A 90059-nucleotide genomic window follows, 5' to 3' on the forward strand; every position below is an offset into this window, starting at 1 on the left:
GTGTTAAGCACGCCGCCAGCGTTCGTCCTGAGCCAGGATCAAACTCTCCAAACAATGTCTGAAAAGAAACCCCAGCGAGAAACCCCTCGGCTAAAAGAGGCCTCTCATCAAAGGAAAACCATCCCCGCGAGCCCACACCGAAGCGCAGACCCCAGGGGACGGGGTTAATGCATATTCATGCACTGGCTTTTAGCACACTGTTGAGTTCTCAAGAAACGGACGCGTACACCGGCCGAGTCAGATCTTTTGATCCGACCCGCCGGGGCGGTTCGTTTTGCTTGTCCACAAGCCTAACCACGGGGCCGGAAGCGATGCAAATCGGGGGCAAACCCCGGCTTGACTTCTACTCCAGCCAACCCGCTAGCATATGGCCGCCCTGATCCAGAGCAACCCTGCAAACTTACCTGAACCAAACTCGCAAGGCAAGCCGAGCCAGGTAGATCTTTCACGGGGTGGTGCCGGACTCCGGGCACGCCCATGCCAGGCCGCCTAGGCGGTTGGTGTGGGGTGGTGCCGGGCGTTGCCGACGGGTCAAGATTAGCAGCCTTCCGGCGTGGCGGCGCACACTTCGGCATGAGTGTGCTGATCAGGTCCCGCGCCGGGTCATAGACTCGGCCAGGTGAGCAGCGACACACCTCCGGTGGCGAAGAAGGTTCCGGCCGAGCGCACGCATCACGGGGACACCGTGGTCGACGAGTACTCATGGCTGACCGACAAGGAAGATCCGGACACCATCGCCTACCTGGAGGCGGAGAACGCCTACACGCAGGCCGTCACGGGTCACCTCGCGGATCTCCAGGAGGACATCTTCCAGGAGATCAAGGGCCGCACCCAAGAGACCGACCTGTCCGTACCCACGCGCAAGGGCGGCTGGTGGTACTACTCCCGCACCGAGGAGGGCAAGCAGTACGGCATCCAGTGCCGCCTGCCCGCGCTGTCCGACACGCCGCCGGAGCCCACCCCGGGCAAGCCGCTCGACGGCGAGCAGGTCATGGTGGACGGCAACGAGCTGGCGGGGGACAGCCCCTTCTTCGCTGTCGGCACCACGTCCGTCTCCCCGGACGGCCGGCTGCTCGCCTACTCCACCGACTTCAGCGGCAACGAGCGCTTCACGCTGCGGTTCCGTGACCTCGACTCCGGCGAGACGCTGGCCGACGAGATCGCGGGCGTCTTCTACGGCGGCGCCTGGTCGGCGGACGCCTCGGCCTTCTTCTACACCACCATCGACGAGGCCTGGCGCCCCTACCGCGTGCACCGTCACATCATCGGCACGCCCGCCGACGAGGACGTGCTGGTCTACGAGGAGAACGACGAGCGCTTCTGGGTGGGCATCGGGCTGACGCGCAGCGAGCACTTCCTGGTGCTCAGCGCCGGCAGCAAGATCACCAGTGAGGTCCGCATCCTGGACGCGGAGTTCCCCACCGGCGAGTTCAGGGTCGTGCGCCCGCGCGTCACCGGTGTCGAGTACGCCATCGACCACGCCGGCGACCACTTCTTCGTGCTGCACAACGAGGGGGCCCGCAACTTCGAGCTGGCCACCGCCCCCATCGAGGACCCGGCGACCTGGACTCCGCTCATCGAGCACCGCGAGGACACGCGGCTCCTCGACGTGCAGGCGTTCGCCGGCCACGCCGCGGTGTACTTCCGCCGGGACGGCCTGACCGGCATCCGGGTGCTGCCGGAGGAGGGCGAGCCGTACGAGATCGAGTTCCCCGAGGTCGTCCACAGCGCCCAGCCCGCGGGGAACCCGGAGTTCCAGACGAGCAGGTTGCGGCTGGCGTACGCCTCGATGGTCACGCCGCCGTCGGTGTACGACTTCGATCTCACGGCGAGAAAGCTGATCCTGCTGAAGCGCCGCGCCGTGCTCGGTGGCTACGACCCGGCCGACTACGAGCAGTTCCGCGAGTGGGCGGTCGCCGGGGACGGCACCCGGGTGCCCGTCTCGATCGTGCGCAGGAAGGGCACCAGCGGCCCGGCGCCGACCGTGTTGTACGGCTACGGCAGCTACGAGACCTCCATCGACCCGGCCTTCTCGGTGGCGCGGCTCAGCCTGCTGGACCGTGGCTTCGTGTTCGCGATCGCCCACGTGCGCGGCGGCGGCGAGATGGGGCGCCGGTGGTACGAGGACGGCAAGCTCCTGCGCAAGAAGAACACCTTCACCGACTTCGTGGCGGTCGCCCGGCACATGAAGGAGTCGGGCTGGTCCGGCCCCATCGTGGCGCGGGGCGGCTCGGCGGGCGGCCTGCTGATGGGTGCGGTGGCCAACCTCGCCCCGGAGGTGTTCGCCGGGGTGGTGGCCGAGGTGCCGTTCGTGGACGCGCTGAACACGATCCTCGACCCCTCGCTCCCTCTCACGGTCATCGAGTGGGACGAATGGGGCGACCCCCTGCACAACGCCGACGTCTACGCCTACATGAAGTCGTACACCCCATACGAGAACATCGACGACCGCGCGTATCCCCCCATCCTCGCCATCACCAGCCTGAACGACACCCGTGTGCTCTACCACGAGCCCGCCAAGTGGGTCGCCCGGCTGCGCGCCACGGCCCGTGGCGGCCCGTTCCTGCTGAAGACCGAGATGGGCGCCGGGCACGGCGGCCGCAGCGGCAGGTACGACGCCTGGCGCGAGGAGGCGTTCGCCCTGTCGTGGATCCTCGACCGCGCCGCGTCGGCGGCGGTGGAATCGCAAGGCACAGGAGAGACGAAGTGACGTACACGGCGGCGGACGACCGCTACGACAGGCAGCCCTACAACCGGTCCGGGCGGAGCGGGCTGAAGCTGCCGGCGGTGTCCCTCGGGCTCTGGCACAACTTCGGGGACGACAAGCCGATCGAGACCCAGCGCGCCACGCTGCGCCGGGCGTTCGACCTGGGCGTGACCCACTTCGACCTCGCCAACAACTACGGCCCGCCGGCCGGCACGGCCGAACGCAACTTCGGCACGATCTTCGCGCAGGACTTCCGCCCGTACCGCGACGAGCTGATCATCTCCACCAAGGCCGGGTACGACATGTGGCCCGGCCCGTACGGCGAGTGGGGCTCACGCAAGTACGTCCTGGCCAGCCTGGACCAGTCCCTGGCCCGCATGGGCCTCGACTACGTCGACATCTTCTACAGCCACCGCCCGGACCCGGACACTCCTCTCGAGGAGACGATGGGCGCGCTGGACACCGCCGTGCGCTCGGGCCGCGCGCTGTACGCGGGCATCTCCAACTACACACCCGAGCAGACCAGGGAGGCGGCCCGCCTGCTGCGCGAGATGGGCACGCCGCTGCTCATCCACCAGCCGCGGTACTCGATGTTCGACCGCTGGATCGAGGACGGCCTGCTGGACGTGCTCGAGGAGGTCGGCGCGGGCTGCATCCCGTTCTCGCCGCTGGCGCAGGGCATGCTGACCGACCGCTACCTGCACGGCATCCCCGAGGACTCGCGGGCGGCCAAGGAGCGGTTCCTGCGCCCGGCCCAGCTCACCGACGACGTGCTGCGCCGGGTCCGCACGCTGAACGACATCGCGGCGGACCGCGGCCAGTCGCTGGCGCAGATGGCGCTGGCGTGGGCGTTGCGCGACAAGCGGGTCACCTCGGTGCTGATCGGCGCGAGCGGGGTCAGGCAACTGGAGGACAACGTCGCCGCGGTGGACAACCTGGAGTTCTCCCCCGACGAGCTGGCCGCCATCGAGAAGGAGATCGCCCAGCCGGGTGCGCCGCTGGTGTGACGAGGACCGGCCCCGTCCACAGGCGGGGGCCGCTCCGGTCCAAGGGGGCGGGGTCCTGCCGCGCCGGCTCCAGGGCGTGGAAGGGCGGCTTACAGGGCCTCGTGTCGCTGCAGCCAGGCGAACGAGGCCCAGCCGGGCAGCACCGGCAGCCAGAAGGTCAGCAGCCGGAACAGCAGCACGGCCGAGGTGGCGACGGTGCCGGGCAGCCCGGACAGGGTGAGGCCGAGCGACAGGGACGCCTCCACCGCGCCGAGACCGCCGGGGGTGGGTGCGGCGGACCCGATGGCGTTGCCGGCGAGGAACACGATGGCCACGGCGGTGAAGCTGAGCGATTCCCCGAAGGCCCGCACGCAGGCGTCCAGGCAGACCACGAACGCGAAGGTGAGCAGCAGCGTGCCGCTGAGCCCTTCGATGATCTTGCGGGGTGACTGGAGCACGTCGAGCAGCCGCGGCATGACCCCGGAGAACAGCGGCCGGACGCGGGCGGCCAGCATGCGCCGGAGCTGCGGCACGGCGAGCACGATGAGCACGAGCACGGCCGCGGACAGCAGCACGATGACGAGCCCGCGGGACGGGCTGAGCGACGGCGCGGCCTTGGAGCCGGTGATGTACCCGAACAGCAGCAGGAGCACGATGTGGCAGCCGAGCCCGACCAGTTGTGAGGCCCCCACGCTGGCGACCGCGAGACCGGGCGCGATGCCGCGTTTCTGCAGGTAGCGGGAGTTGATGGCGACGCCGCTCACCGCGGCGGGCGCGACCAGCTTGACGAACGAGCCGGCGAACTGGGCGAGCACGGTGCGGCCGAGGGGCAGCCGTTCGGGCACGAAGCCGCGCAGCATGAGGGCGGCGGCGACGTAGCTGAGCATGGCGGCGCCGAGCGCGACCCCGCCCCAGCCCCATTTGGCGGTCGCGATGACCTGTACGAGGTTGACCCGGCTGAGCTGGGACAGCAGGAAGTACGCGGCGAGCGCGCTCGCGATGATCGTGACGAGCATGCGCGGCTGGAACCGCTCCAGCCGCACCTCCTCGACCTGCACCTGCGTGGTGAGGGCGAGGATGTGCTCGCGCAGTTCCGGCAGTAGTTGCTTGTCCCGGCCGACCTCGGCACGGGTGCCCCGGGTGAGGGCGATGCGCTGCAGCAGCGGGAGCGCGCCCGCGAGGGCCTGCTTGGGGATGACCCGTGCGGCGGAGGCCACCGACCGTTCGGGGCCGACCCGCAGCGACAGGTACGTGAGGAGCTGGGCGACGTCGAGACGCAGCAGCAGGTCGCCCGCGGCGATCTCGCCGCTGCGGGCGTCCATGAGCACGACCTCGCCGTCGTCGTCGACGTGGATGCTGTCGCCGGTGAGCCTGCGGTGCGCGAGCCGGTTGGCCTGGAGCAGCTCCACCTGCTTCCAGATCTTGACGAGCAGCTCGTCGGTCAGCTCATCGTCCGGCACGTCGGCGAGCTGGCGGGTGCCGAGGTGCTCGTACGCCAGCAGCGCGGCCTCGGTGCCGATCTCGCTGGTGCCGACCAGCCGGGGGGTGCGCACGCCCGCGGCCTGGGCGGCGTACGCCATCAGCGCCTCGCGCTCCAGCTCGGCGCGCAGGGAACGGATGGCCCGGCGCCGGGTCTCGGAGTTGAGCCGGATGCGGCGCCAGAGCCGGTAGAGCACCCCGGCGACCTGGCGGTCCCGGTCGAGCACGGTGACGTCGAGGCGGCGGTCGTCGGTCATCAGGACGGCGTACCGGCGGCTGCCCTGGGCGTCGTCGGCGATGCGCTGCGCCTTGGCGGGCACGAAGCCGAGGCGCCGCAGCGCGGTGACGACGGTGCCGCCGGGCGGCCGCGGGTTGGGGCTGCCGACGACGTACAGGGTGGCGTAGCCGACGGCGAGGCCGACGAGGTAGGTGACGAAGACGCCGAGCACGGTGGCCTCGGCGGCGGTGAACAGCGCGAAGACGTCCAGCGCGACGGCCATCCACATCAGGCCGCGCCAGGTGGGGCGCCGGGACAGGCGCACGGCGGTGATGTACGCCACGACCGAGGTGAGCAGCGTGTTGATCGGCTCGACCCCGGTGCGGTTGCCGGTGAGCAGCACACGCAGGTCGTCGGGCCCGGCCACGGCGAGCCACTCGCCGAGCACGAACGAGCCGAGCATGCCGATGATCGCCGCGATCAGACCCTCGGCGACGCGCACGCCGTCACGGTGGAAGACGCGCTCCACGGCGAACGCGGCGGGCACGATGAGCACCGCGGCGCCCGCCAGGAACCCGGCGACGCCGATCAGCAGGTCGGGGGCGCGGCTGGTGCCGTCGGTGACGTCCTGCTCCAGGCCGTTGAGGGTCTGCTTGGCGATCAGCGCCAGCAGCACGACCCCGGCGAGGACGGCGAGGGTGGCGAGGAACCGCAGGGCGTCGGACGAGCGGCGGATGCGCTGGGGCAGCAGTGGCTCGACGACCACCACGGGCGCCTCCCCGAAGGCACGGGCGGGGGGTTCGTCCGGTTCCGCCACCGCGACGGCGACGGCCGCCTCCTCCGTGACGCTCCCCTCCGGAGGCTCGGGCTCGGACGGAGTGCCGTTGGCGGGCGGAGGGGTGGCGCCGGAGGTGAGCGCGACGGAGCCGGCCGCGGAGGGTTGTTCCCCCGCGGCCTTGTCTGCCTCGTCCCGTTCCGTGATCTCCGTCACCGCCCGCGTCTACCTACACATCCAGTCATAAGGTCTTTCCCACCGCTAATCATGATTGACTCTACGAATCCCCCCGGCATGGCGCGCGATCTTCGGCTGAACCGGTGCACCTCGGCCATTCGCTGACACTCTACGGCGCGCCCCCCGGTAAGGGCCCAGCCGAAAAACCACACGCCACCGGCCCCAAGGCGGGGCGAGGGACGAGCACACCCCCTCCCGGCCGCGGTACGCAAGCTATGTACCGTCTATTCATGACCCGTGAGTTGAACGTTCTCGGTGCCTGCCCCCTGGACTGCCCGGACACCTGTTCCTGGGTGGTCACCGTGCGGGACGGCGAGGCCGTGCGCCTGCGGGGCAACCCCGACCAGCCGTACACCAAGGGCGCGTTGTGCGTGAAGGTGAACCGCTACGTCGAGCACACGAAGGCCGCCGACCGCATCCTGTACCCCATGCGGCGGGTCGGCCCCAAGGGCGCGGGCCGATTCGAGCGCGTCACGTGGGACGAGGCGCTGGACGAGATCGCGGAGAGGCTCACCGCGATCGTCGGCGAGCACGGCGGCGAGGCCATCTGGCCGTACCAGGGCACCGGGACGCTCGGTTACATCCAGGGTGAGACCGGCCAGGCCGGGCGGCGGTTGTGGAACGCGCTCGGGGCGTCCTTCCACGACCTGAACATCTGCTCGCGGGCCGGCAACACCGGGCTGCGCATGACCAACGGCACGCCGGGCGGCATGGACCCCGAGACGTTCGCCCTGTCCCGGCTGATCCTGCTGTGGGGCACCAACACCCTGACCAGCGGTCACCACCTGTGGAAGTTCATCCAGCGTGCGCGGGCGGACGGCGCGCACGTCGTGGCGATCGACCCGGTCAGGACGAGGACCGCGGACCAGTGCGACGAGCACCTGGCGATCCGGCCGGGCACCGACGCGGTGCTGGCGCTGGCGCTGCTGCACGTGGTGCTGGACGAGGGCGCGCAGGACGAGGAGTACCTGGAGCGCCACACCCGGGGCTGGGCGGACTTCGAGGAGGAGATCCGCAGGTACCCGCCGCACGTCGCCGCGGACGTCACCGGCATACCGGAGAAGGCCATCCGCGCGCTCGGGGTGCGTCTCGCGCACACCCGCCCGACCGGCATCCGCGCCACGATGGGCCTGCAGCGGCACCGGGGCGGCGGCACCGCGCTGCGGACCATCGCCGCCATCCCCGGCGTCACCGGCGACTGGCGCCACCCGGGCGGCGGCGTCTCGTACTCGACGAGCGGCCACGTGCCGATCCAGGCCGACACCCGGCTCGACCTGCTGCCCGCCGGGCCGGTGCGGTCGCTGACCATGACCCGTCTCGCCGAGGGCCTGGAGGACACCGCGAACCCGGTCAAGTGCCTGTGGGTGTACGCGGCCAACCCCATGGGCAGCACGTCGGACCAGAACCGCGTGCGCCGCGGCCTGCTCAGGGACGACCTGTTCACCGTGGTCATGGAGCAGTTCCCCACCGACACCGTCGACCACGCCGACATCGTGCTGCCGGCCACCATGCAGTTCGAGCACACCGACCTGCACGCCGGGTACGGCCACATGTACCTGATGTGGAACGAGCCCGCCGTGCCGCCGCCCGGGGAGTGCCTGTCCACCACCGAGACGTTCCGCCGGCTGGCGCGGCGCCTCGGCCTCACCGACCCCTCGCTGTACGACTCGGACCTGGAGATCGCCCGGCAGTTGTTGTCGGGGGGACACCCGTACCTGGAGGGCGTCACGGTGGAGCGGCTGCGGGCGGAGGGCTGGGTGCGGCTCAACGTGCCCGACCCGTTCGTGCCGTTCAGCGGCGGCTTCCCCACGGCGTCCGGACGGCTGGAGTTCCCCGGGCCCGGCGAGGCGTACGTCGAGCCGTTCACCGTGCGGGCCGCCGGGCCGTACAAGCTGGCGATGATCACCCCGGCGTCGCACACGTTCCTCAACACGATCTTCGGCAACAACCCCGAACTGGCCCGCCGGGCGGGCGGGCCGAAGGTCGTGGTCAGCGAGAAGGACGCCGCGGACCGGGGCCTGCGCGACGGGCAGAGCGTGCGGGTGTTCAACGACAACGGCGAGCTGGCCGCCGAGCTGGAGATCAGCGACCGGGTGGCGCCGGGGGTGGTCATGACGCCGAAGGGCCACTGGCCGAAGCTCAGCCCCGGCGGGGTGAACGCCAACGTGCTGGTGGACGAGCGCGACGCCGACATGGGCCGCGGGGCCGTGTACCACGACAATCTGGTGGAGATCGCGCCGTTGGACGGCCCTACAGCATCAGCTTGAACCCCACGTGGGAGTCGACGAAGCCGAGCGAGGTGTAGAAGCGGTGCGCGTCGGCGCGGGCCTTGTCGCTGGTGAGCTGCACCATGCGGCAGCCGCGCTCGCGCGCCCGCTCCACGGCCAGGCGCATCATCTGCCGCCCGAGGCCCTGGCCGCGCATCGCGGCGCCGACCCGGACGGCCTCGACGAGCGCGCGCTCGCCGCCCCGGCGGGACAGGCCGGGGATGTAGGTGATCTGCATGGTGCCGACCACCCGGCCCTCGGACTCCGCGACGATCAGCTCCTGCCGCGGGTCGGCGTCGATGGCCTCGAAGGCCGTCACGTACACCTCGTCGCCGGGGTCGCCCTCACGCCCGGCCCCGATCTCGTCGTCGATCAGCAGGCCCACGATCAGGGGGACGTCCTCGCGGCGCGCGGCGCGGAAGCTCACAGACATGAGCGCAGGCTATCGACGGCCCTGACACCTGCCGGAGACGGCCCCGGGGTCGAAATCAGGGTTCGCCCCCGATGTGCCGGCCGGGGCGGCGGGGGCACTGTAGGGGCATGAAGGAAGAACTGACTCGACGCGACGAGATGTCGCTCGCCGGCGCCGCCCTGCGTGGCGCGCCCTGGAAGACCGCGGCGATCACCGGTGGGACGGCCGCGGCGATCAGTACGGGACTCGGGCTCATCGGCGGGGACCCGGACCTGAGCTGGGCCCTGTGCCTGGGGATCAGTCTGTTCACCCTGGTCGCGGCCATCGGCGCGGTCCGCAAGCCCGCCGTCGGCGACCGGGTGACCCGGCAGGCCCGCGTGTGGTCGCTGCGGCACCCGTGGCGCTTCGCGCTCTACCCCGGCATCGGGGCGGCCGTGCTGATGTACCCGGTCCAGCTCGTCTTCGACCACGAGGGAGTGTTCGGCGCGGCGTTGGACGCGCTGTGGAGCGGCGCGCTGGTCTACCTGGTCGCGGGGGTGCTCACGTTCATCGTCCGCGGGCGGGCCGCCGGCGTCCGCTGAGCCGTCACGCACGAAGCCCGCTCCCGGTCGCCGGGGGCGGGCTTCAGCGTTCCGCGGCGCTCATGCAGACGCAGAACTCGTTCTCCTCGGGGTCGAGGAGGATCACCCACCCGGTGCCGTCGTCCTCGCGGCGGTCCTCGTAGACGGTGGCGCCGAGCTTGACGAGGCGCTCGACCTCCTCGTCCCGGGTGCCGTCACCGGACGGGCGGACGTCCAGGTGCACGCGGTTCTTGGCGGTCTTGCCCTCCGGCACCTTGATGAACAGCAGATGCGGCCCGGCGGGGTTGACGAGCATCACCTCGTCGTCGGCGGGGTCGGTCTCCTCGTGGAACGGCAGCCCGGTGGCCTGGTGCCACCATTCGGCCAGTTCGTAGGGCCGGGAGCAGTCGATGGTCAGGTTGTGCACAGAGATCATGCGCCCACCCAAGCGCACCACCGGTGAACAGGTCAAACACGTTCCGCTTACCGGCCGCTGACATCCGGCCTGAAACACTTCCGGCTGTCCGGACACGCATGGAGACGAGCGGCCGCATGCTCCCCAGCGGAAGGACAGCGGAGTGGGACCACCCGACCCCCGGATGCGTTTCGAGGAGATCTACACCGCGAACTACGCGGACCTCCTCGGCTACGTCCGCCGGCGCACCGAGTCCGCCGACGACGCCGCGGACGCGCTCGCCGAGACGTTCACGACGGCCTGGCGCCGCCTGGACGACGTCCCCGAAGGGGAGCGCGCCCGCCTGTGGCTGTACGGCGTGGCCCGGCGGGTGCTCGCCAACCAGCGCAGAGGCGCGTCGCGGCGCACCGCGCTGGCCTCCCGGCTGCGTGAGGAGCTGAGCGCCTGGGAGGAGGACGCGCCGCACCAGGACACCGGCGCGATCCGGGCGGCGTTCCAGCGGCTCTCCCCCGACGACCGCGAGCTGTTGTCGCTGGTCAGCTGGGAGGGCTTGGACAGCGCGCAGATCGCGTCCGTGCTCGGCTGCTCGCGGGGCGCGGTGCGCATCCGGCTGCACCGTGCGCGCAAGCGCCTGGCGGCGGAGCTGGAGGCCGCGGAGCTCGATCTGACCCGGTACGGCCCGCGGGCCGCCGCGCTCGTGAAGGGGCAGCCATGAGGACCGCCGACATCGACCGCCTGGTCGCCTCACTCGCCCCGGGCACCGGTCCGGGCCTGACCCCCGGCGCACGGGAGCTGCTCGACGAGATCGTCGCGACCTCTCAGGTGCCGGTGCGGCCGCGCCCGGCCCTGACGGCGCGCCTGGCCAGGCTCGCGCCGCTGGTCCGCCACCGGCTGCTCGCCCCGCTCACCGTCGCCGTCGTGCTGCTGACCTGGACGTTGCCGGGCGGCCTCGGCCCCGGTCTCGGGCCGCGGCCCACCGAAGCGCTGGAGATCAACCGGTCCGGGGTGTACTTCAGCGTCGTCGTGAAGGACGTCTACGCCGACAAGCGCTCCTACCGGCGGGAACTCGCCGCCCACGGAGTGCCGCTCTCCATGGTCGTGGTGCCCGGCCGGCCCGGCTCGGTGGGGCAGGTCGTCGTCGTGACCGGCGGCCCCCTCGGGTTCACCAGGTCAGGGAAGGTCTGGTGGACCGTCCCCGACAGGCGCGACATCGCCCCCCTGCCTGTCGCGGCGTACTGCGACACGGCAGAACACTGCCCGATCGGCATGCTCGTCCGTGCCGGATATCAGAACAGGGGCACGGTGTGGGTGGCCCGCAGGGCCCTGCCCGGCGAGAACTACGTCTTCCCCACCAGGGTGACCGTCCAGCCCAGTTGACCCCCCAGCCCAGTTGACCCCCCAGCCTCTCCACCGCCACGCCTTCCATCGGCGTGCCAGAAGAACGGATCCCTTTCATGATCATGCTTCGACTTCTGTTCTGGGCGGCACGGTCAGTGTTCGCGCTGACCCGCCGTCCCTCGTGCACCACGCTCGTGCTGCTCGTGGCCCTCCCGTTGACCGCGTACGTCGCGTGGAAGGCCGGGGGAGGCGGCGGGCCGGCGCCCGCGGCCGTCCCCGTCTCGACGGTGGTCTACCAGGCGGGCGGCCCGGCGGTGCACTACGTGAGCAAGAACGGCGACCGGGTCGTCCAGGTGGTGCGCATCCCCGGGCCACGCGCCGGGACGGTGTTCTTCTCCGTGGACGGGCAGCGGACGCGTGCCTTCGAGGTCCCGCCTCTGCCCGAGAAGCGTTCCGGCTGATCAGCCGATCCAGGCGCCGGTCGTGAAGTTGCCGACGTTGATCGCCATGACCGGGATCATGACACCCAGGGTCACGTACCAGACCCATGGCCGGCGCATCCCCACCACCCCGATGGCGATCCACAGGGGGAACCACGTCAGCGACGCCCGGCCGACCGACAGGTAGAACTCCGACAGGACGAGGAAGGACAGCACCTGCGGCGTGATGTACGCCAGTTCGGGCCAGCGGCGGCGAATGCCGAGCACGACCGCCAGACCCACCAGCACGACCGCGGCGATGATCTCCTCGTAGTAGGCGACGGTCAGCGTCGGTTCACCGGCGGCCCGGTTCCAGGTGTTGAGCAGGGCCTCCCACGGCAGGACGGGATGCCGGCCCCAGTACTGGGCCTGCACGGTGTTGTAGGCCAGCCAGTCACCCGTGCGGGTCCACTGGTAGACGGTGTAGAGCACGATCGGCACGCCGGGCAGCAGCAGCCACGGCGCGCGGCGCACACCCCCCGGGGCGCGCAGGCCGTTCCTGGCGATCAGGTACATGACGAGGATGCCGAACGCCAGGAACAGGCCGGAGATGCGGACGGCCGTCGCCAGGGCCGCGCACATCCCCGCGTCCTCCCAGCGGCCCTGCCGGGCCAGCAGCCACGCGGGGATCGCCAGGGCCAGGAACAGCGCCTCGGAGTAGCCGGTGTAGAGGAACGCCGCGAACGGGCTGAGGAACAGGGCCGCCACCGCGTACCTGCCGCTGCCGGCGCGGTACGACTCGGCCAGCCGGGACAGCGCGACCGCCACCACGGCGCTGGCCACCAGCGAGATCAGGACCGTGATCAGCCTGCCGTCGTGGATGACCGGTTTCAGGGCCTTGATCAGGATCGCCATGCCGGGGAAGAACGCGGGCAGCTTGCCGCTGTCCTGCATGCCCGGCGGGCCGTCGTAGCCGTACTCGGCGATGGCGATGAAGTTCTCGGCGTCCCAGCGGGTGAGCCGGTTGAGGAACGGGTCGGTGGTGCGGCCGGGCCCGGCCAGGTACATGTAGATGAGGAACCCGATGTGCGACGCGAACCAGATGAGCAGCGCTATCCGGTCGCCCGTGTCCGTCATCCACCGCGGCGGCCACCATAAGCCCGGTGTCTCCTCGCCTTCCGGCGGCTTCTCGCCCTCTGGCGGCTTCTCGCCGTCCTGCGGCCCGGCCGCCTGGGCGGCGCGGGTCAGGTCGTCCATGTCCGAGGGGGTGGTTCTCGTGCCCTGCTCCGTCACGGGCAAATACTCATATGCCCAAACAAAGCCTGACAAGCCGCCGTGAAAGTTGCATCCTCTCAGCCGGCCGACCGCGCGCCACGTCCCGGACGGGGCGGGAGCCTGGACGTGAGGGTGAGCATGCCGTTCCCCCACCCCGCCAGGGGGTTACTGACGGGTAGCAAACGCGGTAAGGTTACTCGCCAGTACGTTCTGACGGTTCGAGGAGACGCGCGTGGGCCACTACAAGAGCAATGTCCGCGACCTGGAGTTCAACCTCTTCGAGATGCTCGGACGCCAGGACGTCCTCGGCACCGGGCACTTCGCCGACCTCGACGAGGAGACCGTGCGCAGCATCCTGGACGAGGCCGACCGCCTCGCCACGGACGTGCTGGCCGATTCGTTCGAGGAGGGCGACCGCACGCCGCCCGTCTTCGACCCCGTGACGCACTCGGTGACGACGCCCCCGCGGTTCCGCAGGTCGTTCGAGAGGCTGCGCGACGCCGGCTGGACCAACATCGACCTGCCGCAGGAGCTCGGCGGCCCCGGCCTGCCGCGCAGCGTGACGTGGGCGGTGGCCGAGATGGTGCTCGGCGCCAACCCGGCGCTGTGGCTGTACGCGGGCGGGCCGGCCTTCGCCCGCATCCTGCACACCCTCGGCACCCCGGACCAGAAGCGCTTCGCCGAGCTCGCCATCGAGCGGAGCTGGGGCGCCACCATGGTGCTCACCGAGCCGGACGCCGGGTCGGACGTCGGCGCCGGGCGCAGCCGCGCCGTGCGGCAGCCGGACGGCACCTGGCACATCGAGGGCGTCAAGCGCTTCATCACGAGCGCCGAGCACGACCTCGCCGACAACATCTTCCACCTGGTGCTGGCCCGCCCCGAGGGGGCGCGGCCGGGCACCAAGGGCCTGTCGATGTTCCTCGTGCCGAAGTACCACGTGGACCTCGCGACCGGCGAGCTCGGCGAGCGCAACGGCGTGTACGTGACCAACGTCGAGCACAAGATGGGCCTGAAGGCCTCCACCACCTGCGAGCTGACCTTCGGCGAGAAGCACCCGGCCGTGGGCACGCTGGTCGGGGAGGCGCACGACGGCATCCGGCAGATGTTCATGATCATTGAGCACGCCCGCATGCTGGTCGGCACCAAGGCCATCGCCACCCTGTCCACCGGCTACCTCAACGCGCTGGAGTACGCCAAGCAGCGCGTGCAGGGCGCCGACCTCGCCCAGATGGCCGACAAGAGCGCCCCGCGCGTCCCCATCACCCGTCACCCGGACGTGCGGCGCGAGCTGATGCTGCAGAAGTCCTACGCCGAGGGCATGCGCGCCCTGGTGCTGTACACCGCCACGTTCCAGGACGCGGTGCAGATCGCCGAGGCCGCCGGCACCACGGACGCCGCGGCCGAGGCGATGAACGACCTGCTGCTGCCGATCGTCAAGGGTGTCGGGTCCGAGCGGTCGTACGAGATGCTGTCCCGGTCCCTGCAGACGCTCGGCGGCTCGGGCTACCTGCAGGACTACCCGATCGAGCAGTACATCAGAGACGCCAAGATCGACTCGCTGTACGAGGGCACCACGGCGATCCAGGGGCAGGACCTGTTCTTCCGCAAGGTCCTGCGCAACCAGGGCGCCGCGCTCGGCGCGCTGCTCGGCGAGATCACGGCGTTCGCGGGCTCCGAGGCGGGCAACGGCCGGCTCAAGCAGGAGCGTGCGCTGCTGCAGGAGGCCGCCGCCGACGTCAAGGCGATGGCCGACACCATGGCCGGCTGGGCGATCTCCGCGATGGAGACCCCCGCGGAGATCTACAAGGTGGGCCTGAACACCACCCGGTTCCTGCTGGCCCTCGGCGACCTGGTCATCGGCTGGCTGCTGCTGCGGCAGGCCGAGGTGGCGCTGAACGCCCTCACCGGCCCGAAGGACACCGCTTTCTACACCGGCAAGGTGGCCGCGGCGACGTTCTTCGCCCAGACCGTGCTGCCGCGTCTCGCGGCCGAGCGCCGCATCGCCGCCGCGACCGACCAGAGCCTGATGGACCTGCCCGAGGACGCTTTTTAGGCCTGTTCTCCGCACGAGCCCGAGAAGCCGTTGATCAGGCGCTACGTGCCATACGGGGCGTCGAGGGCGATGTGCGGAGAACAGGCCTAGGCCCACGGGGAGAGGCACCCGATCCGGCGCGGCGGCTGCACGCCGCGCCGGATCGCCGTGCCCGCCGGGAATTCGGTGCTGGGAGCGCGAGCGGCCGCGTATTACCCTGCCTCTAGGCGCTCTTTACCGAATCGTCGAGTCCCGGAGGTCTAAATGGGCATCGGGGTCAGCATCTTCTTCCTGACCATCGGGGCGATCCTGAAATTCGCCATAGATCCAGACGTGCTCGGCAGCAGCGTGCACATCGACATCATCGGCGTGATCTTCATGGTCGTCGGCGGCGTCGGCTTGCTGCTGAGCGTCGTGTTCATGAACCGCCGCGGCCGGACCTCCGACGACCACCTGCTGGACCACGAACGCAACCCCCCGACGGTCTGAACCGCCCCGGCCGGGCCGCCGTCGCCGCTACCGCTCCCCGAGCGCCGGGAGCTCGTACTGCACCGCCGCCCGGCTCGCCATGATCGGCCTGATCGCGCGCTCGATCACGTCGCGGTGCACCGGGTGGTCGCGGTAGACGAGGTAGTCCTCCGCGGAGTCGAAGTCCGCGACGACCACGAACTCGTGGTTGCCCGGGTTGATCCCCGCGTCGGGCCCCATCTCGTAGCGGCGGATCTCCGGGATCGCCCCCGGAAGCTTGCCGAGCTCCGCCACGAGGCCCGCCTTCTGCTCCTCGGTGGTCCCCGCGATCCACGTGAACATCACGACATGCCGAAACACGATCTCTCCTTAGGACGGCTGCCCGCCAGCGTACGGGCACGCGAGAGGGCCGGGGTGACGACCCCGGCCCTCCGATCGCCCGGTCAGCTCCAGGCGAGCACGCGCAGCGGGTCCCGCAGCATGGCGCCGACGTCGCGCAGGACGTAGGAGCCGATCTCGCCGTCCACGACGCGGTGGTCGAAGGACAGGGCGAGGGTGGTGACCTTGCGGGGGACGATCTGGCCGTCCACGACCCAGGGGAGGTCGCGGATCTGGCCGAAGGCGAGGATGGCGGCCTCGCCGGGGTTGAGGATGGGGGTGCCGGCGTCCACGCCGAAGACGCCCACGTTGGTGATGGTGATGGTGCCGCCGGTGAGGTCGGCGGGCTGGGAGCGGCCCGCGCGTGCCGTCTCGGTGAGCGCGGTCAGGGCGGCGGCCAGCTCGGGCAGCGTCATGGCGTGCGCGTCCTTGACGTTCGGCACCACGAGGCCGCGCTCGGTGGCGGCGGCGATGCCGAGGTTCACGTAGTGGTGCACCACGATCTCGTCGCCCGCCCAGGTGGAGTTGATGAGCGGGTGCCGCTTGACCGCCGTGAGCAGCGCCTTGGCGACCAGCAGCAGCGGCGACACCTTGACCCCGGCGAATTCGGGCAGCTCGCGCAGGCGCCGCACCGCCTCCACGGTCTCGGTGACGTCCACCTGGAGCCACTCGGTGACGTGCGGCGCGGTGAAGGCCGACGTCACCATGGCGGCGGCGGTGGCCTTGCGCACGCCCTTCACCGGGATGCGCTCGTCGCGTTCCCCCGGGACGGCCCGGACGGCGGCCGGCGCGGGTGCGGCGGTGCCCTCGGCGGCGGCGTGCACGTCGTCGCGGGTGATGGAGCCCTGCGGGCCCGAGCCGGCGACGGAGGCCAGGTCCACCCCGAGGTCCCTGGCCAGTTTGCGCACCGGCGGCTTGGCCAGCACGCCGGGCTGCGGGGCGGGCTGGGGGGCGGGCACGGACGGCACGGGCGGGGCCGGCACGGACGGCGCGGGGCGCGCGGGGGCCGCCGGTGGTGCGGTTGCGGCCACCGGGGCCGTACGGCGGGCGCGGCGCGTCGTGGCGCCCGCCTTCACGCCGTACCCGACGAGCACCGGCGTCCGCTTGGGCCCACCCGCGCCGCCCTCGGCCCGCTCGGGCTCGGCGGGAGGTGAGGGCACCATGTCGTCGGCCAGGGCCGTCTCACGGGTGGTGTCCGCGCCCTCGCCGGTGTCCACCGCGATGATCGGCGTGCCGACGTCCACCGTCTGGCCCTCGGCGACCATCACGCTGCCGACCACACCCTCGAACGGGCAGGGCAGCTCGACGACGGCCTTGGCGGTCTCGATCTCGACGATCGTCTGGTTGAGCTCCACCCGGTCGCCCGCGGCCACGTGCCACTTGATGATCTCGGCCTCGGTGAGGCCCTCACCGACGTCGGGGAGCTTGAACTCTCTCAGCACCGGCCCCTCCTCAGAAGGCGAACGTGCGGTCGACGGCGTCGAGCACGCGGTCGAGATCGGGCAGGTAGTGGTCCTCCAGCCGTGACGGCGGGTACGGCGTGGAGAACCCGCCGACCCGCAGCACCGGGGCCTCCAGGTGGTAGAAGCACGCCTCGGTGACCCGGGCCGCGATCTCGGCGCCGAGCCCGGAGTACACCGGGGCCTCGTGCGCGACGACGCAGCGGCCGGTGCGGCGCACCGACTCGTAGATCAGCTCGGTGTCCAGCGGGGACAGCGACCGCAGGTCCACGACCTCGATGGACCGCTCCCCCTCGACGGCGTTCGCCGCCTCCAGGCAGGTCTTCACCATCGGGCCGTACGCCAGCACCGTGACGTCGGTGCCCGGGCGGGCGATCCGGCCGCGGTCCAGCGGCAGCGGGACGGCGTCCTTGTCCACCTCGGCCTTGTCCCAGTAGCGCCGCTTGGGCTCGAAGAAGATGACCGGGTCCTCGCTGCGGATCGCCTGCTGGATCATGTGGTAGGCGTCCACCGGGTTGGAGCAGGCCATCACCCGCAGGCCGCCGGTGTGGGTGAAGTACGCCTCGGGGGACTCGCTGTGGTGCTCGACCGCGCCGATGCCACCGCCGCACGGGATGCGCACGACGACGGGAAGCTTGACCTTGCCGAGGGAGCGCAGCGGCATCTTGGCGAGCTGGGTGATGATCTGGTCGGCGGCGGGGAACACGAAGCCGTCGAACTGGATCTCGCACACCGGGCGGTAGCCGCGCAGCGCGAGGCCGATGGCGGTGCCGATGATGCCCGACTCGGCGAGGGGGGTGTCGATGACGCGGCTCTCGCCGAAGTCCTTCTGCAGCCCGTCGGTGACCCGGAAGACGCCGCCGAGCTTGCCGACGTCCTCGCCCATGATGAGGACCTTGGGGTCGTCCTCCATCGCCTTGCGCAGGCCCTCGTTGAGGGCTTTGGCCATGGTCAGCGTGACCGGCGTGCTCATGACTCGCCTCCCTCGAAGCTCGCGAGGTAGGCGGCGAACTGCTCCTTCTCCTCGGCGAGCAGGGCGTTCGGCTCGGCGTAGACGTGGTCGAAGATGTCGAGGGGGCGGGGGTCGGGCAGTTCGAGGCAGCGTTTGCGCACCTCGCGGCCGAGGCGGGCGGCCTCGGCGTCGATGGCGTCGAAGAAGTCCTGGTCGGCGTGCTGGTTCCTGAAGAGGTACGCCTTGACCCGCTCGATCGGGTCCTTCAGCTTCCACGCCTCCAGCTCGCCGGCGACGCGGTAGCGGGTCGGGTCGTCGGACGTGGTGTGCGCGCCCATGCGGTAGGTGAACGCCTCGATCAGCGTGGGGCCCTGGCCCTCGCGGGCGTTGCGCAGCGCCTGGCGGGTGACCGCGAGGCAGGCGAAGACGTCGTTGCCGTCCACCCGGATGCCGGGGAAGCCGAAGCCGCTGGCCCGCCGGTAGAGGGGGATCCTGGACTGCTTCTCCAGCGGCTCGGAGATGGCCCACTGGTTGTTCTGGCAGAAGAACACGACGGGGGCGTTGAAGACCGAGGCCCAGATGAACGACTCGTTGACGTCGCCCTGGGAGGTGGCGCCGTCGCCGAAGTACACGATGGTGGCGGCGTCGGCGCCGTCGCGCTGCACGCCCATGGCGTAGCCGACGGCGTGCAGGGTCTGGGCGCCGATCACGATCGTGTACAGGTGGAAGTTGTGGTCGGCCGGGTCCCATCCGCCGTTGCTCACCCCCCGGAACAGGCCGAGCAGGTACAGCGGGTCCACCCCCCGGCACCAGGCCACGCCGTGCTCGCGGTACGTGGGGAAGGCCATGTCGGTGTCGGCGAGGGCGCGGGCCGAGCCGATCTGCGCGGCCTCCTGCCCGAGCAGCGACGCCCAGATGCCGAGCTCGCCCTGTCGTTGCAGCGCGACGGCCTCCATGTCTATCCGCCGGACCAGGACGAGGTCGCGGTACAGCTCACGGACCTCCTCCGGGGTCAGGTCGATGTCGTAGTCCGGGTGCTCGACCCGCTCACCTTCGGGGGTCAGCAGCTGGACGAGCTCTGGGGGTGCCTCGGCACCACGAGAGGCGTCGACTGTCACGTGCCGCTCCTGCGCGTTCGGGGCCGTACCAGTGGGATCGCCACCGTCAACCGGCCGGTTAACGAGCGCTTAGTACCGACGGGTGGTGGTACGTAGGCGTTTGTGGACATCGTGGCAGAAGGCAGTGGCCCCTGCGCAAGGCCATGACGGCTGTCGTCCACACTTCCCCCGTTCCCGGTCGCTCCCTCCGCACACGTTAGGCTGGTCGCGCCGGTCAGGCAGAGGACGTTGGACGAACAGGGAGGGACACGTGGCACGCGTCATCGTCGACGTCATGCTCAAGCCGGAGATCCTCGATCCCCAGGGGCAGGCGATCGCCCGTGCGCTGCCCCGGCTGGGCTTCCCCGGGGTGGCCGAGGTGCGGCAGGGCAAGCGCTTCGAGGTGGAGATCGACGGGCCGGCCGACGAGACCGCACTCGCGCAGGTCAGGAAGATGGCCGAAACCCTCCTGGCGAACACCGTGATCGAGGACTACTCTGTGCGGGTCGAGGGCTAGCCGGGCACCCCAGGACACCGGCCCGCTTTCGCAAATCACCGCAAAAGCAACTTTTGGCTGACCTGAACGCAAGCGTCTGACCAACAGTAAATAACAACAGCGTGATTTTGCGGTTAGCCCTGATTCTCCGGGGAACCTCCCCAACGTGACTTTCGGCGCCACGGAGGGGTGCGGTGGACATTGAGTTCTCGTTGGCCTTGCCGCGGGATGCCATAGGCATTCCCATGGTGCGGCGGGTCCTGGGAGACACGCTTCGCTGCATCGGTGTGTCGGAGGAATGCGTCGAGGACATGCTCCTCGCGACGTCGGAGGCGTGCGCCAACGCCGTCCGGCACGGGGGACCCGCCAAACGGTACGAGGTGTGCGCCGCCATCGGCGACGGCCGGTGCGAGCTGCGCATCGTGGACGGCGGCCTCGGTCTCGGGGCCATCCCCCGGCAGCTCCCGTCCGGCGACGCCGAGCACGGCCGCGGCATCATGATCATGCAGTCGGTGGTGGACGAGATCTCCTTTCACATCACCCCCGGCAGCGGCACCACCGTCCTGCTCCGCAAGGAGCTGGACTGGGACCGGGACTTCCTGGCTCACCACGACCGTGAACTGGCCGCGGTCTGACCGTCCCGGCGCTCGGGGCGGTGTCCTTCCGGCATCCGGCCGCGGGTAGCCTGAACGTACCGCCGCAGACCGCCGTCCGATGAGTGAGACGCGCGGAGCGGCGCTCGCGTGCGGAGGGTACGAAAGCCATGGGTGCTGCCCGGGTGGGCGTGGTCACTTTTCCCGGAACTCTCGACGACCAGGATGCGACACGGGCCGTCAGGAACGCCGGCGGCGAGGCCGTCCCGCTGTGGCACGCCGATCACGACCTGCGGGGCGTCGACGCGGTGTTCCTGCCCGGCGGGTTCTCCTACGGCGACTACCTGCGCTGCGGCGCGATCTCCAGGTTCGCCCCGCTCATGCAGGAGCTGATCCCCGCGGCCCGCGCCGGCCTGCCCGTGCTCGGCACGTGCAACGGCTTCCAGATCCTCTGCGAGGCCCACCTGCTGCCCGGCGCGCTCACCCGCAACCAGGGCCTCCACTACGTGTGCCGCGACCAGCGGATCCGGGTGGAGCGCAACGGCACGCCGTGGACCTCCGACTACACCGAGGGCCAGGAGCTCCTGCTGCCCGTCAAGCACGGCGAGGGGCGGTACGTCGCCGACTCCGCGACCCTCGCGGAGCTGGAGGAGTCCGGCCGGGTGCTGTTCCGGTACGTCGGCGGCAACCCCAACGGCTCCATGAACGACATCGCGGGCATCAGCAACGAGGCCGGCAACGTCGTGGGCCTCATGCCCCACCCCGAGCACGCCGTCGAGGAGCTCACCGGTGCCCCCGGTGTGGACGGCCGCGGCTTCTTCAGCTCCATCCTGAAGAAGTTCGCCGACCTGTGAACGTACCGGCGCACGCGACCAGGCCTGGCGCGCGAGGAGAGCAGATGATCGATTCGGTCAAGCGGGCGGCGGAGACCCCCGAGGAGCCCCAGCCCTACGCCGAGCTCGGCATGAAGGCCGACGAGTACGACCGGGTGCGTGCCATCCTCGGCCGCCGGCCCACGTCGTCCGAGCTCGCCATCTACTCGGTGATGTGGAGCGAGCACTGCTCCTACAAGTCGTCCAAGGTGCACCTGCGCCAGTTCGCCACCAAGGCCCCGCGGTCGGAGGCGCTGCTGGTCGGCATGGGCGAGAACGCCGGCGTGGTGGACATCGGCGACGGCTGGGCGGCCACCTTCAAGATCGAGTCGCACAACCACCCGTCCTACGTCGAGCCCCGCCAGGGCGCGGCCACCGGTGTCGGCGGCATCGTGCGCGACATCATGGCCATGGGTGCCCGCCCGGTCGCGGTGATGGACTCGCTGCGGTTCGGCGCGCTCGACGCCCCCGACACCCGCAGGGTCCTGCCCGGTGTGGTCGACGGCATCAGCTTCTACGGCAACTGCCTCGGCCTGCCCAACATCGGCGGCGAGGTGGCCTTCGACCCCTGCTACACCGGGAACCCGCTGGTCAACGCCCTGTGCGTGGGCCTGCTCCGCAAGGACGACATCAAGCTGGCCACCGCGCCCGGCCCCGGGAACAAGGTGGTGCTGTTCGGCGCCCGCACCGGCCCTGACGGCATCGGCGGCGCCTCGGTGCTGGCCTCGGCCACCTTCGAGGACGAGTCGCACGCCAAGCGTCCCGCCGTCCAGGTGGGCGACCCGTTCATGGAGAAGCTCCTCATCGAGTGCTGCCTGGAGCTGTTCGAGGCCGACGTGGTGGTCGGCATCCAGGACCTCGGCGCGGCCGGGGTGTCCTGCGCCACCACCGAGCTGGCGGCCAAGGGCACCGGAGGCATGCACGTCGACCTCGATCTCGTCCCGCTGCGCGACCCGTCGCTGCGGCCGGAGGAGATCTTGATGAGCGAGTCGCAGGAACGCATGATGGCCGTGGTCACCCCCGAGGACATCGACGCCTTTCTGGCGATCTGCGCCCGCTGGGACGTGCCCGCCACCGTCATCGGCGAGGTCACCGGCACCGGGCGCCTCGTGATGACCTGGCGCGGCGAGGTGATCGTCGACATCCCGCCGGGCACCGCCGCCGACGAGGGCCCGGTCTACGAGCGGCCCTACCACGAGCCGGCCGGGCAGGCGGCGCTGAACGCCGACCACCCCGCGCGGCTGCCCCGGCCCGCCGACCTGCGGGCCACGCTGCTCGACCTGCTCGGCTCGCCGAACATCGCGTCCAAGGAATGGGTGACCTCGCAGTACGACCGGTACGTCCGGGGCAACACCGTGCTCGCGATGCCCGCCGACGCGGGGGTGCTGCGGGTCGGCGAGATCATGCCGGGGGCCGCGGAGACCCGCCGCGGCATCGCGCTCGCCACCGACGGCAACGGCAGGTACGCGCGGCTCGACCCGTACGCCGGGGCGCAGCTCGCGCTGGCCGAGGCGTACCGCAACGTCGCGGTCACCGGGGCGCGCCCGCTCGCGGTGACCAACTGCCTGAACTTCGGCTCGCCTGAGGACCCCGAGGTGATGTGGCAGTTCGCCGAGGCCGTCCGCGGCCTCGCCGATGCCTGCCGCACCCTCGGCGTGCCGGTGACCGGCGGCAACGTGTCGTTCTACAACCAGACCGGCGCCACGGCGATCCACCCGACCCCGGTCATCGGGGTGCTCGGGGTGCTGGACGACGTCGCGCGGCGCGTCCGGCACGGCTTCACCGCACCCGGGCTGAAGGTGCTGCTGCTCGGCGAGACCCGCGACGAGTTCGGCGGCTCGGAGTGGGCGCACCGCACGCACGGCCACCTCGGCGGGCTGCCGCCGGTGGCCGACCTGGAGGCCGAGCGCACCCTGGCGGACGTGCTGGTGACGGCCGCCGCGCGCGGGCTGCTCGAAGGCTCCCACGACGTCTCGGACGGCGGGCTCGGCGTCACGCTCGCCGAGTGCGCGCTGGCCCAGGGCGTCGGCGCGTCGGTGCGGCTCCCGGTGGACGACCCGTTCACCGGGCTGTACAGCGAGTCGGCGGCCCGCGCCGTCGTCACGGTGCGGCCGGAGGCGTTCGAGGAGTTCGCCGAGCTGTGCGCCTCGGCCGGGCTGCCCTGCTACGGGCTCGGCACCACGGGCGGGGACGACCTCGTGGTGGAGGGGGTGTTCACGGTCCCGGTGGCCGAGCTGCGTGAGACGCACCAGGCGCCGCTGCCGGCCGTGCTCAACTAGACGGTTCCCGGCGGTGGCTCCCCCACGGAGCCACCGCCGCGCACGCCGGCCGAGGTCCTGAGCATGGATTACGGTCGGCGCGCCAAAAGTATCGGATGTTTCGGGCGAGCCGTTAACGGCACACAGCTCGGTTCGATCTCGATATCCACTCAGGTTTCACGCGCGTCACTTCCCCGCGCCATCGAACGGGATAATCGTCCACGTGCAGGGGGATTCGACCGGGCCTCCGGAGGCGACCGTGCCCTCGACCGAGAAAAACGAGCGAATCGCCGCGGCCGATCCGTACCTCCCACCGGCCACCCAGCCGATCCGCAGCGTCGTGTGGGCGTTCCACATGATCGTGCCGCTGCTCGGGTTGTGGCTGCTGCTGGCGTTCCCCGAGCAGCTCAACATCGAGTGGGAACACCCGCCGAGCCACTTCGCGCTCATCGTGGCCATCGCGGGTGTCAACGTCGTGCTCGGCCTGATGATCAGCCAGGCCGCCTCGCGGCGCGACGACGCCCGGCTGCTGCTGGTGTCGCTGGTCTTCCTGGCCTGCGCCGGGTTCTTCCTCCTGCACGGGCTGGCCACCCCCACGATCATCCTGGCCAAGGGCAGCTACGGCTTCGACATCGGGCAGCCCGTGGGGCTGCTGGTGGCCTCGGTGCTGGCGTTCGTGTCGTCGCTGCCGCTCGGCGAGCGCGCCGCCAAGGCGGTGATCGCCCGGGCCGACCTGCTGCGGGCCGGCCTCATCGTGCTGCTGGTGCTGTGGGGATGGGCCTCGCTGGTCGAGGGCCTGACCCCGCTCAGCGCACCGCCGCCGAAGGGCGGCGCGACCATCGGCTTCCTCTCCTGGGTGGGCGCCGCGCTGTTCGGGGTGGCGGCTCTGCAGACGTTCCGCATCCACCGGCGGCGGCCGTCCGCGATGCTGATCAGCCTGGTCACGGCGTACGCGCTGCTGTGCGAGTCGATGATCGCCGGGTTCTTCCGGCCCAACTGGCTGCTGTCGTGGTGGGAGTGGCACCTGCTGCTCACCATGGCGTTCGCGTTCGTCGCCTACAGCGCCTACATCCAGTTCCGCCGCGAGGGCTCCAGCCAGGGGCTGTTCGACTCGGTGGCGCTGGCCGCCACGGTGCGGCGCATCCAGGCGCGCTACGACGAGGCGCTGGAGGAGCTGGTCGGCCACCTGCGCCGCATGGGCGAGCGTGGCGCGGACGAGGCGCCGCTCGCCACGCGGCTGGCCGGGAAGTTCCGGCTCACCGAGGGGCAGGCGGCCGTGCTCGACCGGGCCGGGGAGGCCCTCGCCGCCGAACGGGAGCTGTCGCTGCGCCTCGGGGCGCTGGTGGACGTCGGACGGCGGGCGCGGGTGGGGCTGCGCGAGGAGGACCTGCTGCACGACGCGCTGGAGCGGGTGCGGCAGGCGTACGGCGAGGTGCGCATCGGGCTGGTGCACGGCGGGCGCGTCGAGATCGGCGGCCGGGCGTACGGCGTGGCCGACTTCGAGGGCGACGAGCCGGTGACCGGCGGCGGCGCGGTGGTGCACCCGCTGACCGTCAAGGGGGTGCTCGCCGGGGCGCTTGAGGTGCCGGTGGGCACCACCCGGCAGGACGAGGCGCTCGCCGCCACCCTGGCCAGCCAGTTGTCCATCGCGCTGGAGAACGCCCGGTTGTACCGCGAGCTGGAGACGCTGTTCCGGCAGTACATGTCGCCCGACGTGGCGGCGTCCCTGCTGGCCGACCCCGGGCAGGCGGCGCTCGGCGGGTCGCTGGTCGAGCTGACGGCGCTGTTCGCCGACCTCAAGGGGTTCACGTCCTTCTCGGAGAAGGTGTCGCCCGGCGAGATCGTCGAGATGCTCAACCGGTACCACACCGCGGCGGTGCCGTGCGTGCTGCGGCACGGCGGCACGATCGTGCAGTTCGTCGGGGACGCCCTGCTCGCGTTGTTCAACGCCCCCGCCGAGCAGGAACGGCACGCCGAGATGGCGGCGCGGGCCGGGCTCGCGATGCAGGCCGAGGCGGAGAAGATCGCCGCGGGCAACCCCGGCTACCCGCGGTTCCGGGTCGGCATCAACACCGGCATGGCGCTGGTCGGCAACATCGGCAGCCCCGAGTTGCGCGGCTTCAACGCGATGGGCGACGCGGTGAACGTCGCCGCCCGCTTCGAGGCGCTGGCCACGCCAGGCACTGTGGTCATCGGGGCCACCACCCGCGAGCAGATCGGCGACGCCGCCAAGGTGCGGCCGCTCGGCCCGCTCACCCTGAAGGGCAAGGAGCGGAGCGTGGAAGCGTTCGTGCTCACCGCCCTGGACTGAACCGCCGCGCCGGCGCCGGGCACAATCGGACGCACGGCACGAAACTGGAGGCACGATGATGTCCTCGCCGGCCCCTGAACCGGGCGAATTCCTGGCGTTGCTCAGCGAAGACGAGATCGCGGACCTGCGTGAGAGCGGGCGCAAGCGGCGGTGGGACCGCGGCGCCACCGTGATGTCCGAGGGCGACACCTCCGACTGGGCGCTGGTGCTCACGTCCGGCCGGGTCAAGGTGTCCTCGCACACGGCGAGCGGCACCGAGGTCGTGCTCGCCATCCGCGGCCCCGGCTCCCTGCTGGGCGACATGTCGGTCATCAGCGGCGAGCCCCGCTCCGGCACGGTGACCGCCCTGGAGCCCGTCGAGGGCTACGTCATCCGCGACTTCGCCGGCTTCCTCAAGGAGCACGGCCGCGTGGCCGTGCTGCTCCTGAAGCTGGTGGTGGGCCGCCTGCGCGACTCCGACCGCAAACGCATCGAATACGGCGCCTTCGACACCACAGGCCGCGTGGCCACCCGGCTCGTGGAACTGGCCGAACGTTTCGGCGAACCCTCCAACGGCGCCGTCAAGGTCGCCCTCCCCCTCTCCCAGGACGAACTCGCCGGATGGACCGGCGCCTCCCGGGAAGCGGTGAGCAAGGCCCTGCGCTCCCTGCGCGACCGCGGCCTGATCGAGACCGGCCGCCGCCGCGTCGTCATCTACGACCTGGAGGGCCTGCGCAAACGCGCCCGCTGAGTGGCATAACCGAATTGACGCTATAGGGCGCCCCAAAGCGGACGTACGCCGTACGTCAGACTTGTCGTCATGGTCGCTCTCCCCGAGACCGCCGCCCCCCTGCCAGGAACCCCGGAATACGCGCGAAAGCTGCGCTACGCGTGGCGGGTCTGCTCGGTCACCAGCCTCGGGCTCGTGCTGATCGGGATCAACGCCAGCACGCTGAACGTCGCGTTGCCCTCGGTGGTGCGTCACTTCGAGGCCGGGGCGTTCGCCGCCTCGTGGATCCTGTTGTCGTACCTGCTGGTCAACACCACCACGCTGGTCTTCTTCGGCCGGGTCGCCGATCTGGTCGGGCGGCGCGAGGTCTACCTCATCGGGTTCGCGCTGTTCACGCTGTGCTCGCTGCTTGCGGGACTGTCGCCGGACGTCGGCGTGCTCATCGCCATGCGGGCCCTGCAGGGGCTCGCCTCGGCGATGATCCTCGCCAACGGGACCGTCATCATCACCGACGCCTTCCCGCCCGACCGGCTCAGCCAGGGCATGGGCGTCTACATCGGCACCCTGTCGGTCGCCCAGCTCGCGGGCCCCACCCTCGGCGGGCTGGTCGCCGACACCCTCGGCTGGCAGTGGGTCTTCTGGGGGAACGTGCCCCCCGGCGTGATCGGCCTGGCCTGGGGCTGGATGACGCTGCGCCGCGTGACCCCCGGCCCGCGCACCCCCATCGACCTCGCGGGCAACCTGATCGTCTTCGCCGCGTTGTCCGCCCTGCTGATCGCCCTGTCCGACGCGGGCTCGCACGGCCTCGGCGGCCCGGTGACGGTCACCGGCCTGGCGATCTTCCTGGTGCTGCTCCCGCTGCTCTTCCTCGCCGAGCGCCGCGCGTCCCACCCGGTGCTCGACCCGCGGTTGTTCGGGCACCGCATGCTCACCTACGCCAACCTGGCCTCGTTCTGCACCGCACTGTCGAGGTCGGCCCTGGTGCTGCTGGTCTCGCTGTACTTCCAGGCCGCGCGGGGCATCGACGCCTTCACCGCCGCCCTCGGCGTGCTCCCCGTCCCCATCGGCATGGCGCTCGCCTCCCCCGTGGCCGGGGCGCTCGGCCGCCGGTTCTCGCCGTACTCCCTCTCCGTCACCGGGTGCGTCCTCAACTGCGCCGGCCTGCTCATCCTGACCTTGTCGACGGACACCGGCACGCCGTACTGGCTGATCGGGACCGGGCTGTTCCTCGCGGGCGCGGGCAACGGCGCCTTCCTCACCGGCAACACCACGCAGGTGATGTCCGCCCTGCCGCCCGGCGGCCTCGGCGTCGTCAACGGCTTCCGGCTGATGATCATGAACGTCGGCATCGTGCTGAGCGTCGCCACCACCCTCACCGTCCTCACCGGCACCCTCACGCCCCCGCTGCGCGACCTCGTGTACGCGGGCACTCTCTCCCGCCTCACCCCGGTCGCCGTGGACCACCTGATGACCGGCTTCACCTGCACCTACGTCGTGTTGTTCGCCGTCGCGGCCGCCGGGTCGGTCCTCGCCGCCCTCGCCCGCGGCCCCCGCGAGCCGTCTACGCCTTCTTGGCGGCCATGGTCTCGACGCCGCTGAGCAGCAGGTCGACGCCGAACGCGAAGTAGTGCTCGACGTCCGGGGGCGCGGCGGCGATCGTGCCGTACTCGACGACGTGCGGGAAACGGTCGCGCGGCAGGGCCTCCAGGCGCAGGGCGCGCTGGCGGCGGCGTTCCGTCTCGTCGACCTCCGGGTCCTGCGGGCAGTCGGGGCGGCCCTCGACCAGGGCGATGGCGCCGTTCAGCAGGTATGACGAGATGGAGAAGCTCTCGCTGAGCGTGAAGCCGGCCTCGGTGAGGACGTCCAGCGCGACCTCGGTGGCGCGGTTGAAGCTGTCGACGCAGTGCTTGTCCTCGACCGCGGTGAGGATGCCGGGCAGCGAGGGGTGCTCGCGCATCGTGCGCACCACGGCCTCGACCAGCAGGCGCAGCCGCTCGCGCCACGGGTCGTCCGGCGCGTACCCGGCGGTGACCCCCGCGAGCACGTGCTCGGCGAGGCCGGCCATCAGCTCCTCCTTGTTCTTGAAGTGCCAGTACAGCGCCATGGGCGTGACGCCGAGCCGGGCGGCGAGACGGCGGATGGTGACAGCGTCCACGCCCTCCTCGTCGGCCAGCGCCATCGCCTGGTCGATCACGGTGTCCCGGGTGAGTTTGTCTGCGGCCACTTGACAACTATACGGCGTACGGGTTCTCCTGTACACCGTACTTGTACGCCGTACATGTACTGCGTAGAGGAGCTTCTCGATGAATCGTCGATGGTGGGCGCTGGTGGCGGTCTCGCTGGCCACCTTCATGACCTATCTGGACAACAACGTGGTCAACGTGGCACTGCCGACCATCCAGCGCGACCTCGGGCTGACGATCTCCGGCCTGGAATGGATCGTCAGCGGCTACATCCTGGTGTTCGCCGGGTTGCTGCCGGCGGGCGGGCGGCTCGCCGACGTGTTCGGGCAGCGGCGGATCTTCATGATCGGGCTGACGGTGTTCACGCTGGCGTCCACGGCCGCCGGGTTGTCCACGGACGGCACCACGCTGGTCCTCAGCCGGGGGGTGCAGGGCATCGGCGCCGCCCTGCTCACACCCACCGCGCTCAGCCTGATCCCGCGGATCTTCCCGGACACCCGGGAGCGCAACACGGCGGTGGGCCTGTGGAGCGCCGTCGGGGCCCTGGCGCTGGCGTTCGGGCCGCTCACCGGGGGTTTCATCAGCGAGAACTGGGACTGGGGCTGGATCTACCTGATCAACGCGCCCATCGGCGTGCTGACGCTCGCGCTCGGCGCCTGGGCCCTGCCGCGGGCGTCCGAGCGGTCCTCGGGCTCTCGCCTGGACCTGCCCGGGGTGCTGACCTCCACGACGGCGCTGTTCGCGCTGACCTACGCCCTCATCGAGGGTGAGGGCCGCGGCTGGACGTCCGCGATCACCCTGGGCTCCTTCGCCCTCGCCGCCGTGGCCGCCGTGCTGTTCGTCGTGATCGAGCGGCGGGTGGCGCAGCCGATGATCGACCTGTCGCTGTTCCGTGACCGGGTGTTCAGCGGCGGGCTGACCTCCATGGGGTTGTGGTCGTTCGGCGTGTTCGGCATCTACTTCTTCACCGCGCTGTGGCTGCAGAACGTGCTCGGCTACTCGCCCGTCGAGGCGGGTGCGGCGTTCATCCCGATGGCCCTGCTGATCGCGGCCCTCGCCGCCGTCGCCCCGCGGATCGCCGCGCGGTTCGGCACCGGCCCCACCGTGGCCACCGGGCTGGCGCTGATGTCCGGCGCGGCGCTCGCGCTGTCCTTCACCGGGGCGGGCAGCGCGTACGCCGACCTGCTGCCGTGGTTCCTGGTGTACGGCCTCGGCGCCGGTCTGCTGGTGCCGCTGACCACCGCCGTCCTGGACACCCTGCCGGCGGGCCGCGCCGGCGTGGCGTCCGGCACGCTGAACGTCTCCCGCGAGGTCTTCGGCCTGCTGGGCATCACGATCCTCGGCGCCGTGCTCAACGCCCGGCAGAACTCGTCCCTGGGCACCGGCGCCGCCCCGCTGACCGCGTTCCTGGACGGCTACCAGCTCGCGCTGGTCATCGCCGCGGCCATCATCGCCCTCGGCGTGCCGCTGAGCCTGCTCACCCTGCGCCGCCGGTCCCCTCAGGCCCCCGCCGTCCCCGAGCCGCAGAAGGTGCTCGAACCCGTGGCCTGACACGCGGCGGCCTCGCCGGGGTCCCCGGCGAGGCCGTTCTCGTTCACGCGGGCTAGTTGTACGGGTTGTCGTAGTCCCGGCGTTTGGTGCGCTCGGTGTAGACGTTGTTGGGGAACTCCGAGCTGACCAGGATCAGGCTCACGCTGGTGATGGTGGAGCCGTAGTTGATCTCCGCGGCGTGGGGGGTCGCGGTGTAGAAGCTCGGGCACACCGCCGTCGAGGACCCGCCGCTCCAGTAGAGGTTGGTGTAGTTGACACCGTTGATGAGGACCCGGACGTACGGGGCGGTGAAGCTCGACCGGCGGCACAGCGACAGGTCGTAGTAGATCTTCGTGTTCCCGTCGTCGAAGTACAGGTTGCCGTCGACCCGGGCCAGTTCGGTGGAACCGCCGTTGCCGTAGGTGACGGCCCATACGGTGAGGGGCGATCCGTAGGTCGCGTGCGCCGGGGTCACCGGCAGGAGCAGCGCGACGAGTGCGACGAGTGCGAGCGTGAGCGACCTGAACGTGCGATGGCGTCTGACGCTGGACAGCACCGCATCCCTCCTTAGACCTGACGGCCGGCGCACCTTGGCGCCGGATCTCCTTCAGAATCCACACGAGCCGGACGGTGTCCACGCCGGGCGCCACAGCCCGGGATCGGGCCGGTCACTAATGGTCCTGCGGGTGTGCCGTTAAGGGACGGCGCCGCCGTCCGCCGCCGCCTCACCAGGCTGGACCGAATTCGGTGATGCCCGTTCCCCTTGTCGCGGGGGTGTGAAATTTCATCGCCGAGGATGCGGGCCGCCGTGACGAAATCCGATCAAGAAAGGGCGGGCCCGGCCCCGTCGCGGAGCCGGGCCGTACGACGCCGGAGGATCAGACGGGGCTGGGCTCCTCCAGCGCCGCCCGCGCCGACTCCTGCTCCTGCTCGCGCCGGTACTCGCGCACCGAGTACGCGACGGCCGCGGCCCAGGCGACCGCGATCCCGGCGCACACGGTCAACTGCACGCCCCCCGGGGCGCCGACCCAGTCACTGCGCAGCAGGGTGCGCACGTTGGTCAGCACGATCACCCCGCCCACCGCGGACCCGAGGATCCTCGGCGGCACATGCCGCACCAGCCACGCCGCGATCGGCGCCGCGATCACCCCGCCCAGCAGCAACACGCCGACCCAGGCGAAGTCGATGTTCTGCGACCCGATCCCCACCAGGAACCCCGCACTGGCCGCGACCGCCACGAGGAACTCGCTGGCGTCCACGGACCCGATCACCTTCCGCGGCAGGATCCGCCCACTCGCCAGGATCGCCGGCGTGCCCACCGGCCCCCAGCCACCTCCGCCGGTGGCGTCCACGAACCCCCCCACCAGCCCGAGCGGCGCCAGGAACCGCCGCCGCAGCGGCTTGCCGAGGTTCCCGCGCGGCAACCCGAACGCCGTGAACCGCACGAGGATGTAAGCCCCCAGCACCAAAAGGATCAGCGACATCACCGGCGCCGCGAACTCGGTGGACAGATGCGACAGAAAGGTCGCCCCCGCGAACGCCCCGACGGCCCCCGGCACCCCGATCTTCCCGACGACCTTCCAATCGACGTTCCCGAACCGCCAGTGCGCCACCCCCGACGCCAGTGTCGTCCCGATCTCCGCCAGATGCACCGTCGCCGAAGCAGCCGCCGCGTTCGTCCCGATCGCCAGCAGAAGCGTGGTCGAGGTGACTCCGTAGGCCATCCCCAGACTGCCGTCGACGAGCTGAGCGGCCAGACCGACCAGCCCGAGCAGGATGAGCGAGCGCACGCGTCCCCCTTAATCCACTATTCCTACTTAATGCATAGGAATACGATGGATCTCCCCTACCTGTCAAGGTCGCGTTCTGACTTCGCAGCGATGCTTACATTCAGACGTAACCTTCGCTGCGACGACTGCGTAAGCTTCGCTGCATGAAGCAACCGCAGGCGCTCCGAGCGGTCAGCGAGCACGCCGCCGGCCAATGGGGCCTGGTGACCGCCGCCCAAGCCAGGGCCGCGGGCCTCACGGCGGTCGACCTCCTGCGGCTGACCGAGGCGGAGCTCCTGGAGAACGTCGGCCACGGCGTCTACCTCGTCGCCGGCGCGGTCCCCCCGAAGCACCAGGAGATCAAGGTCGCCTGGCTGCGCCTGAACCCCGGCACCCCCGCGTGGCGGCGCCAGCGTCCTGAGACGTACGAAGGCGTGATCTCCCACGCCTCAGCGTGCGTACTTCACGACATCGGCGACATCCCCGCCACCACCGTCACGATCTCCACCCCCCGCCGCCGCACCACCCGTGAGCCGAACGTGCGCCTGCTCCAGCGCGCCGTCGACCCGGCGGACGTCACCCTGATCGACGGCCTCCCGGTCACCACCCCGGAACGCACCATCGTGGACCTCCTCGCCGACCGGGCCGACGGCGGCCACATCGCCGGCGCCCTGGCCGACGCCCGGCACCGGTCCCTGCTCGACCTCCGCACCCTCGCTCCCCGCGCCACTCCCTACGCCAAGTCCTACGGCCTCCCCCCGGCCGCCACAGGCCACGACCTCGTGGCCCACCTCCTCAAGCAACCCCGCCTCCCACCCCCGCCCGACCTGCTCACCCGCGCCCTGGCCCTCGGCCTCACCCTCACCAGGGCACTCGCGAACCCCCCACCGGACAGGGACCCCTCGTGACGCAGATCTACGCCACCCCGCAGGCGTTCGACAAGGCCATCAAGCAACGGGCCAAGCTTCTCGCCGAGCAGCAGGGCGCCGACGTCGGAATGATCCTCCGCAACTACTTCTTCGACCGCCTGACGGCGAGGATCTTCCACGACGACCCGGACGGCTGGCTGCTGAAAGGCGGCCAGGCACTCCTGGTCCGCTATCCGAGAGGCGCCCGCTTCAGCCGCGACATCGACCTCCAGCGTCCCACCGAGAACGTCGAGGAGGCGCTGAGCGCCCTGCGGCGGGCGGCCGCCCTGGACCTCGGGGACTTCTTCGTCTTCACCCCTGCCGCCACACGAGAGCACGCCGACGAGGCGGGCGGGGCCCGGCAGGCGTTCACCATCGCCCTCGGCGCACGGGACATGGGCACGCTCACCGTGGACGTCGTGGCCGGCCGCCACCCCGTGGGCACGCCCGAGGTGGTGGATCTGACCCCCGGCATCCCCCTCCTCTGGCCGGACGACTGGCCGCGGATCCAGCTCTACCCGCTGGTCGACCACCTGGCCGACAAGATCTGCGCCATGTACGAGCACCGCCGCGGCATCGCCTCCACCAGATTCCGCGACCTGGCGGACATCCTCCTGGTCAGCCAGCGGGAGCGACTGGACGGAGCCGCCGTGCGACTGGCCCTGTCCACAGAGGTACGCCGCCGCATCGCCCTCGGGACCGACGTACGGCTACCCGCCCGATTCACCGTGCCCGACCCCGGCTGGCGCCTCGGCTACCCCAAGGCGGCCCAGGAGGTGATCGGACTCCAGGGCTGCCGCTCACTGGCCGAAGCCCAGGCGGCGGCCGACGCCTTCCTCACCCCGCTGCTGTCCGGCCCTCCCCCGGGCACCTGGCAGCCCGGCGCGGCCCGATGGGTCACACCGCCGCCCGCCCGGCCGGCCGAGGGCTCTCCGGTCGCCTGAGAGCCCTCGCCGGTTGTGGGTCAGGAGCCGATCTTCTTGCCCTGGGGGTGCCAGGCGACGGCGACCGAGGGGCGGGGCTGGCTGGTGCCGCCGTCGGGCCAGTGGCTGGCGGGGGCGTCGGGGGTGGCGCCGGTGATCTCGCCGGGGTGCTGGACGGCGACGAAGACGCTCTTCTGGTCCTCGGTGATCAGGGGGCCGCAGGTCTCGGCGCCGTAGGGGACGGTCAGGAACTGGCGGACGTGGCCTCGGTCGGGGCCGGCCAGGGGCATGGCGAACAGGCCGTCGTTCTTGCCCAGGGCGTTGCCGTCGGTGGAGATCCACAGGTTGCCTTCTCTGTCGAAGGCCACGTTGTCGGGGCAGGAGATCGGGGAGACCTTGGTCTTGTCGAAGCCGGCGAAGTACGTCGACGGGTCGGCCGGGTCGCCGCAGACCAGCGGGAGGGACCACGTGAAGGTCGTCGCGGCGGCGTCGTCGCGGCGCTCGGCGATCTCCAGGATCTGGCCGTGCCGGTTGGCGGCGCGGGGGTTGGCCTCGTCGGCCTGGGCGGCGGTGCGGGCCGTGTTGTTGGTGAGGGCCACGTAGACGGCGCCGTTGACGGGGTTGCGCTCCATGTCCTCGGGGCGGTCCATCTTGGTGGCGCCCACCTTGTCGGCGGCGACGCGGGTGTGGACGAGGACCTCGGCGGCGGTCATGCCCTCGACGAACGAGCGGTCGCCGCTGACCAGCGGGATCCAGGTGCCGGTGCCGTCGAAGCCGCCGTCGGCGGGCAGGGCGCCGGTGCCGTCGATCTCGCCGGGGCTGTCACCGGTGAACGTGGCGACGTACAGGGTGCCCTCGTCCAGCAGGGACCGGTTGTGCCGGTCGAAGCCGGGGATGTAGCGGTCCTTGGAGACGAACTTGTAGATGTACTCGAACCGGCTGTCGTCCCCCATGTACGCCACGACGCGGCCGTCCCTGGCGAGCGTGGTGGTGGCGCCCTCATGGGCGAGGCGGCCGAGGGCGGTGCGCTTGATCGGGGTGCTGTCGGGGTCGAAGGGGTCGATCTCGACGATCCACCCGAACCTGTTGATCTCGTTCGGGTGCTTGGCGAGGTCGAACCGCTCCTCCACCCGGTCGAAGCGCCGGTTGCCGCTCGGGACGGCGGTGGTGGTGTTCACGCCGTACCGGGTCAGGTACGGCTTCTGCGCCTCGGGCACGCCGTTGCCGCCGACGAAGTACTGGTTCCAGTTCTCCTCGCCGCTGAGCACGGTCTTCCAGGGGGTGGTGCCGCCCGCGCAGTTGTTGAGCATGCCGTAGACGGTGGTGCCGCGCGGGTCGGCGGCGGTCCTCAGCAGGGCGGAGCCGGCGGCGGGGCCGGTGAGGCGCATCTTGGTCTGCACGGTGACGCGGCGGTTGTACCGGCGGCGCCCCCGGGTGACGAGCTTCCACTGCCCGGTGCGGCCGGAACGCTCCACCTCGACGACAGATCCGCCGTGGGCGGCCATGGCGATGGCGATCTGCTCGAGCGGGGCGGCGTCGCCGGTGGTGTAGCCGCGGAACATGAGGTTCTCGTCGGTGTACTCGTGGTTGACCCACAGCAGGCCGCGGTCGTCGCCGAGCGGGAAGAAAGTGACGAAGTCGCAGTTGTAGCCGAACTGCTTGGCCTGGGCGCGGGCCGTCTGGTTCTCGAAGTCGAACGCCGGCGCGTCCGGCAGCACGGGGTCGCCCCAGCGCACCACGATGGCGGAACGGTAGCCGTCCGCGACGGTGAGCGCGTCCAGCGAGTTCGGCGCCACGGGGGTGAAGCTCAGGCCGCGGGAGCCGTGGCCGCCGCCGAAGGAGGCGGCGGGTCCGGGGTCCGCGGCGGCGGGGACGGCCGCGGCGACGCCCGCGGTGACCACAAGCGTGCCGAGGGCGCCGGCCCGCAGCGCACCGCGGCGGGAGATCGCAGCGGTGAGAACGTCCTGGAAGTAGGGGTTGTCACTGGTGTTGGCCACTTCGTGGGCACAGGCGTCGCCACACCGGAAGCGGCAGGTCATGGCGTCACGGCCCCCGGAGGGGGTGAGGAGAGGAAGGATCGGCAGCCTGCGGGACAGCGGGTTCGCCACAGGTCCTCCAATATCGGTTCGAAAGAGACGCGTCGTCGGGACCGTACGGCCGCCACCACAATACGAGGTGAACGACGGACGCCCACTGAGTGAACCGTCTCCTCGTGAGGCGGGGCAGGATGGAGATCGTGGCCGCCAGGAGACTCGACCGGGAGAAGATCCGCGCCGCCCTCGACGCGCAGCTCGCCTCACTGGGCGAGCCGTCGTACGACGGGCCGCCTGAGGGGGCGGGGGACGCCCTCGCGTACGTCGTGCTCGGTGTGTACGAGAAAGGGTCGCGGCCGGAACGGGACGCCGCGCGGTTCGCGGTGCGGCACCTGCTGGAGCGCCTCGCCGCGGACGCCCCGGGGCGCACGGTGGAGGTGCGCGTGCCGCCGTTCGCGGCCGTGCAGTGCGTGGCGGGGCCCCGGCACACCCGGGGCACACCGCCGAACGTCGTGGAGACCGACCCGCGGACGTGGCTGGAGCTGGCCCTCGGCCGCACGACCTGGGCGCAGGCCATGGACGCGGGCAGGATCAGCGCGAGCGGCGGGCGCGCCGACCTGTCGGAGCACCTGCCGCTGCGGACGGGCGTCTAGCGCGGCGTCACGGGCCCACCGGCTGCTGGACGCCGAGTTTGCGCTCCACGCAGGACTGGGCCTCGGCCTGGGTGGGGGCGTCGAGACACTCCTGGAAGGTGTTCAGGAACCACACGAAGGCCAGCACGCCGAGCAGCAGCGTGAGGCCGCTCAGGACAAGGCCCACGATGGCGCGGCCCTTGTTGGAGCGGCGGGCCAGGGCGATGAAGCCCACGATCAGGCCGGCGATCGCGGTCAGCAGGCCTATGCCGCAGACCAGGAGCAGCACGATGCTGAGGATGCCGAGGACCAGGGACGCCGTGCCGAGGCCGCCGCTCGGCTGCCCGCCGGGAGGGTACTGGCCGTACGGCGGCGGGCCACCGTAGTACGGAGGCTCGCCGTAGGACGGCGGGGTGGTGCCGCCGTAGGGCTGGCCGTAGGGCGGCGGTTGCTGTCCCTGACCACCGGGCGACTCCCCGGAGGACGGCGGGCCGGCCGGGCGGGAGTGAGGGTCGTGCGGATCGCCGGGTGTGGTCACGTGGTCAGCCCTTCTGGCCGGTCGCGGGCAGCGATGAAACACCTACTATCTCCCGCCACGCCCTCACCAAGGAAGCGGTAACGGCAAAAGGCGAGGATCTTTCCCCCAAGGCCCCTGAAAACCGCCAGACCCCCTGCCCGGGTCACCAGTCGGGACGCCGCTGGAACGGTGCTCACCACCCGGGTCACCACAGTCGGGACGCCGCTGGAACGGCGCTCAGCACCGGGTCGCCACAGGTCGAGGCGCCTGCCGGAACGGTGTACCCCGCCCCGGGTTACCACAGGTCGAGAAGCCCAACTTAGAATGAAGCACGTGCTAAAGGGCGACGGCCGACTCGGCCATGACCTTGACCCCGCTGACCGCGCGCCCCAGGACGCCTGTGGCGTCTTCGGCGTCTGGGCCCCGGGCGAGGAAGTCTCCAAACTCACCTACTACGGGCTGTACGCGCTGCAGCACCGCGGACAGGAGTCCGCGGGCATCGCCGTCAGCGAAGGCAGCCGGATCCTCGTCTACAAGGACATGGGCCTCGTCGCCCAGGTCTTCGACGAGTCGGTCCTCGGGACGTTGCGCGGCCACCTGGCGATCGGCCACTGCCGCTACTCGACCACGGGATCCAGCGTGTGGGAGAACGCCCAGCCCACCCTCAGCTCCACCGAGGGGGGCGGCCTGGCCCTCGCGCACAACGGCAACCTGATCAACACACCGCAGCTCGCCGAGCGGCTGACCGGCGCCACGATCCGGGCGACCACCGACACCGAGGTGCTGACGTCCCTGCTGGCCCAGGACCGCAGCCGGTCCATCGAGGACGCCGCCGCCGACCTCCTGCCGCAGGTCAAGGGCGCGTACTCGCTGGTCTTCATGGACGAGAAGACCCTGTACGCCGCCCGTGACCCGCAGGGCATCCGCCCGCTGGTGCTCGGCCGCCTGGAGCGTGGCTGGGTGGTGGCGTCCGAGACCGCCGCGCTGGACATCGTCGGCGCGACGTTCACCCGCGAGATCGAGCCCGGCGAGCTGCTGGCGATCGACGAGCGGGGGGTGCGTTCGCGCCGCTTCGCCCTCGCCGAACCCAAGGGCTGCCTGTTCGAGTACGTCTACCTGGCGCGCCCCGACACCACGATCGCGGGCCGCGGCGTGCAGGCCACCCGGGTCGAGGTGGGCCGCCGGCTGGCCAGGGAGCACCCGGTGGAGGCCGACCTGGTCATCCCGACCCCCGAGTCCGGCACCCCCGCCGCGATCGGCTACGCCGAACAGAGCGGCATCCCGTACGGCCAGGGGCTGGTGAAGAACTCCTACGTCGGCCGCACGTTCATCCAGCCGTCGCAGACCATCCGCCAGCTCGGCATCCGGCTCAAGCTGAACCCTCTGCGCGAGGTGATCCAGGGCAAGCGCCTGATCGTCGTGGACGACTCGATCGTGCGGGGCAACACCCAGCGGGCGATCGTGAAGATGCTGCGTGAGGCGGGCGCCACCGAGGTGCACGTGCGTATCTCGTCACCGCCGGTGAGCTGGCCGTGCTTCTACGGCATCGACTTCGCCACCAAGGTCGAGCTGATCGCGGGCACCAGGACCGTGGACGAGATCCGGTCGTCCATCGGCGCCGACTCGCTCGGCTACATCTCGCTGGAGGGCCTGACCGAGGCGACCACGATCCCGGCGGGACGGCTGTGCCGGGCGTGCTTCAACGGCGAGTACCCCATCCCCATCGATCAGGACAACGTGGGCAAGTTCGTGCTGGAGGCGCGGGCATGAGCCCTGAGGGCACGGCGTCCTACGCCGCGGCGGGCGTGGACATCGAGGCGGGCGAGCGCGCGGTCGAGCTGATGAAGGCCAAGGTCGCCCGGTCGCGGCGGCCGGAGGTCGTGGACGACGCCAGCGGCTTCGCCGGGTTGTTCGACGTCTCCGCGCTGCTGCGCTTCAAGCGGCCCCTGCTCGCGACGTCCACCGACGGCGTGGGCACCAAGGTCATGCTGGCGCAGGCGCTCGGCAAGCACGACACGATCGGCATCGACCTGGTCGGCATGGTGGTCGACGACCTCGTGGTGTGCGGGGCCGAGCCGCTGTTCATGACCGACTACATCGCGTGCGGCAAGGTGGTGCCCGAGCGGATCGCCGAGATCGTCGGCGGGGTCGCCGAGGGGTGCCGCCTGGCCGGGTGCGCCCTGGTCGGCGGGGAGACCGCCGAGCACCCGGGGGCCATGGGGCCGGACGAGTACGACCTCGCCGGGGCGGGCACCGGTGTCGTGGAGGCCGGCGATCTGCTCGGTCCCGACCGGGTGCGGCCGGGGGACGTGGTGCTCGGGCTGGCGTCCTCGGGGGTGCACTCCAACGGCTACTCGCTGGTGCGGCACGTGATCCGCGCCGCGGGCCTGGAGCTGGAGCGGGACGTGCCCGAGCTCGGGCGCACGCTCGGCGAGGAGCTGCTGGAGCCGACGCGCATCTATTCGCTGGCGTGCCTGGAGCTGGTGAGGACCGTCGAGGTGCACGCGTTCGCGCACATCACGGGCGGCGGCCTGGCCGCCAACCTGGCGCGGTCGCTGCCCGCCGGGGTGGACGCCGTGCTCGACCGTTCCTCCTGGACGCCTCAGCCGGTCTTCGAGGTGATCGCCGGGTACGGCCGGGTGCCCCAGGAGGAGATGGACCGCACGTTCAACCTGGGGGTCGGCATGTGCGCGGTCGTGCCCCCCGGCGTGGCCGACGTGGCGTTGGCCACACTGGCCGCCCGCGGCCAGGACGCGTGGGTGCTCGGTGAGATCGTGCCGGGCACGGGTGAGGCCCGTTTCACGGCCTGAGCCGACGCGGACAGAGGCACCCGGGCTCCACGGCCCGGGTGCGACGCGCGGGCCGTGTCACCGATGGGGAAGAGCACGACGAAAAGCTCCTTGCCATCGGGTGGCAAGGAGCTTTTCAGGTGGCACGAAGGAGGCACTCGGCGAGCTGTGCCCGCCGGGTGCCCTGCCAACGTTCAACCCGAAAGTCGCCTAACGGCGCCGGGACCTGGGGTCCTCGTCATCGTCGTCTTCGAAGTCGTCGGCGTAATCGGCGTACCGATCGGCCAGCTCATCGTCGACGACGTCGTCGTCTACGTTCTGGTTGGAGTCGTGGTTGACTCCGAGCTCCTCGCGAAGACGGTCAAGATCGGTGCCGCCGCTGTTGTACTTGAGCTGGCGGGCAACCTTCACCTGCTTGGCCTTGGCTCGGCCGCGCCCCATCGGCTCGACCCCCTCATGCGGGGTCGTGCCCGACCCCTCGTCGCTAACGCACCACGCGCTGACGCCGCCTGACTTCCGACGTCAGCTCTCGTTCGACTACAACCGTACCTGTTTTGCGCGCCAGTCGGTACGCCGTATGGGCGTCCGTGGTCAGCGGCCGAGCCAAATGGCCCTAAGCCGTCCGACTTCCGACATTCTGCGCTCGGCCAGCCTATCGGCCGCCACCGCCGGAGGAACCCCTTCTTCCTCCGCCATCGAAAAGATCTTCAATGTCGTGTCGAAGATCTGCGTTGCCTTTGCCCTGGCCCGGCTCATGTCGAAGCCCTCGATCTCGTCCGCGACCTGGATCACGCCACCGGAGTTGACGACGTAGTCGGGAGCGTAGAGGACGCCCCGCTCGGCGAGCTGCTTCTCCACGCCGGTGTGGGCGAGCTGGTTGTTGGCCCCGCCGCACACGATGGTGGCCCGCAGGCCGGCGACCGTGTCGTCGTCCAGGGCGCCGCCGAGCGCGCAGGGGGAGTAGACGTCGATGTCGGCGGCCTTCAGCGCGGCGGCGTCCGCCACGACGTCCACCTGGGGGTGGCGGGCACGCACCCGCTCGACGGCGTGCTCGCTGACGTCGCAGATCACGACCTCGGCGCCGTCCTCCAGCAGATGCTCCACCAGCCGGTGCCCGACCTTGCCGACCCCTTCGACGCCGACGCGGCGGCCGCGCAGGGAGGGAGTGCCGTAGGTGTACTGGGCGGCGGCCCGCATGCCCTGGAACACGCCGTACGCGGTGAGGATGGAGGAGTCGCCCGCGCCGCCGTGCGCCACGGTGCGCCCGGTCACGAACGAGCACTCCCTGGCGACGACGTCCATGTCCTCGCTGTAGGTGCCGACGTCGCAGGCGGTGTAGTAGCGCCCGCCGAGGGACTGCACGAACCGGCCGTACGCCCGCAGCAACGCCTCGCTCTTGTCCTTGGCCGGATCGCCGATGATCACGGCCTTGCCGCCGCCGTGGTCGAGCCCGGCGAGCGCGTTCTTGTACGCCATGGCCCGGGAGAGGTTGAGCACGTCGGCCAGCGCGGCCTGCTCGCTCTCGTAGGGGTAGAACCGCGTGCCGCCGAGACCGGGGCCGAGCGCGGTGCTGTAGATGGCGATGATCGCCCGCAGGCCGCTGCGGTCGTCGGCGCAGAAGACGACCTGCTCGTGGCGAGCCTGCCCGTTCGGTGAGGGGTCCGCGTCCTTGTGGGACGACCCGAAGACATCGGTCACGGTGGTGACTCCCAGTCATCTTTCCGTCCGCCGCCCCGTCGCGGCGGATCCAGGACACCACCCTATCCAGCCACCTCCACACCAACCATGATCAACCGGCCGGACGCGACACGCCGTGGAGCGCTACAAAGCCCTTGGAGGGCCCCCGGGGCACCGCCCCCTCCTCCCGTGCCCCCTCGCCCCGCCGTGCTCGCTCGCGTCCGCTCACCGCTCCGTGGCACCATTCGAGGTGTGCTGCCCTACGCCGCCTATCTCCGTGTCTACGAGCCGTTGTCCGCGTTCACCGAGCGCGACCGCGCCTACTGGGCGGCGTACGCGGACTCCAAGGACCGGCCGCGCCGCGCGTTCGCCCTGGAGGCCGAGCACGCCGAGGCGGTGCGCCGGCTGCTCGGCGTCTCCCCGATGCCCGCGCCGGGAGGCGAGAGCACCAACGCCTACCTGCGGCGCATAGAGGACACCCTGTACGTCTGCCCGTGGCAGAGCAGGCTGCGCTCGTGGCTGGCCTTCGCCCGCTTCCGCGGCGGCACGCCGCCCCGCCTGGCCGACCGGTTCGTGCCCCGGGCCATCGCCGAGCAGACCGTGGACGACTTCGACCGCTTCAAGCAGAACGGCGGCTCCGCGGCGCTGCGCACGCACATCCGCACCAGCACCTGGCACGTCCCCACGCCGTGGTTCGTGCCGTTCGACTCGGCGGAGCGCTGGCTGGTGCTCGGGCGCCAGGAGGAGAACGCGCAGGAGCCCTCGGCGGCCACCACCACGGCCCCGGCGCGCAACCTGCTGTACGTCACCTCCATGGCCCAGGCACGCCGGCGGGTGGCGCGTGCGCTGGTCGTGATCCGGCGGCACGTGGGCGAGGTGAGCACGCTCACCGAGGTCGAGGAGGTCGGCCGGTGGCTGGAGGACTTCCATCCCCACTCGCTGGTCGAGCTCGACTACGGCGGCCTGGTGCACCTGATGGACGACGCCACGCTGCAGGCCGACCAGTCCGCCGCGGAGCTCGCCGCGGCGCTGACCGGGTTGGACACGGGTCAAGAAGAGCTGGCCTTCGCCATGTATCAGCGCGTGATCGTGCGCTGGAAGTCAATACAAGCCCTCGAATCGGCGAACTGAACCGCAAATCATGCACGTGACCTGCAAAAGTAGGTAACGGGAGTCACCAGCTCGCTTCTGCGAACTGAGTAGTTTGCCGTTTTCACTGCGATACCACGAAACGTGTCGCTAGAATCACCGAGCGTGACATCAACCCGTGGACAAGGCGTTGTACTTTCAGGGCTCGCCAATCGCTCTACGTGGCTGTATGGTCACATCGGGTGATACCGCATGTGGTCCAGAAAAATCCGCACGAACTGGATCCTTGTGGGACATCCGTGACGAAGCGCCAACACAAGTCGCAGGATCGCTGTCGCCGGTCCACGGAGGAGAGGCCGCACAAATGTCAGCTCGTACACCCGAGGCCGAGCCACTGCTCACCCCGGCGGAGGTCGCCACCATGTTCCGCGTCGACCCCAAGACCGTTACTCGGTGGGCGAAGGCGGGCAAGTTGACGTCCATCCGCACCCTCGGCGGTCACCGGCGTTACCGGGAGACCGAGGTCCGGGCGCTGCTCGCGGGCATCCCGCAGCAGCGATCGGAGTGACACGAGGTCCGTCACGGACCTACTAGGGGGGAGAACCGGCGCGCTCGCGTCCCGTATGTGAGCGCGTCATCAACACCGCACAGCCGTGGCCCTGAGCCGCGCGGGCCGGTTCCCCGGCCCGCCCGCACAGAGGGCGCACGGGCCGGTGTGGAGGCGCCGTCCGCGCCGGCGCCACCTCACTGGGCCCGCATCGGCAGCAGGTCCGCGAGCAGCACGTTCACCTGGTGATCGTGCCGGGCGGCCACGCCGAGCAGCGCCGTCATCTGGTCCACGAGCAGGCTCTCCAGAGTCGCCCGGTCCATGTCGCGGTTCTCCAGCCAGTCCAGCCCCGCGATCTCGACCGACGCGATCCACGACCGCAGCGTCACCCGCAGCGCCGCCCCGGGCTCCTCCACCCGCATGCGATGCGTGATCATCCGCAGCATGCGGCGCCGCACGCTCTCCACGATCTCGCCGACCTCGCCCGTGCGGTTGGCCGGGCCGCCGCGCAGCAGGGCCGCGAAACCGGCCGCGTGGTCCTCGACGAAGTCGAAGTACCGCGTCAGCCCGTCGGCGATCTCCTCCAGGGCACTCCCCCCGCCGACCGGCCGCAGCCGTTCCTCCAGCTCCTCCGCCGCGCCGCGCAGCGCCGTGACGTAGAGCTCCTGCTTGCCGCCGAAGTAGTGATAGACGAGCGCACGGGACGCACCCGCGGCGGAGGCGACGTCGTCCACCGAGACGTCCTCCGCGTCGTGCTTGCTGAACAACTCCAGCGCCGCCGCCATCAGCTCCTCGCGCCGCCGGTCCACACTGAGCCGGCGGCGCGCCGGCCGTGAGCCGCCCGGTGGATGGTCGTGCGCGTCCGGAGCTCGTGATGTCGCACCCACACTGCGCACCCTAACCGAGGGGTGCCGGGCGAACGCGCGGAGAATGAGCGGTCACCTCGGCGCGCGACACCCCCGTACCCCCATTTTCCGCACATCGCCCTCGACGACCTGCACGGATCACTCACCGCACCGAATATCACAGAACACCTGACCAGGGACATTCGGGCTCGTGCGGAAAACAGGCGTACCCTCGACGCGACTCGATCGTTTGGTCTGACAGGTGCACATCCACTCAGCGTGGGGAGAACCATGTCAGGACCGTCCATGCAGACGACCTCCCGCTACCGAGCGGATCTCGGCACGGCCGCTCCGGCCCTGGGCGACGCCCACGGGCCGCGCCCCCGGCCGACGATCCGCAACGTGGCCGAGCGGGCGGGTGTCTCGAAGTCGCTGGTCTCTCTGGTGTTGCGGGGGTCGCCACACGTCAGCGAGCACCGGCGCGAAGCGGTGCTGCAGGCGGCCAGGGAACTCGGCTACCGCCCGAACGCGGTCGCCCGCAGCCTCGTCGAAGGCCGCACCCACCTCGTGGGGGCCCTCGTGGCCGACCTGCACAACCCTTTCTACGCCGAGTTCCTCGACGGCTTGCAGGAGAGCCTGCACGGCGACGGCCTGCGGCTGCTGATCGGCAGCGGCCGGTGGGACCCCGCGTTCGAGGAGGAGGCCGTCGAGGCGTTCCTCGAACTGCGCGTGGACGGCCTGGTGCTGCTCGGCGTGTCCCCCTCCAGCGAGACGCTGGCCGAGGCGGCGGCGTACACCCCGACGGTGGTCGTGGGCGAGCGTGACGTCGAGCTGGAGAGCGTGGACATCGTGGTGGACGACGACGAGCTCGGCGCCGGGCTCGCGGTGGACCACCTGGTGGAGCTCGGCCACCGGCGCATCGCGCACATCGAGGGCACCCCCTCGTCCTCGGCCCGGTTCCGCTGCGAGGGCTACCTGGTGGCGATGCGCAGGCACGGCCTCGCGCCGCACATCATGGTGGAGCACGGCGACTTCACCGAGGAGGGCGGACGGCGGGCCGCCCGCTCGCTCCTGGAGCGCTCCCCCCGGCCCACCGCCATCTTCGCGGCGAACGACGTCGCGGCGCTCGGCGTGCTGGTCGCGGCCAGCGAGCTCGGGCTGCGGGTGCCGGAGGACCTGTCGGTCGTCGGGTACGACAACACCCACCTGGCGGCGATCCACCACATCTCCCTCACCAGCCTGGACCAGCCGCGGCGGGCCATGGGCAGGTCGGCCGCCACGCTGCTGAGCGACCGCATCACCGACCCGGGCAAAACGGCCAGGCTGCGCCAGGTCACGCCTCGCCTGGTGGTCCGGCACAGCACCGGCCCGGCGCCAAGCGAGCCCCAAGGGTAGGTCAACCTCCACGGCTACGGCCGCCCGCCGGTGTTGACTCAGAGGTCAGGAGCGTCGGCACCGGAGGTAGACATGCGTGATCCAGAACTGGTGTCCTGCGCGCAGCGCGCGGCGGCCGAGCTCGAACGCGCCTGGGCGCACTGGCGGGCCGCGCGGGGCAAGGACGGCGAGTGCGCGACCGAGTCGGTCGCCAGCTACGTCGCCCATTCCATCGACCATCCCTGGGGACGTCCCCGGGTGGTCCTCGGCCTGGACGCGGACGAGGCGCGCGACCTCGCGGCGCTGCTCCAGCGGCAGGAACTCGGCGAGCACGCCTGGTGAACCCCGGCCGGGGGAACTGCCGCAGGCACACGAAGCCGACGTCATCCTGCGCGAGGTGAGTCCCCGATCGGGCGAAACGTCCAGGTCATTACGCCGGTACGCGTAAGTTGGATGCGGACAGGTCGCCTGCGAAGGGATCTTTCGTGACCAGCCGAGCACTCGCCGCCGCCTGCCTGGCCCTCGCCGGGCTGGGCGCCGCCGCCTGCGGGGGCACGCCGAGCTCCGCGGCGGACGCCGCCCCCGGCCCCGCCGCCCGCGCCCCGGAGAACGCCGCCGAGACCGCCGCCGCACCGGTGTCCACCGGCGCCGCGCGGGCCCCGAAGGCCGAGACCGCGCCGGACAAGCCGCTGAGCGGCAAGGTGATCGTCATCGACCCCGGCCACAACGGCGGCAACTACCGCGACCCGGCGGCCGTCAACAAGAAGGTGAACGTCCTCACCCAGTGGAAGCCGTGCGACACCACCGGCACCTCCACCGACGACGGGTACTCCGAGGCCGCCTTCACCTGGGACGTCGCCAAGCGCATGGTCAAGCTGCTGAAGGCCGAGGGCGCCACGGTGAAGCTGACCCGTAAGGACAACACCGGCGTGGGGCCCTGCATCACCGAGCGGGCGGCCATCGGCAACGACGCGCACGCCGACGCCGCGATCTCCGTGCACGCCGACGGCGCCCCGGCGGGGAACCGCGGCTTCCACGTGATCATGCCGAAGAAGATCGGCGGACCGGTGGACCCCGTGGTGGGCGCGTCCAAGCGGCTCGGCCTCGCCGTGCGCGAGGCGTTCCGCGACGGCACCGGGCTGCCGTACTCGACCTACATCGGCAAGGACGCCCTCGACTACCGCAACGACCTCGGCGGGCTCAACCTCTCCACGGTGCCGAAGGTCTTCATCGAGACCGGCAACATGCGCAACCCGTCGGACGCCGCCCGGCTGAAGGACCCGGCGTTCCGGCAGCGGATCGCCCAGTCGCTGGCCGAGGGGCTGCGGTCCTACCTGGAGCCCTGAGCCCGCTCCACCGGCGGGGCGGCGGGCTCGCTCACCAAGCCGACCACCTCGCCGATCGTGGCGTACCCGTGGCGGCGCAGGCGGCGCGACAGGTCGCGGTTGATCCGCCAGGCCCACAGCGGCCCGTGGTAGATCATGCCGGTGTATCCCTGCACCAGCGTGGCCCCGGCGAGCAGGCGCTCCCAGACGTCGTCCACGTCCTCCACGCCGCCCACCGACACCAGGGTGAGCCGGTCCCCCACGCGGGCGCGCAGCCGGCGCAGCACCTCGAGGGAACGGGCCTTCAGCGGCCGGCCGGACAACCCGCCGGTCTCGGCGGCCGCGGCGTCGGTCAGGCCCTCACGGGCGATGGTGGTGTTGGTGGCGATCACCCCGGCCAGGCCGAGCTCGACCGCGAGGTCGGCCACCGCGTCGATGTCGCCGTCCGCGAGGTCCGGCGCGATCTTCACCAGCACCGGGGTGCGCCCGGCGGCACGCCGCACGTCCTCCAGGAGGGGCCGCAGCAGCGCCACCGCCTGAAGGTCGCGGAGGCCCGGGGTGTTGGGCGAGCTGACGTTGACCACGAGGTAGTCGGCGAGGGGGGCCAGAAGGCGCGCCCCGGCCACGTAGTCGCGGCGGGCCAGCTCCTCGGGGATGACCTTGGTCTTGCCGATGTTCACCCCGACCACCGCCGGCACCGCGCGGGGCCTGCGCAGCCGCCGGGCGGCACGCGCGGCCCCCGCGTTGTTGAAGCCCATGCGGTTGACGATCGCGCGGTCCGCGGGGAGGCGGAACAGCCGCGGCCGGGCGTTGCCCGGCTGGGCGTGCGCCGTGACGGTGCCCACCTCGACGTGGCCGAACCCGAACGCCGCCAGCGCCTCCACACACCCGGCGTCCTTGTCGAACCCCGCCGCCAGCCCGAACGGGCTCGGGAAGTGCACCCCGAAGGCCCGCACGCGCAGCGCCTCGTCCCGGGGGGCGAGGCCGCGGTACAGCCGGCGCTTCAGGAACGGCGCCACCGAGAGCACACGCAGGGCCCGGATGGTGGCGTGGTGCACGGCCTCGGCGTCCATCCGCCTGAGCAGCAGGTCGAAGAGCAGTCGATACATCATCGTTCAGGGTAGCGGGGGTCCGCGGGCCTCACGCGGGCGGCGCCTGCTCGCCGAGGATCTCCGCGGCGAGGTCCGCCACGCGGCGGCGGCTGTCCCTGGCCCGCTTGCGCAGCCCGGTGAACGCCTCGGCCGCGGTGATGTCGTGCTTGCCCATCAGGTAGCCGATGGCCCGCTCGATCACTATCCGGTAGTCCAGGGCGTACTGGAGCTGGTCGGCCAGCACGCTCTTCTCCTCGGCGCGCACGGCCGCCGCCAGCACCTCCTCGATGACGTGGGCGTACGCCATGAGGGCCTGGGTGTCGCTCTCCTCCCACTCCTGCGGCTCGGCCTGGTAGACGTTCAGCGTGCCGACCGGCCCGTTGCCGAGGCGCACCGGCACGCCGGCGACGGCCCGCACGCTCGGGTGCAGCAGGGGGGCGAGGTCCGGCCATCGCTCGTCCTGCTGCACGTCGCTCGTGGTCACCGCGCCGTTGCTGAAGAACGCAGAGACGCACGGCCCGCGGCCGACCGCCGCCTGCGCGTGCTCCAGGCTGCGCCCGGCCTCGTCGGTGGTCACGAGGTAGCGCAGCCGTTTGCTCTCGTCGGCGAACATCAACCCGGCGCCCGCGTAGCCGAACAACCGGTCCACCACACGCACGATGCGTTCCAGATGGTGGACGACCCCGGTGGCCTCAGTGGTCTTCTGAAGGCCTCGCAGGCTCGCCACCAGCGCCTCAGGATCTATACGCGTCATCTTCCATCCTCTTGTCAAACCTCACCATTCACGGCGCGACCCATGGGGAAGCAGGGACTTTTTTACTGCCACCTGCCCGAAATCGGGCACAACAGTCCCGTTTCCCCGTGCAGCGAAGATCGATGGACCGCACGGCACTGGGTATCGAGGGTGTCCTGGCCCTGTAGACCGGCATGCTTGACACGCCGCCCGGCCGACGGGAGGAATGGGTGAGCGCGGCCGGGAACCCGGCGAAGCCTGAGCGCGCTCGACAAGGTCGACGCCCGTGCCAATGGCGGTGCCACCTCCGTTTGAGGGAGCTCCGCGGACACAGGGCGGAATGATCTGCGGCAAAGCGTAGTGCGGCGCGACGATTAAGGCCAAGTGGTTCACTCGCCCCGCCCCAGGAAATCGGCGCAGTCCGGCGCGGGGCACGGCCAGGCCCCCTAAGCGGGACCGGGGTACCCCAGGGGCTCGTCCACAGAATCGGCCGTGCGGCCAGCGAATCGCGGCCTGGATGGGTAACGTTGCGTCGTCGCCCCGGTACCCTCGCGCGGCGACGCCTGTTCCCTCTGCTTCCGGTCCCAGGCGGGAGAGCCATGACGGCGACCATCGAATCACCGGTTCCCGTGCCCTTCGCACCACTTTGCCCGCTGGTCGGGGTGGAGGAGGAGTACCTCATCGTCGATCCGGCGAGCCGGGCGGTGACACCGCGCGCGGCCGAGCTGTTCGAGCGGTCCGCCGCCGAGCTCGGCGACCTCGTGTGCACGGAGATCACCCGGTACCAGCTCGAGGCCAAGACGCCGCCGTGCACGGCCGCCGCCGAGCTGGAGGGCCATCTGCGCCGCCTGCGCGCCACGGTGTCGGCCTCGGCGCACGAGCTCGGTCTGGCCGTGGTGGCGTCCGGCACCCCTGTGCTCGGCGACGTCGTGCCGCCCCTGATCACCGACCATCCGCGGTACGGCGTGGGCATCGCCACCTACCGCGCGCTGCACGACGAGCAGACCATCTGCGCGGGCCACGTGCACGTCCACCTGCCTGACCGCGAGCGGGCCGTGCTGGTGAGCAACCACCTGCGGCCGTGGCTGCCGGTGCTGATCGCGATGCTGGCCAACTCGCCGTTCTGGGCGGGCCGGGACACGGGGTACGCGAGCTGGCGGGCGCTGAGCTGGTCCAAGTGGCCGGTGGCCGGCCCTCCGCCGTACTTCCGCTCGCTGGCGCACTACGACGAGACGGTGGCCCTGCTGACCGCGTCGGGCGCGCTGGTCGACCCCGGCACGATCTTCTGGGACGTGCGGCCGTCGTCGCGGCTGCCCACGCTGGAGGTCCGGGTCACCGACGTGCCCGCAACCGTCGAGGAGTCCGCGCTGCTGGCCGCCGTGGTGCGCGGGCTGGTGGTCACGTTCCTGTCCCGGGTGGAGGCCGGCGACCCGGGCACGGCGGTGCCCGGCGAGCTGCTGCGCGTGGCGTACTGGCGGGCCGCGCGCGACGGCCTCGACGGGCACGGTTTCGACCCGGCGTCCGGGCAACTGGTGCCCGCCGCCGACCTGGTGGCGTCCCTGCTCGACCTCATCGGCCCGGCGCTCGAGGAGGCCGGCGATCTGGACATGGTGGGGGAACGGCTCGGCCACCTGCTCAGGTACGGCACCGGGGCGGCGCGCCAGCGCGCCGAGTACGAGCGGAGCGGCCGGTTCGCCGACGTGGTCGACTTCCTGACGGCGCAGCTCACCGGCGTGCGGTAGAGCCCGCCGCGGGGGCGGGCCGGGCCGCCCCGCCCCCGCGCGGTTCACGACCGGCGGACCCGTCCCCGCGCGGGTTCACGACCGGCGGACCCGTCCCCGCGCGGGTTCACGACCGGCGGACCCGTCCCCGCGCGGGTTCACGACCGGCGGACCCGTCCCCGCGCGGGTTCACGACCGGCGGACCCGCTCCGCGCGGTCACGGCCGGGGCGAGAGCCTTGTGGTGAGGAACCGGTTCAGTGGGCGCACGTGACGTTCCTGGTCGCGCCACTGGGCTTGGAGATCCTCCAGCAGGTGCCGTTCCGCGACGAGCTCGTGGCCGTTCCAGTGCCGGATCACCGGGTGGAGGAAGGCGCACTCCTCGGCGCGGTCGGGTGTCGGGTGCCGCCTGATGGCGAACACGTCGCCCTGTTCTCGCGGCCCCCAGCGCAGGGTGACGGTGAAGAACGACGGCCGGTCGCCGAAACGCTCGACCGCGTGGTCCTCGGGCAGCTCGGCGAAGTGCCGGATCCACCCGTCCTCCTCGTCCACGACGTACGCGTCACAGAGGTACTCGAACTGCGTCCACAACGCGGAGCTGTAGTTGACCCGCTCCAGCATGGTCGCGGTGAGCTGGTCGGCGTCGAGCGGCAGCACCTGGTGGGCGAGCGGCACCCCGTCGTACCGCTCGGCCAGCAGCCGGGCCAGGACCCGCAGGTTGTAGCGGAAGCCGTCGATGAAGGCCGAGGAGGCACGCTTGAAGTCGCGGGCCTGCATGAGCGTGCCCGCGAAGTACAGGCCGTCCACGTTGGCGGACCGGAAGTCGGGGCGGATGGCGGGCATACGGCCGCCGTGGGCGAGCTCGGGCACGCAGGAGTCGCCGAAGACGCCGGTGTCCATGGTGAAGCCGGTGCAGCGCAGCACCGTGTCGTACTCCAGCGTCGCCTGCTCACCCTCGGCGAGGGTGTAGGTGATGTCGACCTTGAACCGGTCGCCCTCGCGCCGGATGCGGTCGATCGTGCATTCGAGCACGCCGTCCAGGGTCTTGAACCAGTAAGCGTCGAGCAGCGCGCCGTACTGGCCGCGCACGTGCCCGGGGTGCTTGGTGTTCCAGGAGAACCGCACGGGGTTCGGGCTGGCCAGGTGGATGATCGCGGCATGGCCGATGAGCCCCTGGGCCGTCTCGAACGCCGAGTTGCCCTTGCCGATGACCAGCACGCGGCGGCCGGTGTGGTCCGCCCCCGTCGTGCTCATGTCCTCGTACCCGGTCGCCAGCGCGATGCCGGGGATGTCGGGGATGTACGGCCCGCCCCAGCCGGTGGCCACGATGACGCACTCGGCGCGGAAGGTCTCGCCGGCGGCGCGCACGGTGAAGAGCCCGTCGGCGTCCTTGTCGATGCGGTCCACCGGCGTGGAGAAACGCACGTTCAGGTCGTGCCGCCGCTGGAAGTCGCCGAGATAGCGCACCATCTCGTCGGCGTGCGGATAGTACTCGTGGGTGTAGTTGGCGAACTGCAGCGACGGGTCGTCGTTGAGCAGGGAGTTCCAGTCCCAGCGCAGCGCGATCTCGGGGTCCTTCTCGGTGATGTGCACCTTGTTGATGGAGATCAGCTTGCGGTGCCGGGGGTAGGTGCGGAAGAAGGCGCCGGGTGCGGCGTCCCGTTCCAGCACGACGTAGTCGGCGCCGGCCTGGCTCAGGTAGTAGGCGAGCTGGAGGCCACCAGGCCCCGCGCCGACGATCAGGTAGCGGTGGACGTTCTCGAGGGGTGCCGGCTCGGCCATCAGCGCTGCGGCTCCAGCTCGTCGTTCAGCGAGCTTCCGTAACCGTGGGTGACGATCCGGGCCGCGTTCGCCTCGTAGGCGGCGGGGTCCTCGGGCGCCCACGTGCCGAGTCCGTCGACGTACCGGTTGAACATGCAGAACGCGGCGGCGATGAGCACCGTGTCGTGGATCTCCACGTCGGTGGCCCCGGCGGCCCGCGCGGCGCCGATCTCGTGGTCGGTGACCTTGAGCCCGCCCTGCTGGACGGCCGCGGCGACGGCGAGCAGCGCCCGCATCTTCGGGGTGATGTCGGCGGTGCCGGGGTCCAGCCGGACGGCGTTCACCAGGGGCATGCCCGCGGGGAGCTGGGCGGCGGCGAAAGCCGCGTGGGAGGAGGCGCAGAAGTTGCAGTCGTTGAGCGACGACACGTACGTGGCGATGAGTTCACGCTCACCGCGGGACAGCGTGTTGTCACCGCGGAGCAGCACCTCGGCCAGGGCGTTCAGCGGGGCGGCGGTCTCCGGCCGGTAGCGCATCAACCCGACGATTCCCGGCTCATCTGTGGGCAGGGTGATATGGGGCATGGGGGCACTCCCTGTGCGACGTCTACCGGGGATGATCGTCCCAGGTAAGCACGCTGTCAACGGGCGGCGAGGGTACCCCTGTTCCCGGCCTTTCCGACATTTCCGGCAAATCGCCTGAAGCAGGCGACAAGTGCGCTGAATCCTCACACCCGGCGGAGTCGCCGGCATTTCGGCTGAATACTTACCGGTCAATCATGCCCGTCGGCCCATCCGGAAACACCCGTCAGGGTGCGGCGATTAGGGGACCCGACACAGCGAGATCACCCGGAAGTAAGTCTTGGCTCACCGTCTTGTCGGCCCGCGCACGGTGGCGTAGCGTCACCGACGCCGCCCAAAAAAAGCCGTCACTAAAGGAGGCTGATTCATGTCCGAACACCCGAACGCCATAATCGCCAAGGAAAGTTATGACGCCATCGCGAAGGGTGATTTCGATCACCTCGGGGGAGACCTCCTCAGCGACGACGTCGTCTTCCACGTGCCGGGACGCGGCCCGCTGGCCGGCGAGTACCGCGGCAAGGAGGAGGTTCTCCGCTACCTCGGCCAGTTGTCCGCCATGACGCAGAGCACCCTGCGGTTCGAGCCCCAGGCGTTCCTCGCCAGCGAGGACCACGCCGCCGTGATCCTGCGGGCGCAGGGCGAGCGTGGGGGCCAGGAGATGGACGACAACGGCGTGCACCTGTTCCGCATCAGCGACGGCAAGATCAGCGAGCGCTGGAGCTACCCGCAGGACACCTACGCCGTGGACGCGTTCTTCGCCTGATCGTCTTCCAGGTGGCCGCGTAGATCTTGACTTCTCTGAATCGCAAGAGTCCCAAGACCCCCGACCAGCTCCCTCGGGCGCTCGCGCCACCAGGACATCCGGGACCGGACACGGCGGCCGGCCGCCGTACCCCGCCCTTCCCCTCGGCCGTCACGCGATCTTCGCGTGCGCCGGGAGCGGGACCACGACGGCCGTGGTGCCGGTGACCCTGGTGGCGCGACCCCGCCGGCGACACTCCCGGTCAGCTCTCCAAGGAATCGGCCAGCACCGCGACGTAGCCCTCGGTGCGGGCGGCCCGCTCGGCGTACACGTCGGGGTCGTCGGGGGCGAAGGTGGCCAGGCCGTCGACATAGCGGTTGAACATGCAGAACGCCGCCGCGATCAGCACGGTGTCGTGGATCTCCAGGTCGGTCGCGCCGGCCGCACGGGCGTCCGCCACCTGCCCCGCGGAGACGTCACGGCCGCCGCGCTGCACCGAGCCCGCGATGCGCAGCAACGCCCGCATCTTGTCCGTCACCGGCGCGGATTCCAGGTCGTCGCAGACCTGGCGCACCAGCGTCATGCCCTCCTCCAGTCGCACCGCGGCGAAGGCCGCGTGGGTGTAGAAGCAGAACCGGCACTCGTTCAACGACGACACGTAGGCCGCGATCAGCTCACGTTCGGCCCTGGTCAGCGTGCTGTCGCCGCACAGCAGCACGTCCACCAACTGGTTCATCGGGAACGCCGTCTCCGGGCGGAACCGGAACAGGCCCCGGATCCCCGGCTCGTCGGTGCCGAGGGCGATGTGCGGGCCCGTCGTGTCGTTCCCCCATCCGACATCGCAAAGCAGCCATCCGGCGTCCGGGTCGGCCGGCACCTCCACGGCTATTTTCGACTTCAGCGGCGAGCCGACTCCGTTCACCATTTCCGCCTCTTCTCGCTTTGATTTACGTACTCGCACACTCGATTCTGCGCACGCGACCAGGGCCGGAACAGCCGATCATCGATTCAGCAAGTTGCCCCGCGGCGACCGCTTCCTGCCATTGCCATGGCTTGACAAAAAGCGCGGGACAGGCCCTTGGAAGGAATTGAAATTCTGTTGTCAACGCCTTTCGCGCACGATATCCCAGGGACTTGGCGGGAACGTCGCGCTTCGCTCGCGTAATCGGACCAGCGCCGGGACCCGGTGCCGAGCATGAATTCCAGCACGCGCGAGGTGGGGGCGCGGGTCAGGGCCCGGGGCGCGACACCGGGTGTCAAAACCCGTCGCGACGGCCGTCGCGGGTGCGTAGCTTCGACGGTATGACGGAGTTCTTCACCGCACCGCCACCGCGCGAGAGCGCGCCGGTCGTGGAAAGACCCAGCCCGGCGTGGACCGGCCCGCCCTCTGGCGTCCTCGGGGCCATGTGCCCCCTCGACGTCATCCTGTTCCAGAGCGACGACCTGGTCATCGCCCTTCCCGGCGCCACCGTCTTCCCCGAAGGGGCGAAGCTCCACGTCCGGATGGGTGTCCGGCGCCGCGCGGGGACGGACGACAACGCGTGGCGTACGCGACGCGAGCTGGTGATGCGCGGTCCGCACCATGTGCCCCTCCACCCGGGTGCGCCGCTCGACGACGCGCTGCTGCGCCTCGGGGTGCGCTTCCCGGACGGCGGCAAGGCGACCACCGTCGACGGCAGGCCCGATTACGACGAATGGCCGCCGCCTCGGCCGGACCACCCCGTCCTGCGGTTCGACGGCGGTGGCGGCGGCAGCGGGGCGAGTGACGACGTCGCGACCGGGCACTGGTCCTTGTGGTTGTGGCCGCTGCCCCCGCCCGAGCGGTTCGAGTTCGCCGTCGAATGGCCCTCATGCGGCGTGCCGCTGACCTTCACCGCCCTGGACGGGCAGGCGATCGTGGCCGCGGCCGGCCGCGCCCGGCCGTTCTGGCCCTGACCTGGGGCGCTCCGCCAGTGCGCCCGGGCGCGGCGACCGCGCGGGGGTCTCAGGCCACGGCTTCGAGGCCGTTGACGGTGGAGCGGACCGGGGTGTCGTTCACGTCGTCGGCGGCGTCCCCGGTGTCGTCGGTGGTGCCTGTGCCGAGGCCGAGACCGACACCGAAGTCCGTGCCGGTGCCGGTGATGTCCTCGCCCACGTCGTCGGCGCGGTCCACCTCGTCGCTGTCCGCCTCCAGCAAGTCCGACTCGCCGTCGCCGTCGCCGTCGCCGTCGCCGTCGCCGTCGCCGTCGCCGTCGCCGTCGTCGTCCCCGTTGTCGTCATCGTCGTCGTCGCTCCATCCCCCCATGACGAGCGATGTGCCCGCGCCGGCGCTCGGCGCGGTGACGACGGTGAGGCTGACGAGTCCACCGGTGATCGCCACCATGGCCGCCAGCAGCGCGGCGTGTTTCTTGACGTCGGGCATTGTTCTCCCCCTTGACACGACGGAGCCGGCACACGCATGGCCCGCTTCCCGGCCCCGGCGCGCCCGGCTCCTTATGATCCGCTTCCCACTCGCCTTACTATCCGGGCATCTCATACGACAAACAGGCATTGCACGATCTTGATAGCTATTTAATGGCCTCTCACATACTTAAATATGAAATCCCTCGCAATCAGGACTAAAGGGAAATAACTCCTGGCGCGCCGGCTGCCGCACCCGGCTTGACCTTGACGTAGCGTCAACGTCTCTAATGAGGGCATGCGAATCGGCGAGCTCGCCGCGCTGGTCGGGGTGTCCACCCAGACCGTGCGGCACTACCACCACCTCGGCCTGCTGCCCGAGCCCGCGCGGCTGGCCAACGGCTACCGCGAGTACCGGCTGCGCGACGCCGTCGTCCTCGCGCGGGTGCGCAGGCTGGCCGAGCTCGGGCTGTCCCTCGACGAGATCCGCGACGTGCTGGCCGACGACCAGGGCCGGGAACTGCGCGAGGTGCTGGGGGAGCTGGACGCCGACCTCGCCCGGCAGCAGGACGCCATCGCCGCCCGGCGCGCCCGGCTGGCCGCGCTGCTGGCCCGGCCCGACCTGGAGCCCGACTCCACCGTCTCCCCCGAGATGGCCGACGTGCTGCGCGACCTGTACGCGGCGGGCTCGCGCTTCGCCGAGGTGGACCGCGACCTGCTCACGCTGATGGACACCACGGCCGAACCGGCCGCCAGGGACGCGGTGCTCGACCTGATGCGCCCGCTCACCGAGCCCGCCGCGCTCGCCCGGGGCCACGAGCTGTACGCCCGGCTGGACGCGGTCGCCGGCGCCTCCCCCGGCGACCCGCGGGTCACCGAGCTGGCCGCCGACCTGGCGGCCCACATCCCCGGCGAGATGGCCGCGGCGATGGTCGAGCACCTGCCCGCGGGCGAGGACGGCGACCAGCCGTGGCTGGAGATGATGGGCGACGAGCTGACCCCCGCCCAGACCGAGGTCTTCCGTCAGGCCGTGCGCATCCTGGCCGGGAGGACGTGATGCTCGGCGACATCGCCCGCCGGCTGGTGCCGGTGCAGGTGCGCCGGATCATGGGCTTCGACGCCAAGGGCATGTACAGCCTGGTCCTGTGGGTCACCCGCCGCCGCCACGGGGTGCCGCCCGGCGGCACCGCGCTGCCGTACGCGCGGGAGCAGTCGTCGCCGCTGCTGATCTTCCTGTTCGTCCTGGTGGTGGAGACGGTCGTGTTCGACCTGCTGCTGCGCGGCATCGGCGCGCCGGAGTGGCTCCGGCTCCCGGTGCTGGCGGTGGACCTCTACTCCATCGCCGCCGTCATCGCCATCGCCGCGGGCTGCGTCACCCGGCCCCACGTCGTCACCCCGGACGAGCTGCGTGTCCGCTACAGCGCGTTCTTCGACCTGCGCGTCCCCCGCGACCTCGTCACATCGGCCCGCCTGTCGGTGGACCACAACGAGTCCGGCATGGTCCGTCTCCACGACACGCACCTCAGCGTGGCCGTCGGGTCCCGGACCAACATCGTGGTCGAGCTCGCCGGACCCGTCACCGTCACCCTGCCGCTGGGCCGCCGCGCCGAGGCGACCCGCATCCGTTTCTTCACCGACACCCCGGCCGCCGCGCTGGCGGCCCTGACCCGGCACGACGAGTCTCAGTCGCTCCGCTGAATCAGCTCGAACATGTGGGCGACCTGCCCCTCGTCCACCGTGTACGCCCCGACGGCCCAGTGCCGGTCCGTGCCGCGGATCGGCGCGAGCGCGGTCATCTGGTCGGCCCGGCCCCCGGCGGGCAGCTCACCCGCCACGGTCGTCCAGCCTGTGCCGTCGTGGCGCCAGTACATCGGCGGGCCCTCGAAGCCCTCCGGGTCGCCGGTGACCCACACCTCGCCCCCGCCGCCGCTGATCGCCAGCGTGATCTGGCCCTCGTCCGGCAGGCCCACGTCCTGCCAGCCGGTGCCGTCCCAGTGCAGGACGGCCGGGACAGCCTCCTCGCCGCGCTGGGCGCCGCCGGTCACCCAGACCGACGTGGGTGACTCGGCCCAGATGTCCTGGATCGCCATGCCGTTCCCCGGCATCGGCACCGGGGTCCACTCCTCGCCGTCCCAGTGGCTGGTGTACGGCTGGACCGAACCGTCCGCGGTGACCGCGTACCCGGCGAGCCACGCGTCGGCGGCGGTCCTGGCGTCGATCGCCTTGATGGACACCAGCGGTGGCAGCGCGGTCGTCTCCCAGCCGCCCGCCCCGCGGCGGGCCACCCAGGTCTCCCCGGCCAGCCAGGTGGCGCCCCGCACCACGGCGAGCTCGGCGTAGCTGACGGACCCGCCCCCGGGCGGCTCGGGCATCGGGACCTCGCGCCATCGGGTGCCGTCGAAGCGCGCGACCGCCGCGCCGGTCTGGCTCCAGCCGTAGACCCACACGTTCCGCGGCGAGGAAGCGCTCACCGAGTACCAGTAGTTCACCTTCGGCAGCTCCGCGGCCGGCACCCGCCGCCAGCGTGCGCCGTCCCACCGCAGCACGACGCCGTGCGCCCTGCCGGTCGCCCCGGTCTGCTGCCCCGCCGCCCAGGCGGCGTCCCTGCCGGGGGCGGTGACCGAGTGCAGGTACGCCTCCGGCAGCCGTCCGGCCTGCGAGGTCGTCCAGCGGGGTTCCCTGGCGGCGGCTGTCGCGGTCCCCGCCAGCAGGGTCACGAGCACGCCGGTCACGGCGGTCGTACGGGTGAGAGCCGTTCTCATGGCGATCCTTCCCCGCCGCCGGGCGGGCGGCGTTCGCGGTCGAATCACGCGCTCCTTGATGGGACGGTAGACCGTCGCGGGGCGGCCGTTAACCGGACGGCGGCTCAACCCTGGGTGAAGGGAACGTGACGCGCACGCGTACGGCAGACGTCGCCAGGACGGCCGCGGGGGCGCTCCACAGGTTGTGGAATACTCGCGCACATGACAGGGCCGCCGACTTCCCCCGGCGAGGAACCACTGTTCGGTGACGGTGTGACAGAGGGCATCGTGCGGGTCGGCGACACCGTCCGGCGCCCGGTGCGGCCGTTCACGGCGACGATCCACGCGTATCTGGCGCATCTGCGTGCGGCCGGGTTCCACGACGCGCCCGAGCCGCTCGGCTTCGACGAGCAGGGGCGTGAGGTGCTCTCGTTCGTGCCGGGTGACGTGCCACGCGAACCCCTGCCCGCGGGGACCGCGGGCGACGAGGTGCTGGTGGCGCTGGCGCGGCTGGTCCGGCGGCTGCACGACGCGGCCGAGGGGTGGGAGCCGCCGCCGGACGCGGTCTGGGGCGGCATCCCCCCGGCTCCCGGCGGCGTTCCCGCCGCGGACGGCAAGGCGCTGATCGTGGGCCATCGCGACTACTGCCCGGGCAACGTCGTCTTCCGGGACGGCCTGCCCGCCGCGCTCATCGACTTCGACCTCGCCAAGCCGACCACGCGGGTCACCGACATCGCCAACGCCCTCTACTACTGGGCGCCCCTGACCGACCCCGCGGACCGCCCGCCGGCCTTCGCCGGCCTCGACGTCCCCCGCCGGGTGGCCCTGTTCGCCGACGGGTACGGCATGTCCACCCGCCAGCGGCAGGCCCTGATGCCCGCCGCGAAGGCCATGGTGGCCCGCTTCCACACCGGCATGCGCGCCGCCGCGGAGGTGGACCCGGTCTTCGCCCGCTACTGGGCCGAGGGCGCCAAGGACCGCCTGCCCCGCGCTCACGCCTGGATCCGCGACCACGCCACCGAGGTCACCGCGCGGCTCCTCGACGGCCGCTGATCCACCGCGGTCACGGCAGCACCCCGACTGCGGCTGCTCACAGATAATCCGGAACGGAACCGGTTGTTAGGCTGGTGGCATGACCGCCATGGCACCCGCACGCACCAAGCCGGACCTGTCGTTCCTGCTGGATCACGCCGGGCACGTCCTGCGCACCAAGATGGCGGCGGCGCTCGCCGAGATCGGGCTCACCGCGCGGATGCACTGTGTGCTGGTGCACGCGCTGGAGGAGGAGCGGACGCAGATCCAGCTCGCCGAGATCGGGGACATGGACAAGACCACGATGGTGGTCACCGTGGACGCGCTGGAGGAGGCGGGGCTGGCGGAGCGGCGGCCCTCCAGGGCGGACCGGCGGGCGCGGGTCATCGCGGTGACCGAGAAGGGGGCCGAGATGGCGCGGCGCAGCCAGGAGATCGTGGACGGGGTGCACCGGGACGCGCTCGGGTCCCTGCCTCCCGATGAGGCCGAGGTGCTCGTGCGGGCGATGAACCGGCTGGTCACCGGGCATCTGGCGACCCCTGCGGAGGCGCCGCAGGTGGTGCGGCGCGCACGGCAGCGATCCAAATAGCTTCGTAAGGGATCGTCTACAACAAAACTATCTGCTACGGTCTCTCCCGTTCCCTTCGAACAGGAGACGGCCGATGCCGCACACCTCACCCACCCTCCGGCCACCCCGCGCCGCGTCCCGGTCCCTGGCGCTCGCCGTGTTGTCCGCGTCGATGCTGATGACGATCCTGGACGGCAGCATCGTGACCGTGGCCATGCCCGCCATCCAGCGTGACCTCGGCTTCTCCCCCGCGGGGCTGAGCTGGACCGTCAACGCCTACCTGATCGCCTTCGGCGGGCTGCTTCTGCTCGCGGGGCGGCTCGGCGACCTCATCGGCCGCAGGACGATGTTCCTGGCGGGCAACGCGGTCTTCACCGCCGCGTCGATGCTCGCCGGGGTGGCCACCACCCCCGGTGTGCTGATCGCCGCCCGGTTCGCCCAGGGGGTCGGCAGCGCCATGGCGTCCGCGGTCGTCCTCGGCATCCTGGTGACGCTGTTCACCGAGCCGGGCGAACGGGTGAAGGCGATCGGCGTCTTCAGCTTCACCGGGGCCGCCGGGGCGTCCATCGGGCAGGTGCTCGGCGGGGTGCTCACCGATGCGCTGAGCTGGAACTGGATCTTCTTCATCAACCTGCCGATCGGCGTCGCCACCGTCGTCCTCGCGGTCCGCGCGCTGCCCCACGAGCCTGGCACGGGCCTGCGTGCCGGGGCCGACGTCCTCGGCGCCGTCCTGGTCACCGCCGCGCTGATGCTCGGCATCTACACGGTGGTCGAGATCGAGCGGTACGGCTGGCTCGCGGGCCGCACCCTCGGCCTCGGCGCGGTCTCCCTCGTCCTGCTGGCCGCGTTCTTCGCGCGCCAGGCGACCGCCGCGACCCCCCTCATGCCGCTGCGGATCCTCCGCTCCCGCGACGTCGCGGGCGCCAACGTGGTGCAGATGCTCGCCCTGTCGGCGATGTTCGCCTTCCAGATCATCGTCGCGCTCTACATGCAGCGGGTCCTCGGCTACGGCGCACTGGACACCGGCCTCGCGATGCTGCCCGCCGCGCTCGCCATCGGCGGCGTCTCCCTGTTCGTCTCGGCCCGCCTCAACACGCGCTACGGCGAACGCCGCGTCCTGCTCGCCGGCCTGGCCCTGCTGTTCGCCGCGATGGCCTGGCTCACGCGCATCCCTGTGGAGGCCGGCTACGTCACCGACCTGCTCCCGGTGATGGTCCTCATCGCGGGCGGTGGCCTCGTCCTGCCGGCCCTGACCTCCCTCGGCATGTCCGCCGCCCGCCCCGACGACGCCGGCCTGACCTCCGGCCTGTTCAACACGACCCAGCAGATCGGCATGGCCACCGGCGTCGCCGTCCTCTCCACCCTCGCCGCCGCCCGCACCGACGCCCTGCGCGCCACCGGCGCCACCGAGGTCGCCGCCCTGTCCGGCGGCTACCACCTGGCCTTCACGACCTCCGCGGCCCTGCTCGCGGTGGCGTTCGCCGTCACGCTCGTCGTGCTGCGCAGCCCGCGCCGGTCAGCACCGCCGGAGGCGTGACAGCCCTGGTCCACCGTGCGGGTGCGCGTACCCGGCGCCACATGGCGCCGGGTACGCGTCCGCCCGGTCCGTCAGCTCCCCGTGCAGGTGAGCGCCGGTCTGCCAGGGGTTCCACCGGTCGATCCGAGGAATCCGAACGTGGTGGTCGCACCGGCCGCGACGGAACCGTTGTGGGAGGCGTTGCGGGCGGTGACCGTCGTCCCCTGCGTGGTGAGGGTCGTGTTCCACGCCTGAGTGATCGTCTCACCGGCGGGAAGAGTCCAGGACACGGCCCAGGTGCCGATCGCCGAGGAGCCGGCCGTGACCCGGACCTCGCCCTGGAACCCGCCGGGCCACTGGTTGGTCACCGTGTACGTCGCGGTGCACCGCGTCCCGCCGGTGGGGGTCGGCGTCGGCGTCGCGGACGGCGTGGGGGTCGGGGTCCGCGACGGTGTCGGGGTCGCGGTCGGGGTCGCGGTCGGGGTCGCGGTCGGGGTCGCGGTCGGGGTCGCGGTCGGGGTCGCGGTCGGGGTCGCGGTCGGGGTCGCGGTCGGGGTCGCGGTCGGGGTCGCGGTCGGTGTCGCGGTCGGGGTCGGGACCGCGCCGCCCCAGCCCGCCGTCGAGTCGAGCCAGGCCGCGCGGCGCTGCATCCAGTCGCGCATGAACTGGACCTGCCCCTGCCAGGTGGGAGAGGTGGGGGTGACGAAGAAGCCGATCATGCGGGTCGACAGGTTCGGCCAGCGCTGGAAGTTGCGCTGGGCGGCGTTGGTCAGCGGCCGGGTGAGGGCGTCGATCCTGCTCTGCAGGGACGCGTCGGAGAGCAGACCCCGGCGCAGGGTCTGCCAGCGGGACTTGACCTGGTTGACGAAGGCGGGGTCCCGCAGGAGCTGGGTGAACCAGTCGTAGGCCGTCGGCTGGCGGGTCTGCTGGTACTGCCAGCCCGCGACCTGGTCGTTCTGGAAGAAGCCGCCCACGCCGAACGTGAGGTCGAAGTCCCACAGCGGCCCGGCGAAGATCTTGGAGTCGCGGTCCTTGTAGAAGTAGGAGCTGCGGACGTAGGCGTCCATCCCCCGGCTGAACTCATTGACGATCATATGGTCGACGAAGGAGGGGACGTCGATGTACGCCGGGTAGCCGGTGACCGGATCGGCGAAGTTCGGTGCTCGCAGGACGTTGTGGAACCCCTGGAGATAACTGCGAAGCCATTCCCGCTGTTCGGGGATCAGCGGGTCGGGGTCGACCACCTCCAGGTAGTTCCAGCAGGAGGCGGCCGGGCCGGTGCACGGCAGGATCGGCTCCTCGGCGGCCATCCACTCGAACTTCCAGATGTAGCCGCCCGTGATCTTCGGCAGCGTCGTGTCGTCCTCGTCCAGTTGCTTGAGGTCGAGACGGTCCTTGTTGTTCTTGATCGTCTCGACGATCATGTAGACGCCCATGTAGTCGTTGGCGCCCACCGGCGTGGCGTCGGTGTTGAGGTACAGCTCCGCGAACGCGTACCGCGGGGCCTTCAGGCCCATCTCCCTGCCGAGGTCGTAGGCGAGGGCCTCCCGGATCAGGGACTTGTCGGGGAACGGCCCGCGCAGCACCCAGTCGGAGTCGGCGGGCATGCCGAGCACGGGATAGTCGGCGTCGTCGTTGTCGTTGTCCCAGAACTCGACGCGGTACGGCGTCTTCTCGTACGAGGCCGACGACTGCCCGCGCAGATGGAAGCCGGCGCGGGTGGCGACCGCCGGTGCCGCGGCCAGTGACGTGGTGCCGCCGCCGGCCGGCTGGAAGATCATGGCGGCGGCGTCGAAGTACTCCCGGGCGGGCTTGCCCGCGCCGTACGAGTCGAGCACGATCACCGGCAGGTCGTGGGCCGTGGTGGTGTCGCGGGCGACGTACATGGCCGTCCCGGGTGCACCGGACGCCGTCTGGCCGGTGAAGGCCTGCGCCCGCACCTGGGTGGTGCGGGTGAACTGCAGCGGCGTCCCCTGGTAGAGCGCCGACCCGGCGGTGGGCAGCCGTCCGTCGGTGGTGTAGCGGATCTGGGCTCCGCTGATCGCGGTGCTCAGCGACACCGCCACCTGGCCCTGGAAGGTGCCGCTCGGCACGGAGAAGGCGATGTCGCCGGTCAGGTCGTCCGCCGCGGCGGCGGCCGCGGCGCCGTCCGCCGGCGAGGTGGCGGGACGCGGTTCCGCGCCGGCCGGCGACTCGTACGGGACGAGAAGTGCGGCGACGAGTGCGGCGGCGACCGCGACCCTCGTGGGGCGATGGCGGGTGCCGCGGAGGGTCAGACGCACGATGCCTCCTGTTCGGTTCTGTGGGAGAGGTCCGGCGACGCGGCGCCGCGGAAGTGGCGGCGCAGCGTGCGCCGCCACGGCGCGTCGGGCAGATCCAGCCGGAGGGCGGCGAGGCCGGTGGCGTACTTGGAGATGCGGGCGGGTCTCAGCCCTGTCCGCCACAACATGCGATCGACCGGCGTGGCGGCGGAGGCGGTCTTGGTCTCCACCACCGCGAGGCCGGACAGCCGCAGCGTGGAGCCGGCGTACCACCAGGTCAGTCCGGTGTCGATGGTGACCCGGCTCGCGGTGCCGAGCAGCAGGGTGGCGCGGTGGTACTCGGTGACCAGGATCGGGTCGAGCGGACCTGCGGCGGTGGGGCCGAAGGACTCACGGGCGAGCGCCTCGTCGACGAAGTCACGCCCCGGGTGCACGGTTTCGCAGTCCTGCGGGTGGTAGGGCAGGCGGTGTTTGGTGACGCTCCCCCGCGCGCCGCTGATCTTGACCTCCAGCCAGCACTCGGCGGAGTCGACGTAGGTACGGGTGCGCACCTTGAAACGCCGGCGCCTGCGGTAGGCCGCGTGGTGGTAGCTGGCCAGCCGCGGGGTGTCGAAGTACACCGACCTGTACAGGAAGGTGCGCCCGCCGTCGATGTCCAGCGCCCTGGCGTACGGCGTGAGCTGCTCCAGCAGGTGCGGCAGCGCCTCCGCAGGGACGAGGTACTTGCGGTCCACCCTGGTCTGCAGCGCGGCGCACTCGATCAGCTCCGCGAGCCCGACGGGGGCCAGCCGCGCCAGGGCCGGCTCGACCGGCGTCGTGGTCATCGGTGCGCCCCGGAGTGCGCGGGCGTGCCGGGTTCCGCGGCCAGGCGGCGTTCGGACGTCGCGTACCGGACGTCGACCACGGTGGTCTCGTTGACCATGTCGAGCCGCTGCACGGTGGCGGCGTGCACCCGGGCGTCGAGCAGTTGTTCCAGGTGGGCGACGAGCGCGACGTGGTCGGTGATGGCCGAGTCGAGCACCAGGATCTGGTGCCGGTAGTGCCGGAACAGCCGCCGGTGGTCACCGAGGAACATCACCACGAGGATGAGCGCCATGAGGCCGCCGCTGAGCCACACCGAGGTGGTGCTCAGCGCGCCGAGGATGCCGAGGGCGAGTGCGGAGAAGTAGTACGCGACCTCGTGCTGGTCGAGCTCCGTCGAGCGCAGGCGGATGATGGACAGCACACCGAACAATGCCAGCCCCAGCCCGAGCCCCGCGCCGACGTTGCTGGCGCTCAGCGCGCTCGCCACGGCGAGGACACCGACGTTGACCCCTAGGTAGGCGACGACCAGATCGCGGCGCCGGTGCCGTGGGAAGTAGAGCCCGAAGACGAGCAACACCACCGCACAGATGTCGATCGCGAACAGAACGAGCTGTGAGATCACGTTCGGTCCTCCTGAGCCACTGCCGGGTTGGTCAGGCACCGCCCGCTTCCTGGCACGGGGGTTCGCAGGACGGGCGCCGAAACTTTCAGAGCTCCATATAAACTTTCGGGAGCCGACTCGAAACGATATGTGTACGTAAGATGTCCAGTCAATGAACGCGAACCGTCGCAGTGCACGGCGGCCGTCACGCGGCCGGGACTTCCACGTGAAGTCACCGCAGCATGGGCCTGATTAGCTGCCGTATCGACGGCATCCGGCGCCGGTGCGGCGCCATGCGAACAAGCCCTTGTCCATGTCACCTGGGCCTGAAAATTTCGAACCGGCCGATCGCAAATCGCGGTTCAGCGGCCTCGGCCTGTTCAGGAATGCCGGGCCGGGAGCCGGGGTTACCCCGATCATGACGACAATCGCATTCATCGGCAGCGGGAAGATCGGCGGCACCGTCGCCCGGCTGGCCGTCGCGGCCGGATATGACGTCGTGCTGAGCAACTCGCGCGGGCCCGAGACGTTGGCCGGCCTGGTGGCCGAGCTCGGCCCGAAGGCCCGCGCGGCGACGGCGGCGCAGGCCGCGGCGGCCGGCGACCTCGTGGTGGTCAGCATCCCCCTGCGTGCTTACCGCGACGTTCCGGTGGAACCGCTCGCCGGCAAACCGGTCCTGGACACCAACAACTACTACTCCGGTCGCGACGGGCACTTCCCCGAGCTGGACGACGGGTCCGCCACGTCCAGCGAGCTGCTGCAACGGCACCTGCCGGCGTCCAAGGTCGTCAAGGTCTTCAACAACATCGCCTTCACCCACCTGCTCCACCTGGCCCGCCCCAGCGGCGCCCCCGACCGCAGCGCCCTCCCGATCGCCGGGGACGACACCTCCGCCAAGGCCGAGGTCGCCGCGTTCCTCGACGCCATCGGCTACGACACGGTGGACGTGGGCACGCTGGCGGAAAGCTGGCGCGTCGAGCCCGGCACCCCGGTGTACGGCAACCCCTACGGCGACGACAAGGAGAACTTCTGGGAGTCCTCCGGCGTCCCCGCCGGCACCACCAAGATCGGCGCCGCCGTGGCCGCCGCGGAGCGCTGAACCTCAGCGGGAGTACGCCGGCACCTGGGTTCCTCCGCGGCCAGGCGATCCACGTGAACGGCGGCGCCCGCGCCACCCGCTAGCCCGGCGTGCCCCGCAGCACCTCGAGTTCCTCGTTCACGGCGTCGAGAAAGGCGGCCGCGACACGCAGCTCCTCGGGCCCGAACCGCCGCAGGGCGTTGTCGGTGGTGCGGCCGAGGGGGCGGAAGAAGGCCGCCGCGAGTTCCCTGGCCGCGTCGAGATAGTGCAGATGGACCACCCGCCGGTCGTGCGCGTCGCGCACCCGGCGGATGTGCCCGGCCCGCTCCAGCCGGTCGAGGCACGCGGTGACCGCGCCGGACGTGAGGTTGAGCTCCTCGCGCAGGCGGCTCGGCGTGATCGGCGTCGGTGCGTCGAAGATCTTGATGAGCGCCTGGACGTCGGTGGGATGCAGGCCGTGCTCGTGGGCGAACTCGTGGGCGACGCGGTTGAACTCGGCGGTCATCCTGCGCAGGCGTACCGCGAAGGACTGCAGGTCGATGCCGTCCCCGTTCCCGCCGTCCATGACGCCATGCTACATTAACTCAATAATTGAGTATCTCAATGATTGAGTTACATGGGAGGGTGTTCCTCATGGCTCGGCGACCGCTCCGCTGGCTCGTCCCCGCACTGCTCGTGCTGGTCTGGCTGATCGGGGGTGGGGCGCTCGGGCCGTTCGCCGGCAAGCTCACCGAGGTCTCCACCAACGACCAGGCCGCCTTCCTGCCCAAGAGCGCGGAGTCCACGCGTGTGCTGGAGGTGCAGGATCGCTTCCGTCAATGAGAGACCCAGCCGCTCATCGTGGTGTGGACCGCCGCCGGCCGGGCCGTCACCCCGGCGCAGACCGCGGCCGCGACCCGGGCCCTCGCCGCCCTGCGCGGCACCCCGGGCGTCGTGGGCACCCCCAGCCCCGCCATCGGCGCGGACGACGGGCTGGCCCTGCGCGGCATCGTCCCGCTCGGCTCCGGCCTCGGCGAGGAGCTCGGCGGCACCCTCACCCGGGTCCGCGCGGCGGTGGCGGTGGACGGTCTGCGTGCCGAGCTCGCGGGCCCGGCCGCCACCCGGGCCGACCTGTCCGACGCCTTCGCCGGCATCGACGGCCTCCTGCTCGGCGTCGCCCTGGTCACCGTCCTGGTCATCCTGCTGGTCGTCTACCGCAGCGTCCTCCTCCCGTTGGTCATCATCACCGGCGCGATCCTGGCCCTGGGGGTGGCGTGCGCCGTGGTCTACTACCTGGCAGGCCACGACATCGTCCGGGTGGACGGCCAGGTCCAGGGCATCCTGTTCATCCTCGTCATCGGCGCCGCCACCGACTACGCCCTGCTCCTGACCGCCCGCTTCCGCGAGGAACTCGCCGCGCCCCCCGGCCGGCCCGGCGAGGAACCCGCCGCCGGCCCCCGCACGGGAGACACCGCGAGCCACGACCGCTTCGCCGCCGCGCGCGTGGCCCTGCGCCGGTCGTTCGCCCCGATCGTCGCCAGCGCCGCGACGGTGGCCCTGGCACTGCTCGCCCTGCTCCTCAGCGGCCTGACCAACAACCGCGCCCTCGGCCCGGTCGGCGCCATCGGCATAGTGTGCGCCGCGCTCAGCGCCCTGACGTTCCTCCCCGCGGCCCTCGCCCTCCTCGGTCGCACGGCCCTGTGGCCGGCCAAGCCCCACCCGGCCGAGCCCCGCGGCGTCTGGCGCCGCGTCGCGACCCTGGTGGACCGCCACCCCCGCCGTCTCTGGATCGCGACCCTCGTCCCCCTCCTCGCGCTGGCCCTCGTCGCCCCGGGGGTGAACGCCCGTGGCGTGCCGCTGGACGAGACCTTCGTGAACGACGCCCCGTCGGTGGCGGCCCAGGCGACCCTCGGCGAGCACTTCCCCGGCGGCTCCGGCCAGCCCGCCGTCATCGTCACCCCCGCCGGCCAAGCCGCCGCCGTCGAGCGCACGGCCCGCGCCACGGAAGGCGTGTCCGGCACCACGGTGGCGACCGGGACCGGCCGCCCCGGCGGGCCTCCCAAGATCGTTGACGGCCTGGTCCTGGTGGAGGCCACCCTGCGTGACGCCCCCGACAGCGACGCCGCCCAGTCCACGATCAAACGCCTGCGCGCCGCCCTCGCGTCCCACCCCGGCGTCATGATCGGCGGCTACACCGCCCAGCGCCTCGACACGGCGGACACCGCGCGGCACGACACCCTGCTCATCGTCCCCGCCGTCCTGGCGATCATCCTGCTCATCCTGATCGCCCTGCTGCGCTCCCTGACGACCCCCGTCATCCTGATCGCCACCGTGGCCCTGAACTACCTCGCCACCCTGGGCGTCTCCACCCTCGTCTTCACCCACGTCCTGGGGCTCACCGCCACCGACGCCTCCGTCCCGCTGTACGGCTTCGTCTTCCTGGTGGCCCTCGGCGTCGACTACAACATCTTCCTGATGTCCCGCGCCCGCGAGGAGACCGTCCACCACGGCCCCAGGGAAGGCATCAGGCGCGGCCTCACCACCACCGGCGGCGTCATCACCTCAGCCGGCGTCGTCCTCGCCGCCACCTTCGCCGCCCTCGCCGTGATCCCCCTGGCCTTCCTGGTCCAGACGGCCTTCATCGTCGCCTTCGGCGTCCTGCTGGACACCCTGGTGGTCCGGTCCCTCCTGGTCCCGGCCCTGGTCCGCGACCTCGGCCCCCGCGCCTGGTGGCCGAGCCACGTCGGCCGGGACGCGGACCGCCGGCCGTCCCGGCAGCCGTCCGCCGCACGGTCCGGCTCCGGCTCGTTCAGGGAGTGACGTCCGTGGTGGCCGCGACCGGTGCCGTGTAGCCCGTCCGCACTCCGCACCCCCACGCTCCCGCCCGGAACACCCCCGGCGTGAACGTGACGGTCCCGGCGTTGGCGAACGTCACCTGAGCGGTTCCCCCCGAAACCCGCCACGGGGTTCCGGGACTGATGGCGGGGTTGGTCATTCCTGTGGCATCGACCGTGCCGGACCCCACCCCGCCGAGGTGGAGCGTCATGGTGCCACGGACCACCCCCGCGGCGAGCGAAGTACTGGAGTTCACCGTGTCGGTCATGGCCACCTGCACGGTCCCCGTCTGTCCCCTGCTCACCGTGGCGGGAGCCATGACGGTCACATCGAACACCTTGTGTCCCCACGGGCCGGTGATGGCCGCACAGGTGTAGTTGACCGTCACCGTCCCCGCCCCCGCCGGCGGGGCGTTGAACCCCAGCAGAGCCGCCACCCCGGCCCCCACCACGAGGACACGGGCCGTGATTCTCCTGCGGAACGAAGGCATGCGAAACTCCCGGGAGTCAGAGGATCGGCTGCGCTCTCAGTACTCCCCATCCTCACGTCGCCCGGCAGGGTCCCGCATCTCCCCACGTGCGGCACGCCACCCGGCGGTGAGGACGGCGCGGGAACGATCCGATCGGCGCTCAGATCCGTCACCGCGCGTTTCGCAGCTTGAGAATGTATGTCGCGGTGAGCGCGACAGCACGGTCCTCGTCGTGGGACAGATCCGCGAGGGCACGTGACGCCGTGGCTCCCGGGATGTCCGCGAGCGCCTGTGCCAGCCGTAGGCGTGCGGGCGGTTCGGTGCCGTGGGCGAGGTGGCCGGCGAGCCTGGTGGCGATCCGGTCCGCCGACGCGGGATCGCTCGCCAGCGCGCCCAGCGCATCGGCCGCGTCGGCGTCGTTCGTCCCCTCGACGATCATGCCGATGAGCGTCGGGACCGCGTCGGCCGCACCGCGTGCCCCGAGCGCCAGAGCCGCACACCTGCGGACCACGATGTCGCGGTCGGTGAGGGCGTCCCGCAGCAGTGCGGTCGCCGCACCGCTCGGGATCTCGGCGATGGACTGGACGGCACGTTTGCGCACCTCGGCCGCCGGTGAGCCGAGGCCCTCCGCCAGCAGCGCCAATCCGTCCTCGCCCGATCGCGCCAGAGCCCATCGGAGGGCCCCCGCGACGTTCGGGTCCGTCTCGCTCAGCGCCGCCTCGACCAGTGCCTCCACCGGCAGCGGAGCCTCCTCGGCCGAGGACAGGGCCGCGCGCTGGCGCTTGCCGGCGCTCTCCGACCCCAAGGCCTGCAGGAGTGCGACGATCCGCAGGACGTCCTCCCAGTCGGCGGGTTCCGCCGCACCGATCCGGCGGAGCCGAGTCAGCAGCTCCGTCTCACCGGCGATACGTTCTCGCGTCTGGCGGATGAGATCGTCGACGAGTTCCGAGGGCGTGAAGCCGGGATCATCGAGCGCTCGCCCGACTTCACGCAGCGACAGCCCCAACGACCGCAGACTCTCGATATGGAAGATCCGCCGGATGTCCTCGCTGGAGTACTCCCGGTAGCCGCCCACGGTACGACCCGTCGGCCGCACCAGGCCCAGCGACTCGTAATGCCTGAGCATGCGGGCGCTGACCCCCGAACGTCGTGCCACATCACCGATCAACACCGGCTGTCACTCCTCCTGACCGGTCGTGCCGAGAGCCACGACGCGCTTCGCCTCCTCGATCGCGAACTCGAACCCGGCATCCGGGTCGCGCGACAGCCGTTCCGTGGCGATCGCGTGCCGACGCACGCGAGGGTCGAGATCGGTCATCGCGGCCCGCAGGATCGGCACGACCACCTCACCCAGCGCGATCAACGCCCGGCTGAGGCTCAACTGCGTCTCACGCTCGCCACGCCCGAGCTGTGTCGCCAACACTCCGGCCAACTCGGATTCTTCACCCTCGGGCACCAGCACAACCGCCGCCCGCCACGCGCTCCGCGCCACCTCGTCGTCGGCGTCGGTCAGAAGCGCCCGCGTGATCGCCGGCCACGCCCGCCGATCCCCGATCTTGGACAACGTGTGCAAAGCCTGACTCCGTGCCTGCGCGCGCTCAGAACCGAGCTCATCGATGAGCTTCGGGACCGTCATCGACGCCGGGTGGCGGGTGAGTGCCCACGTCAGCATGTCACGCACATAGAAATCCGGCTCGACCGCGCACCGTTCGACGAGCTTGTCGACGAACCGCGGATCGGGCTTCGTGCCGAGCGTCAGCGCCGCCTGCAGCCGCACCGACGAACTGCTCTCCAGCCCCTGGAGAACTCGCATCGTGTTCATGTCCTCGTCCGGCATGGCCATCGGGACCACCTCCTCGGCCACAGTGAAGACCTTGTCACCGTGTGAAGGTCAACCTGGTCACGGCGATCGAAGACGCCCCGCGCACGGCCTGGCCGGGGCCGTTGTGACAACCATGTGACCGCCCCACCCGTACGCTGGCGTTCCGTAACGGAGGCGGACACGGGCGGTCGGGAGAGACGGATGAGGGTCCTGGTCGTCGAGGATCACGTGCGGCTCGCCGATTCGGTGGCGCGGGTCCTGCGGCGCGAAGGCATGGCGGTCGACGTGGCGTATGACGGGAGGGCGGCCCTCGACCGCGCCGTCGAGGTCGACTATGACGTGGTGGTCCTCGACCGCGACCTGCCGGATGTGTCCGGCGACGAGGTGTGCCGCCGGCTGATGGGCGAGCCGCTGCGCACCCGGGTGCTCATGCTGACCGCGGCCGCCACCATCGCCGACCGGGTGCGCGGCCTCACCATCGGCGCGGACGACTACCTGCCGAAGCCGTTCGCCTATCCCGAGTTGGTGGCCCGCATCCGGGCGCTCGGCCGGCGTTCCCAGCCCGCCGTGCCGCCCGTGCTGGTGCGCGGTGACCTGACGCTCGACCCGGCCCAGCGGGTCGCCACCCGGGCCGGGACGCGGCTGGCGCTCAATCCCAAGGAACTGGCCGTCCTCGAGTACCTGCTCACCGCGCAGGGCCGGGTCGTCTCCGCCGAGGAACTCCTGGAACGGGTGTGGGACGAGGCCACCGACCCGTTCACGACGACGGTGAAGGCGACCATGAACCGCCTCCGGTCGAAGCTCGGTGAGCCGCCCGTCATCGAGACCGTTCCCCGGGCCGGCTACCGAATCTGAACGGGACGGGATCCTCATGAGCCTGAAGTCCACGATCTCCGGTATGCGGGTCCGGCTGCGGCTCACCCTCCTGTATGGCGTGCTCTTCCTGCTCTCCGGCGCCGTCCTGCTGGCCATCACCTATCTCCTGGTCGCACACAGCGGGCCGAACGTCGCGATGTCCACGACCAGCACGACGCCGTCCGGTGGGCGGAGCGTCAGCATCTACCTGTGGGAGACCTTTCCCGCGGACGTCCGGCTCCCCGAAGCGGAACGGCGCATCGCCGAGGCGGTCCAGGAGCAGGCCCGCCGGCAGCGGGCAGTGATCATGAATCAGCTGTTCGTGCAGTCGGGCGTGGCGCTCGCCATCATGTCGGTGCTCGCGGCCGTCCTCGGCTGGCTGGTGGCCGGGCGGGTGCTGCGGCCACTGCAGACCATGACAGACAGCATCCAGCGCATCTCGGCGCAAAACGTGCACGAACGGCTGGCCGTCACCGGGCCGCGCGACGAGCTCAAGAATCTCGCGGACACCGTCGACGGGCTGCTCGGCCGGTTGGAGGCGACACTCGACTCGCACAAGAGGTTCGTCGCCAACGCCGCACACGAGCTGCGTACGCCGTTGACGCTGGAGCATGCCCTGCTGGAGGAAGCCGTCATCGACCCGGACGCGACCGCGGACTCGTTCCGGGAGCAGTTCGAGCAACTGATGGCCGTCAGCGAGCAACAGGCCCGGCTCCTCGAATCGCTGCTCGTCCTGGCGACCAGCGAACGCGGCCTGGACCGCCTGGAGACCGTCGACCTGTCCGAACTGACCGGCGACGTGCTGCGAGCCACCGACCCGGAGGCGCGGCGAAAGAACCTGGCCGTAGCGTCGAAGATCCGGCCCGCCCAGATCACCGGCGACCCCGCCCTCATCGAGCGACTGGTGGCCAACCTGGTCGACAACGCGATGAGCCACAACGTCCCGGACGGACGTGTGGAGGTGACGACAGGCACAGAAGCCACGCGTCCCTTCCTGTCGGTGACCAACACCGGGCCACCCGTCCCACCGGAGATGGTGAACCAACTTCTCAGCCCGTTCCAGCGGCTCAACCGAACCGCCGACGACGGCCATCACGGCCTCGGCCTGTCCATCGTCCACTCGATCGCCACCGCCCATTCAGCGGACTTGACCGTACGGGCCCGGCCGGAGGGCGGCCTCGCGATCAGAGTGCTTTTCCCGGTCGTAGAAATCAAGAAGAGCGGCAAAGCGTTTTCTGTGCCCGTCGTGTGACCGGCCGAAGCGTAGAACATGACGCATGTCCACGAATACGACGAAGCCGAAGACAATTGGACCGATTCTCGCCGCGGTTGCTTTGCTGCTTGCCGTGGGAACCGCGGGTTGCTCCCGTCAGATCGACCCGGCGGTGGCGACCGCCAAGTCCGGCACGCCTGAGGCCGGCGTGACGCCGGGAGACAATCAGGCCTCGGCGCTGAAATTCTCGCAATGCATGCGGGATCAGGGCCTCACGTGGTTCCCCGACCCGGACGCCACGGGCAATCTGAAGGTGCACGCTCCCGACGGCGTCGACCAGAGCAAGGTGGACAAGGCGGAGGAGGCGTGCAAGGCGTACGCCCCCTGGGAGAGCCGGCAAGGCGGGCAGCTCAGCGCGGAGGAATTCACCAAGCTGCGCCAGGTGTCGCAATGCATGCGGGACCACGGATTCGCTGAATATCCCGACCCCGACGCGAACGGCTCCATCACGATCGACTCCAAGGTTCTCGGTGTCGAGCCCGACGACCCGGCTTTCCAGAAAGCGAGACAGGAGTGCGATAAGTACATGCCGGCTCCGCGGAGCAAGGAAAACTCCTGATGGGTGCACGACGCACCGCGGGTGTGGTCGCCGGCGTGCTCGCGGCCTGTGCCGTGGCCGCCGCGATCACGGTCGTCAACCTACCGGCGGCGAAGGGAAGCCCCGGCTTCGCCGACAGCACGCCGGTGTCCACCGCCGAGATCACCAAGCGGACGCTGGTCGACCGGGAGGAGCACGACGGCACGCTCGGCCACGGCGACACCACATCGATCTCGTCGCGCGGCGACGGCACCGTGACCTGGCTGCCCGCGGAGGGCTGGACGATCACCCGCGGCAAGGCGATGTTCCACCTCGACAACAGGCCGGTCACCCTGCTCTACGGCTCGCTCCCCGCGTATCGCACGCTCTCGACGGGCGTCAGGGGCGCCGACGTCAAGCAGTTCGAGCGGAACCTCCGGGCGCTCGGCTACCGCGGCTTCACCGTCGACAGGACCTACAGTTGGGCGACCGCCTCCGCGGTCAGGGACTGGCAGGACGACCTCGGCCTGACCAGGACCGGCACGGTGGATCCCGGCCAGATCGTGTACGCCGCCGGCCCGGTGCGTGTGGACTCGCTGAGTACGCAGGTGGGGACCGTGGTCGGGCCCGGCGCCACCGTGGAGAAGGTCACCGGCACCTCGCCGCTGGTCACGGTCCGGCTGGACATGAGCTCGGGGCGGCTCGCCAGGCAGGGCGCCACGGTGCGGGTCACGCTTCCCGACGAGAAGGTCGCCCCCGGCAAGATCGTCAAGGTCGCCACGGTCGTGAGCCAGGGCGAGAACGCCGAAGCGGACACCACCCGCATCCAGGTGACAATCCGCTTCACCTCGACGGTCAAGGCCAGGGGCGCGGCTGCCGTCACCGTCGCTTTCACCGCCGGCAAGCGGCCGGACGTGCTGGCCGTTCCGGTGGCCGCGCTGCTCGCGCTCGCCGAAGGCGGGTACGGGGTGCAGATCGTCGACGGAAGCACGACGCGGAACGTGGCGGTGGAGACCGGGCTCTTCGCCGACGGCAAGGTGGAGATCACCGGAAGCGGGCTGCAGGCCGGCCTGAAAGTGGCGATGCCATCGTGAATCCCCTCGAACCCGTCGCGACCGCCCCGGCCCCCCTCACCGGCCACCCGGTGATCGAGCTCGCCGGTGTCACCAAGACCTACCCCGGCGGGGTCACCGCGCTGCGCTCGGTCGACCTGGTCGTCCGCTACGGCGAACTGCTCGCGATCGCCGGGCCGTCGGGCTCGGGCAAGTCCACGATGCTGAACCTGGCCGGCACACTGGACCGGCCGTCACAGGGCACCGTGCGAATCGACGGGCACGACGTGGCGTCGCTGTCCGACCGTCAGCTCTCCGCGCTGCGCGCCCGGCGTATCGGCTTCGTCTTCCAGCAGTTCCACCTCGCGCCGGGGCGGGACGCGCTGGGCAACGTCGCCGACGGCCTGCTCTACACCGGCGCCGGCAAACGGGAACGCGAGCAGCGCGCCGAGGCCGCGCTGGTACGGGTCGGCCTGGGCGCGCGGCTCACCCACCGCCCCCACCAGCTCTCCGGCGGCGAACGCCAGCGGGTGGCCATCGCCCGCGCGGTCGCGGGCGACCCGCCGCTGCTGCTCGCGGACGAGCCGACCGGGAACCTCGACTCGGTCTCCGGCGCCGGGGTGATGCACCTGCTGCGCGAGCTGAACGACGCGGGCACGACGATCCTGGTCATCACGCACGACCGCGAGATCGCGAGCAGCCTGCCCCGGCAGGTGCCGATGCGCGACGGGCAGGTGGTCTGAGATGTCGCTGCGCCCCGCCCGGCTGCGCGTGCCGGACCTGGCCCGGCTCGGCGGCTACGGCCTGCGCTCACGCCCGCTGCGCGCCGTGCTGTCGGCACTGGGCATCGCGATCGGCATCGCGGCGATGACCGCGGTGGTCGGCATCTCCGCCTCCAGCCGCGCCGACCTCGACCAGGAACTCGCGAAGCTCGGCACCAACATGCTGACCGTGTCCCCCGGCAAGACGATGTTCGGCAAGCAGGCCGCCCTGCCCGACGAGTCGATCGCGATGATCAAGCGGATCGCCCCGGTGCGGTCGGCCACCGCGACCGGCATGCTCAACGACACGTACGCCTATCGCAACGACCGCATCCCAGCCGCGCAGTCCGGCGGCCTGTCCGTACTCGCGGCCAAGCTCGACCTCCTCAAGACGGTCGGCGGCACGCTCCACCACGGCACCTGGCTCAACGGGGCCACCGACAGGTACCCGGTGGTGGTGCTCGGCGCGACCGCGGCCGAGCGGCTAGGGAACGTGCCCGCCGTCCACATCGGCGGCCGACGGTGGGTCGTGGCCGGGGTCCTGCGAAAGGTGCTGCTGGCCCCGGAACTCGACTCGGCCGTCCTCATGGGCTGGCCCGCGGCCACGACGTACCTGGACTTTGACGGCCATCCGACGACGGTCTACACACGCTCGGCCGAGTCACAGGTGGAGGCCGTGCGAGCCGTACTCGCCCCCACGGCCAACCCGTCGGCACCGGGCACGGTCCAGGTGTCGAAGCCGTCCGACGCCCTGGCCGCACGCCGGGCCACGAACGCCACTTTCGACGCATTGCTCCTCGGCCTGGGCGCCGTCGCGCTACTGGTAGGCGGGATAGGCGTCGCCAACACGATGGTGATCTCGGTACTGGAAAGGCGCTCGGAGATCGGCCTCCGCAGATCACAGGGCGCCACAAAAGGCCAGATCCGTACACAGTTCATCGCGGAGTCGCTGCTCCTGTCACTGCTCGGCGGCACGTCCGGCGCGCTGCTCGGCTATCTGGTGACCGGAATGTACGCCACCACGCAGAAGTGGCCCACAGTCATGCCCCTGTGGGTCCTCGCAGGCGCCACCGGCGCAACGGTGCTGATCGGCGCCATCGCGGGCCTGTACCCGGCGATCCGCGCGGCCCGCCTGTCACCCACGGAAGCCTTGGCGGCGACCTGACAAGCAGCCATGTCACGAGCAGGCTCACAAGGCCGCTCGTAGAACACCGCGTGCCCGACGCCTTCGTTCAGCCCTGTACGTGACTGATGGCGTCGAAGACGGCTGCGGCCACCGCGTCTGGCTGGGACGCCCCGACGGCGTGGGAGGCCCCCGCGATCTCGCGGGTCCCGAGCGAGCCGGCGCGTTGGGCCATGAATCTCAGCGCCTCGGCCGGGATGTTGAGGTCGCGATCGCCGTGGACGAACCAGGACGGCTTGGCACGCCAGCCCGGCTCGCTCACCGTCAGCCCGTCGGTCAGCGCCTGTTCGGTCACCGGCCGCTGGGTCGCCGCCATCAGGACGGCCTCATCGGCGTCGAGGTCGGCACAGAACTGCTGGTGGAACCTGTCCTCGGCGATCCGGAACTCGTTGCCGCCGACAGAGCCTGGGTAGGCGACCAGCGCGCCACCCAGGCTGCTGCCCTCGAACTTGCCGGACAGCACCAGCGCGCTCTCCCCGGGCTCAGGCGCGAAGGCGGCGACGTACACGAGGGCCTGCACGGCGTCGTTGCCGGACGCCGCCTGGCTGATCACCATGCCGCCGTAGGAGTGGCCGACCAGGACGACCGGCCGTCCGATGCCGGCGATCACGTCGCGCATGTAGGCGGCGTCGCCCGCGACGCTGCGCAACGGGTTGGCCGCCGCGACCGCGGCCAGCCCGCGGCGCAGCGGTTCCGCACGGAGCCTCACGGCGCTCCTGGCCGCACACGAACTCGTCCGACGAGGCGAACACCGCCGTCCGCCCAGGTCACAGGGTATCGATCAGGCCGCCGTCGATGACGAAGTCCGCGCCGGTGACGTTGCCGGCGCGCTCACTGGCGAGCAGGACGACGAGGTCGGCGACCTCCTCCGGGCGGGTGAACCGGCCGGTGACCGAGTCGGCGGCGGCCTGCGTCGCCACCGCGTGCGACTCGCCGCCGTTGTGGCGGGCGAGCGTGGCGGCGACGCCGTCCGCGCCGAGCCACAGGTCGGTGGCGACCGGCCCAGGGCTGACGGTGTTGACCCGGATCCCGTGCGGGCCCAGCTCCTTCGACAGGGACTTGCTGAAGCTGGCCAGGGCCGCCTTCGCGGCGCTGTAGTCGATCACCAGCGGGTCCGGCAGCGACGCGTTGACCGAGCTGACGGACACGATCGTGCCGGCGCCGCGGCCGAGCATGAGCGGCAGCGCCTCGCGGGTGGCGCGCACCGCGGACAGGAAGTTGACGGTCAGGGTGGCGAGCCAGTCCACGTCGGTGACGGACGCGAAGCCGCCGGTGCGCGGTCGTACCGCGCCGACGTTGTTGACCAGAATGTCCAGGCCGCCGAAGGCCACGCCGGCGGCCTCGACCAGTTCGGCCGGGCCGTCCAGGGTGGCGAGGTCCACCGCGACCGGGCGGACGCGGCCCCCCGCCGCCAGATCGGACAGCTCGGCGCTGATGTGCCGCGCTCCGGCGGTCACGCTGACGCCCTCCGCGGCGAGCGCCCGGGTGATCGCCAGCCCGATGCCCTTGCTCGCGCCGGTGACGACGGCGGTCTTGCCTGAAAGGTGCAGCTCCATGACGGGCCTTTCTACGGGACGCGGCCCCGCGCCTTTGCGGGGCCGCGCGGGTTCAGCGGGAGGACCTGGCGGCGGCGACGATGACGTCCACCACGGCCTGCGGCCGGGACAACATCGACAGGTGCGACGCGGCGATCTCGGTGACCTTGCTGTGCGCCCGGTTCGCCATGGTGAGCTGCAGCGACGGCGGCAGGATGCCGTCCTCCGTGCCTACCAGGTACCAGCTCGGCAGCGTCTTCCAGGCGGGCGCCCCGGACGGCTCCTGCAGCGCGCTCAGCGTGATCGGGCGCTGCTCGGCGGCCAGCCGGGCGGCCGTGGCGGCCGGCAGATCACCGGCGAACGCCTGCGGGAACACCGCCGGCTTGATGTAGAGGTCGACGTCTCCGGCCGGCGCCCCCGGGTAGCCCACGACGTCGAACAGCGCGCTCGGGTCGCCGCCGCCCTGCAGGCCGAGGATCGTCTCGCCCTGGTCGGGCGCGAACGCGTTGACGTAGACGAGCGCCTTCACGTCGGGGTCGGTGGCGGCCGCGTTGGTCACGACCGCGCCGCCGTAGGAGTGGCCGACCAGGACGACCGGGCCGCTGGTCCGCTGGGCGAGGAACGCCGACAGGTACGCGGCGTCGCCGCCGAGCCCGCGCAGCGGGTTGGGCGCGGCGAGCACGGTGTACCCGAGCTCTTGCAGCCGGCCGGTCACTTTCGACCAGCTCGAGGCGTCGGCCCAGGCGCCGTGTACGAGCACGATGGTCGGCTTCTGGTGATCGGTACGGCCGGCGGCCGATGCCGGGACGCCGAGCGTGAACAGGGCGAGGGCGGCCAGCGCGATCACCGCGCCGCGACGGCGGAGGGGGCGGTTCATCATATGGATTCAGCTTTCAGTCGAGGAAGGCGAGCAGGTGCCGGGTTGATCGTGATCAGAGCGACTGGCGGGCGAGCCAGGCCAGCGTGACGTCGGCGACCTCGCGCCAGCCGCCGTCGATGGTGAGCGAGTGCGCCCGGTCAGGGAACTCGTGGAAGTCGGTGACCGCGGCGGAGTGCCGGTACTGCTTCAGGGTGGCCAGGGTGACGGCCTCGGGCACGGTGTGGTCCCGGCCGCCGGTGATCAGCAGCAGCGGGCCGCGGGCCTCGTTCCCGGTCGCCACCTTGGCGGGCGAGTGCGGGTCGAAGTTGGCCGCCGCGGCCTCGAACAGCGGCTTCCCCGGGGCCGGGATGCTCCAGCGCCGGTACAGCTCGCCGGACTCCTGCTCGGAGACGGCATTGCCGAAGGCGTACCGGAACTGAGCCTCGGTGAGCGACACGGCCCGGTTGCGGTTGGCGGGGTTGCGGAACACGGGCAACGCCGAGCGCAGCGTGGTCAGCGGCACCGGCAGCACGCCCTTGATCTGCGCGGCGTCGATCGCGACGGCGGCGGCCGCGAGGTCCAGCCCGAGCAGCTTCTGGGCGATCATGCCGCCGAACGAGTGGCCGATCAGGATGGGCCGTTCCGGCAGACCGCTGATGATCTTCGTGTAGTGCTCGACGACGTCGTCGATGCCGTGACCGGCGATGGCCTCAGGGTTCGCCCGGGACTCCTCGACGGTCGCGCCGTCGCCTGGCCAGCCGGGCGCGCTCGGCGCGTAGCCGGCCTCCTGGAACAGGTCGATCCAGGGGGTCCAGGACGTGGCGTGCAGCCACAGTCCGTGGATGAAGATGACGGGAGTGCTCATGGTGACCTCTCAGCAGGTGATCGAACCGAAGGCGGGGAACCGCGACGTGGAGCCGGAACGTCGCGACGGAGGCGAACGGCCGGAACGGGCGTACACCCGGACGATCAGGACGTCGTGCCGAGCGCGGGCGCACCCATCACGCTAGGGGCCCGGCCCGCGCGCCACCCCACGTGAACACGTAGTCCTCGACGTACGGACTTCGCACGTCGAGGACCCGCCATCTCGGGCTCAGCCGGCCTGGATCGCCATCAGCCGGGCCAGCTCCACCCGGGACCGCACCTGGAACTTCCGGAACACCTGCCGCAGGTGGTAGTCGACCGTGTGCGGCGAGATGAACAGCAGGGCGGCCGTCTCCCGGTTGGTGAGCCCACGGGCGACGTGCTCGGCGACGGTCCGTTCAGAATCGGTGAGCCGGGACCAGGCCGGTCCGGTCTCGGCCGGCCCGCCGTCCAGCCAGATCACCGCGCCGGTCAGGACATGGTCGTCGTAGACGCCCTCGCATCGCCCGGTCAGCGTCCCCGACGGCAGGGTCAGCCGCGCGTGCCGCCGTCCCGGCGCGGTGCTCAGCCGCCGCCCGGCCCACTCCCACAGCAGCGTGCGATCCGCGGACGACAGCAAGCCCGCGGCGGCGCTGTTCACGAACATGGTGTGGGCGTCGACGACGGCGACGGGCCCCTTCGCCTTCCGGCGTACCTCAAGGAAATGCGTGTGCAAGGCCCGACGCCGGCCGGACCCGGCGGTGTACGGATCGTGAGCGAGCACCGTTTCCTCCCCTGCGTCGCCTTGACCGTTCGTCCTCATGGAACCGCGCCGGGGCGGGTCGCCGAATCAGGGAAACACCCCAGTGTGTCCGCGAGGCCGCGGTCAGCCGACGGGGCCGTCCTTGAACAGCTCGCGCAACTGCCGCCGGGAGGTGAGCCGCAACTTCCGGAAGATCTTGGTGAGGTGGTACTCGACGGTCGAGGTGCTGACGTACAGCCGCCGGGCGATCTCCGCGTTCGTCGCACCCTCGGCGGCAAGGGTGGCGATCTTGGTTTCCTGCGGGGTGAGGACGGAGCCGACCGGCGCGGCCGGGGGCGCGACCCGCTCGCCGGTCGCGGCGAGCTCCACCCGGACGCGCTCGGTGAAGATCCCGGCGCCCATCGCGGCGAACATCTCGTGCGCCGTACGAAGCTGCGCCCCGGCCTCGCCGCGACGGCGGTGCCGCCTGAGCCATTCGCCGTACAGCAGGTGGGTGCGAGCCAGGTCGGTGCGCATCCGGGTACGTCCCAGCAGCTCCAGCGCCTGCCGGTAGAGCGGCTCCGGGGCGCGGCCGGTCAGCTCGCCGAGGAGCGCACGGCTGCGGGCGAGCAGGCCGAGTCCCCAAGGCATGCCGCTGATCGGCGCCCGCTCCTCCAGCCGCGCCAACGCCTGCCGTGCCATGTCGGGGTCACCCGCCCGTACCGCCGCCTCGACCAGGTCGGGCAGGACCCGGTTGCCGTTGCCCGGCGGGTCGCGGTCAAACAGCGGGCGGGCCCGGTCGAGCGCCTCCCGGTAGTTGCCGAGGCTCACCTCCAGCACCGTCATGGCCAGGGCCGCCTGGTTGACCAGGGCCGGGACGTTCTGGACCGCGTTGACGGCGATCTGCTCGGCGGCGGCGCGCGCCTCCTGCTCCCGGCCCTGCCAGACCAGTTGCTCGATCTGCCACTGCGGGCGGCCCCGCGGCATCACCCCGCTCATCGCGTACAGGTCGAAATTCTCGGCGTAGTGCCCGTCGGCGACGGCGATCCGGCCCGCGCGCAGCTCGCCGCCGGCGAGCAGGGTGAGCGTCACCCGGAGCGCGTGCAACGCCCCGCTCTCGCGGCCGGACGCCGCCAGCCGGCGCAGCAGCGCGGACCGGCCCTGCTCGTCCCAGAGCTCGTCGGCGGCGAGCCCGCCGAGCAGCGCGAGCGGCATGCCCTCCTCGCTGAGCCGCTCCGCCGTGCACAGCTCGGCGACCGCGGCCCGCATCAGCGGCACCGCGGCCCGGTACCCGGCCGTGACCCGGGTGGCGAACGCCCGGGCCAGCAGGTCGGCCGCCGGCCCCGCCGGATCGGCCGGTACGGCGAGCACGGCACGGGCCACCTCGATCGGCGTGGTGCCGACCGTGTGCTCCAGCGCGACCATGGCGGTCTCCAGCGCCTCCCGGAGGATCACCCGGGTCAGCCGCTCGTCCCGGCCGCCGAGCGCGGCGGCGGCGTCCATCAGGATCGCGGGCGCGTGCGCCACCCGGTCGTCGTAGTTGGCGACGGCGGCGCGCAGCCGCTCCCCCATCGCCCGGGCGACCGGGGTGTCCAGCATCGGCCGCGCCTGGTCGAGCAACCGGCGGACCGCGGCGACGTCCCCGGCGACCAGGTACGCCCCGGCCGCGGCGAGCAGCCGGCCGCCGCGCGCCGGCGCGTCCGGGCTGAGCTCGGCGGCACGGGCCAGGAAGGCGGCCTGGGCGGTGTGGCCACCGCGCGCTCCTGCCCGCTCGGCGGAGGCTTCCAGGGCCCGGGCGACGCTCTCGTCGGTGCCCGCGGTGGCGGCGGCGAGGTGCCAGGCGCGGGTGTCGGGGTCGAGCACGGGGTCGCTGGAGTCCGCCAGCGCGCGATGCGCGCGGCGGCGGTCGGCCGGCGTGGAGGCGTTGTAGACCGCGGCCCTGATGAGCGGGTGCCGGAAGGTGACGCTGCCGCCGGCCAGGTCGCCGAGCAGCAGGATGCCCTCGGCGAGCGCCGGGTCGGCGTCCACCGGGGACATGCCGAGCAGGGCCCCGGCCCGCCAGAGCAGCGCCTGGTCGTGCGCGGGCGCGATCGAGGCGACGAGCAGCAGCTCCCTGGTGGCCGGGGGCAGCGCCAGGACCTGGCCCAGGAAGTACGTCTCCAGGTGCGTGCCCAGCGGGAACCGTACCGGCAGCTCGGTGTGGCCCGCGAGCTGCTTCGGCGAGAGGGCGGTGGCGAGGGTGATGAGCGCGAGCGGGTTGCCGTCGGTCTGCTCCACCACCCGCTCGGCCACCGCGTCGTCGAGCGGCCCGGTGACGCACTCCGCGAGCAGCCGACGAGCGTCCGTGTCACGCAGCCCGCGGACGGGGCGCACCGGCAGGCCCTCGAAGATCGCGGCCTCGGGTTCGCGTAGCGCCACGAGCACCCCGACCCCCTCGGCGTGCAGCCGCCGGCCGACGAACGCGAGCGCCTGGGCGGAGTCGCGGTCCAACCAGTGCGCGTCGTCGACGAGGCAGAGCAGTGGCCGGTCGGACGCGATCTCGGCGAGCAGGCTGAGGGTGGCGAGACCGACCAGGAACTGCTCCGGCGGCGGGCCGTGCATCAGCCCGAACGCCCGCCGCAGGGCATCGCCCTGCGGGCCGGGAATCCGTTCGAGCCGATCGAGGAACGGCGCGAGAAGGTGGTGCAGCGCGGCGAAGCCGAGCGGGAGCTCGGACTCGACGCCGGAGATGGTGAGCACCCGCAGCCCCGCGGCCGAGGCCGCCGAGGCCGCCGTCTGCAGCAGCCGCGTCTTGCCGACGCCCGGCTCGCCGGCGAGGACGAGCGTGTCGCTGAGTCGCGCGCCGAGCCGCCGGATCATCTCGTCGATCACGTGCCGTTCCGCGTCCCGACCGTGCAGCGCCGCGGGCGCCGGCCGGGACCCCTGAGCGGTGACGTCGTCGGACACGATTCCCCCTCAGCTCCCCCTCGACGACGCGTGCGCACGTACCGGGGCCGGACTGGGTTCGACCGGGAAACGGCACCAGGAGACTATGTCACCATGTCGAGCGAGTCCGCCAAGTATGCGCTTTTCGGGCGAGAGCCAGAGATCTCCCAGCTCTCCGGCCTCCTCCGCGGGCTCCGCGACGGAGGCAGTTCACTGATCGTCCGCGGCGAGCCCGGCATCGGCAAGTCCGCACTGCTCACCGCGGCCGCGGACGCCGGCCGGGACACCGGGCTGCGGGTGCTGTCCACGGCCGGCACGCAGGCCGAATTCCACCTCCCGTACGCAGGGCTGCACCGCCTGCTGCATTCCGCGCGGCTGGACGACGGGGCACTGCCCGGCCCGCAGCGGCGCGCGCTGGCGGCCGCCCTGGGGCTCATCGACGCTCCCGTGCCCGATCTGTACCTGGTCGCGCTCGCCACGCTCAACCTGCTGGTGGAGGCGGCGAGCCGGAACCCGCTGCTGGTGCTCGCCGACGACGGCCAGTGGCTCGACCCGCCCACCGCCGGGGTGCTGTCCTTCGTCGCCCGGCGGCTGGAGGCCGAGCCGGTGGCGCTGCTCGTCACACTGCGCGACGGCGTGCCCTGCGCGCTGGCCGAGGCCGGGCTGCCCGAGCTCGCGCTGCGGCCGTTGCCGGACGCGGCCGCGGCGCGCCTGCTCGACGCGCGCGCCCCCGGCATGGATCCGCGTACCCGGCGGAGGCTGCTCGACGAAGGCGCCGGCAACCCGCTCGCGCTGGTGGAACTGACCGGCGAATGGCGCGACCAGGGGGCCGGCCTGCTCTCCTCGCCGTGGCTACCGCTGACCGAGCGGCTGGAGCGCGCCTTCGGCGCCCGGCTGGGCGACCTCCCCGCCGCCACGCGAGCTCTGCTGCTGGTCACGGCCCTCGACGACGGCACCGCACTGGAGGAGGCGATCACAGCCGCCGCCGTCCTCACCGCCGGGCCCGTCACGCACGACGACCTGGCGCCCGGAATTCGAGCCGGGCTGATCGGGCAGGACACCGCCCAGATCCGGTTCCGGCACCCGCTCATGCGCTCAGCGATCTACCAGGCCACGTCGCTGCCGCAGCGCCGCGCGGGCCACGCCGCGCTCGCCGAAGCGCTCGCCCGGCAGGACGGCGAACACGCCGCCGCCCGCCGGATCTGGCACCGCGCGTCCGCCGCCGCCCGGCCCGACGAGGAGATCGCGGCCGAGCTGGACACCATGGCCGCCCGCGTCGCGCAGCGCGGCGCCCCGACCGAGGCGGTGACCGCGCTCGAGCAGGCGGCCAAGCTCACCGGGGACGCGGAACGGCGGGCCGACCGGCTGCTCCGGGCGGCGGACCAGGCCGTGGAGCTCGGCGGCCGCGACGTCGTCGTACGGCTGCTGCGCCAGACCGAGTTGCTGCCGCTCACCTCCCGGCAGCAGGCCCGGCTCCGGTGGATCCGGGGCACCCTCGACGACGGTTCGGACGGCAGGGCGACCGGCCCGCAGGCGCTCGCCGCCCTCGCCGAGTCGGTCGCCGCGGAGGGACGGCCCGAGGAGGCGCTGCGCATCCTGTGGAGCGCCGCGCTGCAGTGCTTCTGGATCGAGCCGGGCGCCGAGGCGCGCCGCCGGATCGTCGCGGCCGCCGAAAGCCTGCCGGTGCCGGCCACGAACCCGCTGCTGCTGGCGATCCTCGCGTACGCCGCGCCGCTCGACCGCGGCGCCGTGGTCATCGACGGACTGAGGGAACTGGCCACGGGGCCCGTCATCGACCCGCAGGCGGCCCGGCTGCTGGGCTCCGCGGCGGTACTCGTCGGCGCGTTCGAGCAGGTGGAGACCTTCTCCGCGGCGGCGCTGCCCGGGCTGCGCGCGCAGGGACGGCTGTACCTGCTCACCCGTTCCCTTGCCCAGCAGGCGTGGAGCGCGGCGCACCGGACCAACCTGAACGTGGCGATCCCGGCCGCCGAGGAGGCGGCCCGGCTCGCCCTCGAGACGGACCAACCACAGATGTACGGCACCGCCGTGTCCACCCAGGCGCTGATCGCCGCGCTGCGCGGCGAACCCGACCACGCCCGGGAGCTCGCGGCCCGTGCCGAGGCGATGAGCGTGGCCGCCGGGGTGCGGCCGGTGCTCGCCACCGTGCAGATGGCCCGCGGCCTGGCGGCGCTGGGCAAAGACCGGCACGCGGAGGCGTACGAGCACCTGCGCCGCCTGCACGACCCCGCCGACCCGTCGTACCAGCTCGCGCTGCGCTGCTACGTGGTGACCGCGTTCGCCGACGCCGCCGCCAGGAGCGGAAACGCCGGCGCGGCACGGGCGGTACTGCGCGACCTGGAGGAGGTGGCGCGGACAACGCCCGCACCCGCGCTGCACGTGGGCCTGCCGCTCGCCCGGGCACTGCTCGCCGACCCGGCGGACGCACGGGCCAGGTTCGCCGACGCGCTCGCCGCCGACCACACCCGCTGGCCGTTCGCCCGGGCATATGTACAGGTGGCCTACGGAGAATGGCTCCTGGACCAGGGCGACCCCGGCTCGGCCCTGCCGCTGCTGCGCACCGCTCGCGACACCTTCGACGCACTGGGCGTCGTGCCGTTGAGCGACCGCGCCAGGCGCGCCCTGCACACCTGCGGCGAGACCAGCGCCGACCGCGTCCTGGCAGCCCGCGACAAGCTCACCCCGGTAGAACTGCACATCGCCCGGCTCGCCGCCGACGGTCTGTCCGACGAGGAGATCGGCGAACAGGTCTACCTGTCCCGCCGCACAGTCGGCACACACATGGCCCAACTGCTCCCCAAACTCGGCATCGACTCCCGAGCCAACCTCCCCGCCCTCCGCCGTGACCGGGCGGACTGACCCCACGCCGGCGACAAGTCGCCAACCCGAACTACATGTGGTCAGGGGCGGGTCGAACCATCGACCTTCCGCTTTCTCAGGAGTAGGCACCATGATCGCTCGCATGCCGGACGCTGACCAAGCAGGCCTCACATGGCCATCACGGGAGCTGCACCTGCGCCAGGATGGACGTTGTGAACGACCTCGTTATTCGTCCCGTACGGCCCGATGATCTCGACGCTGTCGCTGAGCTGCGCTGGCGGTGGGTGCAGGAGATCTATGGCACCTCCGGCTCCGCACTGGATGAGTTCGTGCCGCGCTTTGTGGCCTGGGCAAAGGAGAACCAGTCCTCCCATCGATGCATGGTCATGGTCCGCGGTGACCTGGTCATCGGCATGGCATGGCTGGCGATCAGTCAGCGTGTCCCACATCCGCGCGCGTTCGAGCGCGCATCGGGTGATCTGCAATGCGTATACGTGCTGCCGGGCGAGCGTAACGGGGGCTTGGGCGGTCAGCTGATTCAAGCGGTCCTGGCCGCCGGACGCGATCTCGGACTGGAACGCATCACCGTTCACTCAAGTGACCAGGCGATCTCGGCCTACTGCCGTCATGGGTTCACATCCTCTCCGCGCCTACTCCAGGCCGATATCACCCAAAACAGCGCCTGATCCCCCTCAAGCCGCCGCCGCACCTTCGACCCGCCGCAGCCAGCGGGGTTGATCTTCACCACCTCATCCGGCAAGCCAATCGACTCACGCAATCTCCTGCGCCAGGTTCCACACAGTACGGAAGCGAGTCGGTCTGGAGACGTTCCGATTACACGACATCCGGCACACGGCCGTCTCGCTCCTCCTCGACCTCGGCGTACCTCCGCACATGGTTCGCGAGATCGTCGGCCACAGCGACATAGAGGTCACCATGGATGTATACGCGCAGACGAGAGCGCTCAAGCGACTCGGGAAAGAGATCGCTCAGCGTTGATGTAGTCGTCGATGTAAAAGCCCGAACCGTGATCATGGTTCGGGCTTTTCGCAGGCCATACGGTGGTCAGGGGCGGGGTCGAACCGCCGACCTTCCGCTTTTCAGGCGGAGCAGCCGCCCTGCTCCCCTACCGAAGACCAAGGCCAGAAGGTGGTGTACCGCTGCCGCCGAACGCCCCTGGTGGCCGACGTTGCTGTCACCACTGCTGTCAGGGCGAGCCGCCCCCTTCCTTCCGCATCTGCAATATCTCAATGGCTTGGAGTACGTCCGTGACCACGTGGTCAGCCTGATGGTCGACACCGGGCCAGGTGCCCCGGTCGATCCAAATCGTCCGGAGACCCGCGGCCCGTCCGCCGGCGATGTCGGCGGTGGGGTTGTCACCGATCACCCAACCACCCTCACCGAGAGTCATGCCGCACCGCCTGGCCGCGATCCTGAACAGAGCGACGTCTGGCTTGCGGATGCCTTCGGCTCCCGACAACGCGTAGGCGTCTACGGCTTTGGTCAAGCCGGTCTGCTGGATCTTCCCGAGCTGGTTGTCCGCCATCCCGTTGGTCACGATCGCCACGCGCCATCCGGTCGCCCGTAGCCGGGCCAGGCCGTCCAGAACTTCGGGCTGACAGCGCACGAGGTGCGGCATGCGCCTCCGGTAGCGGCTCCAGATCTCGTCAACCGACTCCGGCAGCGTGAAACGCTCACGGACCTTGGCGAAGAACACCTCTCGATGAGGAAAATCCTCTTGGTCAAGAGCGATCAGCCAGTCAACCGCTTCCGCCCCCAGGTCATGCTCGCCGGCGAACTCCTCGACCCACATCCGGAACGCCTCGTCAAGGTTCACAAGAGTGTTGTCCAGGTCAAAGAGCGCAAGCCGTTGCACAGAGCGATCCTATGAGGCTGTACGTCCAAGACTGGTGCCCCTCGGGTGTGTGCGATCATGGGGGCATGACGATCAGAAAGGCCCATGCCTGCTGACCGCCGGCTCGCGCTCCACGCGACGCTCCCCGACCGTTACGCCCCTTTTGAGGTCCTGGCTTCGACCATCGACCATCTCGGTCGGCTCGTAGCCCTGGTTGCTGATCCCGCCCAGGGCTTCGTCTCCATCCCGCACCTCCCCGGGCTCCGGCCGCCTCCACGCTATGACGCGATCGCTGTCATCTGCGACGAAACCGAAATCCACGAGATTGCGCTGAACGACCTCGGACTGTGGTTCACCGACATCGACACCCTCGGCGACGGCGTCGTGCTGGCGGCAGCCCGATGTCTTCCTTCCGGCATACCGTACGAGCGTTACCTGGAGCCGGTGCCCAGGGATGAGCTCCTGCTCGCCGCCAACGTCCGGGTGATCGACGGCGACGGGTGGACCCGGGCGGCTTTCTACGCGGGTGACGGCATCGAGCAGCTCATGACCGACCCGCGGGGGAACATCTGGACCAGCTACTTCGACGAGTCGAACTACTGGGCTGCCAACCCGGACGGCACCTGTTCCAAGCGATCCATGCTCGGCCTCGCCCGATGGGACAAAGGTGAAGGCCCGCCGTGGCTGGCGTCCGACACTCCAGGTATCGCCTGGTGTGACTGCTACGCACTGAACGTCGGCCGCGAGACGGTCCACGCCTGCCCTTACACCGACTTTCCGCTAGTCGAGATCGACGCGAACGGCATCCGTGCCGTCACGCCGAACCCTGTCACCCGATGTAGCGGCCTGGCCATCTCCGGTCCCCAACTCGCCTTTCTAGATCAGCACCGTGTGGACGGCGAGTATCACTGGGAGATCCGCGGGGCCCGCAAGGAGGGCGGAGCAGTCGTGGAGACCGGCCGGCAACCCCTGGTACTACCGGAAGGCCGGCAGCCGGCGGGCTGGGCGCGTGGCAAGATCGGCCGGGACTGGACACTGTGGCTGCACGAGGACGGTGACCCGCGGCGCTGGTACCGCTACGAAATCGACGATTAAGCCCACCTGGCCCCCCGAAATCCGCCAGGGTTCGGGTCACGTCCAGCGGAGTGGTGTATGAGTTGATCTCTGCGTGATCCTGTTTCTGCAGGTTAAGCGGTGAGTGTGTGCGGGTGTGGGTTCTTGTGGGGTGTGTCGCCTGGGATGAGGCGGAGCCGGG

General features: G+C 71.3%; 85 protein-coding genes and 1 tRNA gene. 48 read left to right on the top strand and 38 right to left on the bottom strand.

From position 1 onward, the window contains the following. Positions 1-619: 619 nt before the first annotated feature. Positions 620-2710: a S9 family peptidase gene (locus ABGB17_RS28565; protein WP_347634995.1), complete on the top strand. Its 2091-nt coding sequence runs from the start codon at positions 620-622 to the stop codon at positions 2708-2710. Continuing rightward, on the top strand, positions 2707-3714 hold the full coding sequence (gene mgrA, locus ABGB17_RS28570; RefSeq protein ID WP_347634996.1) for an L-glyceraldehyde 3-phosphate reductase: 1008 nt from the start codon (positions 2707-2709) through the stop codon (positions 3712-3714). The genes ABGB17_RS28565 and mgrA overlap by 4 nt, the downstream gene beginning before the upstream one ends. A gap of 89 nt (positions 3715-3803) precedes the next feature. Here mgrA and ABGB17_RS28575 read toward each other — a convergent pair whose 3' ends face one another. After that, positions 3804-6380: a lysylphosphatidylglycerol synthase transmembrane domain-containing protein gene (locus ABGB17_RS28575; protein ID WP_347634997.1), complete on the bottom strand. Its 2577-nt coding sequence runs from the start codon at positions 6378-6380 to the stop codon at positions 3804-3806. A gap of 251 nt (positions 6381-6631) precedes the next feature. Here ABGB17_RS28575 and ABGB17_RS28580 point away from each other — a divergent pair, with 251 nt between their 5' ends. After that, a complete protein-coding gene (locus tag ABGB17_RS28580) occupies positions 6632-8668 on the top strand; it encodes a molybdopterin-dependent oxidoreductase (RefSeq protein WP_347634998.1) in 2037 nt (678 codons plus the stop codon). On the opposite strand, the gene ABGB17_RS28585 is transcribed toward ABGB17_RS28580, so the two are convergent. Continuing rightward, complete coding sequence (locus ABGB17_RS28585) at positions 8652-9101, bottom strand: GNAT family N-acetyltransferase (protein WP_347634999.1); 450 nt, start codon at positions 9099-9101, stop codon at positions 8652-8654. The genes ABGB17_RS28580 and ABGB17_RS28585 overlap by 17 nt on opposite strands. Before the next feature lie 107 nt (positions 9102-9208). Between ABGB17_RS28585 and ABGB17_RS28590 the strand changes: the two genes are divergently transcribed. Next, positions 9209-9661: a hypothetical protein gene (locus tag ABGB17_RS28590; protein WP_347635000.1), complete on the top strand. Its 453-nt coding sequence runs from the start codon at positions 9209-9211 to the stop codon at positions 9659-9661. 43 nt (positions 9662-9704) lie between these two features. Here the strand turns inward: ABGB17_RS28590 and ABGB17_RS28595 are convergent, their stop codons facing one another. Next, positions 9705-10076, bottom strand: coding sequence for a VOC family protein (locus ABGB17_RS28595; protein ID WP_347635001.1), 372 nt, complete (start codon positions 10074-10076; stop codon positions 9705-9707). Between the two features lie 142 nt (positions 10077-10218). Between ABGB17_RS28595 and ABGB17_RS28600 the strand changes: the two genes are divergently transcribed. From ABGB17_RS28600 to ABGB17_RS28610, 3 genes are all read left to right on the top strand, one after another. Beyond that, complete coding sequence (locus tag ABGB17_RS28600) at positions 10219-10770, top strand: RNA polymerase sigma factor (protein WP_347635002.1); 552 nt, start codon at positions 10219-10221, stop codon at positions 10768-10770. Next, positions 10767-11432, top strand: coding sequence for a hypothetical protein (locus ABGB17_RS28605; RefSeq protein WP_347635003.1), 666 nt, complete (start codon positions 10767-10769; stop codon positions 11430-11432). Before ABGB17_RS28600 ends, ABGB17_RS28605 begins: the two co-directional genes overlap by 4 nt. Before the next feature lie 83 nt (positions 11433-11515). After that, complete coding sequence (locus tag ABGB17_RS28610) at positions 11516-11854, top strand: hypothetical protein (RefSeq protein WP_347635004.1); 339 nt, start codon at positions 11516-11518, stop codon at positions 11852-11854. Here ABGB17_RS28610 and ABGB17_RS28615 read toward each other — a convergent pair whose 3' ends face one another. Further along, positions 11855-13105, bottom strand: a complete 1251-nt coding sequence (locus tag ABGB17_RS28615) for a mannosyltransferase family protein (protein ID WP_347635005.1) — start codon at positions 13103-13105, stop codon at positions 11855-11857. It abuts the gene before it with no gap. Between the two features lie 214 nt (positions 13106-13319). Here ABGB17_RS28615 and ABGB17_RS28620 point away from each other — a divergent pair, with 214 nt between their 5' ends. Further along, positions 13320-15140, top strand: coding sequence for an acyl-CoA dehydrogenase (locus ABGB17_RS28620; RefSeq protein ID WP_347635006.1), 1821 nt, complete (start codon positions 13320-13322; stop codon positions 15138-15140). A gap of 243 nt (positions 15141-15383) precedes the next feature. Beyond that, positions 15384-15608: a DUF6458 family protein gene (locus ABGB17_RS28625; RefSeq protein WP_347635007.1), complete on the top strand. Its 225-nt coding sequence runs from the start codon at positions 15384-15386 to the stop codon at positions 15606-15608. A gap of 27 nt (positions 15609-15635) precedes the next feature. On the opposite strand, the gene ABGB17_RS28630 is transcribed toward ABGB17_RS28625, so the two are convergent. The 4 genes from ABGB17_RS28630 to pdhA all read right to left on the bottom strand — a co-directional run bounded on the left by ABGB17_RS28630 (position 15636) and on the right by pdhA (position 19495). Beyond that, the gene (locus ABGB17_RS28630) at positions 15636-15947 is read right to left on the bottom strand and encodes a Dabb family protein (protein WP_347635008.1); all 312 of its coding nucleotides are present in this window, start codon (positions 15945-15947) and stop codon (positions 15636-15638) included. Between the two features lie 83 nt (positions 15948-16030). After that, the gene (locus tag ABGB17_RS28635; RefSeq protein ID WP_347635009.1) at positions 16031-17407 is read right to left on the bottom strand and encodes a dihydrolipoamide acetyltransferase family protein; all 1377 of its coding nucleotides are present in this window, start codon (positions 17405-17407) and stop codon (positions 16031-16033) included. Between the two features lie 10 nt (positions 17408-17417). Beyond that, positions 17418-18398: an alpha-ketoacid dehydrogenase subunit beta gene (locus ABGB17_RS28640; protein WP_347635010.1), complete on the bottom strand. Its 981-nt coding sequence runs from the start codon at positions 18396-18398 to the stop codon at positions 17418-17420. After that, the gene (pdhA, locus tag ABGB17_RS28645; protein ID WP_347635011.1) at positions 18395-19495 is read right to left on the bottom strand and encodes a pyruvate dehydrogenase (acetyl-transferring) E1 component subunit alpha; all 1101 of its coding nucleotides are present in this window, start codon (positions 19493-19495) and stop codon (positions 18395-18397) included. The genes ABGB17_RS28640 and pdhA overlap by 4 nt, the downstream gene beginning before the upstream one ends. A gap of 250 nt (positions 19496-19745) precedes the next feature. Here pdhA and purS point away from each other — a divergent pair, with 250 nt between their 5' ends. From purS to ABGB17_RS28680, 7 genes are all read left to right on the top strand, one after another. After that, on the top strand, positions 19746-19991 hold the full coding sequence (purS, locus tag ABGB17_RS28650) for a phosphoribosylformylglycinamidine synthase subunit PurS (RefSeq protein ID WP_347635012.1): 246 nt from the start codon (positions 19746-19748) through the stop codon (positions 19989-19991). A 224-nt stretch (positions 19992-20215) separates the two neighbouring features. Then, entirely contained in the window at positions 20216-20605 is a 390-nt protein-coding gene (locus ABGB17_RS28655) for an ATP-binding protein (protein WP_347635013.1), read from the top strand. A gap of 128 nt (positions 20606-20733) precedes the next feature. Beyond that, on the top strand, positions 20734-21417 hold the full coding sequence (purQ, locus tag ABGB17_RS28660) for a phosphoribosylformylglycinamidine synthase subunit PurQ (protein WP_347635014.1): 684 nt from the start codon (positions 20734-20736) through the stop codon (positions 21415-21417). Positions 21418-21461: 44 nt separating this feature from the next. Next, the gene (gene purL / locus ABGB17_RS28665; protein WP_347635015.1) at positions 21462-23714 is read left to right on the top strand and encodes a phosphoribosylformylglycinamidine synthase subunit PurL; all 2253 of its coding nucleotides are present in this window, start codon (positions 21462-21464) and stop codon (positions 23712-23714) included. Positions 23715-23916: 202 nt separating this feature from the next. Next, positions 23917-26004, top strand: a complete 2088-nt coding sequence (locus tag ABGB17_RS28670) for an adenylate/guanylate cyclase domain-containing protein (protein WP_347635017.1) — start codon at positions 23917-23919, stop codon at positions 26002-26004. A 55-nt stretch (positions 26005-26059) separates the two neighbouring features. After that, a complete protein-coding gene (locus tag ABGB17_RS28675) occupies positions 26060-26734 on the top strand; it encodes a Crp/Fnr family transcriptional regulator (RefSeq protein WP_347635019.1) in 675 nt (224 codons plus the stop codon). A gap of 69 nt (positions 26735-26803) precedes the next feature. Further along, positions 26804-28312, top strand: coding sequence for an MFS transporter (locus tag ABGB17_RS28680; protein ID WP_347635021.1), 1509 nt, complete (start codon positions 26804-26806; stop codon positions 28310-28312). Here ABGB17_RS28680 and ABGB17_RS28685 read toward each other — a convergent pair. Continuing rightward, positions 28275-28937, bottom strand: coding sequence for a TetR family transcriptional regulator (locus ABGB17_RS28685; RefSeq protein ID WP_347635023.1), 663 nt, complete (start codon positions 28935-28937; stop codon positions 28275-28277). The two genes, ABGB17_RS28680 and ABGB17_RS28685, sit on opposite strands and share 38 nt — an antisense overlap. A 79-nt stretch (positions 28938-29016) precedes the next feature. On the opposite strand from ABGB17_RS28685, the gene ABGB17_RS28690 reads away from it, so the two are divergent. Next, positions 29017-30447 (top strand): MFS transporter, encoded by a 1431-nt coding sequence (locus ABGB17_RS28690; protein WP_347635025.1) that lies wholly within the window; start codon positions 29017-29019, stop codon positions 30445-30447. Between the two features lie 52 nt (positions 30448-30499). Here ABGB17_RS28690 and ABGB17_RS28695 read toward each other — a convergent pair whose 3' ends face one another. Continuing rightward, entirely contained in the window at positions 30500-30982 is a 483-nt protein-coding gene (locus tag ABGB17_RS28695; protein WP_347635027.1) for a hypothetical protein, read from the bottom strand. Between the two features lie 322 nt (positions 30983-31304). Further along, the gene (locus tag ABGB17_RS28700; protein ID WP_347635029.1) at positions 31305-32216 is read right to left on the bottom strand and encodes a sulfite exporter TauE/SafE family protein; all 912 of its coding nucleotides are present in this window, start codon (positions 32214-32216) and stop codon (positions 31305-31307) included. 143 nt (positions 32217-32359) lie between these two features. Between ABGB17_RS28700 and ABGB17_RS28705 the strand changes: the two genes are divergently transcribed. Continuing rightward, positions 32360-33103, top strand: coding sequence for a type IV toxin-antitoxin system AbiEi family antitoxin domain-containing protein (locus tag ABGB17_RS28705; protein ID WP_347635031.1), 744 nt, complete (start codon positions 32360-32362; stop codon positions 33101-33103). Then, on the top strand, positions 33100-34047 hold the full coding sequence (locus ABGB17_RS28710) for a nucleotidyl transferase AbiEii/AbiGii toxin family protein (protein WP_347635033.1): 948 nt from the start codon (positions 33100-33102) through the stop codon (positions 34045-34047). The genes ABGB17_RS28705 and ABGB17_RS28710 overlap by 4 nt, the downstream gene beginning before the upstream one ends. Before the next feature lie 20 nt (positions 34048-34067). Here the strand turns inward: ABGB17_RS28710 and ABGB17_RS28715 are convergent, their stop codons facing one another. Beyond that, positions 34068-36065, bottom strand: coding sequence for a PhoX family phosphatase (locus tag ABGB17_RS28715; protein WP_347635130.1), 1998 nt, complete (start codon positions 36063-36065; stop codon positions 34068-34070). Positions 36066-36253: 188 nt separating this feature from the next. Here ABGB17_RS28715 and ABGB17_RS28720 point away from each other — a divergent pair, with 188 nt between their 5' ends. Beyond that, positions 36254-36712, top strand: a complete 459-nt coding sequence (locus ABGB17_RS28720; RefSeq protein WP_347635132.1) for a sterol carrier family protein — start codon at positions 36254-36256, stop codon at positions 36710-36712. Between the two features lie 7 nt (positions 36713-36719). Here the strand turns inward: ABGB17_RS28720 and ABGB17_RS28725 are convergent, their stop codons facing one another. Continuing rightward, complete coding sequence (locus ABGB17_RS28725; protein ID WP_347635035.1) at positions 36720-37229, bottom strand: DUF4190 domain-containing protein; 510 nt, start codon at positions 37227-37229, stop codon at positions 36720-36722. A gap of 303 nt (positions 37230-37532) precedes the next feature. Between ABGB17_RS28725 and purF the strand changes: the two genes are divergently transcribed. Both purF and purM read left to right on the top strand, forming a co-directional pair. Then, positions 37533-38978: an amidophosphoribosyltransferase gene (purF, locus tag ABGB17_RS28730; protein WP_347635037.1), complete on the top strand. Its 1446-nt coding sequence runs from the start codon at positions 37533-37535 to the stop codon at positions 38976-38978. Beyond that, on the top strand, positions 38975-40018 hold the full coding sequence (gene purM / locus ABGB17_RS28735) for a phosphoribosylformylglycinamidine cyclo-ligase (protein ID WP_347635039.1): 1044 nt from the start codon (positions 38975-38977) through the stop codon (positions 40016-40018). The genes purF and purM overlap by 4 nt, the downstream gene beginning before the upstream one ends. Before the next feature lie 189 nt (positions 40019-40207). On the opposite strand, the gene ABGB17_RS28740 is transcribed toward purM, so the two are convergent. Together ABGB17_RS28740 and ABGB17_RS28745 are read right to left on the bottom strand one after the other, a co-directional pair. After that, the gene (locus tag ABGB17_RS28740) at positions 40208-40438 is read right to left on the bottom strand and encodes a DUF3073 domain-containing protein (protein ID WP_347635044.1); all 231 of its coding nucleotides are present in this window, start codon (positions 40436-40438) and stop codon (positions 40208-40210) included. A 150-nt stretch (positions 40439-40588) separates the two neighbouring features. After that, positions 40589-41695 (bottom strand): Glu/Leu/Phe/Val dehydrogenase dimerization domain-containing protein, encoded by a 1107-nt coding sequence (locus ABGB17_RS28745; protein ID WP_347635046.1) that lies wholly within the window; start codon positions 41693-41695, stop codon positions 40589-40591. 231 nt (positions 41696-41926) lie between these two features. Between ABGB17_RS28745 and ABGB17_RS28750 the strand changes: the two genes are divergently transcribed. Further along, positions 41927-42805 carry a hypothetical protein gene (locus ABGB17_RS28750; protein WP_347635048.1) on the top strand — a complete coding sequence of 293 codons (879 nt, stop codon included), beginning with the start codon at positions 41927-41929 and terminating at the stop codon, positions 42803-42805. 322 nt (positions 42806-43127) lie between these two features. Then, on the top strand, positions 43128-43331 hold the full coding sequence (gene bldC / locus ABGB17_RS28755; RefSeq protein WP_013133571.1) for a developmental transcriptional regulator BldC: 204 nt from the start codon (positions 43128-43130) through the stop codon (positions 43329-43331). A 176-nt stretch (positions 43332-43507) separates the two neighbouring features. On the opposite strand, the gene ABGB17_RS28760 is transcribed toward bldC, so the two are convergent. Beyond that, a complete protein-coding gene (locus tag ABGB17_RS28760; protein WP_347635050.1) occupies positions 43508-44197 on the bottom strand; it encodes a TetR/AcrR family transcriptional regulator in 690 nt (229 codons plus the stop codon). Between the two features lie 264 nt (positions 44198-44461). Here ABGB17_RS28760 and ABGB17_RS28765 point away from each other — a divergent pair, with 264 nt between their 5' ends. The 3 genes from ABGB17_RS28765 (at position 44462) to ABGB17_RS28775 (ending at position 46875) form a co-directional block, all read left to right on the top strand. Beyond that, positions 44462-45550, top strand: coding sequence for a LacI family DNA-binding transcriptional regulator (locus ABGB17_RS28765; protein WP_347635051.1), 1089 nt, complete (start codon positions 44462-44464; stop codon positions 45548-45550). A gap of 72 nt (positions 45551-45622) precedes the next feature. After that, a complete protein-coding gene (locus ABGB17_RS28770) occupies positions 45623-45871 on the top strand; it encodes a hypothetical protein (RefSeq protein ID WP_347635053.1) in 249 nt (82 codons plus the stop codon). Positions 45872-46014: 143 nt separating this feature from the next. Continuing rightward, positions 46015-46875 carry an N-acetylmuramoyl-L-alanine amidase gene (locus tag ABGB17_RS28775; protein ID WP_347635055.1) on the top strand — a complete coding sequence of 287 codons (861 nt, stop codon included), beginning with the start codon at positions 46015-46017 and terminating at the stop codon, positions 46873-46875. On the opposite strand, the gene ABGB17_RS28780 is transcribed toward ABGB17_RS28775, so the two are convergent. Next, positions 46860-47966 (bottom strand): quinone-dependent dihydroorotate dehydrogenase, encoded by a 1107-nt coding sequence (locus ABGB17_RS28780; RefSeq protein ID WP_347635057.1) that lies wholly within the window; start codon positions 47964-47966, stop codon positions 46860-46862. The genes ABGB17_RS28775 and ABGB17_RS28780 overlap by 16 nt on opposite strands. Before the next feature lie 28 nt (positions 47967-47994). Continuing rightward, a complete protein-coding gene (locus ABGB17_RS28785) occupies positions 47995-48699 on the bottom strand; it encodes a GAF and ANTAR domain-containing protein (protein WP_347635059.1) in 705 nt (234 codons plus the stop codon). Positions 48700-49277: 578 nt separating this feature from the next. Between ABGB17_RS28785 and ABGB17_RS28790 the strand changes: the two genes are divergently transcribed. After that, entirely contained in the window at positions 49278-50420 is a 1143-nt protein-coding gene (locus ABGB17_RS28790; RefSeq protein ID WP_347635061.1) for a glutamate--cysteine ligase, read from the top strand. Positions 50421-50616: 196 nt separating this feature from the next. Here ABGB17_RS28790 and ABGB17_RS28795 read toward each other — a convergent pair whose 3' ends face one another. Together ABGB17_RS28795 and ABGB17_RS28800 are read right to left on the bottom strand one after the other, a co-directional pair. Continuing rightward, on the bottom strand, positions 50617-52179 hold the full coding sequence (locus ABGB17_RS28795) for an NAD(P)-binding domain-containing protein (protein WP_347635062.1): 1563 nt from the start codon (positions 52177-52179) through the stop codon (positions 50617-50619). Beyond that, the gene (locus ABGB17_RS28800) at positions 52179-52742 is read right to left on the bottom strand and encodes a peroxidase-related enzyme (protein WP_347635064.1); all 564 of its coding nucleotides are present in this window, start codon (positions 52740-52742) and stop codon (positions 52179-52181) included. The genes ABGB17_RS28795 and ABGB17_RS28800 overlap by 1 nt, the downstream gene beginning before the upstream one ends. A 364-nt stretch (positions 52743-53106) precedes the next feature. Between ABGB17_RS28800 and ABGB17_RS28805 the strand changes: the two genes are divergently transcribed. Continuing rightward, positions 53107-53502, top strand: coding sequence for a nuclear transport factor 2 family protein (locus ABGB17_RS28805; protein WP_347635066.1), 396 nt, complete (start codon positions 53107-53109; stop codon positions 53500-53502). 241 nt (positions 53503-53743) lie between these two features. Here ABGB17_RS28805 and ABGB17_RS28810 read toward each other — a convergent pair whose 3' ends face one another. Further along, positions 53744-54406: a carboxymuconolactone decarboxylase family protein gene (locus tag ABGB17_RS28810; protein ID WP_347635068.1), complete on the bottom strand. Its 663-nt coding sequence runs from the start codon at positions 54404-54406 to the stop codon at positions 53744-53746. Positions 54407-54783: 377 nt separating this feature from the next. Between ABGB17_RS28810 and ABGB17_RS28815 the strand changes: the two genes are divergently transcribed. Beyond that, positions 54784-55416: a hypothetical protein gene (locus ABGB17_RS28815; RefSeq protein WP_347635070.1), complete on the top strand. Its 633-nt coding sequence runs from the start codon at positions 54784-54786 to the stop codon at positions 55414-55416. A gap of 49 nt (positions 55417-55465) precedes the next feature. Here ABGB17_RS28815 and ABGB17_RS28820 read toward each other — a convergent pair whose 3' ends face one another. Continuing rightward, positions 55466-55882, bottom strand: a complete 417-nt coding sequence (locus ABGB17_RS28820; protein ID WP_347635071.1) for a hypothetical protein — start codon at positions 55880-55882, stop codon at positions 55466-55468. Between the two features lie 276 nt (positions 55883-56158). Here ABGB17_RS28820 and ABGB17_RS28825 point away from each other — a divergent pair, with 276 nt between their 5' ends. Both ABGB17_RS28825 and ABGB17_RS28830 read left to right on the top strand, forming a co-directional pair. Then, entirely contained in the window at positions 56159-56917 is a 759-nt protein-coding gene (locus ABGB17_RS28825) for a MerR family transcriptional regulator (protein ID WP_347635073.1), read from the top strand. Beyond that, positions 56917-57558, top strand: a complete 642-nt coding sequence (locus ABGB17_RS28830; protein ID WP_347635075.1) for a hypothetical protein — start codon at positions 56917-56919, stop codon at positions 57556-57558. Before ABGB17_RS28825 ends, ABGB17_RS28830 begins: the two co-directional genes overlap by 1 nt. On the opposite strand, the gene ABGB17_RS28835 is transcribed toward ABGB17_RS28830, so the two are convergent. Further along, positions 57543-58622: a hypothetical protein gene (locus tag ABGB17_RS28835; RefSeq protein ID WP_347635077.1), complete on the bottom strand. Its 1080-nt coding sequence runs from the start codon at positions 58620-58622 to the stop codon at positions 57543-57545. The two genes, ABGB17_RS28830 and ABGB17_RS28835, sit on opposite strands and share 16 nt — an antisense overlap. A gap of 201 nt (positions 58623-58823) precedes the next feature. On the opposite strand from ABGB17_RS28835, the gene ABGB17_RS28840 reads away from it, so the two are divergent. The 3 genes from ABGB17_RS28840 (at position 58824) to ABGB17_RS28850 (ending at position 61738) form a co-directional block, all read left to right on the top strand. After that, positions 58824-59654: an aminoglycoside phosphotransferase family protein gene (locus ABGB17_RS28840; protein ID WP_347635078.1), complete on the top strand. Its 831-nt coding sequence runs from the start codon at positions 58824-58826 to the stop codon at positions 59652-59654. 79 nt (positions 59655-59733) lie between these two features. Next, positions 59734-60222: a MarR family winged helix-turn-helix transcriptional regulator gene (locus ABGB17_RS28845; RefSeq protein ID WP_347635080.1), complete on the top strand. Its 489-nt coding sequence runs from the start codon at positions 59734-59736 to the stop codon at positions 60220-60222. Between the two features lie 73 nt (positions 60223-60295). Further along, positions 60296-61738, top strand: coding sequence for an MFS transporter (locus ABGB17_RS28850; RefSeq protein WP_347635082.1), 1443 nt, complete (start codon positions 60296-60298; stop codon positions 61736-61738). 71 nt (positions 61739-61809) lie between these two features. On the opposite strand, the gene ABGB17_RS28855 is transcribed toward ABGB17_RS28850, so the two are convergent. The 3 genes from ABGB17_RS28855 to ABGB17_RS28865 are packed head-to-tail and all read right to left on the bottom strand — an operon-like array spanning position 61810 to position 65404. Beyond that, positions 61810-63999, bottom strand: a complete 2190-nt coding sequence (locus ABGB17_RS28855) for a CotH kinase family protein (RefSeq protein ID WP_347635084.1) — start codon at positions 63997-63999, stop codon at positions 61810-61812. Beyond that, positions 63990-64802, bottom strand: a complete 813-nt coding sequence (locus ABGB17_RS28860) for a polyphosphate polymerase domain-containing protein (protein ID WP_347635085.1) — start codon at positions 64800-64802, stop codon at positions 63990-63992. Before ABGB17_RS28860 ends, ABGB17_RS28855 begins: the two co-directional genes overlap by 10 nt. Continuing rightward, a complete protein-coding gene (locus ABGB17_RS28865; RefSeq protein WP_347635087.1) occupies positions 64799-65404 on the bottom strand; it encodes a DUF4956 domain-containing protein in 606 nt (201 codons plus the stop codon). The genes ABGB17_RS28860 and ABGB17_RS28865 overlap by 4 nt, the downstream gene beginning before the upstream one ends. Positions 65405-65801: 397 nt before the next feature. Here ABGB17_RS28865 and ABGB17_RS28870 point away from each other — a divergent pair, with 397 nt between their 5' ends. Further along, on the top strand, positions 65802-66482 hold the full coding sequence (locus ABGB17_RS28870) for an NADPH-dependent F420 reductase (protein ID WP_347635091.1): 681 nt from the start codon (positions 65802-65804) through the stop codon (positions 66480-66482). Between the two features lie 79 nt (positions 66483-66561). On the opposite strand, the gene ABGB17_RS28875 is transcribed toward ABGB17_RS28870, so the two are convergent. Next, positions 66562-67026 carry a MarR family transcriptional regulator gene (locus ABGB17_RS28875; RefSeq protein WP_347635093.1) on the bottom strand — a complete coding sequence of 155 codons (465 nt, stop codon included), beginning with the start codon at positions 67024-67026 and terminating at the stop codon, positions 66562-66564. A gap of 68 nt (positions 67027-67094) precedes the next feature. On the opposite strand from ABGB17_RS28875, the gene ABGB17_RS28880 reads away from it, so the two are divergent. Both ABGB17_RS28880 and ABGB17_RS28885 read left to right on the top strand, forming a co-directional pair. Next, positions 67095-67283 carry a hypothetical protein gene (locus ABGB17_RS28880; protein ID WP_347635095.1) on the top strand — a complete coding sequence of 63 codons (189 nt, stop codon included), beginning with the start codon at positions 67095-67097 and terminating at the stop codon, positions 67281-67283. 15 nt (positions 67284-67298) lie between these two features. Continuing rightward, positions 67299-69260, top strand: a complete 1962-nt coding sequence (locus tag ABGB17_RS28885) for an MMPL family transporter (protein WP_347635134.1) — start codon at positions 67299-67301, stop codon at positions 69258-69260. Here the strand turns inward: ABGB17_RS28885 and ABGB17_RS28890 are convergent. The 3 genes from ABGB17_RS28890 to ABGB17_RS28900 all read right to left on the bottom strand — a co-directional run bounded on the left by ABGB17_RS28890 (position 69250) and on the right by ABGB17_RS28900 (position 71587). Then, the gene (locus ABGB17_RS28890; protein WP_347635097.1) at positions 69250-69765 is read right to left on the bottom strand and encodes a hypothetical protein; all 516 of its coding nucleotides are present in this window, start codon (positions 69763-69765) and stop codon (positions 69250-69252) included. The two genes, ABGB17_RS28885 and ABGB17_RS28890, sit on opposite strands and share 11 nt — an antisense overlap. 148 nt (positions 69766-69913) lie before the next feature. After that, complete coding sequence (locus ABGB17_RS28895) at positions 69914-70915, bottom strand: MerR family transcriptional regulator (protein ID WP_347635099.1); 1002 nt, start codon at positions 70913-70915, stop codon at positions 69914-69916. A gap of 6 nt (positions 70916-70921) precedes the next feature. Continuing rightward, on the bottom strand, positions 70922-71587 hold the full coding sequence (locus ABGB17_RS28900; protein WP_347635136.1) for a HEAT repeat domain-containing protein: 666 nt from the start codon (positions 71585-71587) through the stop codon (positions 70922-70924). 180 nt (positions 71588-71767) lie between these two features. Here ABGB17_RS28900 and ABGB17_RS28905 point away from each other — a divergent pair, with 180 nt between their 5' ends. The 6 genes from ABGB17_RS28905 to ABGB17_RS28930 are packed head-to-tail and all read left to right on the top strand — an operon-like array spanning position 71768 to position 77189. Further along, complete coding sequence (locus tag ABGB17_RS28905) at positions 71768-72421, top strand: response regulator transcription factor (protein ID WP_347635101.1); 654 nt, start codon at positions 71768-71770, stop codon at positions 72419-72421. Between the two features lie 16 nt (positions 72422-72437). Beyond that, on the top strand, positions 72438-73673 hold the full coding sequence (locus ABGB17_RS28910; protein WP_347635103.1) for a HAMP domain-containing sensor histidine kinase: 1236 nt from the start codon (positions 72438-72440) through the stop codon (positions 73671-73673). Positions 73674-73698: 25 nt separating this feature from the next. After that, a complete protein-coding gene (locus ABGB17_RS28915; protein WP_347635105.1) occupies positions 73699-74253 on the top strand; it encodes a hypothetical protein in 555 nt (184 codons plus the stop codon). Continuing rightward, a complete protein-coding gene (locus ABGB17_RS28920; protein ID WP_347635107.1) occupies positions 74253-75305 on the top strand; it encodes a peptidoglycan-binding protein in 1053 nt (350 codons plus the stop codon). Before ABGB17_RS28915 ends, ABGB17_RS28920 begins: the two co-directional genes overlap by 1 nt. Positions 75306-75355: 50 nt before the next feature. After that, positions 75356-76006 carry an ABC transporter ATP-binding protein gene (locus tag ABGB17_RS28925; RefSeq protein WP_347635138.1) on the top strand — a complete coding sequence of 217 codons (651 nt, stop codon included), beginning with the start codon at positions 75356-75358 and terminating at the stop codon, positions 76004-76006. A gap of 1 nt (position 76007) precedes the next feature. Continuing rightward, positions 76008-77189 (top strand): ABC transporter permease, encoded by a 1182-nt coding sequence (locus ABGB17_RS28930; protein ID WP_347635109.1) that lies wholly within the window; start codon positions 76008-76010, stop codon positions 77187-77189. A 67-nt stretch (positions 77190-77256) separates the two neighbouring features. Here the strand turns inward: ABGB17_RS28930 and ABGB17_RS28935 are convergent, their stop codons facing one another. The 6 genes from ABGB17_RS28935 to ABGB17_RS28960 all read right to left on the bottom strand — a co-directional run bounded on the left by ABGB17_RS28935 (position 77257) and on the right by ABGB17_RS28960 (position 84132). Next, entirely contained in the window at positions 77257-77916 is a 660-nt protein-coding gene (locus tag ABGB17_RS28935) for an alpha/beta hydrolase (RefSeq protein WP_347635111.1), read from the bottom strand. A gap of 58 nt (positions 77917-77974) precedes the next feature. Further along, entirely contained in the window at positions 77975-78763 is a 789-nt protein-coding gene (locus tag ABGB17_RS28940; RefSeq protein WP_347635113.1) for an oxidoreductase, read from the bottom strand. A 52-nt stretch (positions 78764-78815) separates the two neighbouring features. Further along, a complete protein-coding gene (locus ABGB17_RS28945) occupies positions 78816-79622 on the bottom strand; it encodes an alpha/beta hydrolase (protein WP_347635115.1) in 807 nt (268 codons plus the stop codon). A 52-nt stretch (positions 79623-79674) separates the two neighbouring features. Then, positions 79675-80466 (bottom strand): alpha/beta fold hydrolase, encoded by a 792-nt coding sequence (locus ABGB17_RS28950; protein WP_347635117.1) that lies wholly within the window; start codon positions 80464-80466, stop codon positions 79675-79677. Between the two features lie 228 nt (positions 80467-80694). Beyond that, positions 80695-81228: a helix-turn-helix transcriptional regulator gene (locus tag ABGB17_RS28955; RefSeq protein ID WP_347635119.1), complete on the bottom strand. Its 534-nt coding sequence runs from the start codon at positions 81226-81228 to the stop codon at positions 80695-80697. Between the two features lie 102 nt (positions 81229-81330). Further along, positions 81331-84132: an AAA family ATPase gene (locus tag ABGB17_RS28960; RefSeq protein ID WP_347635121.1), complete on the bottom strand. Its 2802-nt coding sequence runs from the start codon at positions 84130-84132 to the stop codon at positions 81331-81333. Positions 84133-84225: 93 nt separating this feature from the next. Here ABGB17_RS28960 and ABGB17_RS28965 point away from each other — a divergent pair, with 93 nt between their 5' ends. The 3 genes from ABGB17_RS28965 (at position 84226) to ABGB17_RS28975 (ending at position 87948) form a co-directional block, all read left to right on the top strand. Then, positions 84226-86988 carry an AAA family ATPase gene (locus tag ABGB17_RS28965; RefSeq protein WP_347635123.1) on the top strand — a complete coding sequence of 921 codons (2763 nt, stop codon included), beginning with the start codon at positions 84226-84228 and terminating at the stop codon, positions 86986-86988. Positions 86989-87161: 173 nt separating this feature from the next. Continuing rightward, entirely contained in the window at positions 87162-87635 is a 474-nt protein-coding gene (locus ABGB17_RS28970; protein ID WP_347635125.1) for a GNAT family N-acetyltransferase, read from the top strand. A gap of 157 nt (positions 87636-87792) precedes the next feature. Next, complete coding sequence (locus tag ABGB17_RS28975; protein WP_347635140.1) at positions 87793-87948, top strand: hypothetical protein; 156 nt, start codon at positions 87793-87795, stop codon at positions 87946-87948. 63 nt (positions 87949-88011) lie between these two features. Here ABGB17_RS28975 and ABGB17_RS28980 read toward each other — a convergent pair. Together ABGB17_RS28980 and ABGB17_RS28985 are read right to left on the bottom strand one after the other, a co-directional pair. After that, positions 88012-88080 (bottom strand) — tRNA-Phe (locus tag ABGB17_RS28980). A 76-nt stretch (positions 88081-88156) separates the two neighbouring features. Then, entirely contained in the window at positions 88157-88825 is a 669-nt protein-coding gene (locus ABGB17_RS28985) for an HAD family hydrolase (protein WP_347635127.1), read from the bottom strand. Between the two features lie 84 nt (positions 88826-88909). Here ABGB17_RS28985 and ABGB17_RS28990 point away from each other — a divergent pair, with 84 nt between their 5' ends. Beyond that, positions 88910-89899 (top strand): hypothetical protein, encoded by a 990-nt coding sequence (locus ABGB17_RS28990; RefSeq protein WP_347635128.1) that lies wholly within the window; start codon positions 88910-88912, stop codon positions 89897-89899. Positions 89900-90059: the final 160 nt, after the last annotated feature.

The organism is Sphaerisporangium sp. B11E5 (assembly GCF_039871875.1).
Taxonomy (GTDB): Bacteria; Actinomycetota; Actinomycetes; order Streptosporangiales; family Streptosporangiaceae; genus Sphaerisporangium.

Bases quoted from the DNA above. Each gene is read 5' to 3' on its own strand.
- purM (WP_347635039.1), top strand. From the start codon at position 38,975: ATGAGCCCTGAGGGCACGGCGTCCTACGCCGCGGCGGGCGTGGACATC.
- ABGB17_RS28690 (WP_347635025.1), top strand. From the start codon at position 29,017: ATGAATCGTCGATGGTGGGCGCTGGTGGCGGTCTCGCTGGCCACCTTC.
- ABGB17_RS28870 (WP_347635091.1), top strand. From the start codon at position 65,802: ATGACGACAATCGCATTCATCGGCAGCGGGAAGATCGGCGGCACCGTC.
- ABGB17_RS28940 (WP_347635113.1), bottom strand. From the start codon at position 78,763: ATGGAGCTGCACCTTTCAGGCAAGACCGCCGTCGTCACCGGCGCGAGC.
- ABGB17_RS28655 (WP_347635013.1), top strand. From the start codon at position 20,216: ATGGTGCGGCGGGTCCTGGGAGACACGCTTCGCTGCATCGGTGTGTCG.
- ABGB17_RS28625 (WP_347635007.1), top strand. From the start codon at position 15,384: ATGGGCATCGGGGTCAGCATCTTCTTCCTGACCATCGGGGCGATCCTG.
- ABGB17_RS28820 (WP_347635071.1), bottom strand. From the start codon at position 55,882: ATGCCCGACGTCAAGAAACACGCCGCGCTGCTGGCGGCCATGGTGGCG.
- ABGB17_RS28825 (WP_347635073.1), top strand. From the start codon at position 56,159: ATGCGAATCGGCGAGCTCGCCGCGCTGGTCGGGGTGTCCACCCAGACC.
- ABGB17_RS28790 (WP_347635061.1), top strand. From the start codon at position 49,278: ATGACGGCGACCATCGAATCACCGGTTCCCGTGCCCTTCGCACCACTT.
- ABGB17_RS28945 (WP_347635115.1), bottom strand. From the start codon at position 79,622: ATGATGAACCGCCCCCTCCGCCGTCGCGGCGCGGTGATCGCGCTGGCC.
- ABGB17_RS28835 (WP_347635077.1), bottom strand. From the start codon at position 58,622: ATGAGAACGGCTCTCACCCGTACGACCGCCGTGACCGGCGTGCTCGTG.
- ABGB17_RS28950 (WP_347635117.1), bottom strand. From the start codon at position 80,466: ATGAGCACTCCCGTCATCTTCATCCACGGACTGTGGCTGCACGCCACG.
- ABGB17_RS28780 (WP_347635057.1), bottom strand. From the start codon at position 47,966: ATGATGTATCGACTGCTCTTCGACCTGCTGCTCAGGCGGATGGACGCC.
- ABGB17_RS28585 (WP_347634999.1), bottom strand. From the start codon at position 9,101: ATGTCTGTGAGCTTCCGCGCCGCGCGCCGCGAGGACGTCCCCCTGATC.
- ABGB17_RS28845 (WP_347635080.1), top strand. From the start codon at position 59,734: ATGACCGCCATGGCACCCGCACGCACCAAGCCGGACCTGTCGTTCCTG.
- ABGB17_RS28965 (WP_347635123.1), top strand. From the start codon at position 84,226: ATGTCGAGCGAGTCCGCCAAGTATGCGCTTTTCGGGCGAGAGCCAGAG.
- ABGB17_RS28815 (WP_347635070.1), top strand. From the start codon at position 54,784: ATGACGGAGTTCTTCACCGCACCGCCACCGCGCGAGAGCGCGCCGGTC.
- ABGB17_RS28770 (WP_347635053.1), top strand. From the start codon at position 45,623: ATGCGTGATCCAGAACTGGTGTCCTGCGCGCAGCGCGCGGCGGCCGAG.
- ABGB17_RS28830 (WP_347635075.1), top strand. From the start codon at position 56,917: ATGCTCGGCGACATCGCCCGCCGGCTGGTGCCGGTGCAGGTGCGCCGG.
- ABGB17_RS28680 (WP_347635021.1), top strand. From the start codon at position 26,804: ATGGTCGCTCTCCCCGAGACCGCCGCCCCCCTGCCAGGAACCCCGGAA.
- ABGB17_RS28910 (WP_347635103.1), top strand. From the start codon at position 72,438: ATGAGCCTGAAGTCCACGATCTCCGGTATGCGGGTCCGGCTGCGGCTC.
- ABGB17_RS28930 (WP_347635109.1), top strand. From the start codon at position 76,008: ATGTCGCTGCGCCCCGCCCGGCTGCGCGTGCCGGACCTGGCCCGGCTC.
- ABGB17_RS28875 (WP_347635093.1), bottom strand. From the start codon at position 67,026: ATGGACGGCGGGAACGGGGACGGCATCGACCTGCAGTCCTTCGCGGTA.
- ABGB17_RS28765 (WP_347635051.1), top strand. From the start codon at position 44,462: ATGCAGACGACCTCCCGCTACCGAGCGGATCTCGGCACGGCCGCTCCG.
- ABGB17_RS28805 (WP_347635066.1), top strand. From the start codon at position 53,107: ATGTCCGAACACCCGAACGCCATAATCGCCAAGGAAAGTTATGACGCC.
- purF (WP_347635037.1), top strand. From the start codon at position 37,533: ATGAAGCACGTGCTAAAGGGCGACGGCCGACTCGGCCATGACCTTGAC.
- ABGB17_RS28890 (WP_347635097.1), bottom strand. From the start codon at position 69,765: ATGCCTTCGTTCCGCAGGAGAATCACGGCCCGTGTCCTCGTGGTGGGG.
- ABGB17_RS28900 (WP_347635136.1), bottom strand. From the start codon at position 71,587: ATGGCCATGCCGGACGAGGACATGAACACGATGCGAGTTCTCCAGGGG.
- purL (WP_347635015.1), top strand. From the start codon at position 21,462: ATGATCGATTCGGTCAAGCGGGCGGCGGAGACCCCCGAGGAGCCCCAG.
- ABGB17_RS28850 (WP_347635082.1), top strand. From the start codon at position 60,296: ATGCCGCACACCTCACCCACCCTCCGGCCACCCCGCGCCGCGTCCCGG.
- ABGB17_RS28720 (WP_347635132.1), top strand. From the start codon at position 36,254: ATGGAGATCGTGGCCGCCAGGAGACTCGACCGGGAGAAGATCCGCGCC.
- ABGB17_RS28920 (WP_347635107.1), top strand. From the start codon at position 74,253: ATGGGTGCACGACGCACCGCGGGTGTGGTCGCCGGCGTGCTCGCGGCC.
- ABGB17_RS28915 (WP_347635105.1), top strand. From the start codon at position 73,699: ATGTCCACGAATACGACGAAGCCGAAGACAATTGGACCGATTCTCGCC.
- ABGB17_RS28580 (WP_347634998.1), top strand. From the start codon at position 6,632: ATGACCCGTGAGTTGAACGTTCTCGGTGCCTGCCCCCTGGACTGCCCG.
- ABGB17_RS28840 (WP_347635078.1), top strand. From the start codon at position 58,824: ATGACAGGGCCGCCGACTTCCCCCGGCGAGGAACCACTGTTCGGTGAC.
- ABGB17_RS28675 (WP_347635019.1), top strand. From the start codon at position 26,060: ATGATGTCCTCGCCGGCCCCTGAACCGGGCGAATTCCTGGCGTTGCTC.
- ABGB17_RS28795 (WP_347635062.1), bottom strand. From the start codon at position 52,179: ATGGCCGAGCCGGCACCCCTCGAGAACGTCCACCGCTACCTGATCGTC.
- ABGB17_RS28800 (WP_347635064.1), bottom strand. From the start codon at position 52,742: ATGCCCCATATCACCCTGCCCACAGATGAGCCGGGAATCGTCGGGTTG.
- ABGB17_RS28595 (WP_347635001.1), bottom strand. From the start codon at position 10,076: ATGATCTCTGTGCACAACCTGACCATCGACTGCTCCCGGCCCTACGAA.
- ABGB17_RS28740 (WP_347635044.1), bottom strand. From the start codon at position 40,438: ATGGGGCGCGGCCGAGCCAAGGCCAAGCAGGTGAAGGTTGCCCGCCAG.
- ABGB17_RS28785 (WP_347635059.1), bottom strand. From the start codon at position 48,699: ATGACGCGTATAGATCCTGAGGCGCTGGTGGCGAGCCTGCGAGGCCTT.
- ABGB17_RS28640 (WP_347635010.1), bottom strand. From the start codon at position 18,398: ATGAGCACGCCGGTCACGCTGACCATGGCCAAAGCCCTCAACGAGGGC.
- ABGB17_RS28990 (WP_347635128.1), top strand. From the start codon at position 88,910: ATGCCTGCTGACCGCCGGCTCGCGCTCCACGCGACGCTCCCCGACCGT.
- ABGB17_RS28810 (WP_347635068.1), bottom strand. From the start codon at position 54,406: ATGGTGAACGGAGTCGGCTCGCCGCTGAAGTCGAAAATAGCCGTGGAG.
- ABGB17_RS28860 (WP_347635085.1), bottom strand. From the start codon at position 64,802: ATGACCACGACGCCGGTCGAGCCGGCCCTGGCGCGGCTGGCCCCCGTC.
- ABGB17_RS28705 (WP_347635031.1), top strand. From the start codon at position 32,360: ATGAAGCAACCGCAGGCGCTCCGAGCGGTCAGCGAGCACGCCGCCGGC.
- purQ (WP_347635014.1), top strand. From the start codon at position 20,734: ATGGGTGCTGCCCGGGTGGGCGTGGTCACTTTTCCCGGAACTCTCGAC.
- bldC (WP_013133571.1), top strand. From the start codon at position 43,128: ATGTCAGCTCGTACACCCGAGGCCGAGCCACTGCTCACCCCGGCGGAG.
- ABGB17_RS28590 (WP_347635000.1), top strand. From the start codon at position 9,209: ATGAAGGAAGAACTGACTCGACGCGACGAGATGTCGCTCGCCGGCGCC.
- ABGB17_RS28610 (WP_347635004.1), top strand. From the start codon at position 11,516: ATGCTTCGACTTCTGTTCTGGGCGGCACGGTCAGTGTTCGCGCTGACC.
- ABGB17_RS28715 (WP_347635130.1), bottom strand. From the start codon at position 36,065: ATGACCTGCCGCTTCCGGTGTGGCGACGCCTGTGCCCACGAAGTGGCC.
- ABGB17_RS28605 (WP_347635003.1), top strand. From the start codon at position 10,767: ATGAGGACCGCCGACATCGACCGCCTGGTCGCCTCACTCGCCCCGGGC.
- ABGB17_RS28880 (WP_347635095.1), top strand. From the start codon at position 67,095: ATGGCTCGGCGACCGCTCCGCTGGCTCGTCCCCGCACTGCTCGTGCTG.
- ABGB17_RS28905 (WP_347635101.1), top strand. From the start codon at position 71,768: ATGAGGGTCCTGGTCGTCGAGGATCACGTGCGGCTCGCCGATTCGGTG.